The sequence below is a fragment of the Pseudomonas fildesensis genome (assembly GCF_001050345.1).
Taxonomy (GTDB): domain Bacteria; phylum Pseudomonadota; class Gammaproteobacteria; order Pseudomonadales; family Pseudomonadaceae; genus Aquipseudomonas; species Aquipseudomonas fildesensis.
Genome location: NZ_LFMW01000010.1, coordinates 1 through 112,599 on the forward strand (window position 1 = coordinate 1; position 112,599 = coordinate 112,599).

Consider the following 112,599-nt stretch of genomic DNA (forward strand, 5'->3'; position numbering starts at 1 on the left):
AGTTTCTCTTGCACCGGCCCAAAGATGCGGCTGAAGCCGCGCGAATGGTGGATCAATCGGTGCAGATATATAACAGCGAGCGGCCACATCTATCGCTGAAATACAAAACGCCCGATGCGGTGCATCGGGCGTTTTGAGGCTGAAATGGGTGTAAACCTATTTCAGGACTAGACACAGTTAGAAATGCGCTGACGGGTCTGGCGCAATCGGGAGCAAGCCCCCTCCCACATTTGGACCGTATTTCAAATGATGGTTAGTGACGCTCTAGAGCATTCACGAGGTCGTGGAAGGCTTCGCGATTGGACTCGTTGAGCCCCATCAGGATTTTGTGCGCTTCCAGCACCTTGATCCGCACGACTTCCTCGGACTGGTCCTGGGACGGCAGGTCGGTGAGGCATTCCGGGCGCGGGATCGGGCGGTCAACGATGTTGAACACTTGATCGAAGCCCATGGACTGCAGCAGCCGGGTGATGTCTTCGTGGGTGGTGACGACGGTGGGCAACAGGCCGACCTTCTGCCGAGACAGAATGGACAATTTGGCCAACAGCCCAAGGGTGGTGCTATCGATGCTGCGGGTTTCTGTCAGATCGATCACGATCGCCGAGAAATTCAACGCTGTGAAAATCCGCTCAATCGTCGCATCCAGGGCCGAACACAAGGTCAGGCGCACTTCACCGACAAACTTCAGGACGAAGGTCCCGTCTTGCTCGGCGAATTGGATTCTTCCGGTACTCATCAAAGATTCCTGCTCAACACCAATAGGGCGATATCATCCGGCATCTCCCCTAGCGTGGCCAATCCAAAAACCTGCCGCAGACCATCCAGGCTGCCGCCCGCTGCCTTGACCCGTTGGGGCAAGGCGGCTTCTTTCTCTTTGAGTGTAGGCTCTGGAAGAAGGTCCAGGATACCGTCGGACATCAGCGTGAGGCTGAAAGTCGGCGGCAGTTCCAGGATGTGGTCTTCGTAGGTGGCTTCATTGAACAAGCCTACGGGCAGACCACGTCCTTCCAGGTAGCGCACACTGTCAGGAGTGTACAAAACCGGCATCGGCAGGTGACCGCCAATGCTGTAGGTCAAAAGACCGGTTTCTTCGTCTATCACGCCGCCGACCATCGTTACGTGCTTGCCCAGCTTGCAGCTGATCAAGCCCCGGTTAATGTGGCCCAGCACCTCGGAGGGGGTGAACTCCGGCAGGGTGCCATTGCGCCTGGATTCAAACAATAGCCGTGTGGTCATGAACTTCAACAACACGGTGACAAACGCTGAGGAAGCGCCATGGCCGGAAACGTCGGCCAGGTAGAACGCGACACGCCGCTCGTCTACGCGGAAATAGTCGACAAAGTCACCCGACAGGTACAGCGACGGGATGATCTGGTGCGCAAACTTGAACTCGTCGATGCTCCAGGGGCTGACCGGCAGCATGTTCATCTGCACCTGGCGACCGGCGTTCTGGTCTTCCTGGAGCAGGTTCAGGCTGGCTTCGAGTTCGCGGTTGGCGGTTTCGAGCTTTTCGCGGTAGCGCTGGTTTTCCAGCAGCAGGCGTGCGCGGTCCAGTGCACGACGCACCGAGTGCTCGAGCACTGCCAGGTCTTCCAGGGGCTTGATCAGGTAGTCAGCGGCGCCCAGGCGCAAGGCCTCGACGGCATCGTTCATCACGCCAGCACCAGACAAGACAATCACGGGGGTCTGCGGCGCGCGCTCGGTCACCTGGCGAATCAGCTCCAAGCCGCCCATCTGGGGCATGCGCAGGTCGCAGATCACGAGGTCGGGCGTGTCGCGCTCGAACACCTGGAGACCCTGTTGGCCATTGCTGGCCTGCAGGACACTGAAACCACTGTCTTCCAAATAGGCCGCGAGGCTCGCGCGCACTACTTCGTCGTCATCGATTATCAGCAGCGTGGCACTGGTTTTCTGCATGTGGGCAAACGGCGCCAGAATTAGGTTGGCGTAGGCGACTCGGCAAGGGCCGTGTTCACACTACTGGATTCGCTTTCTAGCCTCTCTGTCCTACAAAGCATAGGCTTTTTGCCCACGCACAACTGTAAAGCAGAGGTGCCCTTCTAAGGCGCAGACGGTACTCCCATCCGCCAGGTGTTTCAAGCTCATGCCGATGGTCGCCGGGCGTCTTTACATCGCAAATCGCCCGGAGTTATAAGAACCCTTAAAACCACAACACAATGTAAGGATGGAAGCTGTGAGCGAACACGAGCGCGATTACGCTGAAAAACGCGATTTCATCCGCATGCGAGTGGAGGCCGAGGTGTCTTTGATCTCCGCCGGGCAAGAAATTGCAGGGGTTTGCCTGGACCTTTCCAGCTCCGGCATGCAGGTACAAGCGCCCCGCCAGTTCAAGGAGGGTGACCTGCTGACCGTGCGCATCGATTCGGAGCATGCAGCTCTCAGGGGCCTGGAGGCGGACACTGAAGTGGTATGGACCAAAACCGTGGGCGACGAGCAGCAGCTGGGCCTCAAGATCCTGAAAATGCGCTGAAACCGGCGCACAAAAAAGGCGACCACTCGGGTCGCCTTTTTTCATTTCAAAACGTCACAGCTTAAAAGTCGTCGACGACCTTGCCGTCTTTTACCTTGAACTCGCGGTTCTGCAGGTAGGCGTTGCGGATAAACGTGTACTTGTCACCGGTGATCAGCTTCTCGCTGTCGAGCAGGCTGGCACGGGTGTCGACGATGTTCAGGCCCATGGTGCTGTTACGCCAGCCGATATCGTTCATGTAGCGGTACGGTTGGGCGTAGCTGTCCACGTACTTGGACGGCGCATCACGCAAGGTGCTTGGGCCCAGCAGTGGGAGCATCACGTAAGGACCGCTGCCGACGCCCCAGTAGCCGAGGGTCTGGCCGAAGTCTTCATCGCTGCGTTGCAGCCCCATTTTGGTGCCTACGTCGATAAAGCCGAGCACGCCGAAGGTGGTGTTCATCAGCAAACGGGCTGTGTCGACGCCAGCCGCGTGCGGCTTGAGCTGCAGCACGTTGTTGGCCAGGTTGCCGACATCGCCGATGTTGCGGAAGAAGTTGTGAACGCCGTCCTGCATGAATTGCGGGGTGACGAACTCATAGCCTTGGGCCAATGGCTTGAGGGCGTAGGTATCAACGGTGTCGTTGAAGGTGAAGATCGGGCGGTTGACGCTTTCCCATGGATCGTCTTCCGACGCAGCCTGTACGGCGAACGGTGCCAGCAAGACTGTGGCACACACCGACAGCTGAGCGAAGTAGTGGCTCCAGCGCATAGCTTTTGCTCCTTGAATGGTCTGTCATGGGCGCTATGCCCTGAATAAGGCTGTCAGTATATGACGGAAGTGTCGATTTAGGCAGCTGCCAGGATCTGACTTACAGCAAATGGACAAAATTCCTACAATTGCCAGCCGGTGTCATCCGATTGTCATCCTGCCTCGATAGCGTCACAGCTATTTCAGGGATGCCCAGATGCCTCATGCCGAGATTGCCGTCGCCACTGCCCCCGCCCTGACTGCCGTGTTGTTTGGCCTGAGTGGCTGCCTGGTGGATTTTGGTTCCCAGGCGCGTACCGATTCGCCCTCCCCGGCGTCCCAGGCCACACCGGGCGCGTTGAAGATTTTGCGCAGCCTCAAGGAGCAAGGCGTGCCCTGCGCCTGGCTGGACGAGCTGCCACCCTCAGTGACTACCCCGCTGGCCGCCGTGCTGCCCGACTGGCTCAAGGCCGCGTCTCCCTCCTCCATCCGCTGGCCCGCGCCGCATGCGTGCTGGCAAGCCTTGATGGAATTGAACATCGAACGTTTGGAAGGCTGCGTACTGGTCAGCGGCGAGCCGCGTTTGCTGCAATCGGGCCTGAATGCCGGGTTGTGGACCATCGGCCTGGCGTCCTGCGGTTCGCTCTGCGGCCTGGCGCCCGAGCCGTGGGAGGCGCTGACCGAGCAGCAGCGCGAGCACAAGCGCGGCAAGGCCACGGTGGCGCTGTATGGGCTGGGCGTACATTCGGTGATCGACCACCTCGGCGAGCTCGGCACCTGCCTGGCAGACATCAGCCTGCGCCAGCTCAAAGGCGAGAAGCCCTGATAGAGATCATGCACAGCCGGCGCCAGTGGATTAATCTACAGGTCATCCCGTAGACCTTTCGCGGCGTGCCGCGGTCTATGCCAGTGCCTATCGATAAAAGGAAGAACGTCATGCCTGATCGCAAAAAATTGGAAGAACAGGTCGAGATCCTGCGCGGGCAGCTGGACCAGAATCCGCCGCTGTCGGACGAAAAACGTGAAGCCCTCGAGGCCTTGATTGCCAAGTTCGAAGTGCAACTTGAACTGGAGCCCGCAACCCAGTCACCGAGCATCGCTGACGATGTGAACCGGGCGGTGGAAGGCTTCGAACTGGATCACCCAGGCATTGCGGGGACGCTGCGCAGTATCGTGATCACCCTCGGCAACATCGGCATTTAACCCGACCCTAAGCCAAGCACAGAACCAAAATGTGGGAGGGGCGGTGCGACGATTCGACTTGCTCCCTCCCACATGTGTTTTGTATAAAAGCTACTGGCGAGCCAGGCGCAGGTTCTGGAACTGCATGTCCTCAGTGCTGCGATACGGGTTGATATCCAATCCACCCCGCCGCACATACCGCGCATACACCGTCAATTTTTCAGGCTTCAGCAAACGCTGCAGGTCGAGAAAGATGCGCTCCACGCACTGCTCATGGAAATCCGAGTGCTGGCGAAAGCTCACCAAATACTCCAGCAGGCTGGCGTGATCCAGCTTTGAGCCCCGGTATTGCACCGCCACGCTGCCCCAGTCGGGCTGGCTGGTGACCGGGCAGTTGGATTTGAGCAGGTGGCTGTGCACGCTCTCTTCCACAATGCGTGAGTCATCACAACGCAGCAGTTCCGGGCGCGGGTGCTCGTAGTTGCTGACGCTGATGTCCAGGTCGTCGATGCACACGCCCGGCAGGGCCAGCACGCCTTCGGCTTCAACCTCGGCCAGGCTACGGATACGCACGCTCACCGGCTTGCCGGCGGCAGCGCTCAAGTCTGTACGCAGGGTGGCTTCCAGGCTTTGAGTATCGGTGAACGCGGTCTGGTTCAACGAGTTGAGGTACAACTTGAAGGACTTGGATTCGATGATGTTCGGCGAATCGGCCGGGATGCTGAATTCACCGATGGCCACCACCGGCTTGCCCGACGGCAGCAGCCAGGACAATTCGAAGCAGTTCCAGAAATCCACGCCTTTGTAGGGCAGGGTCTCGGCGCTCAGGCCCAGCTCGGCCCATTTGGCGGCGCGCGGAATCGGGAATAGCAACGATGGCGTGTAGGTGGAGATGTATTCACTGGACTTGCCCAGCGGCGAATGTTCGGCTGCGGGATGCATGGCGGAAACCTGGCTAAATAAACCCCGCCAGTCTACCAGCCTTTGCCCCCGCCTTTGCGCACCCGCCGCTTACTGGCTGACGTTGAGCTTGCCGACCATGCCCGCCTGGTAATGCCCAGGGAGGTTGCAGGCAAATTCCAGCCCGGTGGATTGGGTAAAGGTCCAGGTCAGTTCGGCAGTCTTGCCGGGCTCGACCAACACGCTGTTGGGATCGTCGTGTTTCATGCCGCCCATATCACCGTGGCCCATGGCGCTGTGGTCCATCTTGCCCATACCGGTCGCGGTGAGCATGCCACTGGCCTGCATCTGTAACATTTCCTTCTGGTGTTCGGCGTGCATCGCCGCGTCGCCCAGGTTGAATTCGTGGAGCAACTGGCCTTTGTTGACCAGCACAAAGCGCACGGTCTCACCGGCTTTTACGTCCAGGGACTTGGGTGAATAGGAAATATCCTGCAGCGTCACTTCCACGGTGCGTGTGGCCTTGCTCGCAGGTGCAGCCTGTCCAAACGCGTAGGTGTGGGCCGTGTCGGCCGCCGCGTTAAAGCTCAATGCCAACAGGCAGCCCGCCAACAACAGGGGGGTACGCAATGTCATCTCTCTCTCCAAAAATGTAGACCCGCTTGAGGAGCACTCTAAGAGGACGCCGCTGCCAGCCAGCTGACTGCTACATTACAACTTTGTCAGGTTGTGCCCTTACCCGGGCGCCCACGGTATAAAGCCCGTCGTGACCCGTTGCCCAGAGCTGCCCATGAAACTGCTGATCGTCGAAGACCAACCAAAAACCGGCCATTACCTGCGCCAGGGCCTGGCCGAGGCTGGCTTTACCACCGAACTGGTGGCCGACGGTACCACCGGCCAGCACCTGGCGCTGACCGGCGATTACGACCTGTTGATCCTCGATGTGATGCTGCCCGGTCGCGATGGCTGGCAGATCCTCCAGGCGGTGCGCAGTGCCGGCCTGGAGATTCCGGTGCTGTTTCTCACCGCCCGCGATGCAGTGGAAGAGCGTGTGCATGGCCTGGAACTGGGCGCCGACGACTACCTGATCAAGCCCTTCGCCTTTTCCGAACTGTTGGCCCGGGTGCGCAGCCTGTTGCGCCGTGGCAGCAGCACGCCGCAGGAAACCGCCCTGCAACTGGCCGACCTGCGCCTGGACCTGATTCGCCGCCGCGTCGAACGGGACGGGCAGCGCATCGACCTCACCGCCAAGGAATTCTCGCTGCTGGAGTTGCTGCTGCGCCGCCAGGGCGAAGTGCTGCCCAAGTCGCTGATCGCCTCCCAGGTGTGGGACATGAATTTCGACAGCGACACCAACATCATCGAAGTGGCGATCCGCCGCCTGCGCCTGAAAGTCGACGACCCCTTCCCCACTAAGCTGATCCACACCGTGCGCGGCATGGGTTATGTGCTGGAGGAGCGGTGCAATTGATCAAGCGCCTGTCCCTGGCCAGCCGCCTGGCGCTGTTGTTTGCCGCCTGCACGGCCGTGGTGTCGCTGCTCGCCGGTGTACTGTTCAACCAGGCCAGCGAGGCGCACTTTATCGAGCTGGACCAGCAACAGCTCGACAACAAATTGATAACGCTGCGCAGCACCTTGCAGGGCGTCGACTCAGCGAAGTCGTTCGCCCAGCGCGAAGCGCAACTGCGCGCCGAGCTCAATCGCCAGCCCGACCTTGCACTGCGCATCACCGCCGCTGGCCAGCGCTGGTTTGACACTGCGCCGAGCGTCAGCCTGCCCGCAGCCCCCGGCCTGCATAGCCTGCAAAACGCCGGCACCGACTACCGTGTGTACAACGCGCCGTTAATGGCGGGCCTACCCGACTCGCCGCAACTGAGCCTGATGCTCGACATCACCCACCACCAGCATTTCCTGCAACGCATGCAGCGTTTGATCTGGCTCACCGTTGGCCTCTCGGCCCTGGCCACCGCGCTGCTGGGTGCCTGGGCCGCGCGCAGCGGGCTGCGACCGTTGCGGCGCATGGGCGAAGTGGCCGCCGGTGTGTCGGCTCACTCCCTGACCCAGCGCCTGCCCCAGCAGCACATGCCGGTGGAACTGGCGGAACTGGCCCAGGCCTTCAACGCCATGCTGGGGCGGCTGGACGACGCGTTCCAGCGCCTCTCGGCGTTCTCGGCCGATATCGCCCACGAATTGCGCACGCCCCTGTCGAACCTGCTGACCCAGACCCAGGTCATCCTCACCCAGCCGCGCCCGCTGGAGGATTACCGCGAGGCGCTGCACAGCAACCTGGAAGAGCTGCAATGGATGGCGCAGTTGGTGAATGACATGTTGTACCTGGCCAAAGCCGACCACGGCTTGCTCATGCCCAAGCGCGAACCGTTGGTGCTGACGGATGAAGTGGAGGCGTTGCTGGAGTTCTATGCACTGCTGGCGGAGGACGCGCGGGTTTCGCTGATACGCGAAGGCAGCGCGCAAACGTCCGGCGACCGATGCATGTTGCGCCGGGCATTGTCAAATCTGCTGGATAACGCGCTGAGGTTCACCCCGGCGGGCGGCGAAGTGCGGGTACGGCTGGCGCAAGGCGCACGGGGCGTGACGTTGACGGTGGAAAACACCGGGGACGGTATCCCGGCGGAGTTGTTACCACGGTTGTTTGATCGGTTTTATCGGGCAGACCCGGCGCGCCATGAAGGCAGCAGCGAGCATGCGGGGCTGGGGCTGGCGATTACCCAGTCGATTGTGCGGGCGCACGGGGGGAGGATTTATTGTGAGTCTGCGGCGGGTTGGACAAGGTTTGTGATCGAGTTGCCTAGCTGATCGTTGATCGTTCCCACGCTCCGCGTGGGAATGCCGCCCTGGACGCTCTGCGTCCGCTCTTGAAGTCGTGACGCAGAGCGTCACAGGATGCATGCCCACGCGGAGCGTGGGCACGATCAGGTATTGTGGCGAGGGAGCTTGCTCCCTCGCCACAGTTGAACGATGGGTTACGAATATCTTAGGGCATGCGCCGGCTCAATCTTCGCCGCCCGATACGCCGGGTAAATAGTCGCCAAAAAGCTCAACACAAACCCCGCCGAGCAAATCAGCAACACATCCCCACCTTGCAGCTCCGAAGGCAAATTGCTGACGAAGTACACGTCCGAACTGAAGATATGCTGCCCGGTCACCCGCTCCAGCCAGCCCACCAACTCACTCACGTTCAGCGCTGCAATCACGCCCAGCACGCCGCCGATCAGCGTACCGACAATGCCGATCACCGTGCCCTGCACCATGAAGATCGCCATGATCTGCCGGGGCGTGGCGCCGATGGTGCGCAGAATCGCGATGTCCGCGCCCTTGTCGTTTACCACCATGATCAGCGTGGCGATGATGTTGAACGCCGCCACGGCGACAATCATCAGCAACAGCAGGCCGATCATGGTCTTTTCCATCTTCATCGCACTGAACAGGCTGCCCTGGGTGTGAGTCCAGTCATCGGGTTTGTAGGCAGCGCCCAGGCTGGCGGCGATATCCGCCGAGACCTTGGGCGCCGCGTACAGGTCTTTCACCGCCAGGCGCACGCTTTGCACCTGGTTCGGCTGCCAATGCTGAATTTCTGCAGCGTCGGCCATGTGGATCAAGGCCATGGAGCCATCCAGCTCGGCGCCGACCTTGAAGATACCCACCACGTTCAACCGCTGCATACGCGGGGTGATGCCGCCGGGGGCGGTGCTGATTTCCGGGACGATCAGGGTCAGCTTGTCGCCCACGTTCAGGCGAAAGCGCCGCGCGGTGATTTCGCCGACCACCACACCGAACTCGCCGGGTTTCAGGTCTTCCAGTTTGCCCTGCACGATATGCTGGGCCACGATCGAGACCTTGCCTTCCTGGGCCGGGTCGACGCCGCTGATCTCAATCGGCTGCATCGCGCCCTTGTAGGAGAACATGCCGTCCATCTGCGTGAACGGTACGGCGGCGGTCACTTCCGGATTTTTCATCGCAGCGGCGGCCACCGGCTGCCAATCGTCAATCGGGTTCACGCCGACGATGGTGGCGTGGGGCACCATGCCGAGGATGCGCGAGCTCATTTCGCGCTGGAAGCCGTTCATCACCGACAGCACCACGATCATCGCCAGCACGCCCAGGGCGAGGCCGATCATCGAGGTCATCGAGATAAACGAAACAAAACGGTTGCGGCGCTTGGCGCGGGTATAGCGCGTGCCGATGAAAATCGATAACGGTCTGAACATTCGCTTGCACCGCCTGAAAAAATGAAAAAGCCCGACGCATGGCGCCGGGCTTGAAACGGGTCAGATGGCGACCAGATGACCTTCCTGCAGGTGCAACACGCGGTCCATCTGCCGGGCCATGCTCATGTCATGGGTCACCACCAGGAACGCCGTGCGCATCTGGGTGCTCAGTTCCAGCATCAAATCCTTGATGCCCTGGGCGGTGTGGGAGTCGAGGTTGCCGGTGGGCTCGTCGAGCATCACCAGGCCCGGGTTGTTCACCAGGGCGCGGGCAATTGCCACACGCTGGCGCTCACCGCCAGACAATTCAGCCGGCTTGTGCTCCAGGCGGTGACCCAGGCCAACACGTTCCAGCAAGGCTTTGGCACGCTGGCGCGCTTGCGGGATCGCGGTCTTGCCGATCAACAGCGGCATGCACACGTTTTCCAGCGCGGTGAATTCCGGCAGCAGGTGGTGAAACTGATACACAAAGCCCAACGAACGGTTGCGCAGTTGGCCACGGGCCTTTTCATTCAAAGCCGACAACTCTTCACCGGCCAGCCACACGCTGCCCTGGGACGGCGTATCGAGGCCGCCCAACAGGTTGAGCAAGGTACTTTTGCCGGAGCCGGAACTGCCGACGATCGCCACGCGCTCGCCGGGGTGCAGTTCAAGTTGCAGGTTGGACAGCACCACAACCGATTCAGGGCCTTCCTCGTAGGATTTGCCCAGGTTGCGGCAGCTCAGGATTGCTTTTTCACTCATGCCCGATTCACTCATAACGTAAGGCCTGTGCTGGCTGGGTACGTGCCGCGCGCCAGGCTGGATACAGGGTGGCAAGGAAACTCAAGACCAACGCGGCGCCGCCCACCATCAGCACGTCCTGGGCCTGAACCTGGGACGGCAAGTAGTCGATGAAGTAGACGTCGGCGTTGAGAAACTTGTGGCCGATCAGGGTTTCGAGGCCGGCAATGGCGGCGCTGACCTTCAGCGCGGCCAAAATACCCACCGCCGTGCCGATCAAGGTGCCGACCACGCCGATCACGGTGCCCTGCACCATAAATATCGCCATGATCTGCCCCGGCGTGGCGCCAAGGGTGCGCAGGATCGCGATATCGCCCTTCTTGTCGTTCACCACCATCACCAGCGTGGAGATGATGTTGAACGCGGCCACGGCGACGATCAGCAGCAACAGCAGGCCGATCATGGCTTTTTCCATGCGGATGGCCTGGTACAGGTTGCCGTGGGTACGGGTCCAGTCGCGGGCGTAGTACTGGCTTTCACCCAGGTGCTGGGCGATTTCCCAGGCGCCGCGCGGTGCGTCGAACAGATCGTTGAATTTGAGGCGCAGGCCCTGCACCTGATCTGGCTGCCAGCGATGCAGGCGGGCCAGGTCGGTGAGATTGGTCAGGCCGAGGTAGCCGTCGATCTCGCCGGCGCCGACGTGGAACGTACCGACCACGGTAAAGCGTTTCATGCGCGGGAACATGCCGGCCGGGGTCACGGTGACTTCCGGGGCGACGAAGGTCAGCTTGTCGCCGATGCCCACGCCGAGCTTGGCCGCGGCCTTGTCACCGATCACGATGCCGAAGCTGCCGGGCGCCAGGTCGTCGAGTTTGCCCTGCAGCATGAACTTGTCGATGATCGAGACGTTGCGCTCCTGGGCCGGGTCGATGGCATTGAGCAGGATTTTCTGCACCTTGCCATCATTGGTCAGCAGCCCCTGCATCTGGGTAAACGGCGCGACGGCCAGTACCTTGGGGTTCTGCTTGACCTTGGCGGCCAGGCTTTGCCAGTCGCTGATCGGCTCACCAGACTCGATGGTCGCGTGGGGCACCATGCCCAGCACGCGGGTGCGCATCTCATGATCGAAGCCGTTCATCACCGACAGCACCACGATCATCACGACCACGCCCAAGGCGAGACCGATCATCGAGGTCAAGGAAATGAACGACACAAAATGATTGCGACGCTTTGCACGGGTATAACGCGTGCCGATAAATACGAAGAGAGGTCTGAACATGTCGGGGCTTGTTCGGAGGAAAAGAAGACGTCCCGGTGGCGGGGTCTGGTAAGCAGCTTTACACTCAGACCATTACCGTTACCTGGGGTTCGCCATGTCGACATTAGATGAAGAAGAGCGCCGCGAATACTACCGTATAGACGACATGATCGCACTTCAAATCAAAAGCCTGTCTGCCCCCGAAGCGGCGAGCAAGGAAGTGTTGCTGGATGATTCCCCACTCTTCAATTTGCTCAGTGAACTGCACCTGAGTGAATTCGAAGCCCAGCACCTGCTGCGCCAGCTCAGCGAGAAAGACCGCTCCCTGGCCGCCTTCCTCAGAGTGCAGAACAAACGCCTGGATCTGCTCAGCCAGATCATGGCCCGCGGCCTGCTGGATGAAGTCGGCGCTCCGCAACCGGTGATCATTTCCGAAGGCGGCATCGACTTCCAGCACCCTACCCGCCTGGCGCCCGACACCCACCTGGCGGTGAAGCTGGTGTTGATGCCCCAGGCACTCGGCCTGCTGCTGCGCGCGCGCGTCACCCACTGCGACCCCAAGGGCGACCGTTTTGACGTGGGCACAGAGTTCGAGTCCATGACCGATGCCCAACGCCAGCTGCTGGCACGCTATATCCTGCAAAAACAGGCCCAGGAACGGCGCCTGGCACGGGAACAAAGCGACGCCCAAGACACCTGAATTCGTATTTACCCCGCCGGACAACCTGGCGTAAAGGAGCAACTGTGACCCTGATTTACGGCCACCGCGGTGCCAAAGGCGAAGCACCGGAAAACACCCTGACCAGCTTCCAGGAATGCCTCAAGCACGGTGTACGCCGCTGCGAACTGGATTTGCACCTGTCCATGGACGGCGAGCTGATGGTCATCCACGACCCGACCCTCAAGCGCACCGCCGACCGGCGCGGCAAAGTCGTCGAGTATTCGGCGGCGGACCTGATGAAAATAGACGCACGCAAAGGTGGTCCCGGCTGGGTCAACCCCTGCCCGATCCCGCGTTTGGAAGAACTCTTCGAAAAGTGCGACTTCGATCACTGGCAACTGGAAGTCAAAAGCGCCTCGCGCACCCGCGCCGCGACCACCGTGCTGGCAATCCGGGAGATGGCCGTACGCTTTGGCATCATGGACAAGGTCACCGTGACCTCAAGCTCGCGGGAAGTGCTGAAAGCAGCGGTTGAACTCACCCCGGACCTGTCGCGCGGCCTGGTGGCCGAATACGCGTGGCTCGACCCGCTGAAGGTCGCGCAGAACTACGGCTGTGAGTATTTGGCGTTGAACTGGACGTTGTGCACCCCTGAGCGGCTGGAAAAAGCCCAGCGCCAGGGCTTGCACGTGTCCGTGTGGACAGTCAACGAACCTGCGCTGATGCGCAGGCTCGCCGACTTCGGCGTAGATAGCCTGATTACAGACTTTCCCGGTTTGGCCACTGCCACCCTCGAGAATTACTGAAATCGGTCTCCCCGGCCGGCTCAGGCCACCGGCCGGAGCCGCTCAAAAAAGCCGGTTGAGGCCGTCGTAGGCCGCTACCCGATAGGCTTCTGCCATGGTCGGGTAGTTGAACGTGGTGTTGACGAAATACTTGAGGGTATTTTGCTCACCCGGCTGGTTCATGATGGCCTGGCCGATGTGCACGATCTCCGACGCCTGGTAGCCGAAGCAATGCACGCCGAGGACTTGCAGGGTCTCGCGGTGGAACAGAATCTTCAGCATGCCTTGCGGCTCACCGGCGATCTGCGCACGCGCCATGCTCTTGAAGAACGCCTTGCCGACTTCATAAGGCACCTTGGCCTTGGTCAGTTCGTGTTCGTTCTTGCCGATCGAGCTGATCTCGGGAATCGTGTAGATCCCGGTCGGCACGTCGTTCACATAACGCCAGCTGCCGTTGTCGACAATGCTGCCAGCGGCCGAACGGCCCTGGTCATGCGCCGCACTGGCCAGGCTTGGCCAGCCGATCACGTCACCGGCACCGTAGATGTTGGTCACGCAGGTGCGGTAGTTCTCGTCCACCTCGATCTGGCCACGGCTGTTGACCTTGACCCCGACGTTCTCCATGCCCAGCTTGTCGGTGTTGCCGGTACGGCCGTTGCACCAGAGCAAGGCGTCGGCCTTGATCTTCTTGCCAGACTTCAAATGCAGGATCACACCGTTATCCAGGCCTTCGACCCGCTCGTACTCTTCGTTGTGGCGCACGGTGATGTTGTTGTTGCTGAAGTGGTAGCTCAACGCCTGGGAAATTTCCGAGTCGAGGAAGCTCAGCAACTGGTCACGGTTGTCGACCAGTTCCACCAGCACACCCAGGCCGCTGAAGATCGAGGCGTATTCACAGCCGATCACGCCGGCGCCGTAGATGATCAGTTTGCGAGGGGTGTGGCCAAGGCTGAGGATGGTGTCGCTATCGTAGATACGCGGGTGGTGGAAATCGATATCGGCCGGGCGATACGGGCGCGAACCGGTGGCGATAATGATGTGCTTGGCCACCAGCTTCTCGACCACGCCGTTGGCGCAGACCACTTCGACGGTTTGCTCGTCGGCAAAGCTGCCGGTACCGAAGAACAGGTCGACGCGGTTACGGGCGTAATAGCCGGTACGCGAGGCGACTTGCTTGGAGATGACTTTTTCTGCGCTTTTCAGCACGTCCGGGAACGAGAACCAGCGCGGCTCACCAATGGCCCGGAACATCGGGTTGGTGTTGAACTGCATGATCTGGCGCACCGAGTGACGCAAAGCCTTGGACGGGATGGTACCCAGGTGGGTGCAGTTACCGCCGACCTGGCGACGGCTATCGACCATCGCCACCTTGCGCCCTGCCTTCGCGGCGTTCATCGCCGCACCTTCTCCAGCCGGGCCGGAACCCAGTACCACCACGTCGTAGTTGTAGACAGCCATGCGTACTCCTCAGAACAGGCCAGGCGTACGGTTGGACGCCTGGCTAAATCATGCCGCGGCCAGCGGTCATGAAGGACAATTTGGCTCAAGTGTGTGAACCGGGGCACAGTCTATATAAGGCTCAACGCCGCGCACATTAACCCTTGGTCGCGTCGTAGGCCAGTTTTGCCTTTACTACACCACGCTGATTACGGTTTCACCGACGTCAGCACCTCGAACGCCTCGTTACTGCGTGTGACGAACCCAGCCCCGTCGCGCATCACAAAAAACGCCGCGATCCGATGCTGCTCGGCGTAGTCCCAGCCTTGCTGCGGCCCGAGCACCAGCAGCAGCGTCGACAAGCCATCGGCCATCAGCGCCGAAGGGTGCAATACGGTCACCGACGCCAGTTGATGGGTAATCGGCGCGCCGGTCCGCGCATCCAGCGTGTGGGAATAACGCCGACCATCCTGCTGGAAATAATTGCGATAGTCACCTGATGTGGAAACACCAAAGCCATCCACGTCGATGATTTTTTCGGCCACCTGCTGATCGTCGCGGGGTTCTTCCAGGGCGATGCGCCAAGGTGAGCCGTCAAGTTTGCGGCCGGCGGCCTTGAGTTCGCCGGTGGCTTCGACGAGGTAGCGGTGGATGCCCAGCTCAGTCAGCCGCTCGGCGATCCGATCCACCGCGTAGCCTGCGGCGATGCTGTTGAAGTCGACTTCGACGGCGGCGTCCTTGCACAGTTGATCGCCTTCTATACGCAGATGCTGATGGCCGACACGTTGGCGGACCTGTGCCAGGGTCGCAGCCTCCGGCACCTTGACCTCACGCGCCTGGGGACCGAAGCCCCACAGGTTGAGCAGCGGCTCGACGGTCAGGTCAAACGCACCGTCGCTGGCCTGGGACAGTTGTTCGCCAGTACGCACCAGGTGCAGGACAGGCGCCGGCACGGGTTGGCAGCTGTTGGCGGGCAGGTTATTGAAACGCTCGATGTCGGAGTCGTCGCGGTAGGTCGACATTTGTCGGTCAACCTCGCTCAGGATGCTTTCGACCTGACGCTGAAGCTCTTTTGGCTGCGGTGCACTTGTCGTCCTGACGTACTGGATCGAATACGTACTGCCCATGGTCGGGCCGCCAAAACGCTCCTGGGAGTCGCCGCCACACCCACTCAGCCACACACATCCCGAAACAACCGCCAGTAGCCGCAGGTTATCCATAAACCCAATCGCCTTTAAAATTTGCATTAACCTGTAGGCACTCACCGTTTCAGGACGAGCCATTATGCGGTATGCCGTTTTCTGTTTATTGCTGATGTTGTCGATCCCGGCGTTCGCCAATGAGGCGGATCGTCTCACCCAGGCCAATTTCCCGGCGCAGTCCCAGCAGTTGGTGTTGAAAAACCAGGCGGTGCTGACCTATCTCTGGGCGGATGTGTACGCAGCGGCGTTGTATGCCCCGGCGGGTTTGGGTGCCAAACAGGCCTGGGAGCAACAAAAGGCACTACGCCTTGTGCTGTATTACTTTCGCGATATCGACCGCAACGATGTGATCAAGGCCGCGAACGCCACCCTTGAGCGCCAGCAAGCCAGTGCCGGCTTGAAGCCTGAGCTGGAGCAGTTGCACGCCAGCTTTCGTAATATCCGCAGCGGTGATCGGTACGCTCTGGATTTTCGTCCGGGCCGTGGATTGAATCTGGAGATCAATGGCCAGGTGGTGTTCAGTAGTCGCAATGATGAGCTGGCGAGGGCTTACCTGGGTATCTGGCTGGCGCCCAAGGGTTTATCCGACAGTTTGCGTGACAAACTCCTCAACGACTGACATCACACTCCTACAGAAGCCAGACACAAAAAAGCCCCGAACCAGTCGGGGCTTTTTCATTCAGCGCAAAGGCTTAACGCGGGAACGCAGGCGGGTTAACCCCGGCCATGTCTTCCATCACGCGAACCACCTGGCAGCTGTAACCGAACTCGTTGTCGTACCAAACGTACAGTACAACGCGGTTGTCCTGGCTGATGGTCGCCTCGGCATCCACGACACCGGCGTGGCGCGAGCCAACGAAGTCGGTGGAGACCACTTCCTGGGAATTGACGAAGTCGATTTGCTTATGCAGATCGGAGTGCAGCGCCATGTAGCGCAGGTACTCGTTCATCTCTTCACGGGTGGCGGCTTTCTCAAGGTTCAGGTTGAGAATGGCCATCGACACGTTCGGCGTCGGTACACGGATCGCGTTACCGGTCAGCTTGCCGGCCAGCTCAGGCAGGGCCTTGGCAGCAGCGGTGGCAGCGCCGGTCTCGGTGATCACCATGTTCAACGCGGCGCTACGGCCACGGCGATCGCCCTTGTGGAAGTTGTCGATCAGGTTCTGGTCGTTGGTGTACGAGTGAACCGTTTCAACGTGACCGTTGATGATGCCGAACTTGTCGTTTACAGCCTTCAGCACCGGCACGATGGCGTTGGTGGTGCAGGACGCGGCGGACACGATCTTGTCATCAGCAGTGATTTCACCGTGGTTGATGCCGTGAACAATGTTCTTCAGCTTGCCTTTGCCAGGCGCGGTCAACACAACGCGGTCGATACCCGGGCAGGTCAAGTGCTGGCCCAGGCCTTCGGCATCACGCCATACGCCGGTGTTGTCCACCAGCAGGGCGTCCTTGATGCCGTACTGGGTGTAATCCACCTCGGTCGGGTTCTTCGCGTAGATCACCTGGATCAGGTTACCGTTGGCGGTGATGGTGTTGTTTTCTTCGTCGACGACGATGGTGCCGTTAAACGGACCGTGTACCGAGTCGCGACGCAGCAGGCTGGCGCGTTTGACCAGGTCGTTCTCGGCGCCTTTACGCACCACGATGGCACGCAGGCGCAGGCCGTCGCCGCCGCCGGTTTTCTCGATCAGGATGCGTGCCAGCAGGCGGCCGATACGACCGAAGCCGTAAAGCACCACGTCAGTGCCTTTGCGGGCTGCGGCGCTTTGCTGGCCAACCACATCGGCCATTTCTTCACGGACGAACTGCTCGGCAGTGCGGCCAGCGCCTCCCTTGCGGAATTTATAGGCCAGCTTGCCCAGGTCTACCGAAGCCGCGCCGAGCTTGAGCTCGCTCATGGCCTTGAGCAGGGGGAATGTTTCGTGGACGGAGAGTTCGCTGTCGTCGGCAGAACGATGGCGAGCAAAGCGATGCGCCTTGAGAATCGCGATGACTGACTGGTTGATCAGGCTGCGGCCATAGATCGAGCTCACCACATTGTTATTGCGGTACAGCTGACCGATAAGCGGGATCATCGCTTCTGCGAGTGCTTCACGGTCGATCCATTCACCAAGACACTGGTCGGGCTTCTGAGTCACGGGAACCTTCCACATGTAGGGGCTGAAAAAAGGGGCTACATTATGCCGCCCGACCGCCCTAGGAGCAATGCGCGTCCCACAACAAAAACCCCTTGCCAAAAAATGCCACCCCTCTGCAGCCCAGTAAATACGCGGGTTCCAGAAAGCCACTAGTGGAGCGACCAAGGCGACTTGTCCGTAACTCTCCGAAAACCTCGGGCTTTTCGGCACTACATAATGAGTCAAAAGCCCCCTTTGTTTGTCTTAGCCACTACATTTCCTACAAACCGTAATAGGCTCAGTCAGCAACTGACAGGCGGCACCTCGGGCCGTTACAATTACCGACTTTGTCGCAACGCTTGGAGCTCAACCTTCCGTGCCCGTTCTGCGTCTACCGATTCTCCCTGCTGCGGCAGGTAAACAGCACTGGGGCAACCTGCCCGGTGCAGCCCTGAGCCTGGCCATTGCCGAGGCTGCCAGCGCAGCCAAGCGCTTTACCCTGCTGCTCACCGCCGACAGCCAAAGCGCCGAGCGGCTGGAGCAGGAGCTGAGCTTCTTCGCCCCCGATTTGCCGGTGCTGCACTTTCCCGACTGGGAAACCCTGCCCTACGACCTGTTTTCGCCGCACCAGGACATCATTTCCCAGCGCATCGCCAGCCTGTACCGTCTGCCGGAACTGGCTCACGGTGTGCTGGTGGTGCCGATTACCACGGCCTTGCATCGTTTGGCGCCGACCAAATTCCTGCTGGGCAGCAGCCTGGTGCTGGATATCGGCCAGAAGCTCGACGTGGAGCAGATGCGCACGCGCCTGGAAGCCAGCGGCTACCGCTGCGTCGACACCGTGTACGAACACGGCGAATTCGCCGTGCGCGGTGCGCTGATCGACCTGTTCCCGATGGGCAGCAAGTTGCCGTACCGCATCGACCTGTTCGATGACGAGATCGAAACGCTGCGTACCTTCGACCCGGAGAACCAGCGCTCCATCGACAAGGTGGACTCGGTCAAGCTGCTGCCGGCGCGGGAATTCCCGCTGCAAAAAGACGCGGTGACTCGCTTCAAGGCGCGCTTTCGCGAGCGCTTCGACGTGGACTTCCGCCGCTGCCCTATCTTCCAGGACTTGAGCAGCGGGATTACACCGGCCGGTATCGAGTACTACCTGCCGCTGTTCTTCGACGAAACCTCCACCCTCTTTGACTACCTGCCTCAGGACACACAAGTGTTCTCGCTGCCGGGCATCGAGCAGGCGGCGGAGAACTTCTGGAACGACGTGCGCAACCGTTATGAAGAACGCCGCGTCGATCCCTCCCGTCCTTTATTACCGCCCGCCGAACTGTTCCTGCCGGTGGAAGACTGCTTCGCGCGCCTGAAAAACTGGCCCCGCGTGGTCGCCAGCCAACAGGACGTGGACGCAGGCAGCGGCCGCGAGCGCTTCCCTGCGGCTACCCTGCCGGATTTGGCGATCCAGGCCAAAGCCACGCAACCGCTGGAAGCACTGTCGACTTTCCTCGGTGACTTCCCCGGCCGCGTGCTGTTTACCGCCGAATCCGCCGGCCGCCGCGAAGTGCTGCTGGAACTGCTGGAACGCCTGAAGCTGCGCCCGAAAACCGTCGACAGCTGGCCGGACTTCGTCGCGAGTAAAGAACGCCTGGCGATCACCATCGCGCCACTGGACGAAGGCCTGTTGCTGGACGACCCTGCCCTGGCGCTGATTGCCGAGAGCCCGTTGTTCGGTCAGCGCGTGATGCAGCGTCGCCGCCGTGATAAACGTGCCGACGCCAACAACGACGCGGTGATCAAGAACCTCACCGAGCTGCGCGAAGGCGCGCCGGTGGTGCATATCGACCACGGTGTCGGCCGCTACCTGGGCCTGCAGACCCTGGAGATTGACAACCAGGCCGCAGAATTCCTCACCATGGAATACGCCGAGGGCGCCAAGCTCTACGTGCCAGTGGCGAGCCTGCACCTGATCGCGCGCTACACCGGCAGCGACGACGCCTTGGCGCCGTTGCACCGCCTGGGCTCCGAGACCTGGCAGAAAGCCAAGCGCAAGGCCGCCGAGCAGGTGCGCGACGTCGCCGCCGAATTGCTCGACATCTATGCCCGCCGTGCCGCGCGCGAAGGTTACGCCTTCGCCGACCCGAAAGCCGACTACGCGACCTTCAGCGCCGGCTTCGCCTTCGAAGAAACCCCGGACCAGCAAACCACCATCGAAGCGGTGCGCGCCGACATGCTCGCGCCCAAGCCGATGGACCGCCTGGTGTGCGGCGACGTAGGTTTCGGCAAGACCGAAGTGGCGATGCGCGCCGCGTTTATTGCGGTGCACGGTGGCAAGCAAGTGGCGATCCTGGTGCCGACCACCCTGCTCGCCCAACAGCACTACAACAGCTTCCGCGACCGCTTTGCCGACTGGCCGGTGAGCGTGGAAGTGATGAGCCGCTTCAAGTCCGCCAAGGAAGTGAATGCCGCCGTCGCCGACCTCGCCGAAGGCAAGATCGACATCGTGATCGGCACCCACAAGCTGTTGTCGGACGATGTGAAGATCAAGAACCTGGGCCTGGTGATCATCGACGAAGAACACCGCTTCGGCGTGCGTCAGAAAGAACAGCTGAAGAACCTGCGCAGTGAAGTCGACATCCTCACCCTCACCGCCACGCCGATTCCGCGCACGCTGAACATGGCGGTGTCGGGCATGCGCGACCTGTCGATCATCGCCACGCCGCCGGCACGCCGCCTGTCGGTGCGCACCTTCGTGATGGAGCAGAACAAAAGCACGGTCAAGGAAGCGCTGCTGCGCGAACTGCTGCGCGGCGGGCAGGTGTACTACCTGCACAACGATGTGAAAACCATCGAGAAATGCGCCGCCGACCTCGCCGAACTGGTGCCGGAAGCACGCATCGCCATCGGCCACGGGCAGATGCGCGAACGCGATCTCGAACAAGTGATGAGCGACTTCTACCACAAGCGCTTCAACGTGCTGATCGCCTCGACCATCATCGAGACCGGCATTGACGTGCCAAGCGCCAACACCATCATCATCGAGCGCGCCGACAAGTTCGGCCTGGCGCAACTGCACCAGTTGCGCGGCCGCGTCGGGCGCAGTCACCACCAGGCGTATGCCTACCTGCTGACGCCGCCGCGCCAACAGATCACCTCCGATGCGGAAAAGCGCCTGGAAGCGATCGCCAACACCCAGGACCTCGGCGCCGGTTTTGTGCTGGCCACCAACGACCTGGAAATCCGCGGCGCCGGCGAATTGCTCGGCGACGGTCAGAGCGGGCAGATCCAGGCCGTGGGTTTCACCCTGTATATGGAGATGCTCGAGCGCGCGGTGAAAGCCATCCGCAAGGGCGAGCAACCGAACCTTGACCAACCGTTGGGCGGCGGTCCGGAAATCAACCTGCGCTTGCCGGCCCTGATTCCCGAAGACTACCTGCCGGACGTGCATGCGCGGCTGATCCTGTACAAGCGCATCGCCTCGGCCACCGACGAAGAAGGCCTCAAGGACCTGCAGGTGGAGATGATCGACCGCTTCGGCCTGTTGCCCGAACCGACCAAAAACCTGGTGCGCCTGACCCTGCTCAAATTGCAGGCCGAGCAACTGGGCATCAAGAAGGTCGACGCCGGGCCGCAGGGTGGGCGTATCGAATTCGAAGCGCAAACCCCGGTCGACCCGCTGGTGCTGATCAAGCTGATCCAGGGCCAGCCCAACCGCTATAAGTTCGAAGGGGCTACGCTGTTCAAGTTCATGGTACCGATGGAACGTGCCGAAGAACGCTTTAATACCTTGGAAGCGCTGTTTGAGCGCCTCATCCCGAAATCCGCTTGAAGGACGCCCTCATGCGCCTGTTCCGCATTCTGAGCCTGTTGTTGGTGGTAGTGGCACCTTCGGCATATGCCGACAGCCCTTACCAGGTGGAAATGATCCTGGTGCGCCAGAACGCCGAGCCGGTGATCAACAGCCGTGCAGCGCCGGAAGACTGGGATGCCGGGGCGCAGCGCCTGGGCGACAAAATGAGCCCGCCACGGCTGAGCAATATCGTCGACAAACTCAGCGCCGATTCAAGCTACACCGTGCTCGCGCACAAGGCCTGGGAGCAGAGCCTCGGTGAGCAACCGGTGAAAATCGCGATCACCGAGGGGCAAGAGCAGTTCGGCCAGTTTCCCATCGAAGGGGTGCTGAGCCTGCAACTCGGTCGATTCACGGATATCAACGCCGACTTCTGGATCAACCAGTTCGACAGCAATGGCAGCGTGATCGCCAGCGAACACCTTGCGCAAAAAGACGTGCGCACCAAGAACAACCAGCTCAACTACCTGGACGGCGGCCACCTGGCGCTGCTGATCAAGATCACCTCGCTGACCGCCAAACCACCCAGCGCGCCCCCGCCCGACATTCAGGACTGATCCAGCGCCATGCCCCTGACGTCGTCGTTGACCAAACCCCTGGCCCCTTCGTGGGCCAATCGCTTTAAGGAGCAAAGCCTGGAGCGCGGGCGGCGTTACGCCCTGGAGAACCGGGTGCGCATCGTCGAGTCCGGCGACAGCACCATCATCGCCAGCTGCGAAGGCTCGGGCGGCAACGTGTACCGCCAGACCATCTCACTGCGCGAATCGGCCAAGGGCATGCTGATCCTGGTGGACAGCCGCTGTACCTGCCCGGTGCACACCAATTGCAAACACATTGCGGCAGTGCTGCTCAAGGTCCAGGAAACGCTGGCCTTCCCGGCGGCGGCCCAGGATGCCGAGCTGCTGGAGAAACTCCAGGCCGTGCTGGATAACCGCGTGGTGCTGCCACAAGTGGTGATGGAGGATGTGCTGCCCGTGCCGCGCTTGTGGCTGGCCAGTGTCGAATTCAGCGCCTTCGAGCCGCGCAACGGCAAGATGCAGCGCTATATCCAGCACCGTGCGGCGTTGTCGTTCAACTATTTGGGTAACTACGTCAGCGGGCAAAAGAACGCCGACATCATCGTGCGCCAGGAAACCCAGAGCCTGCGCATCAAGCGCCATCCCGAGCGGGAGCAGTCATATCGCGAACAGTTGCGTCTCTTGGGTTTCAAGATCGCCACGCGCCAGAGCAAGGCATTGCCGGAGAGTGCCGGCGAGCTGTTCGAGATGGTCAATGACAGCGCCTGGCTGAACTTCACCCTCAACGCTTCGCCGACGCTGCGGGCCGAGGGCTGGGAGCTGCAGATCGATGAGGATTTCGGTTTCGACCTGAGCGCGGTGGACGACTGGTACGCCACCGTCGATGAAGGGCCGGAACGCGACTGGTTCGACCTGGAACTGGGGATCATCGTCAATGGCGAGCGGCTGAGCCTGCTGCCGATCCTGCTGAACCTGATGCGCTCCCACACCGAAATCCTCAACCCGGAAAAGCTCGCGCGGCGCCGCGATGACGAGCTGATCCTGGTGAATATCCCCGGCCTGCCCAACGGCGGCCACGGCCCCTTGCAAGTGGCGTTGCCCTACGGCCGGCTGAAACCGGTATTGGCCACCCTCGGTGAGTTCTACCTGCAGGAAGCCGGCACCACTACTCTGCGCCTGGCCAAAGCCGATGCAATCCGCCTCAACCCGCTGGAAGACCTGCCCCTGCAATGGGAAGGCGGCGAGAAGATCCGCAACTTCGCCCAACGCCTGCGCGACATCAAGGACTTCACCTGTGTAGCGCCCGAAGGATTGAACGCGACCTTGCGTCCGTATCAACTCGAAGGCTTGAGCTGGATGCAGTCGCTGCGCCAACTGGACGTCGGCGGGATTCTTGCGGATGACATGGGCCTGGGCAAAACCCCGCAGACACTGGCGCATATTCTCACCGAGAAAATCGCCGGGCGCCTGGATCGGCCGTGCATGGTAGTCATGCCCACCAGCCTGATCCCCAACTGGCTCGACGAAGCGGCCCACTTCACCCCGCAACTCAAGGTGCTGGCGCTGTACGGCGCGGGGCGCAAGAAACACTTCGCGCCCTTAAAGGACCAGAGCCTGCAGGATTACGACCTGCTGCTGACCACGTACGCGCTGCTGCCCAAAGACATCGAACACCTGGCCGCCCTGCCCTTGCATGTACTGATTCTCGATGAAGCCCAGTACATCAAGAACCCATCCAGCAAAGCCGCCCAGGCGGCGCGCGAACTGAATGCGCGGCAGCGCCTGTGCCTGAGCGGCACACCGCTGGAAAACCACCTGGGCGAGTTGTGGTCGTTGTTCCACTTCCTGCTGCCGGGCTGGCTGGGTGACATGAAGAGCTTCAACCGCGATTACCGCGTGCCCATCGAGAAGCGCGCCAGTGACGTGCGATTGCAGCACCTCAACGGTCGGATCAAACCCTTCCTGCTACGCCGTACCAAGGAACAGGTGGCGACAGAATTGCCGCCCAAGACCGAGATCATCCATTGGGTTGACCTCAACGAAGCCCAGCGCGACGTGTACGAAACCATGCGCCTGGCCATGGATAAAAAGGTCCGCGACGAGATCACCCGCAAGGGCGTGGCGCGCAGCCAGATCATCATTCTTGAAGCGCTGCTTAAGCTGCGCCAGGTGTGCTGCGACTTGCGCCTGGTCAACGACGCCAGCCTGCCCGCCCGTGGCAGTAGCTCGGGCAAGCTCGACAGCCTGATGGAAATGCTCGAAGAACTGTTTGCCGAAGGTCGCCGGATTCTGCTGTTTTCCCAGTTCACCTCGATGCTGAGCCTGATTGAGGTCGAACTGAAAAAACGCGGCGTCTCCTACGCGCTGCTGACCGGCCAGACCCGCGATCGGCGCACGCCGGTGAAGGACTTCCAGAGCGGCAAGCTGCAGATCTTTCTGATCAGTTTGAAGGCCGGTGGTGTAGGCCTGAACCTGACCGAAGCCGACACCGTGATCCACTATGACCCTTGGTGGAACCCGGCCACGGAAAACCAGGCGACTGACCGCGCGTATCGTATCGGCCAGGAGAAGCCGGTGTTCGTGTACAAGATGATCGCCCGGGGCACGGTAGAGGAGAAAATCCAGCACCTGCAGAAGGAAAAGTCCGACCTGGCGGCGGGCGTGCTGGATGGGCGTACGACGGGGGATTGGCAGTTGGGCAACGACGATATCGAGGCGTTGTTTGCGCCGTTGCCCAATAAGCAAGAGAAGCGCTGACTTTAAGATCGCTATCGCTGGCTTGCCGGCGATGGCCGCAACGCAGTCCTCAATCGATCAACTGCACATCCCGAAGCGCCCCAAGCGCCGCCAGCCAACGGGGATCCTGTTTATAGTCAGTCGAAGCAATCGCCTGCCCACGCATCCGTGCAATGCGGGCAGAAGGCGTGACCTTCATCCGCTGGGCCGCCGTCAGCGCCAGTTCGGCGGCAGCGCGGTCGTTGCACACCAAGCCCATGTCGCAACCGGCCGTCAGTGCCGCTTCGATACGGCTCGCGGCGTCACCGACCACATGAGCACCGGCCATGGACAGGTCATCGCTGAAAATCACCCCGTCAAACTGCAACTCTCCGCGCAGGATGTCCTGCAACCAACGACGCGAGAAACCGGCGGGCTGGGCGTCGACCTGCGGGTAGATGACATGCGCAGGCATTACGGCCGCCAACTGCTTGCTCAGGCGTGCGAACGGCACCAAATCATTTGCACGAATCTGTTCCAGGCTGCGTTCGTCATTGGGAATGGCGACGTGGGAATCAGCCTCAGCCCAACCGTGGCCCGGGAAGTGTTTACCGGTGGCGGCCATACCGGCGCTGTTCATGCCGCGAATGAATGCACCGGCGAGCACGGCGGCGCGCTCGGGGTCGCCCTCAAAGGAACGGGTGCCGACCACGGCGCTGCGCTGGTAGTCCAAATCCAGCACCGGGGCGAAGCTCAGGTCGAGGCCGACCGCCAGCACTTCGGTAGCCATGATCCAGCCACATTGCTCGGCCAGGTATTCAGCGTTGGGGTTATCCGCCAGCGCGCGCATGGCCGGCAGACGCACGAAGCCCTGGCGCAGGCGCTGAACGCGCCCGCCTTCCTGGTCGACGGCCAGCAGCAAGTCCGGGCGCACGGCACGAATTGCCGCGCTCAACTCACGCACCTGACGCGGATGCTCGATATTGCGTGCAAAAATGATCAGGCCGCCCACTTCAGGCTGGCGCAACAGGTGGCGATCCTCGGCCGTCAGCCAGGTGCCGGCAACGTCGACCATCAAAGAACCTTGCAGGGCAGCAGTCATAAACCTTCCTTAAATAACGCACACAACCCGTTGCCCTCACGGCGCTCCATACACAATGGAGGCTCGGTGAGCACAGCGGGTTGCGAGTAAATAGCTGAATTCGGCATGGGCGGCTAGCTTAGCGGATGCAAGCGGCCGCGCACACCCGGGGCGGTCAAACCTTGGCGGCGGCCAGCACGGATTTGCTGCGCGGGCGCAGTTGGGCAGCAGCCATGGCCTGGTCAGTCACGCCGGTTTCGGCACGCATGCCGGCGGCGAGGAACGGCACCATCAGGCGCATCACTTGCTCGATGGACGTGTTGACGCCGAAATCGGTCTCGGCAATCGCACGCAACGCCTTGATCCCCGACATGCTGAAGGCGGCAGCGCCGAGCATGAAGTGCACGCGCCAGAACAGTTCGATAGGTGGAATACGCGGCGCGGCCTCATTGACCAGCAACATGTAGCGGCGGAACACCTTGCCGTACATGTCCTCCAGATAACGCCGCAGGTGGCCCTGGCTCTGGCTGAACGCCAGGCCCAACAGGCGCATGAAGATCGACAGGTCGTTGCCGCTGCGTGGTTGAACCACCAGGGCTTGCTCAACCAGGATTTCCAGAAGGTCTTCCAGGCTCGGCTTGTTGTCGGCCTTGGCCTGGCGCCGTTCGAGCTCACGGTCGAGACTGGCGCAGAACGGCCCCAGGAAGCGTGAGAACACCGCCTGGATCAGGGCCTTCTTCGAGCCGAAATGGTAGTTCACAGCGGCGAGGTTGACCCCGGCCTTGCTGGTGATCAGCCGCAATGAAGTTTCAGCAAATCCTTTTTCCGCGAACAATTGCTCGGCAGCATCGAGAATGCGTTCAACGGTTTCCGACTGGGCCATGACTACTCCGCCTGACAAACACTTGTTTGAAACATACGTTTCAGGTTGTGTCTTGTCAAGTCTGCGGGTTCGCTTTCCGGCCGGGCAGTCATCTATTTCATCGCTATTTAATCACATCCTTACAGGTCTGTAGGCAGCGCTGTCTCTGCCTTGTAGGAAGGGTGACGAATGACCGTCCAGCGGAGTGGCAAAAAAGGATGATTGCCAAGCGCAATTCACTGTATATAATCCCAGTCACTGTATAAAAAGACAGAGCGATCAACATGCTAAAACTGACGCCACGCCAAGCTGAGATTCTGGCTTTTATCAAGCGCTGCCTCGATGACAACGGCTACCCGCCGACACGAGCGGAGATTGCGCTTGAGCTAGGGTTCAAATCCCCTAACGCCGCCGAGGAACACCTCAAGGCTCTCGCTCGCAAAGGCGCGATCGAGATGACCCCAGGTGCTTCGCGGGGTATTCGCATCCCTGGCTTCGAAGCCAAGGCCGACGAATCGACACTGCCGATCATCGGTCGCGTCGCCGCCGGTGCGCCGATCCTGGCGCAGCAGCACGTCGAGGAATCCTGCAACATCAACCCGACCTTCTTCCATCCACGTGCCGACTACCTGTTGCGGGTACATGGCATGAGCATGAAGGACGTGGGCATTTTCGACGGCGACCTGTTGGCCGTCCACACCACTCGCGAAGCCCGCAATGGCCAGATCGTCGTTGCCCGTATCGGCGATGAAGTCACCGTCAAACGTTTCAAGCGCGAAGGCAGCAAGGTCTGGCTCCTGGCCGAGAACCCTGAGTTCGCCCCGATTGAAGTGAACCTGAAAGATCAGGACCTGGTGATCGAAGGCCTGAGCGTAGGCGTCATTCGCCGCTAAAGGAGGCACCATGCAGCTCGTGCACACCCCCCAACACACACAACTGTCGCTGTTCGAGGCCTTTATGGCCCAACCCCTTGCGCCCATCCTCAAGGAAACAGTCGAGGCCCCTTGGGGCTCCGAACCTGAGGCGTTCAGTGAACTGTCGTTGCGCGGTGCAGCCGGGAGCTGCCTGAGCCTGCTGGCGCCAATCCTTCGCGAATTGAGCGAGGAGCAGGACGCGCGCTGGCTGACGCTGATCGCCCCGCCCGCCAGCCTGACCCAGGCCTGGCTGCGGGACGCCGGCCTGAACCGCGAGCGCATCCTGTTGCTGCAACCACGCGGTATGCAAAGTGCCCAGCAGTTGACGTGCGAAGCGCTGCGTCTGGGCCGTAGCCATACGGTCGTGAGCTGGCTGAACCCGCTGAATGCCACCGCCAAGCAGCAGTTGATCAGCGCCGCGCGCACGGGCGATGCACAGAGTTTGAATATTCGATTGGGGTAGGGCTATGTGTTGCAGACTAGCCCTGGGGAGGGGCTTGTTGTGATGGCTTGCTTGGTGAAACGGCTTCTTGTGGCAAGCGGGCTTCTGTGGCGAGCGGGCTTGCCCCGCGTTGGGCTGCGAAGCGGCCCTAAATAGATTAATGCGGTGTATCAGGCATTCCACAGCGCTTGGTTTTGGGGCCGCTTCGCAGCCCAACGCGGGGCAAGCCCGCTCGCCACAGAGGCCCGCTTGCCAAAACGAGCCCGCTCATCACCAGAACTCAGTGAAGGACCCGCGGCCCATCGTCCTTCTCCGGCTCGCCTTCAGCCAGTCGACCTGCCATCTGCACACCCACGCTCAACATGGCTTTTGCCACTTCCACATGCTGGCCTTGCAGGAACACCTTGGCGTCCTCGGAAAAGTCCAAGATAACCAGAGAACCCTCGTCCTCAGCCCGGCGCAGCTCGATTCGGCCGTCAGGCAATTCAACAATTTCCAGAAAGGACGTTGGCATAAAAGTCTGTTCTCCACGAAAGGCCGGGATTATATCAGTCATCTCCCCGGCCTCGCTGAGGATCTGAAGCGGTTTCTTTACGACTTGATGAATGGTCTTTATCGGAATGCTGCGGAGCCTGTGCGGGACTTTCTGTCGAACTCGGTTCAAATGTGGGAGCGGGCTTGCTCACGATAGCGGTATATCAATGCCAGATGTTTGGCTGATACAACGCTATCGCGAGCAAGCCCGCTCCCACATTTTGATTTGCGTACATCAGCCACGCTGCCTCAGCACTCGTTCAGGCCTTCGCGAAAACGTAGGGCCATTTTTTTCAGCTCCTGGCGCCAGCCTTCCAGCTCTTCCCGACTCAACGGCTTCGGCTCATCCTCTTGCACCGCAACCGCCACGATCAACGGCTGGGTCACATCACCCTTGGGCACGTGGGGGACACGAGGCGGCTGGAACATGTCCGCATGCGCCTTCAGCAGACGCGCCACCCAGCTGTCGGGGCTCTGGGCCATTTCCACCAACTCGGCAAGCTCCGGGATGGCCATGGACTCCAGCACTTCGCGGTTCATGATCATTTCCGCACGGGGCGAACCCGCCTGGGGCAAGCGATAGAACCCGGCAATTTCATGGCACAGGCCCAGCAAGGCGCCGTAGAGGTGGAACAACGCCGCTTCACGCCCCGCCTGGACCAGCGCAATGGCATTCATCTCCTTCCCTTCCTCGGCACGGCCAAGGGCTTCCAGGGACAAACCCGCGAAGTAAATTTTCTGGTTGGTACGGGTATAGAGTTCGTTGGCCATACGGCAATCTCCACAACGAATACGCTGAATGCTGGCTCAACAGTGTCACGGATCAGCCGAGCGCACTGCAAGCGCAAAAAAAGGCCGCCTATGCAGGCGGCCTTTGTATTTCGCAGATTAGCGGATCAAGCGCCCTGGCGCTTGTCCTCGACCTTCCACTTGCCACCGTCGTAGAACGCCTTCCAACCGGTAGGCTTACCCTCGACTTCGGTCTGCACGTACTGCTCCTTGGTCTTGCGGCTATAGCGGATCACGGCTGGGCGACCATCCGGGTCCTTCTTCGGCGCTTCACACAGGAAGTGGTACTTAGGGTCGATCTCGTCCTTGTGCGGCACGATCTCCAGCACCAGCGGTGCGCGGGTCTCGCGGTTTTTCGGGAACTGGCTGGCAGCCAGGAACAGCCCCGAAGCGCCGTCACGCAGGATGTAGGTGTCGTTGACCTTCTCGCACTTGAGTTCAGGCATCTTCACCGGGTCCATCTTCGGCGGCGCCGCATCACCACTTTTCAGCAGCTTGCGGGTGTTCTTGCACGTCGCGTTGGTACAACCGAAGAACTTGCCGAAACGGCCAGTCTTGAGTTGCATCTCGCTGCCGCACTTGTCGCATTCCAGGCTCGGGCCTTCATAACCCTTGATGCGGTAGCTGCCTTCTTCGATCTCGTAGCCGTCGCAATCCGGGTTGTTACCGCAGATGTGTAACTTGTGCTTCTCGTCCAGCAGGTAGGCGTCCATCGCCGTACTGCATATCGGGCAGCGGTGCTTGCCACGCAGTACCAGCGACTCGGATTCACCCTCGTCATCGGCAGCGATTTCATCGCCCGGCACCAGGTTGACGGTGGCCTTGCAGCGCTCTTTCGGCGGCAGGCTGTAGCCCGAGCAACCGAGGAACACGCCGGTGGACGCGGTACGAATCTGCATCGGCCGTCCGCACGTCAGGCACGGGATGTCAGTCATCACCGGCTGGTTGGCGCGCATGCCGCTCTCAGGGCTTTCGGCCACTTCGAGTTTCTTCTTGAAGTCGCCGTAGAACTCGTCGAGTACGTTTTTCCAGTCGCGCTCGCCCTGGGCCACGTCATCGAGGTTCTCTTCCATGCCGGCGGTAAAGCCGTAGTCCATCAGGTTGGAGAAGCTCTCGGACAGACGCTCGGTGACGATGTCGCCCATCTTTTCCGAATAGAAACGACGGTTGTGCAGGGCCACATAGCCACGGTCCTGGATGGTCGAAATGATCGCCGCATAGGTCGAAGGACGACCGATACCGCGTTTTTCCATCTCTTTCACCAGACTCGCTTCGGAGTAACGTGCCGGCGGCTTGGTGAAGTGCTGGGACGGGTCGAGCTTGATCAGCTTCAACACATCGCCCTGAGCCATGTCCGGCAGCACATCGTCGTCGCCTGGCTTGGCAATTTGCGGCATGACGCGGGTGTAGCCGTCGAACTTGAGGATACGGCCCTTGGCACGCAGCTCGAAGTCGGAGGCCGCCACGCTGACCGTGGTGGACAGGTATTGCGCCGGCAGCATCTGGCAGGCAAGGAACTGGCGCCAGATCAACTCGTAGAGGCGCTCAGCGTCGCGCTCCATGCCCGTAACTTTGCTTGGCTCGGTGTTGGCGTCGGAAGGACGAATCGCTTCGTGAGCCTCCTGGGCGCCTTCTTTGCTGCTGTAGACGTTCGGGTTCTCCGGCAGGTACTTCTTGCCGAATTCACTTTCAATATACGTACGCGCCATCGCCACCGCGTCTTGCGACAGGTTGGTGGAGTCGGTACGCATATAGGTGATGTAGCCGGCTTCGTAAAGACGCTGGGCCATCATCATGGTCTTCTTCACGCCGAAGCCCAGGCGGTTGCTCGCGGCCTGCTGCAGGGTGGAGGTGATGAACGGCGCCGACGGCTTGCTGCTGGTCGGTTTGTCTTCACGCTTGACGATGCTGTAGCTGGAAGACTTGAGCTTCTCCAGCGCGGCCATGGCCTGGGCTTCGTTCAGCGGCTTGAAGGCCTCGCCTTTCTCGCGGGCCACTTCAAAGCGCACGTTGTTGCCCTTGGCAGTGCCCAGGTCAGCGTGGACTTCCCAGTATTCTTCGGGGTTGAACGCACGGATCTCGCGCTCACGCTCCACCACCAGCTTGACCGCTACCGATTGCACACGGCCGGCAGACAGGCCACGGGCGATCTTGGACCACAGCAGTGGCGAGACCATGTAACCCACGACGCGGTCGAGGAAACGACGGGCCTGCTGGGCGTTGACACGGTCGATGTCCAGTTCGCCCGGCTTGGAGAAGGCTTCCTGGATGGCTTTTTTGGTAATTTCGTTGAACACGACGCGCTTGTAGCGGCTGTCGTCACCGCCGATGGCTTCCCGCAGGTGCCAGGCAATGGCTTCCCCTTCGCGGTCCAAGTCCGTCGCGAGATAGATGGTGTCAGCATCCTTGGCGAGCCGGCGTAGCTCTTCGATGACCTTTTCCTTGCCCGGAAGGATTTCGTACTTGGCCTTCCAGCCATGTTCCGGGTCCACACCCATGCGCGAGACCAGCTGCTTGCGCGCTTTCTCTTTAGGCGTGAGCACCGGACCTTCGCCCGCAGCCGCCTTGCCGCGCTTGGCGGCAGGCTCCTTGCTGGCGCTAGCCGAACCGCTGGTGGGCAGGTCTCGGATATGGCCGATACTCGACTTCACCACGTACTCGTTACCCAAGTACTTGTTGATGGTCTTGGCCTTAGCCGGGGATTCCACAATGACCAGCGATTTGCCCATGGATCGGAAAATTCCTGAATTCGAGAAGTGAAAGGCAGTTGGCGCCTGACGCGGCAACGCTATATATAGTGGCAACAAGGTGAGGTCAAGCGCAGCATTCTGCGCGGCCTGCCTTTATTGCGCGGAAAAAAGGCTGGGTTCGACCTGGATCAAAGCAAAGCGCGGGACCTGCTCGCCGTCAACTTCGACGGTTTCCAGGAACATGCTCAAGGGACGCACCCAAAAGCCGTAATCGCCATACAGTGCTTGGTAAAACACTACTTCTTCTTCGGTCTCGGAGTGCCGTGCCACGTTAAAAACGCGGTACTGCGGACCTTTATAATGCTGGTAGAGCCCTGGTTCGACTTTCATGCTCTGGCGCTCTTACAAAATTTGTTAAAAAAAAATTAAAAAATCCAAAAAACAAAAACCGGGGCACTGGGCCCCGGCTTCCGTCAACCCAACGCTTAGACGCGTTCGAAGACGGTGGAAATGCCTTGGCCGAGACCAATGCACATGGTTGCAACCCCAAGGTTGCCGCCATTTTGCTTCATCACGTTCAGCAAAGTTCCGGAAATACGTGCACCGGAGCAACCGAATGGGTGGCCCAGGGCAATCGCACCGCCGTGCAGGTTAACCTTCTCGTTCATCTTGTCGAGCACTTTCAAATCTTTCAGCACCGGCAGGGCCTGTGCAGCGAAAGCTTCGTTGAGCTCGAAGAAGTCGATATCGGAGATGGTCAGGCCTGCGCGTTTCAAGGCTTTTTGTGTGGCCGGTACTGGACCATAGCCCATGATTGCCGGGTCCACACCTGCTACTGCCATCGAACGAATCACCGCCAGAGGCTGGATACCCAGGTCCTGGGCACGCTGCGCCGACATCACGATCATGCACGAAGCACCGTCAGTGATTTGCGACGAAGTACCGGCCGTCACGGTGCCGCCCTTTGGATTGAACGCCGGCTTCAAGGCCGCCAGGCTTTCCAGGGTGGTGTCCGGACGAATGGTTTCGTCGTAGTCGAACAGTTTCAGGAAACCGTTCTCGTCGTAGCCGTTCATCGGGATGATTTCATCCTTGAACTTGCCTTCCACGGTCGCCTTGTGAGCGAGTTGGTGGGAACGCACAGCGAACGCATCCTGGGCTTCACGGGTGATGCCGTGCATCTTGCCGAGCATTTCTGCAGTGAGGCCCATCATGCCCGAGGCTTTTGCCGCGTACAGCGACATGTGCGGGTTAGGATCGACGCCGTGCATCATGCTGACGTGGCCCATGTGCTCCACGCCACCGACCACGAACACATCACCGTTACCGGTCATGATCGCCTGGGCGGCAGTGTGCAGCGCGCTCATCGACGAGCCACACAGGCGGCTGACGGTCTGGCCGGCTGCGGTGTGCGGGATCTGGGTCATCAGCGACGCCATGCGCGCGATGTTCCAGCCCTGCTCCAGGGTCTGGTTGACGCAGCCCCAGATCACGTCTTCGACTTCGTTCGGGTCGACCTTGACGTTGCGTTCCAGCAGTTTGCTGATCAGGTGCGCCGACATGTCTTCAGCGCGGGTGTTGCGGTGCATGCCGCCCTTGGAGCGGCCCATCGGAGTACGACCGAAGTCGACAATCACGACGTCTCTTGGATTCAAGCTCATAAATATTCTCGCTCTAGTCGTCTGGGCACTTAACCGAAGAAGCGCTGGCCGTTTTTGGCCATTTCACGCAGCTTCGCGGTCGGGTGGTACAGCGGGCCCAAATCAGCGTATTGATCAGCCAGGGCAACGAATTCGGCTACACCGATCGAGTCGATGTAACGCAGCGCACCACCACGGAATGGAGGGAAACCAATACCGTACACCAGGCCCATATCGGCTTCGGCGGCGGTTTCAACGATGCCGTCTTCCAGGCAACGTACGGTTTCCAGGCAGAGGGCGATCATCATCCAGTTGATGATGTCCTCGTCGGACACCTCACGCTGCTCGTAGATGACGGGCGCGAGTACTTCGTGAACCGACGGATCGGCCACTTTCTTCTGCTTGCCCTTCTTGTCGGTCTCGTAGGCGTAGAAGCCCTTGCCGTTCTTCTGGCCCAGGCGCTTGGCTTCGTAGAGCGCGTCGATCGCCGAACGGCGGTCGTCTTTCATGCGGTCCGGGAAGCCTTCAGCCATCACGTCGCGGCCGTGGTGGCCGGTGTCGATGCCGACCACGTCCATCAGGTACGCCGGGCCCATTGGCCAGCCAAATTTTTCCATGACCTTGTCGATGCGCACGAAGTCCACACCAGCGCTGACCAGCTTGGCGAAACCGCCGAAGTACGGGAACAGCACGCGGTTGACCAGGAAGCCCGGGCAGTCGTTGACCACGATCGGGTTCTTGCCCATTTTCTTGGCGTAGGCAACGGTGGTCGCTACAGCCAGCTCGCTGGACTTCTCGCCACGGATCACTTCCACCAGCGGCATCATGTGCACCGGGTTGAAGAAGTGCATACCGACGAAGTTTTCCGGACGCTTGAGGGCCTTGGCCAGCAACGAGATGGAAATCGTCGAGGTGTTGGACGCCAGGATGGTGTCGTCTTTGACGTGAGCTTCGACTTCAGCCAGCACGGCCTGCTTGACCTTCGGGTTCTCGACAACGGCTTCGACCACCAGGTCGACGTGGCCGAAATCGCCGTAGGACAGCGTAGGACGAATGCCGTTAAGCACTTCGGCCATTTTCGCAGCGGTCATGCGACCTTTATCAACGCGGCCTACCAGCAACTTGGCGGCTTCCGCCAGGCCCTGCTCGATACCGTGCTCGTTGATGTCTTTCATCAGGATCGGCGTGCCTTTGGACGCCGACTGATAGGCGATACCGCCGCCCATGATACCGGCGCCGAGTACGGCAGCCTGTTTCACGTCGCGGGCGATTTCGTCGTAGGCCTTGGCCTTTTTCTTCAGCTCCTGATCGTTCAGGAACAGGCCGATCAAGCTCTGCGCGGCAGAAGTCTTGGCCAGTTTGACGAAGCCTGCAGCTTCGATTTCCAGGGCCTTGTCGCGACCGAAGTTCGCGGCTTTCTGGATGGTCTTGATCGCTTCAACCGGCGCCGGGTAGTTCGGGCCGGCCTGGCCGGCCACGAAACCTTTGGCGGTTTCGAACGACATCATTTGCTCGATGGCGTTGAGCTTGAGCTTTTCCAGCTTCGGCTGACGCTTGGCCTTGTAGTCAAATTCGCCACTGATGGCGCCCTTGATCAGGTTCAGTGCGGCTTCGGCCAGTTTGTCCGGGGCAACCACGGCATCGACAGCACCGACTTTCAGCGCGTCTTCAGCACGGTTTTCCTTGCCGGCGGCAATCCACTCGATGGCGTTGTCGGCACCGATCAGGCGCGGCAGGCGCACGGTGCCGCCAAACCCTGGGTAGATGCCCAGCTTGACTTCAGGCAGGCCGATTTTTGCAGTGGCCGACATGACACGGAAGTCAGCGGCCAGGCACATTTCCAGACCACCGCCCAGCGCGATGCCATTGATCGCGGCAACGGTCGGCACGTTGAGGTCTTCGAAATCGCTGAAAATCTTGTTGGCTTCGAGGTTGCCAGCCACCAGCTCGGCATCGGGCAGCTTGAAGTTGTCGACGAATTCGGTGATGTCAGCGCCGACGATAAACACGTCCTTGCCGCTGGAAACGATCACGCCCTTGACCGAGGCATCTGCTTTGATGGTGTCTACGGCCTGACGCAATTCGTTCAGGGTTAGACGGTTGAACTTGTTGACGGACTCACCCTTGAGGTCGAATTTCAGTTCGACGATGCCACTTTCAAGAGCCTTAACCGTGATGGCTTTACCTTCGTAAATCATCAACTGATCTCCACGATATGGAAGCTGAACAGTACACATTGGACGCTGGCCTCTGGTTGGACATTGATGATTTCGTCAATGCTCATACCAATGCGCCAGGCACACCCGCCAATGCGATAGTCGGGGTTATGTATGAAACGTCTGTCAGACAAACGCTCAATTCATACGCCCGTTTGATTTGGGTACGCCACCTTCATCCAATTCCGGGCAATTGTCAATCGCTCGAAAGGCTAGGAAAAACGCGACTTTCCAGTCATTTCAGAACCTCAACCCCAGGCCCACGCCTCGTCAATATTCAAATATTCACGAAATCAATAAAGCAAAAGGCTAGGGAAAAGGCTGTACAGATCCGGATATGCCGCTAGGCTAGCGACAACCGTAACGCGCCTGGATGAACATCCGACGCGCAAGACACAGATTTACCGGCCTGCCTGGCCAACTCCAGCCCGATGATGATGTCGGGCTTTTTATTGTCTGTGTTGTAGGAGCGAGAACGCTCAGGCCAGCGCCTTGAGCAATTTATCGATAGCCTGCAAATCACTCGCCTCGCCCTTCTCGCCCCAATATAGCGCGATCATCTGCTTGTCGGCCTCGACCTTGTAGACGTTGGCCGGGAGCGTCGCAAAATGCGGCAACAACTTCTCGTCGACACACACTTCCTGCCACTGATTGACCCACACACCCGGCTCCAACTGCCAGTAACTCCAGATCGCAGGCGCACTGCCGCGCCTTGGCCGGCAGTACTGCGCGCACGGGCTCGGCGGCTCCTGTTTGAGCCAGTGCGGCCACTCCTGCGGCGCCAGTTGCATGGCCAGGCCGATGCGGCGCGCCTCCATGCGCAGGGCCATGCGCCCGCTCTGATGACGCGACGGGCGCAGCCATGCCAGAGGGCTCAGAACCACTGCGAGGATTGACACCACTATCCAGACCGTCATATGTGTACTCCCGAATTTCTAGATGAGCGGATTTGATCTGACGCAACCTGATCCGCTTGAAAGCAGCCATACTGAACTTATTGCAGTCCCCTGGAGGAACGCCCCATGTCTTACGAACATATTCTGGTCGCCGTAGATCTGACCGAAGAGTGCGATCCAGTGATCAAGCGCGCCCGCGCCTTCGCCGTCGCCAGCGGCGCAAAACTCTCGCTGGTGCATATCGTCGAGCCCATGGCCATGGCCTTTGGTGGCGACGTCCCCATGGACCTTTCCCAGTTGCAGCAACAGCAGTTCGACCAGGCCAAGGAGCGCCTTGAGCGATTGATCCTCAAATACCCGGAAGTAACCAAGGAAAACTCCCACCTCACTTACGGCCAGCCTCGCCAGGAAATCCACCACCTTGCCAAGGAACAGCACTGCGACCTGATCGTGGTCGGCAGCCATGGCCGCCACGGCCTGGCGTTGCTGCTGGGTTCCACCGCCAATGACGTCTTGCATGGCGCGCCGTGCGATGTATTAGCCGTGAAGCTGGTAAAAAATTCGTAAGGCCGATGAAGGTCCCTTGCGGGAGGGGGCTTGCTCCCGATAGCGGTCTGTCAGGTACTGCATTCAGTAACTGATACACCGCTATCGGGAGCAAGCCCCCTCCCACATTTGAACTGCATTTCATATAAAAAACCCGGTGTTCATAAAAAATGAACACCGGGTTTTTTAATGCGCGCGGATCAATCAGGCATCCAGCTCCGCCCAACGCTCAACCAGCACTTCCAGCTCGTGGTTCAACGCCTCCAGAGAAGCAATGACCTTGGCAGTGTCCGCTGCCGGACGCAGGTAGAAGCCCGCGTCAGCCATTTCAGCTTCTACCGCAGCGATCTGCTTTTCCTTGGCGTCGATATCGCCTGGCAAGGCTTCCAGCTCACGCTGCAGCTTGTAGCTGAGCTTCTTCTTCGCAGCCGGCGCTGCGTCCTGGGCAGGTGCAGCAGCGGCAACAGGGGCGACCACGGCGGAGGTCAGGTCGGCCTTGCCGGACTTGCTCTCTGTCACGCCCAGCAGGCGTGGCGAACCGCCCTGGCGCAGCCAGTCCTGGTAACCACCGACGTATTCACGCACCTTGCCTTCACCTTCGAAGACCAGGGTGCTGGTGACCACGTTGTCGAGGAATGCCCGGTCGTGGCTGACCATCAGCACGGTGCCGTTGAAGGTCAGCAGGACCTCTTCCAGCAGCTCAAGGGTTTCGACGTCGAGGTCGTTGGTCGGTTCGTCGAGCACCAGCAGGTTCGCTGGTTTGCTGAACAGCTTGGCCAACAGCAGGCGCGCACGCTCACCACCGGACAAGGCTTTCACCGGTGTACGTGCACGCTGCGGGCTGAACAGGAAGTCGCCCAGGTAGCTCAGTACGTGGCGGCTCTGGCCGTCGATATCAATAAAGTCGCGGCCTTCGGCGACGTTGTCGATCACGGTTTTTTCCAGGTCCAACTGGTGACGCAACTGGTCGAAGTAGGCCACGTCGATGCGCGTACCCTCTTCCACGGTGCCGCTGGTCGGTTGCAGACCATTGAGCATCAGCTTGAGCAAGGTGGTCTTGCCGGTACCGTTGGCGCCGAGCAGGCCGATACGGTCGCCGCGCTGCAGGACCATGGAGAAGTCCTTGATCAGGAACGGGCCGTCCGGGTGATGGAAACTGACGTTCTCCAGCACCATCACCTGCTTGCCCGATTTGTCGGCGGTGTCGAGCTGGATGTTGGCCTTGCCGGTGCGCTCACGACGCTCGCTACGCTCATTACGCAGGGCCTTGAGGGCACGTACGCGGCCTTCGTTGCGGGTGCGGCGCGCCTTGATGCCCTGGCGGATCCAGACTTCTTCCTGGGCCAGTTTCTTGTCGAACAGCGCGTTGGCGGTGTCTTCGGCTGCCAGGCTCGCCTCTTTGTGCACCAGGAAGCTGGCGTAGTCGCCGTTCCAGTCGATCAGGCCGCCGCGGTCCAGTTCGAGGATGCGCGTGGCCAGGTTCTGCAGGAAGGAACGGTCGTGCGTGATGAACAGCACGGCGCCCTGGAAATCCTTGAGGGCTTCTTCGAGCCAGGCGATAGCGCCGATGTCCAGGTGGTTGGTTGGTTCGTCGAGCAGCAGCAGGTCCGGTTCGGACACCAGCGCCTGGGCCAGCAAGACGCGACGACGCCAGCCGCCGGACAACTCGGCGAGGGTCTTGTCGGCCGGCAGTTGCAGGCGGCTCAAAGTGCTGTCGACCAATTGCTGCAAGCGCCAGCCGTCACGGGCTTCGAGGTCTTGCTGGACGTGCATCAGCTTGTCCAGGTCTTCTTCGGTGACGCAGTTCTGCGCCAAGTGATGGTATTGCGCAAGCAACTCACCGACGCCGTCCAGGCCTTCGGCAACCACGTCGAACACTGTCCGTCCGTCGGCCACCGGCAATTCTTGAGGCAATTCGCCAATCTTGAGGCCTGGCGAGCGCCAGACAGAGCCTTCATCGGGCTTCTGGTCGCCTTTTACCAGCTTCATCATGCTGGACTTGCCGGTGCCGTTGCGGCCGATGATGCACACCCGCTCACCACGGGCGATCTGCCAGGACACCTTGTCCAACAACGGCATAGCGCCGAAAGCAAGGGACACATCGCTGAATTTGAGCAGGGTCATACGCTTCTCCAAAAACTGGGCGCGCATTCTACCTGACTTGAGGGTGGGATGCGGCCGGCATTTTCGCTGTCGACACGTTCTATAGGACATTTCTGGCGAACTTGAACCAACCGGCCGGCAAAGCTTTCACCGGCCGCTGGCAAAAGGCTAAGCTAGGGGCAATCAGTGTCGGCGATGCCGGTGCTAGTCGTGATTTCTCTGCACGGACGTCTCATGCGCAGTCGCCTTTTCAACTTTTTATCTTGTCTGCTTCTTTCCGCCACCGCCGTTCAATCCGCCCAGGCCGTGGACCTCACCACCCAACGTCAATATTACGATGAAGCCAAACGCGCCCTGGCCAAGGGCGATACCGGCCCCTACATGCAATACAGCCAGGCGTTGGCCGACTACCCGCTCACGCCGTACCTGGCGTACGACGAGCTGACCGCCCGCCTGAAGACCGCCAGCAATCAGGAAATCGAACAATTTCTCGCGAAAAACGGCGACCTGCCCCAGGCCAACTGGATGAAACTGCGCTGGTTGCGCTGGCTGGCCGACCGTGGCGACTGGCAGACGTTTGAAAAGTACTACGACCCCAAGCTGAATTTCGTTGAACTGGACTGCCTGCATGGCCAGTTCCAGCTCACGCATAACCTGAAAGCCGAAGGCTACAAAACCACCGAAAAACTCTGGATGACCGGCAAGTCGCAACCGGCCGCCTGTGATGCCACCTTCGGCCAGTGGGCCGCCGATGGCCAACTCACCGAACAGAAAATCTGGGACCGCGCCAAGCTCGCCGCCGAGGCGCGCAATTACACGCTGGCCAACAGCCTGGTGAAAACCCTGCCGACCCTCGGCGCCCAGGGCCGCCTGATGATCGATGTGGCGCAAAAGCCCGACATGCTCAGCGACCCGTCGCGCTTCCAGCCGGCCACCGAGGCCATGTCTGACGCGGTAGGGCTGGGGCTTCGTCGCCTGGCACGCCAGGATCCCGACAAAGCCATGGCCCTGCTCGACGGCTACGCGAGCAGCATGCACTTCTCCCGTGACGAAAAAGTGGCAATCGCCCGCGAGATTGGCCTGACACTGGCCAAGCGCTTCGACCCGCGCGCCCTTGACGTGATGACCAAGTACGACCCGGAACTGCGTGACAACACCGTCTCCGAATGGCGCCTGCGCCTGCTGTTGCGCCTGGCGCGCTGGGAAGACGCCTACCAGTTGACCCGCAAACTCCCACAAGACCTGGCCACCACCAACCGCTGGCGCTACTGGCAGGCCCGCAGCCTGGAACTGGCCGAACCGAAAAATCCGCAAGCCCTGGTGCTGTACAAGAACCTGTCACGGGAACGGGACTTCTACGGTTTCCTCGCCGCCGACCGCTCCCAGGCGCCGTACCAGTTGAACAACAAGCCGCTGGTGATGAGCCAGGCGCTGGTCAACAAAGTGCGCAACACCCCCGGCGTGCGTCGCGCCCTGGAGTTCTATGCACGAGGCCAGATCGTCGATGGCCGCCGCGAGTGGTACCACGTCAGCCGTCACTTCAACCGTGACGAAATGGTCGCCCAGGCCAAACTGGCCTACGACATGAAGTGGTACTTCCCGGCGATCCGCACCATCAGCCAGGCGCAGTATTGGGATGACTTGGACATCCGCTTCCCGATGGCTCACCGCGACACCCTGGTGCGCGAAGCCAAGGTACGTGGCCTGCATTCGAGCTGGGTGTTCGCCATTACCCGCCAGGAAAGTGCCTTCATGGACGACGCGCGCTCCGGCGTTGGCGCCAGCGGCCTGATGCAACTGATGCCCGGCACCGCCAAAGACACCGCGCGCAAGTTCAGCATTCCCCTGGCCTCACCGGCCCAGGTGCTGGACCCGGACAAAAACATCCAGCTCGGCGCCGCTTACTTGAGCCAGGTGCACAGCCAGTTCAACGGCAACCGCGTGCTCGCTTCCGCCGCCTACAACGCCGGCCCCGGCCGCGTGCGCCAATGGCTGCGCGGTGCGGATCACCTGAGTTTCGATGTATGGGTGGAAAGCATTCCATTCGACGAAACGCGCCAGTACGTGCAAAACGTGCTGTCTTATTCGGTGATCTACGGGCAAAAGCTCAATTCGCCACAGCCGTTGGTGGATTGGCATGAGCGGTATTTTGATGATCAGCAATAGAAGCAGCTGCAAGCGACAAGTTTGAAGCTGTAAGAAAAAATGCCCGCGTCGAGAGACGCGGGCATTTTTTATGGGGCCGCCGGGCGCTCGCTTTGCACGGCCTCGGCCAAAGCCAGGCTCAACGCCCGCAACATGAACTCAACGAACGGTGTTGCCTCGGCCTGTTGGTCGGCGGCAGAGAGCGCGGCATAGTAGGCATCCTGCTGTTCCCGTATCACTGCTTCCACTGGCAGGTACGCCAGCACAGGACGCCACTGGCTAAGGATCAACGTTTGCCAGAGTCGCCCCATCCGTCCATTTCCGTCAGCAAATGGATGGATAAATTCGAATTCGTAATGAAATACACAGCTGGCAATCAGTGGGTGCCAATCAGACACCAACAGCCATTGCAGCAAGTCATCCATCAGATGTGTCACACGGCTCGCAGGCGGCGCCATATGGACCAATTGCTCACCACGATAGATGCCAACACCGGCCTGACGAAACCGCCCGGCATCGTCAATTAACCCATACATCAGCAGCTCGTGAGCCTGCAGCAGGTCAGCACGCTTACTCGGCGTCCACTGCGGCATCGCCTCATAAGCCGCAAATGCATTTCGCACTTCCTGAATTTCCTTGGGCAGGCCCAGCACTCGCTTGCCCTCCAACACAGCAGTCACCTGCTCGACGCTGAGCGTGTTGTTCTCGATCGCCAGCGAGGCCTGGATCGTGCGAATGCGATTACCGCGCCTTAGCTGAGGCGTCTGACGACTATCGTCACAGACTGAGAGTTGACCGATCTGCTCACTGATATCGGCTACCAGGGCCAGCATCTTTGTAGTCAGCGTCAGCGGAGGTTGATAACGGCTCATGTCCTCATCCAGATCAATAACGAAAGATCACATGATGCCTTAAGGAGCAGGCACACCGCAGCTTCATTCCACTTCAACCCCATCACTGAACTGCAACGCCGCCAACCTTGCATACAGCGGATTGCTCGCAATCAACTGTTGATGCGTGCCCACCGCCACCAGCTTGCCCTGGTCCATCACTGCGATCCGGTCCGCATGTTTGACCGTCGCCAGCCGATGCGCGATCACCAGCGTGGTGCGCCCGTGCATCAGTTGCGGCAGGGCTTGCTGGATCAGGTGTTCGCTCTGGGCATCGAGGGCGCTGGTGGCTTCGTCGAGCAGCAAGATCGGTGCGTCCACCAACAGCGCGCGGGCGATGGCCAGGCGTTGGCGCTGGCCGCCGGAGAGGCCCATGCCACCGTCGCCGAGGTGGGTCTGATAGCCGTCGGGCATTTGCAGGATGAAGTCGTGGGCGTGGGCGATGCGGGCGGCGGCTTCGACCTGCTCACGGGTGGCGCTCGGGTTGCCGTAGCGAATGTTCTCCTCGACGCTGCCGAAGAACAGCGCCGGGCTCTGGGACACCAGGGCGAAGTGGCGGCGCAGGTCCAGCGGGTCGAGGTCGGTCAGGGCGTGACCTTCGAGCAGGATGCGACCTTGCTGGGGGTCGTAGAAGCGCAGCAGCAGGTCGAAGATTGTCGATTTGCCGGCGCCGGACGGACCGACCAGGGCCAGGGTTTCGCCGGGATTGATGGTCAGGCTCAAGCCGTCGATGGCGTAGCTGTCTGGCCGCGACGGGTAGGAAAAACGCAGATCTTGCAGCTCCAGACGGCCACTGACCCGCACAGGCAACGGTACTGCGCCCGTGGCGGGCGCCTGAATCTCGTTGTTCGACTGCAACAACTCACCGATTCGCTCTGCGGCACCGGCAGCGCGCTGCAGTTCGCCGAGCACTTCACTCAGGGTACCGACGGCGCTGCCGACGATCAGGCTATAGAACACAAACGCCGCCAGCTCGCCGCCGGAAATGCGCCCGTTGATCACATCCATACCGCCGACCCACAGCATCACGCCCACGGCGCCGAGCACCAGCATGATCACCAGCGTGATCAACCATGCGCGCTGGGCGATGCGTTTGCGCGCAGTGTTGAAAGCCTCCTCAACGGTCACGGCGAAGCGCTGTTCGTCCTGCACTTGATGGTTATAGGCCTGCACGGTCTTGATCTGCCCTAGCGTCTCGGACACATAACTGCCGACATCGGCGATGCGGTCCTGGCTCAAGCGCGACAGGCTGCGCACGCGGCGGCCGAAGATCAGGATCGGCGCCAGCACCAGCGGCAACGCGACCACCACAATGCTGGTGAGCTTGGGGTTGGTAATGAACAGCAGCACAATGCCGCCGATCACCATCAAGGCATTGCGCAGGAACAGCGACAACGAAGAGCCGATCACCGATTGCAGCAAGGTGGTGTCGGTGGTCAGCCGTGACTGGATTTCCGAGCTGCGATTATTTTCGTAGAAACCCGGATGCAGGTAGATCAGGTGGTTGAAGACCTGCCGGCGAATGTCGGCCACCACCCGTTCGCCGATCCACGACACCAGGTAAAACCGTGCAAACGTGCCCACGGCAAGGCCCAGCACCAGCACCATGAACAGGCCGATGGACTGGTTGAGCAGGTGCGGCGACTGGGTCATGAACCCCTGGTCCACCAACAGGCGAATGCCCTGCCCCATCGACAAGGTAATGCCAGCGGTGACGATCAGCGCCAACAGAGCGCCCAGCGCCTGCCAGCGGTAGGGCGCAACAAAGCGGCTGGCCAGGCGAATCGCGCGGCGTTGACGGACTGAGAACATGGGAGGCATCACCGATGAGGAACCTGTACACAACATTGGGGGAACTTGGGCAAATAACAATGAGTCAGGTTAATTATGCCCACCGATGCGAGGCCCTAGAGGCTATTGGTCTAACGCCCGGCTGGAAATCCGCAGCGGTTTCTGGTGGACTGGATGTTCGAACCGGTGATCTTGTAAGGAGTTGTAATAGCTCGGTCACGCGGGGGGTTTAGGGTAGGTACACAACCTGATGAGGAGACAGGCCATGACCTTGCAAAATAGCAGTGAAGCCAAGATCGAAGTAATCCGCCAACCGCAACAGTTGCCTTGCTCGTACATCGACGCCAAAGGCCACGAAGTGCAGATTACCGAAGAGATGATCCAGCAAGCCTGCAGCGAACTGGAACAGCGACTGGTCAAGCCTGCGCAGCAAGGCTGAAGCGCCCACGCTCTTTCAGACCCGGCCCACGTGGCTAATGCCGATCAGTCAGGGCAAACACTGTACCTGTGGCGAGGGAGCTTGCTCCCGCTGGGCCGCGCAGCGGCCCCAAAGATTGGGACTGCTGCGCAGTCCAGCGGGACGGTGCGGCGATCCGACAAGTTTTTATCAAACTTAAAATAACTTACTGATTTTAAAGGGTTAAAATTTCACCCTAAAGTCTTGAGTCTTGCATAAACACTTTCAGGCGACCGCATTCTTGTGGCGAGCGGGCTTGTCCCGCGTTGGGCTGCGCAGCAGCCCCAAAACCAGGCACAGAGGAGTGCCCGATACACCGCATTCGTCTTCATCAGGGGCGCTTCGCACCCCAACGCGGGACAAGCCCGCTCGCCACAGAGGTCCCAGTTTGCTGCGCGACAGCGCTACGTCGAAGAGGTAGTGGGACCTCCCTCGCCACAGTAACAACCGCGCGCCTACAGGGCTTTGGCACCTAAGGCCATGACGATGCTCGACAGTACTGTCGACTCGCCGTTGATCCGCACCTTCAACCCATCAATCTCGCGACGCTCGGGATAATGCTTGCGCAGCAGGTCGAACGCCTTGCGCTGTTCTTCCACGGTGCCTACCAGGCTGCGACGGAAGTCCGCATCGTCACGGCGCGGGTCGTACACGCTGCGGCACAAGGTCGCCAGCGCCCAGGCCGGATCGGTCGACGCATTCAAGTGCACCTCGGCCAGCCACGGTGGCGGCAGCAGGTCACTCAGCTGCATACTCGGTTCCTGGCCCAGATGCGCACAAAACGCCTGATAGATCTGCGCCGTGCCGCGCTGTTTGCCGTCCAGGCTGTAACCGGCGATATGCGGGGTGGCCAGTACACAGAGGTCGGCCAGGTCGACGTCCACTTCGGGCTCGCCTTCCCATACATCCAGCACCGCTTGCAGGTCTTCGCGTTCCAGCAGCACGTCGCGCAGCGCGGCGTTGTCCACCACCGGGCCACGGCTGGCATTGATCAGCCAGGCGCCGGGTTTGAGACGGTTGAGGCGCTCGCGATCAAACAGGTGCCAGGTGGAGCCATTGCCGGACTTGGTCAACGGCGTATGCAGGCTGATCACATCGCATTGCTCGATGATCTGCTCCAGGCTGACGTAATCACCGTCTTCGGCGATTTGCCGTGGCGGGTCGCACACCAGCACGTTCCAGCCCAGGCCCTTGAGCACCTTGACCAACCGCCCGCCCACTTCACCGGCACCGACGACGCCATAGGTGCGCTGGTTGAGGTCCGCACCTTCGATCTCGGCCAGGGTCTGCAGGCTGCCCAGCACATAATCCACCACGCCTCGCGCGTTGCAGCCGGGGGCGCTGGACCACTGGATACCGGCCTGTTTGAAGTAGTCGAGGTCCAGGTGATCGGTGCCAATGGTGCAGGTGCCGACAAACCGTACGTTCGTGCCAGCCAGCAGGGCGCGGTTGACGTTGGTTACCGAGCGCACCAGCAATACGTCGGCCTGCTCGACCGTGGCGCGGTCGATGGAACGGCCGGGTACCCGGCGAATTTCGCCAAATCCCTGGAAAAATGCATCGAGCAGCGGAATATTTTCGTCGGCAACAATCAACATGGCAGGCTCCTTTCGCGGACCCGCAGTGTACAGGCATCACGGCCGCCGCTTACAAATCGCTAACACAGGTTTTTTCCTGACCGTTTCGTCAGGGCGTAGACTGCGCGGTCCTTGCGCATCTTTGATTGGACACTCGTACGTGAACACTGCCACCGCCACCCTCACCCGCCCCGCCCGAATCAGCCGGGAAGTGCGCGGCCTGCTGACGCTCGCCCTGCCGATCATGATCGGCCAACTGGCCACCACCGCGATGGGCTTTGTCGACGCGGTGATGGCCGGACGCGTCAGCCCCCAGGACCTGGCGGCGGTGGGCCTGGGCAATTCGATCTGGATCCCGGTGTACCTGCTGATGACTGGCACGTTGCTGGCTACCACGCCGAAAGTCGCCCAGCGTTACGGTGCGGGAAAATACAGCGAGATCGGACCTCTGGTGCGTCAGTCGCTGTGGCTGGCGATAGTGGTCGGGGTAACAGCGTCGCTGTTGCTGCTCAGCGCCGAACCTATTCTGCACGCGATGGAAGTCGAGCCCGACTTGATCGAGCCTTCCATGGGCTACCTGCAGGGCATCGCTGCAGGTATGCCAGCAATTGCACTGTATTACGTGCTGCGCTGTTTCAGTGACGGCCTTGGCCGCACCCGGCCGAGCATGGTCATGGGCCTGTGCGGGCTGGCGCTGAACATTCCGCTGAACTACATCCTCATCTATGGCCATTTTGGCGTTCCGGCCATGGGCGGCGTGGGCTGCGGTTGGGCCACGGCCATTGCGATGTGGGTGATGATGCTCGGCATGGCGGGCTGGACACGCTGGGCACCGGTGTACCGCAGCAGTGAATTGTTCACCCGGTTTGACTGGCCGCAATGGGCGGTAATCAAGCGTGTGCTGGGCATTGGCTTGCCGATTGGCATCGCGATCTTTGTCGAATCGAGCATCTTCGCGGTGATCGCCCTGTTGATCGGCAGCCTCGGTGCCACCGTGGTGTCCGGTCACCTGATTGCGCTGAATGTCAGCTCCCTGGTGTTCATGATCCCCTACTCCCTGAGCATGGCCGTCACCGTACGCGTGGGCCAGGCCCTGGGCCCTGGCGAGCCGCGAGAAGCGCGCTTCGCCGCCGGGGTCGGCATGGGCACGGCGCTGGCTTATGCCTGCGTGTCCTGCAGCCTGATGCTGGTGTTTCGCGAGCAGATTGCGGCGATCTACACGCCGGACCCGATCGTGATTCACCTGGCGTCGACGCTGATCGTGTTTGCAGCGCTGTTCCAGTTCTCCGACTCGATTCAGGTCACTGCCGCCGGGGCGCTGCGCGGTTACCAGGACACCCGGGTGACCATGGTGCTGACGCTGTTTGCCTACTGGGGCGTGGGGTTGCCAGTGGGGTATGCCCTGGGGCTGACCGACTGGCTGGGCGAGCCGAGCGGCCCCAGCGGTTTATGGCAGGGGCTGATCGTGGGCCTGAGTTGTGCGGCGGGGATGTTGCTGGTGCGCCTGGCGCGCAGTGCACGCCGGCGGATTCGCGCCGAAAAAGCCCGGGGTTAAGCAGACTTTTTGCGAATCCAGTACAGGTACGTACCGGCCTGCTCCTGCTGACCCACCAGTTCGTGATCAAGGAACACACAGAACTTGGGGATATCGCGGCGGGTCGACGGGTCGGTCGCGATCACCTTGAGCAAGCCGCCAGGCGGCAGGTCGCGGATGTGCTGGTGCAGCATCATCACCGGCTCCGGACAATTAAGGCCGGTGGCGTCGAGGGTGCCATCGACGGGGGTGTCGAACATATCGCTCATGGTCTACTCCTGGAACAGGCGCTCAGTTTAGCGGGCCTTGGTTTTCTTCACATCCACCAGCCGACGCAGGTGGCAGGTCACTTCTTCACGGTCGTGGTACAGCTGCTTGCAGCCGATTTCCACCCGAATGCCACGCGCCTTGAAGCCCTCTTCGATGCGCTCCAGCAAGCGCTTTACCTCGGCGTAACGCTGCTTCATCGGCAGCTTCAGGTTCACCACTGCCTCGCGGCAATAGCCCTCACCAATCCAGGTTTCGAGCAGCGCCGCGTTGCGCGCCGGCTTTTCGACGATGTCACACACCATCCAGTCCACCGGTTGCTTGGGCACGAAGGTGAAGCCGTCAGCCATCAGGTGTTGCACCAGGCCGGTGTCCATCAGGCTTTCGGCCATCGGGCCGTTGTCGATGGCAGTCACCAACATGCCACGGTTAACCAGTTGCCAGGTCCAGCCGCCGGGGGCTGCACCGAGGTCGACACCGGTCATGTCGCCGTGCAGGCGCTCGTCCCACTGGTCGCGAGGGATAAAGTGGTGCCAGGCCTCTTCCAGCTTCAGAGTCGAACGGCTAGGCGCGTCACGCGGGAATTTCAAACGCGGGATGCCCATCGGCCACATCGCCGAGTTGTTCGACTCAGCCAGGCCCATGAACACTTCGCGACCGCTCTTGAAGGTCAGCAGCAAGCGCGGCTTGCTCGGGTCATCCACCAGCTTGCCGGCGTTCAGCAGGGCTTTGCGCAGGTGCACTTCGAATTTCTTGCAGAAGTTCGACAGTTCCTTGCCATCGTTGGTGTCGACCATCTCCAGCCACAGGCTGCCGCACACCGGAAATTCGCGCAGGTGGGCGAGGATGACGCTGATGCGGTCGGTTTCCGGCAGGTCGATAAACACCCCGCGCGCCCACTGCCTTGGGAAGATTAGCTCGGCAAAGCGCTGGCCGCGCATCAGGCGCTGGGCGCCGTCTTCTTCGGTGCAGACAAATTCGGCGCAGGCGCTGCCGGTCTTGGCCTTGGCGTAGCCGGAAACGTTCAGGCGCGCGGCGTGTTCCGAAATCTCGGAACAGACTTCGCCTTCAAAACCCGGGCGGCAGTGCATAAAAAGGGTGTTCATCGACTCTCCTGGTGAATCAACCGACCTTGCGCTATCGCAATGCCTGTCATGAAAACGCGCGCATGATAGCCGAGTTCGGAACCTTGGTTCTGTCCATAGAGTCCAGTAATTAGCCAGCTACTGAAAACAGGGCTAGTTTGAAAGCTCTGCTCGTCCCGTCAGGTCCGTAGCCGTGCGGACCATAAGGAGTCATGTAATGTCATCCCTTGATAGCCTGAGAACCCTTAAAACCCTGCAAATCGACGACAAGACTTACCACTATTTCAGCCTGCCCGAAGCCGCCAAGAGCCTGGGTGATCTGGATAAGCTGCCGATGTCCCTCAAGGTGCTGCTGGAAAACCTGCTGCGCTGGGAGGACAACAAGACTGTCACCGGCGCCGACCTCAAGGCCATCGCCGCCTGGCTCAAAGAGCGCCAGTCCGACCGTGAGATCCAGTACCGTCCGGCACGGGTATTGATGCAAGACTTTACCGGCGTGCCCGCCGTGGTCGACCTCGCCGCCATGCGCGCCGCCGTGGCCAAGGCCGGTGGCGACCCGCAGCGCATCAACCCGCTGTCGCCGGTGGACCTGGTGATTGACCACTCGGTGATGGTCGACAAGTTCGGTAACGCCGACGCCTTCGAGCAGAACGTCGACATCGAAATGCAGCGCAACGGCGAACGCTACGCCTTCCTGCGCTGGGGCCAGAGCGCCTTCGACAATTTCAGCGTGGTACCGCCGGGCACCGGCATTTGCCACCAGGTCAACCTCGAATACCTCGGCCGCACCGTGTGGACCAAGGACGAAGACGGCCGCACCTACGCGTTCCCCGACACCCTGGTCGGCACCGACTCCCACACCACCATGATCAACGGCCTCGGCGTACTCGGCTGGGGCGTGGGCGGTATCGAAGCGGAAGCGGCGATGCTCGGCCAACCGGTGTCGATGCTGATTCCGGAAGTGATCGGCTTCAAGCTCACCGGTAAATTGAAGGAAGGCATCACCGCCACCGACCTGGTGCTGACCGTCACCCAAATGCTGCGCAAAAAAGGCGTGGTGGGTAAATTCGTCGAGTTCTACGGCGACGGCCTTGCCGATCTGCCCCTGGCGGACCGTGCCACCATCGCCAACATGGCCCCGGAATACGGCGCCACCTGCGGCTTTTTCCCGGTGGACGACGTGACATTGGACTACTTGCGCTTGTCGGGTCGCCCTGCAGAAACGGTGAAGTTAGTCGAGGCCTACACCAAGGCCCAGGGCCTGTGGCGCATCGCCGGCCAGGAGCCGGTGTTCACCGACAGCCTGGCCCTGGACATGGGCAGCGTCGAAGCCAGCCTGGCCGGGCCGAAACGCCCGCAGGACCGCGTGTCCCTGCCGAATGTAGGCCAAGCGTTCAGCGATTTCCTCGACCTGCAATTCAAACCGACCAGCAAGGAAGAAGGCCGCCTGGAAAGTGAAGGCGGCGGCGGTGTCGCCGTGGGCAACGCCGACCTGGTGGGCGAAACCGACTATGAATACGACGGCCGCACCTATCGCCTGAAAAACGGCGCGGTGGTGATCGCCGCGATCACGTCTTGCACCAACACCTCCAACCCGAGCGTGATGATGGCCGCCGGCCTGGTGGCGAAAAAGGCCGTGGAAAAAGGCCTCATGAGCAAACCCTGGGTGAAAACCTCCCTGGCGCCCGGCTCCAAAGTGGTCACCGACTACTACAAGGCCGCCGGCCTCACCCAGTACCTGGATAAACTCGGCTTCGACCTGGTGGGCTACGGCTGCACCACCTGCATTGGCAACTCGGGGCCACTGCCCGAGCCCATCGAAAAAGCCATCCAGAAAGCCGACCTTGCCGTGGCCTCGGTACTGTCCGGCAACCGCAACTTCGAAGGCCGCGTGCACCCGCTGGTGAAAACCAACTGGCTGGCCTCGCCGCCGCTGGTGGTGGCGTATGCCCTGGCGGGCACCGTGCGCATCGACATCAGCAGCGAGCCGCTGGGTGAAGACCAGGACGGCAAGCCGGTGTACCTGCGGGATATCTGGCCGAGCAGCAAGGAAATCGCCGACGCCGTGGCCCAGGTCAGCACCAGTATGTTCCACAAGGAATATGCCGAAGTGTTCGCCGGTGACGAGCAGTGGCAAGCGATTGAAGTGCCGCAGGCCGCTACCTACGTGTGGCAGAAGGATTCCACCTACATCCAGCACCCACCGTTCTTCGATGACATTGCCGGCCCGCTGCCGGTGATCAAGGACGTCAAGGGCACCAACGTGCTGGCCCTGCTGGGCGACTCGGTGACCACCGACCACATCTCCCCCGCTGGCAATATCAAGACCGACAGCCCCGCCGGCCGTTACCTGCGTGAGCAGGGCGTGGAGCCGCGTGACTTCAACTCCTACGGTTCACGCCGGGGCAACCATGAAGTGATGATGCGCGGCACCTTCGCCAATATCCGTATTCGCAATGAAATGCTCGGCGGCGAGGAAGGCGGCAATACGCTGTACATCCCCACCGGCGAGAAAATGCCGATCTACGACGCGGCCATGAAATATCAGGCCTCGGGCACGCCGCTGGTGGTGATCGCCGGGCAAGAATACGGCACCGGGTCGAGCCGCGACTGGGCGGCTAAAGGCACGAATTTGCTGGGGGTCAAGGCGGTCATCGCCGAAAGCTTCGAGCGGATTCACCGCTCCAACCTGATAGGCATGGGCGTGTTGCCGTTGCAGTTCAAGCTGGATCAGAACCGCAAAGCGCTCAAGCTGACCGGCAAGGAGAAGATCGACATCCTCGGCCTGACAGGCGCGCAGATCGTGCCGCGGATGAACCTGACGCTGGTGATTACCCGGGAAGACGGCAGTAGCGAGAAGGTCGAGGTGCTATGCCGGATTGATACGCTGAATGAGGTGGAATACTTCAAGGCGGGTGGCATTTTGCACTACGTGCTGCGCCAACTGATCGCGTCATAAGGCGATCTCAAAAGCAATGGAGGTCCAATGTGGGAGGGGGCTTGCTCCCGATGGCGGTGAATCAGGCACAGTTATTCAACCTGACACACTGCCATCGGGAGCAAGCCCCCTCCCACATTTTTGACCGAGCTCAACCTTTCAGATCAGCCGAAGAGCCACTTCCACAACAGCACCAGCACCACGACCGCCAGCACCGGCCGCGCAATGCGGTAAGCCTTGGGATGCTTGCGCTTCCACTGCTTGACCACACCGCTGAACTTGTCGCTGAAGGTCTTGCTCCAGGCGTAGGCCTGGTTGATGCCGCCGACGCGTTCGTCGTCCAGGTTCTGCGGCGCCGTGGCGCGGCCCAGTTGCTTGCTGACCCAGCGGTTGATGCGAGTCATCAGGCGATTGCTCAGGGGGCGCTCGATGTCGCAGAACAGAATCACGCGGGTATGTTCGGTTTCGTTCTTCACCCAGTGCACGTAGGTTTCGTCGAACATCACGTCTTCACCGTCACGCCAGGCATAGACCTGGCCGTCGACGAAGATGCGGCAGTCGTCGGAGTTCGGCGTGGACAGCCCCAGGTGATAGCGCAGGGAACCGGCAAACGGGTCGCGGTGCGGGTTCAGGTGACTGCCGCCCGGCAACAGCGCGAACATCGCGCCCTTGACGTTGGGGATGCTACTGACCAGGGCCACGGTCTTGGGGCACAGGGCCTCGGCCGATGGCAGCGGTTTGTCGTACCACTTGAGGTAGAAACGCTTCCAGCCCTTCTTGAAGAACGAACCAAAACCGGCGTCGTTGTTCTTTTCGGCGGCGCGGATATACCCCTCGTCGAACAGGTGCATCGCCTCTTCGCGGATGACCTCCCAGTTATCCCGGAGCACGTCCAGTTCCGGAAACTTGCTGCGGTCCAGGTACGGCTTGGACGGCACGGCCGAGAACAGGTACATCAAGGCGTTATACGGGGCGAACAGCGCCGAGTGGTTGACGAACTGGCGCAACATCGGCAAACGGGCCTTGCCGCGCAGGTGCACATACAGTGTGCTGCCGATAAACAACAGCAACACCGACAGTTTGGCGGCCAAAGAAAAGGTCATGCAGCAACTCCTGGAAATAAGCCTCTGGTTCTCAACCTCCCGTCGACGGGAAACCAGACGTAGCAGCCGGCCATGATAAACACTTGGGCCCTCGGGAAAAACCCGCGCCGTCCAACAATCGGCGTTAAGAACGGCGCGGTTAGCCGCTAATTATGCATAAGGGCCTTGGAATCAGACCTGACTCACATCAACCCTGTGGCGAGCGAGCTTGTTGTGGGTGAGCCGGCTTGGTGTGGGTGAGCGAGGCTGTTGTGGCGAGCGGGCTTGCCCCGCGTTGGGCTGCGCAGCAGCCCCAAAACCTGCTGCCTGGGTATCCCAGGTGTAACGAGGCGTCTGGTTTGGGAGCGCTGCGCACTCCAACGCGGGGCAAGCCCGCTCGCCACAATAAGCCCACTCTTCACAGCAAGCCCGCTCGCCACAGGAAGCCCAGCAACACCAGGGTATCAATCAAGCCTGGTTTTCTTGCTCGGTAAACAAATCGCTGAACAGCATGCTCGACAGGTAGCGTTCACCGGAGTCCGGCAGGATCACCACGATGGTCTTGCCCTGCATTTCCGGCTTCTCGGCCAGGCGCACGGCCACGGCCATGGCGGCGCCGCAGGAGATACCGCACAGGATGCCCTCTTCCTGCATCAACCGCCGGGCCATGGCCTTGGACTCGTCGTCGGTCACCAGCTCGACGCGGTCGACCATCGACAAGTCGAGGTTCTTCGGCACAAAGCCGGCGCCGATGCCCTGGATCTTGTGCGGGCTGGGCTTGATCTCTTCACCGGCCAGCGCCTGGGTGATCACCGGCGACACCATCGGCTCAACGGCCACCGACAGAATCGGCTTGCCCGCCGTGTTCTTGATATAGCGCGACACGCCGGTAATCGTCCCGCCGGTGCCCACACCCGCTACCAGCACGTCCACGGCGCCATCGGTGTCGTTCCAGATTTCCGGGCCGGTGGTTTTTTCGTGGATCGCCGGGTTGGCCGGGTTTTCGAACTGCGCCGGCATAAAGTAGGTGGCCGGGTCGCTGGCAACGATTTCGCCAGCTTTGTCGATAGCGCCTTTCATGCCTTTGGCCGGCTCGGTCAGCACCAGTTCGGCACCGAGGGCCTTGAGCACTTTGCGCCGCTCGATGCTCATGGACGACGGCATGGTCAGCAGCAGCTTGTAGCCTCGGGCGGCGGCGACAAACGCCAGGCCGATGCCGGTGTTGCCGGAAGTCGGTTCGACAATGGTCATGCCCGGCTTCAGTTTGCCGGTGCTTTCCGCATCCCAGATCATGTTCGCGCCGATGCGGCATTTCACCGAATAGCCCGGGTTGCGCCCTTCGATCTTGGCCAGGATGGTCACGCCACGCGGTGCAATGCGGTTGATCTGAACCAGGGGCGTGTTACCGATGGAGTGCGCGTTGTCTGCAAAGATGCGGCTCATGACGGGTCCTTAAGGCTAATTCAAGAAGGTCACAAGGGTATGCCTCGTCTTCCGGGGCGTCCAGTCGGCGGAACGTTGACGCCATCACAGCAGTCAATCTCCTACAAGCAAGGAGGACTGCCCCATGAAACGTCGCTACAGCTGGCCGCTATGGACCCTCGCCGGGCTGGTAGTGCTACTGGTCGCCCTGGACCTCGCCCTGCCCTATCTGGTGCGCAACTACCTGAACGACAAACTCGCCGACATGGGCGACTACCGTGGCCAGGTCACCGATGTGGACCTGGCCCTGTGGCGCGGTGCCTACAGGATCAACGGCCTGCAAATCACCAAGGTCGACGGCAAGGTGCCGGTACCGTTCGTCAAGGCGCCGCTGATCGACCTGTCGGTGAGCTGGCATTCGCTGTGGTACGACCATTCGGTGGTCGCCGAGGTGCAGTTCATCAAGCCCGAGCTTAACTTCGTCGACGGTGGCGCGAATAAACAGGCGTCCCAGACCGGTAAAGGCACCGACTGGCGCGCACAGTTGAGCAAGTTGCTGCCGATTACCCTCAACGAAGTGCGCATCGAAGACGGCAAGATCGCCTTCCATAACTTCAGCTCCAAGCCGCCGGTGAACATCAACGCGACGTCGGTCAACGCCAGCTTCTATAACCTGACCAATGTGGTCGACGTCCAAGGCAAGCGTGACGCCAGTTTCGAAGGCAAGGCCCTGCTGCAAGGCCAGGCGCCACTGGAGGCCACCGCCACCTTTGACCCGTTGAGCAATTTCGAAGACTTCGAATTCCGCTTTCGCGCCAAGGACCTGCAACTCAAACGCATGAACGACTTCGCCTCGGCCTACGGCAAATTCGATTTCAAGGCCGGCACGGGTGACGTGGTGGTCGAAGCCCAGGCGGAGAAAGGCCAACTGACTGGCTACATCAAGCCATTGCTGCGCGATGTCGAAGTGTTCGACTGGCAGCAGGATGTGGAAAACAAGGACAAGAACATCTTCCGCTCGATCTGGGAGGCCGTGGTCGGCGCCAGCGAGACGGTGTTGAAAAACCAGAGCAAAAACCAGTTTGCCACCCGCGTAGAGCTCAGCGGCAACGTGCATCAGCAAAATATCAGCGCGTTTTCCGCGTTTTTAGCGATTTTGCACAACGGTTTCATCCAAGCGTTCAACGCGCGTTATGAACAGCCCAAGCCATCGGCGGATTGAAGGCAACGTGACCGGCCATTCAGAGACTGAATAACCCGTCTGCGTTCACAGTCGCCGGGGCCGCGCGGTATAGTCGGGCATTGATGAATTCGAGGAATGACCGATGAAGTTCGAAGGCACCCAGGCCTACGTTGCCACCGATGACCTGAAACTGGCCGTCAACGCCGCCATCACCCTGGAGCGTCCGCTGCTGGTCAAAGGTGAGCCCGGCACCGGCAAGACCATGCTCGCCGAGCAACTGGCCGAGTCCTTCGGCGCCCGGTTGATCACCTGGCACATCAAGTCCACCACCAAAGCCCACCAGGGTCTGTATGAGTACGATGCGGTCAGCCGCCTGCGCGACTCGCAGTTGGGCGTCGATAAAGTGCACGACGTGCGCAACTACCTGAAGAAGGGCAAGCTTTGGGAAGCCTTCGAGTCCGAAGAGCGGGTGATCCTGCTGATCGATGAAATCGACAAGGCCGACATCGAGTTCCCCAACGACCTGCTGCAAGAACTCGACAAGATGGAGTTCTACGTCTACGAAATCGACGAGACCATCAAGGCCAAGAAACGCCCGATCATCATCATTACCTCCAACAACGAAAAAGAGCTGCCGGACGCGTTCCTGCGCCGCTGCTTCTTCCACTACATCGCCTTCCCCGACCGCACCACCCTGCAAAAAATCGTCGACGTGCACTACCCCAATATCAAGAAAGACCTGGTCAGCGAAGCGCTGGACGTGTTCTTCGACGTGCGCAAAGTGCCAGGCCTGAAGAAGAAGCCTTCCACCTCCGAACTGGTTGACTGGCTCAAGCTGCTGATGGCCGACAACATCGGTGAAGCGGTGCTGCGCGAGCGCGACCCGACCAAGGCCATTCCGCCGCTGGCCGGCGCCCTGGTGAAAAACGAGCAAGACGTGCAACTGCTGGAACGTCTGGCATTCATGAGCCGTCGCGGTAATCGATAATGTTGCTCAACCTGTTTAATGAAATGCGTGCAGCCAAGGTGCCGGTGTCGGTGCGCGAGCTGCTCGACCTGATCAACGCGTTGAAACAGCGCGTGACCTTCGCCGACATGGACGAGTTTTACTACTTGGCCCGGGCGATCCTGGTGAAGGACGAACGGCATTTCGACAAGTTCGACCGGGCGTTCGGCGCCTATTTCAACGGCCTGGAAAAGCTCGACGACCACCTGCAGGCGCTGATCCCCGAAGACTGGCTGCGCAAGGAATTCGAGCGCTCGCTGAGCGATGAAGAACGCGCGCAGATCCAGTCCCTCGGTGGTCTCGACAAGCTGATCGAAGAATTCAAGAAGCGCCTGGAAGAACAAAAGGAACGCCACGCCGGCGGCAACAAGTGGATCGGCACCGGCGGCACCAGCCCGTTCGGCTCCGGCGGCTACAACCCGGAAGGCATTCGCGTGGGTGACGCCGGCAAGCGCCAGGGCAAGGCGGTCAAAGTCTGGGACCAGCGCGAGTACAAGAACCTCGACGATCAAGTTGAACTGGGCACACGCAACATCAAGATTGCCCTGCGCCGCCTGCGCAAGTTCGCGCGCCAGGGGGCGGCGGAAGAGCTGGATATCGACGGTACCATCGACCACACCGCCCGCGATGCCGGGTTGCTGAATATCCAGATGCGCCCGGAGCGGCGCAACACCATCAAGCTGTTGCTGCTGTTCGACATCGGCGGTTCGATGGACGCCCATGTGAAGATCTGCGAAGAGCTGTTCTCGGCGTGCAAGACCGAGTTCAAGCACCTGGAGTATTTCTACTTCCACAACTTTGTGTACGAAGCCGTGTGGAAGAACAACCAGCGCCGCACCTCGGAACGCACCTCCACCCAGGATTTGCTGCACAAATACGGCGCCGATTACAAAGTGATCTTTATCGGTGATGCGTCGATGGCACCGTATGAAATCACCCAGGCCGGCGGCAGCGTCGAACACTGGAATGAAGAGCCAGGGTATGTGTGGATGCAGCGCTTCATGGCCAAGTACAAGAAGCTGATCTGGATAAACCCGTACCCGAAAGACACCTGGGGGTATACGGCGTCGACGGGGATTGTGCGCGAGTTGGTGGAGGATCAGATGTATCCGCTGACGTTGCGCGGGCTGGAAGAAGGGATGAGGTTCTTGTCCAAGTAATGGCTGGCCTTTAGCCGATGGCATCGGCTACAGGCGCTTCACTCAGCAGTGCTCGCTGTCGACCCAGGCAAACTTGAGGAAGAGCGCGGCGAACTGTTTGACCAACTCCGCATCCTGGCGATCCACTTTTCCATCATTGTTGACGTCCTGATGAATCGAGACACTGGCGCTCTGGCCATTCCCGTCGCTGTAAACCGCCGCCGAACAGACAAGGGTTTCATCCCTGGGCACCCCATCCCCCTGGTGGAAGTGCAGTCGCACCGTATCGGGAATGCCGTTGCTATCAAAGTCCTGGGCAAACACCTTCAGGTACTTTTCAAAAGGTTCGTCCAGGCTGAACCATTCAAACGCGAGAAACAGCTGGGCAAACTCAAGGGCCATCTCCCGGTCTACGGTGTCGACGATACCGTCCTGATTGAGATCATCAGCAATGACCCAGTCGAACTTGCCGTCGTCGGTAATATCGAAGGCCGTCGCCCGATGGACAAGCGCGGGGGTCTGTATGTCGTCGTAGAACTCCAGATAAACCACATCGGGAACATCGTTATCGAGTACATCTTGGGCGTAGATCTTCAAATAGCGCATAGCAAAGCCTGATAGAGGATGACCCTATCAAGGCTTTCATGGCCGCACGAAGCAACGAAGACGACAAACGCTGGCGCCATTGTAGGAGTTATCTTTACTCAGAAAACCTGTGCAAATACTCGACATGCTGCCGATGTGCCGTCTCCTGAACTACCGGTTTCAATCGCACGCTTTCCCCCGGCAGATATTGCGCCAGCCTGGCTAATGCCAACGGCGTCAACGCACCCAACCGCGGATAACCGCCGATGGTCTGCCGATCATTGAGCAGCACAATCGGCTGCCCATCCGGCGGCACCTGGATCGCTCCCAACGGTATTCCTTGGATCGTTCCCACGCTCCGCGTGGGAATGCCGCCCTGGACGCTCTGCGTCCGCTCTGAAAGGCGTGACGCGGAGCGTCACAGGATGCATTCCCACGCAGAGCGTGGGAACGATCAGGGTCAGCGGAACCTTTGGAGATACTCGACATGCTGCCGATGCGCGGTCTCCTGCACCACCGGCTTCAATCGCACGCTTTCCCCCGGCAGATATTGCGCCAGCCTGGCTAATGCCAACGGCGTCAACGCACCCAACCGCGGATAACCGCCGATGGTCTGCCGATCATTGAGCAGCACAATCGGCTGCCCATCCGGCGGCACCTGGATCGCCCCCAATGGAATTCCCTCGGAAATCAGCGACGGCCCCAGGTACTCAAGCGGCGTGCCCAGCAGGCGCATGCCCATGCGGTCGGCGCGGCTGTCGAGGGCCCAGTCGGTGTTGAAAGCATCGAACAGGCTTTGGCCGCTGAACTGACCGATCTGTGCGCCGACAATCACGTCCAGTGGCGCTTTGGCGGGCAAGGCTGAATCACTCAGCGTCTTCATCGCACCGCCAGTGCCGGAATAAGTCAGGCGCCCGCCTTCGGCCAGGGCCTTGCCAAAACCGTCCACCCCGCCCAATTCTTCACGCACCACCGTGGCACAACTGCCCAACACATCCGGCGCATCAAACCCTTGCGGCGCAGCCAGATAGGCTCGCGCACCACTGAACGGCTGGGTAAAGCGCAAGCGCTGGCCCTTTTGCAGGATAAAACTGCGACCGGGGCTGATCGCGCGCTCATCGATATACGCACCCAAATCCGCGCCGGCCAACGCTAGCAGGCAATAGTCCTCGGCCTGCACGGTAAAGCCGCCCAGCGTAATTTCTACCACCGGCGCGTCCAGCGCGTTGCCCAGCAGCCAGTTGGCCCAGGACATCGACACCCAATCCAGCGCCCCGCCCTGGGTTACGCCCAGGTGGCGTACGCCAAAGCGCCCGGCGTCCTGCAACAGGCACAGCGGCGTGCTGGCCTCGATAATCAAGCAGCTCATGCCTGCGCCTCCAACGGCGTGTCATCGCCACCCAGCTTGATAAATTCGGCGTGGTCGACCGATTCAAAGCGCACCGTGTCGCCGGGCTGCATCAGGCTGTAGCCGTCGCGCTCACGGTCGAACAGCCTGGCCGGGGTGCGGCCGATCAGGTTCCAGCCACCGGGGGACACCACCGGGTAAGCGGCCGTTTGCCGCTCGGCGATGCCGACGCTGCCAGCAGCCACGCGCTTGCGCGGGGTATTCAGCCGAGGGGTGGCGAGGATTTCATCCACCAGCCCCATAAAGGCGAAGCCCGGCGCGAAGCCGAGGGCGAACACCTGGTATTCGTGGGCGCTGTGGCGGCGGATCACTTCGTCGACGGCGAGGCCGCTGCGCTGGCTGAGCAGGGTCAGTTCGGGACCGACGCTCAGGTCGTACCACACCGGCAATACGTGACACTGGCCGCTGCCCTGGGCCTGGGGTTGCAGGTCGGTGAGGGCCTGGTTGATCAGCTCCCGCGCCTGGGCCGGGGTCAATACGGTGAGGTCGTAGTGCACCATCAGGGTAGTGTAGGACGGCACCAGATCCACCAGCGCTGCGCCGAATCCGTCGCGCAGGCGTTGGGTGGCAGCGAGCATCCACGGCATGTTGGCTTCGGCAATCACGTCAAACAGACGCACCATCAGCGCGTCGATGGCCACCACTTCAATGCGTGGCTTCATATAGGCTTCAACGCCTCGCGAATGCGCTGCACGGCGGCGACCGAACTGGCGTTATCGCCGTGCACGCACAGGGTATTGGCCTGCAACACCAAGGCGCTGCCATCACTGGCGGTCAGGGGCTCGCCACGGGAAATGGTCAAGGCTTGTTGCACGATGGTGTCGGAATCGTGGTGCACCGCACCCGGCAATTGACGCGAGACCAAGTGGCCTTTGTTGTCGTAGGCGCGGTCGGCGAAGGCTTCAAACCACAGGATCACCCCGTACTCATCGCCCAGGGCCTGGGCCGCGCTGTTGTCGCGGGTGGCCAGCAGCATCAGCGGCAAGTCGCCATACGCGGCGACGGCCTGGATCACCGCACGCAGTTGCGCCGGGTTGGCCATCATGTCGTTGTACATCGCACCGTGCGGTTTGACGTAGCTGACCCGCCCGCCTTGAGCGCGGCAGATGCCGTCGAGGGCGCCGATCTGGTAGTGCAACAGGTCCTGGATTTCCTGCGGTGTATACGCCATGGAACGGCGGCCAAAGCCTTGCAGGTCCTGATACGCCGGGTGCGCCCCCACTTGCACGCCGTGCTTGAGCGCCAGGCTGACGGTCTTGCGCATGATGCTCGGGTCGCCGGCATGGAAGCCGCACGCCACGTTGGCGCAATCAATGAACGGCATGACCTCGGCGTCCAGCCCCATGGTCCAGTTGCCAAAGCTTTCGCCGATGTCGCAATTCAGTAGCAGACGGCTCACGGTGGATGCTCCTATAGGCTTTGTATTTTTTGTAGTGTGGGATTTTTTACGCAGAACTCGCAACTTGTCCTGACACCCCAACGGCGCTTATCGTGGAATGCCTCGATTTTTGGCGTTTGCCCGGTGCGGCGTCCAACTAATAAAAACCGATCCATGCATAAGAAAAGTTGATCCCATGAATTTGAAGTTCCTCGAAACCTTCGTCTGGGTGGCCAAGCTCAAGAGCTTTCGCCTGACCGCCGAGAAACTGTTCACCACCCAGGCCTCGATCTCCAGCCGCATCGCCGTGCTGGAAAGCGAGCTGGGGGTGAAGCTGTTTCTGCGCGACTCGCGCGGCGTCAGCCTGACCCCGGAAGGCTTGAAGGTGCTCGATTATGCCGAGCAGATGATGGTGACCATGCAGGGGTTGAAGCAGTCCCTGGAAACCACCAGCAGCAAGGTCGGGCGTATTCGTATCGGCGCGATGGACACGGTGATCCACACCTGGCTGAGCCCGCTGGTCGCCGAATTGATGGACCACTTCCCCCTGGTGGAAATCGAGTTGGTCGCCGATACGGCGCTTAACCTCAGCGATCAGCTGCAAAAAGGCTTCCTCGACCTGATCCTGCAAACCGACCTGCTGCGCCTGGAAACCGTGCGCAGCCAGGAGCTGGCCAGCCACCCCATGGCGTGGATCGTCGCCAGCCACTCGATCTACAACCGCGACTACGCCTCCCTCGCCGAACTGGCCCAGGAGCGCATCATCACCTACTCGAAAAACTCCCACCCGCACCAGGACGTCATCAGCCTGATGCAGGCCAACGGCGTGGCTGCACCGCGTATGAACTGCGTGAATTCGGTGTCGGCGATTACCCGGCTACTGCGTGACGGTTTTGGGATTGGCGCGCTGCCGCCGGTACTGGTCAGTGGTGAACTGGCGCGCGGGGAGTTGGTGATGTTGCCGATGGCGCAGCGCCTGCCGAACTTGCAGGTGGTGGTGTCGTGGCGGGTCGGCGTGGAGTTGGTGGAGGAGATTGTCGGGCTGTGCCAGAAGGTGGTGGCCAGGTATGCCGAAGAAGTCGGCGAAGAGCGGATGGTGCTGAACTGAAGAAGCCGGATTAAGACTGTGGGAGGGAGCTTGCTCCCGATGGCGGTGTGTCAGTCGATCTATTAATTGACTGATCCACCACCATCGGGAGCAAGCCCCCTCCCACATTGGACCGAGTTAGCCTTAAAGCCCCTTCAGGTCGCGCTCTTCAATCGGCCGGCTCTGACGCAGGCGTTTGCCGCCCAACACCACCCAGTCGATCAAGCGGAACAGGCATTCCAGGCCGAACGACAACAGCATCGCCCCACCGAGTCCCCAGCCCATGGCTTCAGGCGTCAGCAAAATCTGGTAGCTGTAGCCATTCCAGGTTTCCAGGCGGATATCCGGGTCGGCAGCCACCGCCACTTGCAGGGCGCGGATGTACCAGGGGCCTTGCATCGCCTGGAATTGCTTGTCCAGCGCGAGCTGGCGGTTGAGCATCGTGCCCAGGCTGTTGGCATCGCTGCGAAACACCGGGTCATCACTGGCGCGGTAATGGGCCACCAGGGCCTGCAAATCGCCCTTGAAGAACTGCTGTGCGGTCGACTCAAAGCCGCGCAGGCCGGTCTGGGCCTCGATCAGGTGGGCTTCGACGCGCTTGGCATAGTCGTTGATAAACCCCGGCACTTGCACGCCAACCAACAGGCCAATCGCAAACAACACCAACCGTAAATAACTCAGCAACATAGTCGACTTCCTTATTCGGTGATGCCCTGGCTGACGCATTCACCGCGCCGCCACAGGCTCCATTGGCCCGGTTCGTAGCGGGTCCAGTTTTCGTTGTCGGTCAGCGGTTCGGTGGCGATCACCGTGACCACATCATTTGGCGTGGTTTCGGCATGAAAATCGACGATCACGTCGACATCTTTCAAGCGCGCAGGGCCAAACGGGGCGCGCCGGGTGATCTGCGCCAGTTTGGTCGAGCAGTAGCAGAACAGCCAGTCGCCGTCGCTGAGCAGGCAATTGAACACGCCTTTGCTGCGGTATTCGGCGCAGGCGGCGATCAGGTCCGGCAGCATCTGTTCGATGTCCACCGGCTCGGGGAAGGCTTCCCGCACGCGGTTGAGCAAGTCGCAGAACGCGGCTTCGCTGTCGGTATCGCCCACCGGACGGTAGAAGGTGGCGCGGGGGTTGAAGTCCGCCAGTTGGCCGTTGTGGGCAAAACACCAGTTACGGCCCCACAGTTCACGCACGAACGGGTGGGTATTGGCCAGGCTCACCTTGCCCACGTTGGCCTGGCGGATATGGCCAATCACCACTTCACTCTTGATGGGATAACGCTGTACCAGCAGCGCGACTTCCGATTCGCTGCTCGCGGCCGGGTCCTGGAACAGACGCAGGCCACGGCCTTCGTAGAAGGCGATGCCCCAACCGTCGCGGTGGGGGCCGGTACGCCCGCCCCGCTGCATCAGCCCGGTAAAGCTGAACACGATATCGGTGGGGACGTTGGCACTCATGCCCAATAATTCACACATGCCAGGGCTCTCGCTGCAGGGCGGACAACGTTAAAGGCGCGGTTCGACCCGCATACCGCTGACCGGCGCAGGACGGCGGAAAGGCTCGTCATCTTCGTCTTGCGGTTCGGCGGCCAAGGCCGCATCGACAGCCGCCTTGCGCTCACGGCGGGCCTTGGCGGCGCGCTCGATGGGCCAGCGGATCAGCACAAACACGAGGTACACGGCAAACGCGATCATCGTGTACATGAACAAATCGGAGATGGCGCGCCAGGCGTTGTTGCCGACCTTGAGCACCAGGTCCAGGGCGGTAATCGCCACGGCGGGTGCGAACTGGGTCTTGACCGGGTCGACGATGGTCGGGCTCAACAGCAGCACTGCCATCAGCAATTGCAACGGCTCACGCAACCAGCGCCAGATCCAGCGGGTCATGCGCCACCACACCAACAGGCAGCCCAAAGCGGCGAAGGCGTAAAGGCCCCAAGCGGTCAGATAGTCGTTCTCGGTCATGGTGTCCATGGCAAGGTAGGCAAACAGGCGGCTATGATAACGGCTTTTGCGTGTCGCGGCTGCAATGCCTGCCACCATCCGCCAGACAGAGAGTGACCCATGCCTTCATCGACCCACATCACTGCCGCCCCGATTGCCCGCAAGGCCCCAGGCCAGGACCCATACGCCTGGCTGCAAGAGCGTGACAGCAGCGACGTCATGGATTACCTCAAGGCCGAAAACGCCTGGCAGGAAGCCCAATTGGCCGATCAGCAGGCGCTGCGCGAGACGCTGTTTGAAGAGATCAAGGGCCGCATCCTTGAGACCGACCTGTCGTTGCCCTCCCCATGGGGCCCGTACTTGTATTACACGCGCACCACCGCCGGCGACGAGTACGCCCGCCATTACCGCTGCCGCCGCCCGGCAGATGACAGCAATCAGGTGGATGACGCCAGCGAAGAGCTGTTGCTCGACCCCAACGTGCTGGCCAATGGCGGCTTCTTCTCCCTCGGGGCGTTCAGCATCAGCCCCGACCACCAACGCCTGGCCTACAGCCTGGACACCAGCGGCGAAGAGATCTTCACCTTGTTTGTGAAGGAATTGGCCACCGGCAAAGTCAGCGAACTGGCGTTTGAAGACTGCGACGGCAGCATGACCTGGGCCAACGACAGTGTGACGCTGTTCTTCGGCGAGCTGGACGACACCCACCGCCCGCACAAGCTGTATCGCTATCGCCTGGACGGCACGGCGGCGCAGGAAGTGTTCCATGAACCCGACGGGCGCTTCTTCCTGCATTGCTACCGCTCCAGCTCCGAACGCCAGTTGCTGCTGGCCCTGGGCAGCAAGACCACCAGCGAGATCTGGGCGCTGGACGCCAACCAGCCGCACCTGGATTTCACCTGCCTCGCGCCACGGGTCGAAGACCATGAATACGATGTTGATCACGGCCAGCTCGACGGCGAATGGACCTGGTTCATCCGCAGCAACCGCGATGGCATCAACTATGCCCTGTATACCGCCCTCGATACCGGCAACGTGCCGGCCGAAGCCGACTGGCAGAACCTGATTCCCCACAGCGTTGATGTGATGCTCGACGGCGTCAGCCTGAATGCCGGCGCCATGACCTTGAGCCTGCGCATCGGCGGCCTGCCGGTGATCGAAGTGCATCCGCAAGGCGTGTCGGCCTATCGCGTGGAGTTGCCTGACGCTGCCTACAGCCTCTACGTACAGAACAGCCTGGAATTCCCGAGCGACAAGATCCGCCTGCGCTACGAGGCCCTGAACCGCCCGGCCCAGGTCCGTCAGCTGGAACTGGCCAGCGGCGCGCAACAGGTGCTCAAGGAGACGCCGGTGCTGGGCGCGTTCAACGCCGACGACTATGTCAGCCAACGCCTGTGGGCCACCTCCGCAGACGGCACTCAGGTGCCGATCAGCCTGGTGGTCAAGCGCGACCAACTCGGCGAGCCGACGCCGCTGTACCTCTACGGCTACGGCGCCTACGGCCAGAGCCTCGACCCATGGTTCTCCCATGCACGCCTGAGCCTGCTCGACCGTGGCGTGGCGTTTGCCATTGCGCACGTGCGCGGCGGCGGTGAACTGGGTGAAGCCTGGTACCGCAATGGCAAGCAGGAACACAAACAGAACACCTTCAGCGACTTTATCGCCTGTGCGCAACACCTGATCGCCCAGGGCCTGACCACCTCCAAGCAACTGGCAATCAGCGGCGGCAGCGCCGGCGGGCTGCTGATCGGCGCGGTGCTCAACCAGCGTCCCGAGCTGTTCCAGGCGGCAATTGCCGAAGTGCCGTTTGTCGACGTGCTCAACACCATGCTCGACCCGGACCTGCCGCTGACCATCACCGAGTACGACGAGTGGGGCAACCCGGAAGAACCCGAGGTGTACGCACGCATCAAGGCTTACGCACCGTACGAAAACGTCAGCGCCCAGGCCTACCCGGCCACGCTGGTGATCGCCGGTTACAACGACAGCCGCGTGCAGTACTGGGAAGCGGCCAAGTGGGTAGCCAAGCTGCGCGATACCAAGACGGACGACAACCTGTTGCTGCTCAAGACCGAACTGGGTGCCGGCCACGGCGGGATGAGCGGTCGTTACCAGGGATTACGTGACGTAGCGCTCGAATATGCATTTGTGTTTAAGGCGTTGCAGCTGGTTTAAGGAACTTCGTAGGGCGGTTGTGTCTGAGTACAGAACCGCCCTACAAGATTGACGGACCAAGATTGCAGCCATGCCAGAACCGACCTTACTCAGCAATGAAATTCGCGACATGCTCATGGATTGCGGCTTGTTCGATCCCCTGCTGCCGGAAGATTTTCACATCGCCGCCGGTTACTTCAACATCAGCAGCATTGCCCGCGATGAGGTGATCTTCCTCGAAGGCGATGCCGGCACGTTCATGTGCATCATCCACAGCGGCCAGGTGGCGGTGCAGAAAACCAATCACGACGGCCAGCGCCTGAGCATCGCCACCCTGCGCAGTGGCCGGGCCTTTGGTGAAATGGCGGTGCTCGACGGCGAGCGGCGCTCCGCCAGTTGCGTGGCCGCCAGTGATTGCGTGCTATTGAATTTGGGTAAGGATTCCCTGGAAAAAATGCTCAACGAGGCGCCCAGGGTGGCCGCCAAGATCATCCGCGCGATTGCCATCGCCCTGTCCAAACGCCTGCGCATGGCGGATGGACAGCTACTGTCTCAACAGTTTTAAGGGCTGGTTTTAACCGCCGGGCGTCTTCGGCTTGCTGTCGTTCTGCTGCAGGCCAGGCACCGTCTGGTCCTTCGGCGGCGTCGGCAGCACGATGGGTACCAAGGGTGGCGAGCCGTTCGTCTTGGGTACGGCCGGCGGGGTGACTTGCGGGTAGAGCGTCGGCGTCGGGGTGCCCGGTGCGCCGGGGGTTGGCGCTGGCGCGATCGGTACGGTTTGCAACTCCTGAGCCTGCGCCGCACCCAATGTGAGCGCGCTCAACACAATGACCGTTAGAATGCTGCACTTCATCGATGGCTCCATGGCCTGACCGGAATGTCGTAAGGCTACTCCCAACCGCGCAAGAATGCCCTTCCCAATGAGATTTCCATGAAACGTTTCGTTCTGCTGGACACCACCCCGATCCCCGACAACGGCGGTGCCTTGTGCCTGTTCGAATACGGCGAGGATTTTGTCATCAAGATCCAGGGCGGTGACGGCGGCCAGTTGATGAACACGCGCATGCACGGCTCCGAAGACGCGCTGGCGGAAATCCCCTGCCGCAAGGTCGCCGGCCGCCCAGGTTCGCGGGTGTTGATCGGCGGGCTGGGCATGGGCTTTACCCTGGCGTCGGCCCTCAAGCATCTGGGCAAGACCGCCGAAGTGGTGGTGGCGGAATTGGTACCCGGCGTTGTGGAATGGAACCGTGGGCCGCTGGGAGAAAAGGCCGGGCGCCCGTTGCTCGACCCACGCACAGTGATCCGCATGGAAGACGTGGCCAAAGTGCTGCAAGCCGAGCCCCTGGGCTTTGACGCAATCATGCTCGACGTCGACAACGGCCCCGAAGGCCTCACGCAAAAGGCCAACAGTTGGCTGTATTCCGCCGGCGGCCTGGCCGCTTGCTCCAAGGCCCTGCGGCCCAAGGGCGTACTGGCGGTGTGGTCGGCCAGCGCCGACAAACTGTTCAGCGACAAACTGCGCAAGGCCGGCTTCAAGGCAGAGGAAGTGCAGGTCTTCGCCCACGGCAACAAGGGCACGCGGCACACCATCTGGATTGCCCAAAAACTGTAGGCGCCGGTTTGATCACCGCACTCCTTACGGGCCTCATCGCCGGCAAGCCGGCGTCTACAGGGGGTGGGGTGATTTTCGGTAATCGATCACGTAGGGCACTTTGTTGTCGAAGGTCTTCTTCAACGCCTTCTGGTCGATTGCGGTAAAGCCGCCCAACTGATGCGCGGTGAAGCCACTGTCGCCCACGGGCGCATCGGGGCTCAGGCTGACCATGCGTTGGGCCACCGCCTCGATGGCGTCCTTATAGCCCTTCTTCTTGTGCAGATTGAACGCGCCCAGGTCCAGCTGGGTGCGCAACCAACTGCCCCAGTAAAACTCCAGGAACTCCGGCACCACGCCCGCCGAATCCGGCTTGCCATAAGCCGCCTTGCGCGTGAAATACACCAGGCTGCGCAAGGTGTCGTCCTGCAAGCTGTTGAAGCCCAGGTGCGCCGGTAATTGCGCGGGCCTGATGCGGCGCCCCTGATTGTCCTTGAGCCAGACCTTGTGCCCCTGCTCCATGCGCTGCCAGAACGTTGCCAGGTCGGGGCTGTTGCTGAAATCGTCGGTCACCCGCACCCACATTTTCAGTTGCGGGCCGGCGCCGGGTTGCTCCCACAGCGTGGTGAAGCTGTGATGGCCGTCGGTCAGGTAGAGCTGGCCGCCGGGGCCAACGATCACGGTTTTCATTTCTTCAGGATGGGTGCCAACCGGGCTTTGGCAGGTGAAGCTTGCGGGGTTATGCAGGTCGGCGTGCTTGTCGACCTTACCGGCGTCACCCTGGCCGTTGGTCTCGCAGTATTCATCGAACACCTTGGCCGGCGATTCGGCGAACAACCCGAGGCTGTAGTGGATCTCATCGAACCCCACTACCGCCTGGGTCGGGTGCAATTGCTCCAGGGTGACCTCGATCACCTGCCCAGGTTTGGGCGCCGTGAACGCCTGGGCGTGGGCGGTGAACGCGCACAGCAGTATCGCCGACAGCCATGAATGCAGACGCATGAGCAAAGACCCTTATGAATTCAGTGGGGCGATACTACAAACATTTACGCCCGCCAGGCTGTACCGCAGCTGAAAAAGCCAGGCGCTAATTGCGCCACGAGCGGCTAGAATCAACGCTATCCGTGACCACCAAAAAGACAGGAGCCATGATGAGCTCGACCAACCCGCCCTCCCACACCGCCAAGCTGGACCGCATCCTCGCCGATGCCCAGCGCGACCGGGAAATGGGCTACCGCGACAAAGCCTTGAAGATGTACCCGCACGTGTGCGGCCGCTGCGCCCGTGAGTTCGCCGGCAAACGCCTGAGCGAACTGACCGTGCACCACCGCAACCATAACCATGACGACAACCCCCAGGACGGCTCCAACTGGGAGTTGCTGTGCTTGTACTGCCACGACAACGAGCACTCGCGCTACACCGATCAGCAGTACTTCAGTGAAGGCTCCACCAGCAGCCCGACGATTGCCAAGGCGACGCACAACCCGTTTGCGGCGTTGGCGGGGTTGATGAAAAAAGACGACTGAAAGCTCCTAGCTGCAAGCTGCAAGAAAAAGCCGCCCTGCTTTTAACTTGCAGCTTGCAGCTTGCCGCTATAATGCTGCCCTTTTAAGGCACCCTTCCCCGTGGGCAATAAACGCTACAGCTGCATCGGTCTGTATAACCCCAAATCCCCCGAAAACGTCGGTTCGGTCATGCGCGCCGCCGGCTGCTACGGCGTTGCCTCGGTGTTCTACACCGGCGTGCGTTACGAGCGCGCGCGGGATTTCGTCACCGACACCAAGAAAGTCCACCACGACATTCCGCTGATCGGCATCGACGACCTGAAAAAGATCCTGCCGCTGGGCTGCATCCCGGTCGCCGTGGAACTGGTGGAAGGCGCCCGCCCGCTGCCCGAATACACCCATCCCGACCGCGCGCTGTATATCTTCGGCCCGGAAGACGGCTCGCTGGATAAAGAGATTCGCGACTGGTGTGAAGACGTGATCTACATCCCGACCACCGGCTGCATGAACCTCGCCGCCACCGTCAACGTGGTGCTCTACGACCGCCTCGCCAAGGGCAATAACACCCGCTCGGGCCCCAAGTACTAATTTTTCGGGAACATCCAGCGCCTGCAAACAGTCAGCTACCTATCACTAGCCCTTGTTGGAGACAGACCATGAGCGACAGCAAAACCCTGCGACCTATCATCGAGCACACGCCATTCCAGACCCAACCCACGCAAAACGTGCACGGTTGGGAACGCATCGGCTCGGTGGCGGGCGGCGTGATGATGGTCGGCAAAGGCCTGCGCCGTGGCGGGATTTTTGGGCTGATCCAGGTGGCGATTGGCGGTGTGGCACTGGCCCGTGGTTTTACCGGGCACAGTTCGCTCAAGGACAAGCTGGAACAGGGCCGCCAGGAAATGAACACAGTGCGCACGAAGATCGAGCGTGCCGGTGAAGAGCTGAAGAATCTGAAGACCAAGGCGGAAGTGGTGGCGGAAAAGGCCACCAACACTACAGGCTGATATAAGTCTTCGGTATGTTGGAGATCCAAATGTGGGAGGGGGCTTGCTCCCGATGGCGCCATCGGGAGCAAGCCCCCTCCCACATTTTTGCTTTGCATATGGCTGGGGTTCAGCGCAACAGCTTGCTATCCAGCACCACCGACGACTCGCCAATGATGCTCTCGGCCAGCTGCACAAACTCCTGGGTGGTGATGCTGTTCGCGCGCATCACCGCCTGCGCCAAATCATCCAACGAGCGCTTGTTGTGGGTCTTCACGCGGATCTCGCGGTCCAGCTCCTGCATCACCACCACGGCGCGTGCAACGGTCGCGCCGCTCACGTGATCGCCCCTTAAGGTGGTCACGTCCTTGCCTTCCCTGATCAGCCGCGCCTGTATCGCCGCATACCGCTCGTCGGTGATGCCGCCGGCACGCCGTACCAGTTCAATGGCGTAGTACTCCCCAAAACCTTCGCTGACCCAGTCACTGGTGTCGTGGTCGTTGAAGCGACCGATGGCTTGCACCACTTCGCGGATCAGCGGGCTGCTGCCGTTTTCGCTGACCAGCGGCGTGCGGCTGTTGAGGTATATCGAATCCCGCGCCGCAAAGGCACCGCGACGCAGGGGATCACTGGCGCCGACCACCAGCAGTTTGGCCGGATGGCGCGGGAAGGCGGCCTCCACCTGCGGCCACACGAAGGTCAGCAACGTCAGTACATCCATGCGGCGCATCGCCTGGCCCTTGGGCGAGGCCACGGTGACTTCAGTTTCGCCAAGACGGATACGGCGGCTGCCGAGGTTGCCGGCGAGCATCCAGCCGGTCGGCCGGTCGAACAACCGGGAAACATTGTCGATGCGGAATTTATTCTTGCCGATGCGCGGCCAGGCGGTTTCGACGCTTTTCCAGCCTGCCGGCAGTTCGAACACCAGGCGCGAGACCAACTCGACGCCGTCCTGCTGGTCAAGACGCGCGGTCGGCACCAGGTCTTCCCCGCGAAACAGCGCCCAACTCGGGGTGATCCGCGCTTCATAAATGCCCGGCTTGCGCGCTTGGGTGAGGCGTACGCGGTAGGTCAGGCTGGCCTTGTCGGCGCTGGGTTGCCACAGGCCACGGTGGCCGGTGACCTTCCATTGGCCGTCAGCCTTGAAGTCGCTGTAGTCACCGTCTTTACCCAGGTCGAAGTTAAGGCTGCGCACCGCCGAGCCTTGGGACAGGCTGACGCGAACCTCGGCCTGATCGCTCTGGGGCAGCAGTTTGACGTGATAGTCCACATCGACTTTCTTCGCGCACCACGCGGGCATGCTCAGTGCCAGCAGCACCAGGCTTGCCGCCAGCTTGGCTCCTCCCCTCATACACACCCCTTGTTCAGCCTGCACGGAAGATCAGGTAATCCTCCCAGTCGTCTTCGGGCACGCTGCCTTCGGCGAGCATGCGTCCAGACTGGGAAATGCGTTCGCGGTGCACGGCGTCGCGGTCGCCGCACACCAGGTGGTGCCACAGCGGCAAGTCTTTGCGCTCGCTGACCAGGCGGTAGCCGCAGGTAGGCGGCAGCCATTTGAACTGGTCGGCCTGGCCCGGGGTGAGCTGGATGCAGTCAGGCACCGAGGCACGGCGGTTGGGGTAGTCAGTGCACTGGCAGGTTTTCAGGTCGAGCAGCTTGCAGGCGATGCGCGTGTAATAAACGCTGTTGTCGTCCTCATCCTCAAGCTTTTGCAGGCAGCACAGGCCACAGCCGTCGCACAACGACTCCCACTCCTCCTGATCGAGGTGTTCGAGGGTTTTGCGTATCCAGAAAGGTTCGACTTTGGCGGCCATGGTTCTACATCAATATCGGTAGGTGAAAAGGCCGCCAGTCTAGTGCCCAAGGCCCCTTCGGCCAAGCGCTTACGACTGGCGGTGTTACAAGACTTGTCAGTCTAGCGGGCGCGCAGTAGCTTTGAGCGCCGAATTGACGATCAGGAACTGCTCATGACACGTGTTGCCGACTATCCGATCCACACCCAGTTCACCGACCGCTGGTCGCCGCGTGCCTTCACTGGCGAGAGCATCCCCAAGGAAACCCTGCTGAGCTTCTTCGAAGCCGCACGCTGGGCGCCGTCGGCCTACAACTCGCAGCCATGGCGTTTTCTCTACGCGCGCCGTGACACGCCGGACTGGGAACGCTTCCTGGGTTTGCTGAATGAATTCAACCGTGGCTGGGCGCAACATGCGTCGGCCCTGGTGATCATTGCCTCGAAAACCGACTTCACCGCCCCCGGCGCCACCGAAGAAACCCCGGCCCTGTGGCACACCTTCGACACAGGTTCGGCCTGGGGTCACCTGGCGCTGCAAGCCAGCCTCAGCGGCTGGCACACCCACGGCATGGCCGGCTTCGACCAGGTGCTGACGCGCCAGGAGCTGAAGATTCCTGACGGGTATGCGCTGCATGCTGCGGTCGCGATCGGCAAGCTGGGCGACAAATCGACGTTGCCTGAATACCTGCAAGGTCGCGAAGCGCCAAGCCCGCGCCTGCCGTTGAGCGAGTTGGTGTCGGAAGGCGATTTCAGCCTCTGACAGACACCCTGCAGGAGCCGGCTTGCCGGCTCCTGCAGGGTTGTGGGGTGTCAGTAACCGCGCTCGAAATCCACTTCACCGCGCAAGGCTTCCCCTGCCTGAAACGCGCGCACGTTTTCCACAAACAACTGCACCATCATCGAAGGCGAGGTCGGTGCCGAGCTGTGCCCGGTCAACAGCAAGCCCCAGGCGGTCCAGAACGGATGGCGTTGCGGCAGCGGTTCCTGGCGGCAGACGTCGATCACGGCGCCGGCCAGATGGCCTTCTTTCAAGGCTTCCACCAGGTCGGCATCGACCACAGCAACGCCGCGCCCGACGTTGATGAACAACCCGCTCGGCTTGAACTGCTTGAACAGCGCCGCGTCATACAGGTCGTGGGTCTCCGGCGTGTTGGGCAGCAGGTTGATGACGTAATCCGCCTCCCCCGCCAGCCGGCCCAATTGATCGAGCCCGGCCACTTCGACAAACGGCGCCTGTTCCCGTGCCGTGCTGGCGATGCCGTACAGCTTGACGCCAAACGGCACCAGAAACTCTGCCACGCGCTGGCCGATATCGCCGGTGCCGACGATCAACGCGGTGCGCCCCGCCAGGCTCTGGCCCATGCGGCTGTCCCACTTGCGCTCGACCTGGCTGACCAACCGCGCCAACACTTCGCGCTCGTGACCCAGCATGTAGGTGAGCACAAACTCGGCCATGACCTGGCCAAAGATGCCGACCGCACGGGTCAGGCGATAGTCGCGAGGCAAGCCTTCGGCCAGCAGCGGCGTGATGCCGGCCCAGGTCGATTGCAGCCACTGCGGCTGATGGCCCTGGCGCAGCAGCGTCGCCATCAGGTCCGGTTGGCCCAGCCACACCGGGCAATCGGCGGCCAGGCGCGACAGTTCGGCCGAGTCGCCGGTAGTCAGCACCTCAAGGTCCGGTGCCGCGTCGCGGAGCAATTGGGCGTAAAGGGGGTGATCCTGTTCAGCAATCAGAACACGCATGGTTCAAACCTTTCAAAAACAGTGCAGACGGCCGCCCGCATCCTTACGGCCACCGTCCGTTAATACGATTCCAGTGAAGCATGTGCCCTGGACAGGGCACTGACCGATCACATCGGGTCGTTGCGGCGCAGCAGCTCTTCAGGCAAGTGCTCGATGTACTCGTCTTCGGCCGGCGGCATCTGCAGGTGGTAGCCCTGCTTGTCGAGGTTTTCCAGTACCACGGCAATGTCCTCGCGGGACAGCTTACGCTCAGGGGTGAGCACCATTTCAAACGCGAGATGGGCTTTGCCGAAGGCGTCCATCAACGGTTCCGGTACGCGCTCCAGGGCGTCGCTTTTCAGCACGTAGAGGTACATCCCATCTTTTTTCAAACTGCGATAGATGGAGCAAATTCGTTTCAAGGCTGTTCTCCGGCAGTGGCCAGGCTGTCGAGCAGCGCTTGGCCCATCAACTCGCGGCGCCAGCCACGCAGCGAGTCTGGCAATTTATAAGGCCCATCGGGGTAGCCACTTTTGACCAGGGCTTCGAGGGTTTTCTTGCGCAGCATCAGTTCCGGCGCCATGTCGAGGCGCTCGGCGACCGTTTGGCCAAAGGCCCGCAGTTGCTTGATCAGCGTGGCGGCGTCCACCGGCAGCGGTTCAGCCACGGCGGGGGGCCATTGGTCCATGGACACGCTGGCGGCACGCTTGATCAGGTCCAGCAGAAACTGGCCATCCTGACGCACGGTGCGCGGGTGCATGTCTTCGATTTTGCCCAGGGCGGCGAGGTTATCCGGCTGGGATTTGGCCAGGGGCCACAACGAGTGTTCGCGAATGATGCGGTTGCGCGGCAGGTCGCGGGCGCGGGCCTGCTGCTCGCGCCAGGCGCACAGTTCACGCAGCACGGCGAGCTGGGCGCGGGAGAGTTTCCAGGCCAGTTTGGCGTCGCGGTACACCTCGTACGGGTCGACTTCGCGACGCAGGTTGGCCACCAGTTCGGCGCCGTCTTCCAGGACCCAGGCGTATTTGTCGGGAGGCAACTGCGGGCGCAGGCGGATGTAGACGTCGGCCAGGTGCACCGCGTCTTCGGCGGCGTAGCTCACCTGGGTCTCGGACAATGGCCGCTGTAGCCAGTCCGAACGGGTCTCGCCCTTGGGCAACTCAATATCGAGCACGGCTTGCACCAGGCGCGAGTAGCCCATGGAAAACCCGAGGTTCAGGTAAGCCGCGGCCAATTGGGTGTCGAACAACGGCACCGGCAGGCTGCCGGTAAGACGCAGCAACACTTCCAGGTCTTCGCTGCAGGCGTGCACCACCTTGATGACGCCTGGGTTTTCCAGCAGGGCGGCCAGGGGTTGCCAGTTGTCGATGGTCAGGGGGTCGATCAGGTAAGCGCGCACGCCATCACCGATCTGGATCAGCCCGGCAATGGGATAAAAGGTGTCGACCCGCATGAATTCGGTGTCGAGGGCGACGAATGGCAACTGCTGCCATTCGGCGCAATGCTGGCCGAGGCTATCGTTGTCGCAGATCCAGTGAATATCGATGGCCACACGGCTCTCCCTTGAAGAATGGCGCGCAGTATATATCGCGAAAGGGGCTTGCGAGCATTCGCAGTGCACACGCCGTCATGAAAACCCTGACAGGCGATAAAGAATAGTCCGACAGACGGGACTTATCCTCTCTTACGCAACACGTAGACCCGCCACAGGCTGGAGCCTGGCACGAACTCCTGATGGTTCAGGACCTGGAAGCCGGCCTGGCGAAACTCGTCTTCCACGGGGGTACGCGAGGCCACCGACACAATCACCGTGTCCCGGCTGACCCGATAAAACTCACGCAACAGTGCGAGGCGCCCTTCACTGCTGGGCACATGACGAAACAATTCCAGACAGAAAATACAATCCACCGCATTCGCCGACAAACCGATGGAAAACGCCGAGCCCTGAAACGTCTTGATCCGTTTGAGCAGCGACGCTGGGTGATGGGTGCGAGCGTGGTCGAGCATGTCCTGGGAATTGTCCGAGGCGAGGATGACCCGGTTGACGTGCTCGGCCAAGACTGGCCAGAACCGCCCGGAGCCGCAGGCCAGGTCGAGGATCAACCCAGGCTCGCCGGCGACTTTCAGCGCATGGCGCACCAGCCGCTCGTCCCGCCACGACGCCAAACGACTTCGCAGCCCGGGCGGGCGCGTGTCGCCGCACACCCTGGCGTGCTCACGATCACAGCGCTCGGCGTATTCAATCTCGATGGAAGAAAGTGGTTGTGACGACATCGCGGGCTCATGTGAGTGGAACGGTAGTGAACGACCTTGATTCGCAGCTTAACCACTGCAAGGTGAAAAAAAGGTTGAAACCTTCACTGCCGTAAAACCCCTCACGCCTGATGCAGATACCAACGCCAATCCTGCTCCCCCACCTCGCCCATGAACTGGCGATACTCAGCCTGTTTCACGGCCAGATACACGCTGAGGAACTCACCGCCAAACGCTTCCCGTGCCCAGCTCGAACCCTCAAGCGCGCGCAGGGTGGTCAGCCAATCGGTGGGCAGCAATTCCTTGGCCTGGGCGTAGCCGTTGCCTTCCACTGGGGCGCCGGGGTCGCGTTGTTCGCGGATGCCACGGTGGATGCCGGCGAGGATGGCGGCAGCTGCCAGGTAAGGGTTGGCATCGGCGCCGCAGATGCGGTGCTCGATATGCCGGGAATTCGCCGGGCCGCCGGGCACGCGCAGGCTGACGGTGCGGTTGTCTACGCCCCAAGTGGCAGCCAGCGGCGCGTAGCTGTTGGTCTGGAAGCGACGGTAGGAGTTGGCGTTGGGGCAGAACATCAGCAATGAGTCGAGCAAGGTGCTGAGCATGCCGCCCACGGCCTGGCGCAGCAGCGGCGTGCCGTCGGCGGCTTCGCTGGCGAACAGGTTATTGCCCTCGGCATCCGCCAGGCTGACGTGCATGTGCATGCCGGTGCCCGCCAGGTCATCGAACGGCTTGGCCATGAAACAGGCGGTCATCCCGTGTTTGTGGGCCACGCCCTTGACCAGGCGTTTGTAGCGTACCGCTTCGTCCATCGCCTGCAGGGCGTCGGTGCGATGTTCGAGGGTAATCTCCACTTGGCCCGGGGCGTATTCGGAAATCGCCGTGCGCGCCGGGATGCCTTGCAGTTTGCAGGCGCTATAGAGGTCGGCCAGAAACGGTTCGATCTGCTCCAGCTCGCGCAGGCCGTAAACCTGGGTCGAGCGCGGGCGACCGCCGTCCACGTCCCGCGCGGGTTGCGGGCGGCCGTTACTGTCAGGCTTCTGGTCGAGCAGGTAGAACTCCAGCTCCGCCGCCATCACCGGGTAATACCCGTTGGCCTTGAGCGCGTCGATTACTCTCGCCAGCAAATGCCGGGGGTCGGCCACGGTGGCGGGCAGGCCTTCGGTGGGGTGCATGCTGACTTGCACCGCTGCGGTCGGGATCAGGCGCCACGGCATGCGCTGCAAACTGCCGCTGATCGGGTAGGCCCGGCAGTCGATATCGCCGACTTCCCAGACCAGCCCGGAGTTTTCCACGTCATCGCCGTTGATGGTCAGGCCCAGGATGGTGCTGGGCAATGGACGGCCACTTTCATACACCGCCAGCAGTTCGTCGCGATGCAGCAACTTGCCGCGAGGCACACCGTTGTTGTCGAGGATAAACAGCTCGAACATCTCGATGTCCGGGTGCTGCTCAAGGAAGGACTGGGCTTCGTGCAGGCTGGCAAAAACACTCATGGGGTTTCTCGTACGTTTGCGTCGGGCAGGCGCACAGGCGCCGCCGGGCAGATGCGCGCAATTGCGCGTCATCCATGGGGCAGATCAACGTAGGAGAGAGGTATCTGGTGGGCGCGCGTGTCGGCAGTGAAACAGGGCCCAAAAAGCCAGTTCGGAGGGTAGCGCCTCGACAACTGTCGGACAGCTCGGCGCAGAGGCGCCTGGCAATGTCTCGGGGTGAGTGTCGGGGGAACCGTCCATGTGTGAATCACAGTGATGTTGATGCACGGCAGCGTCACACGCCTGGATAGGTGGTTAAATTCACCGTTAACGGAGTTCGGTTGCAGCCTGACTAAACATTCGCCGTCCCTTGCCAGCCGGCCCACCGCTGCAAATAATGGCTGCCCGATCATGCCCCAAGGATTCGACCGCATGAAAGCTCCTCTAGCCCTGTGTGTACTGGCCAGCCTGGCGACCACCGCCCTTGCCGACCCTGCCTCCTCGCGCCTCGACGAAGTACTCCAGCGCGGCACGCTCACCGTCTGCACCACCGGCGACTACAAGCCCTACACCGCCCTGCGCGCCGATGGCTGCTATGAGGGCATCGATATCGCCATGGCCGAGTCGCTGGCCAAGAGCCTCAACGCGAAGATCACCTGGGTGCCCACCACCTGGAAAACCCTGATGCCGGACTTCCTCGCCCAACGCTGCGACATCGCCGTGGGTGGCATTTCCGTGTCGCTGGAACGCCAGAAAAAAGCCTTTTTCAGCCAGTCTCTCGGGGTCGACGGCAAGATCCCGCTGGTGCGCTGCGCCGATGTGCAGCGCTACCAGACCGTCGAGCAGATCAACCAGCCGCAGGTGCGGGTGATCGAACCGGCGGGCGGCACCAACGAAGTGTTCGCCCGCGCGCACCTGGGCCAGGCGCAAATCCGCCTGCATGACAACGTGACCATCTTCGACGAACTGCTCACAGGCAAGGCCGATGTGATGATCACCGATGCCAGCGAAGCGCGTTACCAGCAGAAGCAGAAGCCTGGGTTGTGTGCGGTCAACCCGGAACGGCAGATGCAGTACAGCGAAAAAGCCCTCTTGCTGCCCCGCGATGATGTGGCATGGAAGAGCTATGTCGACCAGTGGTTGCACCTGAGCGTGGCCACTGGCGTGTACGCTGGCATTGTCGATCAATGGCTGGCGGCGCCTTGAGCCGGAGCGGTCTACGCTCTGGTCACACCAATAAGAACGAGGGACGGGTCATGAAGGGACTGTTTCGAATCACCTGGCTGCTGCTGCTGTTGTGTTTCAGCCAGGTGCACGCCGCGACGCCTCAGGATGAGGACGCCCAGGCAGCCAAGGCACTGCTGGAAAAAGCCTTGGCCTACTACCAGAGCAATGGCGACAAGGCGTTGGCCGCGTTCAGCCGTCAGGGCGAGTTTGTCGACCAGGACCGCTATGTGTTCGTCGTCGACACCAAGGGCGTGCTGCTGGCCAGCGGCGGCCCCTCCTCCGCCTTGATCGGCCGCGATGTCTCCGAAGTGCTGGGGCCGGATTTGCGCCAGTCATTCAAGGACGCGCTCACGGTGCCGGAAGGTCAGGGCATCCAGCAGGCCGACTACCGCTGGCAGAACTGGAATGACGGCAAGGTCGAACACAAGCATGTGTTTTACCAGCGGGTGGGCGAACGCATTTTGGCGGTGGGTTACTACCTGCCACGGGCCACCCCGGAACAGGCGCGGGCGCTGCGCAATAAGGCAGTCAAAGCACTGATCAAGGATGAAGCGGGCACGCTCAAGGCGATCAACGCCTTGCAGGGCGGCTTCCTGCATGATGACCTCTACGTGTTTGTAGTGGACCTGAACACCCAGCGCTATGTGGCCCACGGCACCAACCTGCGGCTGATCAATACCGACTTCAGCAAGATCAAGGACCCGGACGGCAAGCCGGTGGGCGAACCGATTCTCAAGATGATGGCCGAGCAGGACCAGGGTGAGTACAAGTACCGCTGGAAAAACCCGGTGACCGGCAAGGTCGAGAACAAGCATGCGTATGTGCGCAAGGCCGGGCATTTCATGGTGGCTGTCGGTTACTACAGCCCTTGATCTGGATTGGAATGCAATCGAATGTGGGAGGGGGCTTGCTCCCGATGGCGGTGGTTCAGTTGGAACATCTTGGACTGACACACCGATATCGGGAGCAAGCCCCCTCCCACATTTGGATCTCTATTGTGTCAGTTACTTAGCTTTGTCCTCACGGCCGCGCAACACGCGGTTCGGCATCGCAATCGCTGCCGCCAGGCCCAGCAGCGACACCCCAGCACTCATCATCAGCAAATGCCGAAACGTCACCGCCAACTCCCCGCGCAGGGCGTCCTGCGCCGGGCCGGGGGCGGCGTTCAGCCCGTCGAGCAGTACGTTGCCCGAATTGCCCTCGGACATCATCGAACCGCTGGCCAGATGCTCAAAGCTGGAATCCTGCAACAGCGCCAGCAACAACGCCGACATGCACGCCACCCCCACTGCCCCGCCCAGCGAACGGAACAGGTTGGTGGTGCTGGTGGCGACGCCGATGTCGTGTTGTTCCACCGAGTTTTGCGTGCCCACCAGCGAGGTGGGGAATTGCATGCCGGCGGCGATCCCGCACAGCAACATAAAGAGCGCCGTCAGCCCGACCGCCTGGGGCGCGCTGTAGGCCATGCCGAGAATCGCGAAGGGGCTCAACAACGCGCCGCTGAGGATCATCGGTTTGTACCGTCCGGTCACCGAGGTCATGCGCCCGGCAAAGTAGGCGCCCATCGGCAAGCCGATCGCCAGCGGCAGCAGGTGCAAGGCCGCGCTGTCGGCGCCGGAGCCGGTCACCGTCTGGTAACGCAGGGGCATCAGCACGGTCAGGGAGATCGCCTGGAAGCTGGTGAAAAAGATCGTGCACCAACACAGCACCGCGCTGCGGTTGGCGAACAGGTGCATCGGCAGCAACGGCTCGCGCGCGCGGCGTTCGTGCCAGACAAACACCGTCAGCGCCACCAGCGCACAAGCCAGCAGCCCCAGCACCTCATCGTCGCGCCAATGATGGCCCTGGCCGATTTCGGTGATGCCCAGCAGCAAGGCGGTCAAGCCAATGATCATCAGCACGGTGCCGAGGTAGTCGATGATCGGTTTGCGTTGCGGCGTCGGCAGCCCCACCAGGGTGCGATGGGCCACGTACCAGGCGCCGGCGCCCAGCGGCAGGTTGATCAAGAACACCCAGCGCCAGGAAAGGTACTCGGTCATATAGCCGCCCAACACCGGCCCGGCCACGCTGGCCACCGCGTACATGCTGCTGAAATAACCCTGATAACGCCCGCGCTCACGGGGCGGGATGATATCGCCGATGATCGCCTGGCTCACCGAGATCATCCCACCGGCGCCGATGCCCTGGAGGATGCGCGCCAGCACCAGTTGCTCCATGCTTTGCGCCATGGCGCAGAACAGCGACGCGACGGTGAAGAGGCCCATGCCGATCAGCATCATCGGCCGGCGCCCGTACAGGTCGCCGAGCTTGCCGTAGATCGGCACCGCCACCGTCATCGCCACCATGTAACCGGAGATCACCCAGGCCAGCAGGTTGACGTCATGGAATTGTGCGGAGATGGCCGGCATGGACACGGCGACGATGGTCTGGTCAAGGGCGCCGAGGAAGATCGCCATCATCAATGACGCGAGAATGCTGCGCACGGCGGGCACAGAGGGAGCGGGCTGATTAAGCTGAGTCACGGCAGAACCTTCGAGCAGGGCCCGCGGGAAAAGGTCGCCCGCAGGAATGCTCGATACGATAGCAGCCTATTCGATAGCTTCGTAAGGAAGCCCGACGTAATTTTCTGCGATGGTTTTGCGTCCGGCTTCTGAGTGGATGAAGTAAGACAGTTCGCTCTCGGCAATGCGTTGGCTGAACCCGTCCGCCTCGGGAAACTGGTGCAGCATCGAGGTCATCCACCACGAAAACCGTTCGGCCTTCCACACCCGCCGCAGGCAAATCGCGGAATACTTCTCCAACAATTCCACACGCCCCTCGCGGTAGACCTTGAGCAAAATCCGGAACAGCGTGCTCACATCACTTGCCGCCAGGTTCAAGCCCTTGGCGCCGGTAGGCGGCACGATATGCGCGGCGTCCCCGAGCAGGAACAAACGCCCGTACTGCATCGGCTCCACCACAAAACTGCGCAGCGGCGCGATGCTCTTCTCGATCGACGGGCCGGTGACCAACCCTTCGGCCAAGGCGCTGGGCAGGCGGGTTTTCAGTTCGGCCCAGAAACGTTCGTCCGACCATTCATCAAGCGGCTCTTGCGCCGGTACTTGCAAGTAGTAACGGCTGCGGGTGGGCGACCGCATGCTGCACAGGGCGAAGCCGCGCGCATGTTTGGCATACACCAGTTCATCGTGCACCGGCGGTGTGTCGGCGAGGATGCCCAGCCAGCCAAAGGGGTAGACCCGTTCGAAGACTTTCAGCGATTCGGCCGGGATCGACTGCCGCGCCACCCCGTGGAACCCATCGCACCCGGCGATGTAGTCGCATTCCAGGCGAAACGCTTCGCCCTGATGCTCGAAGGTCAGCCAGGGGCGATCAGTTTTGAGGTCATGGGGCTGCACATTGGACGCTTCATACAGGGTGATGGCCCCGGCCTCTGCGCGCGCGGCCATCAGGTCGCGGGTGACTTCGGTCTGGCCGTAGATCATCACCGACTGGCCGCCGGTGAGCGCCTTGAGGTCGATATGCGTGAGTTGGCCGTTGAGCGCCAGTTCGAAGCCGTCATGCACCAGGCCTTCGGCGTCCATGCGCTGGCTCACACCCGCCTCGCGCATCAGATCGACCATGCCTTGCTCCAGCACCCCGGCACGGATGCGGCTTTGTACGTAATCGGCGGTCTGGCGCTCTAGAATCAGGGTCTGGATACCGGCATTGTGCAACAACTGGCCGAGCAGCAGTCCCGAGGGACCGGCACCGATGATGGCGACTTGAGTTTTCAGCGTTTTCATTATTTTTATAGCCCGCAAGCTTCACCCGAACGGATAGAGTGAAAGAGTTGTCAGTGGTTCTGTTGCTGACATTTTTCACTTGAGTGCCCGTTATAAGAAGGTGAAAACTGCGACAAAGCCTGCACTTTTTGCCAATCGGGGCGATTACCGCACCATTATCCTGAGTATCGGATGAATCTATGACCAAAACTGCCCATTCCGCAATTCCGGTCTTCAAGCTTTACGGGGAAAGCCAGCAATGGCCGACCCCCGATTTGTTGCACTGCGAAACCATTTCCCGGCGGAGTCGGGAATACCAGTGGGAAATCCAGCCCCACCGGCACGCGGATCTGTGCCAGTTGCTGTACGTACACAAAGGCCAGGCACAACTGGAAATCGAAGGCCAGCGCACCACGCTCAGCGAAGCGACCTTGCAGGTGCTGCCGCCGCTGTGTGTGCACGGGTTTCGTTTTCCGGAAGACGTTGAAGGTTACGTGGTAACGCTGGCGGCGCCGCTGGTCAGCCATTTGCAAGCGCAATTGGGCGCGACGGTGGACGGTCTACAGACCCTGGGCAGTTATCCGGCGGGCAAGGACAGCGATTACCTCAACAGCCTGTTCGCCCGCCTGCAGGACGAATACGCCGATGAACAACCGGCCCGCGACATGCTGATGCACGCGCTGGTCAGCGTGCTGCTGGTGTGGATCAGCCGCCAGGCTATACAGCGCCGCCACCCGCGCGCACCTCGCGGCCGCGAGTATTTCCGGCGCTTTACGCAATTGGTCGAACAGCATTATCGCGAACACCCGAAGATTGAAGATTTGGCCCACAAGTTGGGCATCTCGGTCTCACACCTGAATGGGACGTGTCGGGAATTGGGCGGGCAGCCTGCACTGCAGATCATGCATGACCGCCAATTGCTGGAAGCCAAGCGACTGCTGACCTACACCAGCATGACGATCAATGAAATGTCGGAGGTGTTGGGCTTTTCCGACCCGACGAATTTCTCGCGGCTGTTCCGCCGACGGGTCGGGTTTTCGCCCAAGGCGTTTCGCGAGCAATTGAAAGCCGGTTGACGGGACGCGGAGCGTCCATGGCTGCATTCCCACGCAGAGCGTGGGAACGATCAAGTAACGGTCAGTACGATCAATCAGCGCAAGGCACTGAAACTGCCGGTACGGGGAACGCATTGATCCTGATGACAGCTGATCGCGAAGGTCGGCTGCATACGGGTTTGCTCCACGCGGTACGCGGCAGTCCCGTACAGCGCGCTGACGAATGCGCTGAGGGCGAAAATCATCAGGTACTTTCTGGTTTTTATACTCATGGCCAAGACCTCTGAACGGATCTACCGGGTGCTGTTGTAAGCATAGGTCAGTCAGGGCGAGTTGCCATTATCCGGCGACATTCAACACGTTTATATCGGGTCAGAGACCGACATCCCACGCAGGCGCTTCCGGAAACCTCAGCACCAGGAAATCCAGCAGGCTGCGCAGTGCCGATGGCATGTGCTTGCGCGACGCATACACCGCATAGATGTACATCTGGCGGGGTTCGGCATCGGGCAGCAGGCGCACCAGTTCACCCCGGCGGATGTGCTCGCCGGCCTGGTAGCTTGGCAGCATCGCCACCCCGGCCCCGGCCAGCGTCACGCGCAATAAAGTGCTGGCCTCGTTGGCGGTGATATTGCCGTGCACCGGCACCGAGACGTGCTCACCGTGTTCTTCGAAATGCCATAGGCTTTTGCCGAAATACGAGTGGGTCAGGCAGTTGTGCCGGGCCAGGTCTTCGACTTTCTGCGGTGCCGGATGCTCCATCAGGTACAACGGCGTAGCGCACACCACCGAGCGACAAACGGTAAGCCGCCGGGCGATCAGGTTGGGGTCCAGGTCATTACTGGTGCGGATCGCCAGGTCGATGCGTTCATCCACCAGGTTGACGGTGCGGTCGAGCATTTGCAGGTCGACTGTCACCAAGGGGTAACGCTTGACGTACTCGGCGATGGCCTCGGCCAATTGCGCCTGGCCGAACGAGGTGCTGACACTCAAGCGCAGCAGGCCGCGCGGCGCGTCATCCGGTTCGCTGACGGCGGCTTGCATGTCGCCGCACAGCTCGAGCATTTGTCGACAGCGCGGCAGGGTCTCGCTGCCGGCGGCGGTGAGGCTGAGCTTGCGCGTGGTGCGGTGCAGCAGACGCGCGCCCACCCAATCTTCGAGCTCGGCCAGGTAGCGCGAAACCACCGGGCGTGAAAGGTCCAGGTGATCGGCGGCGGCGGATTGGCTGCCCAGGTCCACCACCGTGACAAACACGCGCATTGCTTGCAGACGGTCCATGATTTGCCCGATTTTAGAAACAAACTATGTCCCAGCATCGCATTTTTTGTTGTGTTTGGTGCAACTAAGCTCTGTGCATCCCTTACCGATTGCCGGAGTAGCCCGATGTTTTCCACCTTCAAACGCCTGACCCTGGCGACCGCCGCCCTCGCCTTCGCTGCCCATGCGGCCGCCGCCGACCTGACCCTCGACGTGTACAACCCCGGCGAGGCCGCGATCTTCCCGGTCAGCTCGGTGTTGGTCAGCGGCGCGAAAGACGCGATCCTGGTCGACGCGCAGTTCGGCAAAGGCCAGGCCGAGCAGTTGGTGCAGAAAATCCGCGCCAGCGGCAAGCACCTGACCACCATCTACATCAGCCACGGCGACCCGGACTACTACTTCGGCCTCGACACCCTCACCGCCGCCTTCCCTGACGCCAAGGTGCTGGCGCCGCAGCCGGTGGTCGACCACATCAACGCCACCGTCGCTGGCAAGCTTGAGTTCTGGGGCCCGAAAATGGGCGCCGACAAGCCCGGCAAAACCATCGTGCCGCAGGTGCTCGAAGGCCACAGCCTGACGCTTGAAGGGAAGACGCTTGAAGTGATCGGCCTGGACGGCCCGCAAGCGGACCGCAGCTTTGTGTGGATCCCGTCGATCAAGGCCGTGGTCGGTGGCGTGGTAGTCGCGGAAAACATCCACCTGTGGATGGCCGACACCCAGAGCGCGCAATCCCATAAAGACTGGCTGGCCACCCTGCAACGTATCGAAAACCTCAAGCCGCGCACGGTGGTTCCGGGGCATTACCTGGGTAGCCCATCGCTGAAATCCGTTGCGTTCACCGCCGATTACATCAAGGCCTTCGACCTCGAAACCGCCAAGGCCAAGGATTCCGCCGCCCTGATCGCGGCCATGAAAAAACGTTACCCGACCCTCGCCGACGAAAGCTCGCTGGAACTCAGCGCCAAAGTCGCCAAGGGCGAAATGAAGTGGTGATTGGTTTTAAACCCTAACCGTACTGGAGAACGTCATGAGCAAGATCGCAATCATTGGGGCCACCGGCCGCGCCGGTAGCCAACTGCTGGAAGAAGCACTGCGGCGGGGGCATAGCGTGGTCGCCATTGCGCGCAATACCGACAAGCTTGCCGTGCGCCCAGGCGTCACCGTCAAGCAGGTCGATGCCCTGGACGCCGAAGCCCTGCAACAGGCCATCAGCGGCAGCGATGGGGTGATCAGCGCCGCGCACTTCGCCACTCTGCCTGCCAGCGCCGTGATCGGGCCGGTGAAAAAGGCCGGTGTGAAACGCCTGCTGGTAGTGGGCGGTGCGGGCTCGTTGCTGCTGCCGGGTGGCGGTCGGGTGATCGACAGCGAAGGCTTCCCGGCGGAATACAAAGCCGAGGCCAGCGCCGGTGCTGCTTTCCTGGACACGTTGCGCCAGGAGAAGGAACTGGATTGGACGTTCCTGTCGCCGTCGGCCGAGTTCGTTGAAACCGAGCGCACAGGGAAATTCCGCCTGGGCCAGGATGATTTGCTGGTGAGCAGTGAAGGCAGAAGCTGGATCAGTTTTGCCGACTACGCCATCGCGCTGATCGATGAAGTGGAAACACCGAAACACTCGCGCCAGCGCTTCACCGTCGGCTACTGAGCCAATGACCGTTGATGATCGTGATGATCGTTCCCACGCTCTGCGTGGGAATGCCGCCCTGGACGCTCCGCGTCCGCTCTTAACGGCGTGACGCGGAGCGTCACAGGATTCATTCCCACGCTCCGCGTGGGAACGATCATGCGTGTGCCTCGCTCACCAACCACTTCATCAGCGCTTCAAGCCCGGCCGATGGCGCCGTCCCCGGCGGATACACCAGGTAATACCCCATCCCCGTCGGCACCCGCAGTTCAAACGGCGTCGCCAACCGACCCGCCTTCACATCCTCGCCAATCAACGCACTGTCGCCGATCGCCACCCCGGAGCCCTGTGAGGCTACCGTCATCGCCAAATCCAGCGTTTCAAAATGATGCCCCTGGGCCAAATTGCCCAATCGCGTATTCGCCGCCTTCAACCACAACGCCCAATCCCGCTCGTCGCGCGTGGGATGCAGCAACACCTGCCCGTGCAAATCCGCCGGCGTACGCAAAACGGCCAGCAACGCGGGCGCGCAGACCGGTGTGAGTTGCTCATCAAACAAATGCCGCGCCTCGGCCGACTGTTCGGCAATGGGCGCATAGATCACCGCCGCGTCGAATTGCTCACGGCGAAAATCCACGGTGTACGCCACGGTGGTGGTGAGTTCCACCGGCACATCCGGGCGTTCGCACTGCCACTGCATCAGGCGCGGCAGCAGCCAGCGCATCACGCAGGTGGAAGCCTTGAGTTGCAGGGTCTCGCGGCGACTGCCGATCTGCTCCACCGCTTCAACGATCAGGCCAAACACCTGTTGCGCGCGCAGCGACCATTCGCGGCCTTCTTCGGTCAGGCTCAAGCCGCGCGCCTGGCGCTGGAACAACGCGTAACCCAAGTGGCTTTCCAGGCCGGCGATCTGCCGGCTCACCGCGCCCTGGGTGATGTGCAATTGCTCGGCGGCGCGGGTGAAGTTGCAGCACTGGGCCGTGACCCAAAAGGTGTGCAGCGCGGGCAGCGGTGGAAGACGTTTCATTGGGGCGCAGCCATGACGTGAGGACATGGCTAGTATGACTTTTTATCGATTGTTGCCGCTACGGGCCAACCGGTCCAATACCGCCTTACCTCAATAACAAGAGCGACACGTATGGCGACCTGCGGCGAAGTATTGGTCAACCTCCTGGAAAGCTACGGCGTGGACCAGGTGTTTGGCATCCCCGGCGTGCACACCGTGGAGCTGTATCGCGGCCTGGCCCGTTCCAGCATCCGCCATGTCACCCCGCGCCACGAACAGGGCGCCGGCTTTATGGCCGATGGTTATGCGCGCACCAGTGGCAAGCCCGGCGTGTGTTTCATTATCACCGGCCCCGGCATGACCAACATCACCACCGCCATGGGCCAGGCCTATGCCGACTCGATCCCGATGCTGGTGATTTCCAGCGTGCAGTCGCGCAGCCAGCTCGGCGGCGGGCGCGGCAAGCTGCATGAGTTGCCGAACCAAGGCGCGCTGGTCGCGGGTGTGGCGGCGTTCTCCCATACGTTGATGTCGGCGGCGGAATTGCCCGGTGTGCTGGCCCGTGCATTTGCGCTGTTCCAGGCGGGTCGGCCGCGCCCGGTGCATATCGAAATCCCGCTGGACGTGCTGGTGGAAAACGCCGACGCGTTGCTCGGCAGTGAGCCGGTCAGCGTCGCCCGTGCCGGTGCGGCCCCCTCGGCCGTCAAGCAGATGAGCCAGTTACTCGCCGCCGCCAAACGCCCGCTGATCCTGGCCGGTGGTGGCGCGATTGATGCGGCGCCGGAATTGACCCGCCTCGCCGAAACCCTCGGCGCGCCGGTGGCCCTGACCATCAACGCCAAGGGCATGCTGCCCGGCGCGCACCCGCTGCTGATCGGCTCGACCCAGACGCTGGTCGCCACCCGCGCCCTCGTCGCCGAGGCCGACGTGGTACTGGCCATCGGCACTGAGCTGGCAGAAACCGACTACGACGTGACCTTCGCCGGCGGCTTCGAAATTCCCGGCGCGCTGCTGCGCATCGACATCGACGCGGACCAGACCGTGCGCAACTATCCACCTCAAGTGGCCTTGGTGGCCGACGCGCAGATCGCCACCGAAGCATTGCTCGCCGAACTGGACCGCCAGCCACTGCCGCTGCGTCAAACACGCTGGGGCGCTCAACGCGTCGCCCGCCTGTGGGCCGAACTGACGCCGACCTGGGACGCCGCTACCCGCACGCAAACCCTGTTCCTCAACACGGTGCTTGAAGAACTGCCGGGCGCCGTGCTGGTGGGCGACTCCACCCAACCGGTGTACAGCGGCAACCTGACCCTGAACCTCGATCACCCGCGCCGCTGGTTCAACTCGTCCACCGGCTACGGCACCTTGGGTTATGCGCTGCCCGCCGCCATCGGCGCGTGGCTGGGGCGTGGCGACGGGCAACCGGTGGTGTGCCTGATCGGCGACGGCGGGCTGCAATTCACCCTGCCGGAACTGGCCAGCGCGGTGGAAGCGCGCACGCCGATCATCGTGTTGCTGTGGAATAACCAGGGCTACGAAGAGATCAAGAAATACATGGTCAACCGCGCCATCGAACCGGTAGGCGTCGACATCTACACGCCGGACTTTATCGGCGTGGCCAAGGCACTCGGCTGCGCTGCCGAACGTATCCGGGGCATTGAAGATTTACGCGTTGCCCTGCGCGCCGCCGCCGATCGCCAGGGGCCGACGCTGATTGAAATCGACCAGAGCGTTTGGATGCAGGAGGTCACGGTATGAGCGCGGTGTTGAACGGTGTGTATATCGATGGCTCGTGGCGCGCGGGGCATGACGTGCTGGAGGTGATCAACCCGGCAACCGAGGCCACCCTGGACCACGTCAGTGTGGGTGGCGCAAGCGCCGTGACGCAGGCGGTGGATGCGGCCAGCGCGGCGTTCGTCGACTGGTCGAAAAGCACCGGCCAGCACGTCATTCGCGCCAATTGATCACCTTCGTCATCGCGATTTTCGCGGCGAGCGGGCTTGCCCCGCGTTGGGCTGCGAGGCAGCCCTGATCAAGCAGAATGCGGTGTATCAGTCACTCATCAGTGCTTGGTTTTGGGGCTGCTGCGCAGCCCAGCGCGGGGCTTGCCCGCTCGCCACAATCGGCCGCTCTCCATCGGTGGGTGTTCTGCAATTTTTAGATAGCGCCTGCGACTTTCTCATTTGCCCCCCCTCCCCCATGCATGGCTTGATTCGCCCTTGTTCATTCAAGGCACGCCCATGGAAACCGTTCACGCAAAACCCACCACCGCCCTCTGGCTGATGATCAGCGTCGTACTGGTTGCACTTAACCTGCGCCCGTCGATGGCCGCCGTCGGCCCTTTGCTGTCGTCGATTCGCGCTGATGTGCCGTTGAGTTTCAGCAGCGCCGCCTTGCTGACCATGTTGCCGGTCATGGCCATGGGCCTGGCGATGTTCTTTGGCATGGGCCTGTCCAAGCGCTTTGGCGAGCACCGCAGCATTGTGCTGTCGCTGGTGGTCATCGGCCTGGCGACGCTGTCGCGATTGTTTCTGGATTCGGCGCTGGAGTTAATCGTCAGCGCCATCGCTGCCGGTGTGGGTATCGCGATGATCCAGGCGTTGATGCCGACGCTGATCAAGTCGCGGTTCAGCGACAATGTTTCGCTGTTCATGGGCCTGTACGTCACCGCGATCATGGGCGGCGCAGCGCTGGCCGCTTCGTTCGCGCCGTTCGTGCAGGTGCAGACCGGCAGCTGGCGCATTGGCCTGGCGATCTGGGCCGCGCTGGCCTTGTTGGCGCTGGTGTTCTGGTACGCGCAGCGCGCCGTGATGCCGCCACTCCCCCAAGCGGGTTCCGGCCCGCAGGAATCGTTTTTCGGTAATCGCCGCGCCTGGCTGCTGGCGATCTTTTTCGGCCTCGGCACAGCGTCCTACACCTGTGTGCTGGCGTGGCTGGCGCCGTACTACGTCGAGCAGGGCTGGAGCGAACAGAACGCCGGGTTGCTGCTGGGTTTCCTCACCGCGATGGAAGTGGTGTCCGGCCTGGTCACTCCCGCCATCGCCAACCGCCGCCAGGATAAACGCGGCGTGGTGGCGGTGTTGCTGGTGCTGATCATCCTCGGCTTCTGCGGCTTGATCCTCTCGCCCCAACACCTGAGTTTGCTGTGGCCTTGCCTGCTCGGCCTGGGCATCGGCGGGCTGTTCCCAATGAGCCTGATCCTGTCCCTCGACCACCTCGACAACCCACGCCGCGCCGGCGGCCTCACGGCCTTTGTGCAAGGCATCGGTTACCTGATCGCGGGCTTGTCGCCGCTGATCGCCGGGATGCTCCGCGACCAGTTGGGCAGCTTCGAATGGGCCTGGTGGTCGCTGACCGCCGTGGTCGTGGTGATGCTGCTGATCGTCACGCGCTTCAACCCGAAGCATTACGCACGGCATATTCGCTGAGGTCGTGTTGCGAACATTTTTTGTCCCACACCAAACATAGAAATACCCTACAGAGCTTTCTATTGGCACGCCCGTTCCGTTAAGCTTTTGCGCTGTCTTGTACTGAGTTCGGTACGAAGGGTTTACGGACGAAACCGATGTTAAACAGTAACTTGCTCAGAAAGCTCGATATGCAGGACTTGATGGTGTTTATCGCCGTCTACGACCAGAGCAGCGTTACCGAGGTGTCAGAAACGCTGTTCGTCAGCCAGTCCACCGTGAGCTACAGCTTGAAGAAGCTGCGCACCAGCTTCGAGGATGAGCTGTTTATCAACACGCGGGCGGGCATGCGTCCTACGTACAAAGCCAGCACCATGTACGGCCATGTGCAGAAGATCCTGGAAAGCATCAACCTGTGCCACGCTGGCGGCCAGGCCTTCGATCCGACCCAGAAGGCCGTGACGTTCAACGTCTGCGCCCCTGAATATTTCGAACAGCTGATCCTGCCGCGCCTGTTGAAAAACTTCGATCGGGCCGATCTGCCGGTGATCGTCAATGTGCAGAAGCTGGAAACCGACATCCCCGCCGATGACCTGCGCGAAGGCCGCCTCGACCTGGTGATCTGCTTCGGCCCGCACTTTCACCGTGCCCACAAGGATTTCAAGACCCAGATGCTGCTGGAGGACGACCTGGTGTGCGTCTTCGACAAACGCTCGGCGCCCCGTGAGCCGGCGTTCAGCCTGCAATCCTTCGTTGAGCGGCGCCATGTGTTCCCCACGCCGTGGACCTCCGACACCAACATGATCGACGGCTGGCTGGCGCGTCAGGCGCACAAGCGCCAGGTGATTGCGCGGGCCAACAGCTATGGCGCTGCGTTGAAGATGATTACCGGCACCGACTTCATCGTCACCCTGCCGCGCCGCGTGCATAAGCTGCTGGCGCCGGCGGCGGTGTTCGGCCACTGCGAAGCGCCGAACGGCTTGCCGGGGTTCACCCTGGATATGCAGTGGAATGAAACCAGCGAGCAGGACAGCGCCAATACCTGGTTCAGGGAACAAGTCGTCAAAGTCTGTGCGGACCAGGGATTACTCTGACACGCTCCTACAACGGGCGGTGGGTCAGCCAATCGCGACTTTGCTGTAGGAATCGCGATCCATGTCTACCAACAGGACACTGAGTTGAACGTGCAGATCCGCCGGCCACTCGCCCAAATCCTGCAACGCCGCCAGCAGGCTTTCCGACAACTGCTTCTTGACCTGCGGTGACCGCCCGCTGAGCAGCGAGAGCTTCAACGCGATAAACCCGCGCGGGCTAAGGGATGTACCAACCTGGAAGCTCTCGACCTTGACCGCCCGGCTTTTGATATCGAACTCGGAACCGAACTGCCCGGATGCCATCAGCACGTTATTGAGCCGCAACAGGGTTTTCTCGACGGCCAGGTTTGGCAGGTTGGCGGTGTATTCCAGGTGCAGGTGCGGCATGGGAGTCTCCGAATCTTTGGTAGGACGATTCGTAGATATACCACGGAAAATCCGTCATGCCTTGCCCGCCAACCCTCGATCACTCATGAACGCCTCCAGCCGCGAACGCACCCAGCGCTCGGCCGGGTCAGTGTCCACATGGCTGAGCCAGACCATGGACAAGTCCAGGGTCGGCGTCTCGAACGGAAAGGGCTCGCAGAACAATTGGCCCGACACCGCCATGGCTTCGGCGGTGTAGTCCGGCAGGCTGGCGATCAGGTCAGTGCCGGCCAGCAGCGCCGGCAACGCGCTGTACTGCGGCACCGACAACACCACATGGCGCTTGCGGCCGATTTCCGCCAGCCACTCATCGGCAAACCCCGACACGTTGGCGGTGTGAGACACCAGCACATGGGGCCGTGCGCAATATTCATCGAGGGTGAGCGGCGTGTCCGAGGCATCGGCGCGCAACAGTCGCGGGCGGATGTGGCGCAGTAACTTGCGCTTGGCATTCGCCGGCAAGCCACGGGTCTGGGTGATGCCAACGGTGATATCACCGGACGCGAGCAAGTCAGGAATGCGCCAATAATCCACATGCTGCACCACGAACACTACCTGCGGCGCTTCCTGGCGCAGGGCGCGCAGCAACGGCGGCAACAGGCCGAACTCGACATCATCGGACAGGCCGATACGAAAGGTCATGGTGCTGATGGACGGGTCGAAGTCGTGGGTCAGGCTCAGGGCCGACGACAGCGAATCCAGGGCCGGCGACAAATGCTGGATGATTTCCTCGGCGCGCGCGGTGGGTTCCATGCGGTGGCCGACACGAATGAACAGCGGGTCATTGAACAAGGTGCGCAAACGGTTGAGGGCCGAGCTGATGGTCGGCTGGCCGAGAAACAGCTTCTCCGCCACCCGCGTTACGTTGCGCTCAAGCATCAGCGCTTCGAAGACCACCATCAGGTTGATGTCGGCCTTGCGTAGTTCATTGCGATTCATCGGCGCCTGCCCTTTCCCCAAGACAAGCCGCAGTTTAGAAAGGCCGGGGGGCTGCGTCTATGCGCACACTGTTCATCCTCGGTCTTTGGGACTATAAATCAGCTCTTCAAGGTCGCAGGAACACCGACGTGCTGCTCATTATTGCCCTGGCCCTTATTGTGGCCGGGTTCTGTCTCTGGGTTATCCGGTTTGTCGCCCACCCCACCGCTCGCACATTGTTGCGGGTGTTTGTCGGCTTGTGCCTGGCGGCGGTGGTGGCGTACGGGGTGCTGGCGTCGGGGTTTCCTATTTCGTTGCTGGTTTCATAACGCCCTGGGGGGCGGGCGCCTGCTCCTGGCCTTGACGTAAACGCAGCGCGGCCAGCGCGGCGACCACCAAGACCACCGCAATCACTTTCAAGCCGTTCATCGCATTGCCGGTGCTCATCTCGATCGCGCCCATCACCGAAGGGCCGACAAACCCGCCCAACAGCCCGCAGGCGTTGACGAACCCGAGCCCACCCGCCAGCGCTACGCCTTTGAGGCGCGAGGCCGGGTACAGAAAGATGATCGACTGCACCACAAAGAACATCACCGCCGACAGGCAAAAGCCGAGCAGGCTGAACACCGGCCCGGAGATGGACGCAATGCCAAGGCCCAGCGCCATGGTCAGCAGGCCGGTGACCAGCAGCCGACGCGCACGGGTGGGCGTGGTCGCAAAGCGTGGTAGCAACACGGCACCCAATGCCGCTGCAATCCATGGCAGCGAGGTCAGCAGGCCCACGCTCATGGTGCTCAATTCACCGTATTTGCTGATGATGCTCGGCAGGAAAAAGATCACGGTGTAGACGGTGATCTGGTGACAGAAGTACACAAAAATCGCCAGCAGGATCTGCGGCGTCAGCCAGTTTTTCAGCGAGTGCCCACCCTGCCCTGCACCCTCTTCCGTCTCCTGGGCAATGCGCTGTTCGATACCGCGTGCTTCTTCGGCTGACAGCCACGGCGCCTTGCTCGGGCGGTCCGGCAACTTGCGCCACACCACCCAGGCAAACGCCACCGCCGGCAAGCCTTCGAGCATGAACATCCACTGCCAGCCGTGCCAGCCGAGCATCCCGTCCATGCGCATCAACGCCGCGCCCACCGGGCCGCCAATGATATTGGCAAAGCACACGCCGAGCAGGAAATAGCCGGTGGCGCGCGCCCGTTGTTCACGGTTAAACCAGTAGGTCAGGTAGAGCATGACACCAGGAAACAGGCCGGCTTCGGCGATGCCGAGCAACAGGCGCAACACGTAGAACGAGGTCTCGCCTTGCACAAAGGCCATGGCCGCCGAGATCAGGCCCCAGGTCACCATGATGCGGGCGATCCAGAACCGCGCGCCGACCTTGTGCATGATCAGGTTGCTGGGGATTTCCGACAGCGCATAGGTCAGGAAAAACAACCCGGCGCCCAGCCCGTACGCGGCAGCGGAAATGCCCAGGTCGACGTCCAACTGATGCTTGGCCAAGGCGATGTTGGTGCGGTCCAGAAAACTCAGGATGTAGGCGATGATCAACAAGGGCATCAACTTGGCGAACATCAGTTTGTTCAGGGCCTGCGGTTCGCGGGCCGGGGTGGCGGTAGTCATCGGGCAGTTCCTCTTGGCGCCCCGCCAGCGCGGCTGGGGGACGCATCAGTGTTGTTCTAGGGTTCGAGTTGCACAGCCATGGCCTGCGGGCGATGGGAAAACAGTTGCAGCAGGGCGCCGCCCAGGGCACAGCCGGCCATGACGAAGAAGCACACGGTATAGCCATGCAACGTGGTCCAGCCGCCGCCCATGGCGATCAGGCTGCCCATCAGCACCGGCGCCAGGCCGCCGCCGATAAACATCGCGGTGGTGATGATGCCGTTGGCGGTGGACGTCGCCGACGGCTCGGCCGAGTCGCAGGCTACCGCGTAGTAGATCGGCCACACCGCGTTGGCGACCAGGCCGAACAGCAGTTGCACGACAATGATCAGCGTCAGGGTGCTGGCGAAGTAGAACGCGCCAACACTCGCAGCCATCCACAGCCCGCAGATGATCAGGGTGGTGCGCCGGCCGATGATGTCCGACAGAGACGGCCACACCAGTTGCCCGAGAATCCCGGTGAGGGTGAACACCACGCTCATCCCCGCCGACTCCGCCAGCGACAGCCCGACGATGTTGTAGAGGTAGGCCGGCAGCACGATGTTGACGCCCATGTACACCACTTGGGTGAGCATCGTATTGCCCGCCGTGAGGGCAATATTGCGGTTGCGCAAGGTGGCGACAAATGTACGCCAGGCCTCGCCCTTGATCTGGCTGGCCGGGGCGTTATCGGGCGGGGTCATGCCCTTTGCTGCGATGTCAACGTACAGCGCGGTGATGCGCTCGGCGGTGGAATATCGCGCCCAGAAAATCATCAACGGCAGCGCCACCACAAAGGCAAAGAAGAACACGTAACGCCAGTTGTCCTCGCCAAACGTGCTGATCACAAAGCTGGCGACCAGGCCGCTGAGCATCGCGCCAATCGGGTAGCCGGTGTGGTGCGCGCCCAGGGCAAAACCACGACGCTCCACGGGCCACCATTCGGCGGTGTTACTCACGCCGACCGGCTCGCCCCAGCCTGCACCGAGGTTGACGCCGACGCGCAGGGCGATAAAGGTCGCGAGGTTGCCGCTCAACGCTTTGAAGCCGGACAGAAACGAGATCGCCGTATAGCCCAGCACCAGCGGCACCTGGAACCGCGCGCGTTTCCAGCCACCGCCGTAGCGGTCGCTCCACATGGAACCGGGAATATCCAGCAGGGCCAGGGCGAGCATGATGACCGTAGCCACCGTGCCCCATTGGTCAGCGGACAAATCGAAATGCTTGGAGATAGTCGGCCCGAGGCGCAACACGATCTCGCGGTCGTAGGCGTTGAGGATCCAGATCATCCAACAGACCAGCAGCGATACCCAGGAGTGCCGGTGAATGCTGCGCAGTGACGCTTTTTTTAAAGTTGCCATGGGCCTCTCCAGGCGCGCGAGGGCGCGCACTGACACAAGGTTGCGGAAGGAAGGTGCCTTGTTAAACAAACGCGCTAGCTGGCGAACCGTCGCTCGGCTATTCCTTGCACGCCCAACCCGCTGATGGCGAACAGCGCGCCGCGCTGCTGGCCGTCTGCCGGAAAACGCGGCAGTGGCGGCCTGGCCATGGAGGTCACAAACAGGGTGTCGAGGTTCGGCCCGCCGAAGGTCAGGCTGGTGACCTTTTTTACCGGCATCTGGATGATGCGGTCGACGTGGCCGTCTGGGGTGTAGCGCACCAGTTTCCCGGCGTAGACCAGCGCCTGCCACAGGCAGCCTTCGGCATCCACGGTGCAGCCGTCGGCCGCGCCACCGCCCGAGGTGTCGACCTTGGCAAAGGTGCGGCGGTTGCTGACGTTGCCGGTGGCGAGGTCATAGTCATACGCCCAGATATCGCCGGACCAGGTGTCGCAAAAGTAGAAGGTTTCCCCGGACGGACTCCAGCACGGGCCGTTGGACACAATGATGCCTTCGTCCAGGGTGTGCAGGCTCAGGTCGGCGTCGAGGCGATAGAGTTTGGCGCTGGCGCTGTCTTCCAGGGTGTCCATCGACCCGAAGATGAAGCGGCCCTGGCGGTCGACCTTGCCGTCGTTGAGGCGGTTGTTGGGAAGGTTCGGTTCCGGGTCTTCAATCAGGGCGAGTTCGCCACTGCTCAGGTCCAGTGTGTGCACGCCGTTTTGCAGGGCGACGATGGCTTCATCACCGCTGTGGCGCAGGGCCATGGAGCCGATCTTCTGGCCCATGTCCCAGGCGCGCAGTTCGCGGCCATCGTCGGTGCAGCGCAGGATGCGGCCGTCAGCGCTGTCAATCCAGTACAGCCGTTGTTGCTCGACGTCCCACACCGGGCCTTCACCCAGGGTGGTCTTGACGTCGACTAGCACTTCGATACGCATGGTGTGATCCCCTTATTGTTGTTGTGCGGGATGACGGTCGCGCCATGACAGGCAATGCCCTGTAGGAGCGAGCTTGCTCGCTCCTACAATAGATCTCACCCAGGACGCGACCTCGGCGGTGGTTTAGAAGTTGACCTGGTCACGCCCCTTGAGCCCGAGGATTTCGCGGGCTTCATCCGGCGTGGCGACACGATGGCCGAGGGCTTCGATCACCGTACGAATGCGCCGCACCTGGTCGGCATTCGATGCCGCCAGCTTGCCAGGCCCGTCCCACAGCGAATCCTCCAGGCCGACCCGCGCGTTGCTGCCCATGGACAGGCCCATGGTCGCCAGCGGAATTTGCCCACGGCCGGCGCCGAGGATCGACCACACGTAATCGTCGCCAAACAAACGGTCGGCGGTGCGACGCATGTGCGCCAGGTCTTCCGGGTGCCCGCCGATGCCACCGCGCAGGCCGAACACCGACTGGATAAACAACGGCGGCTTGAGCAGGCCGCGCTCCAGGAAGTGGGCGGCGGTGTAGAGGTGGCCGATGTCGTAGCACTCGATTTCAAAACGGGTGCGGTTTTCGGCACAGGAATTGAGGATGTGGGCAATGTCGCGGAAGGTATTGCGAAAAATCCGGTCGTCACTCTCTTCCAGGTATGGGCGCTCCCAGTCGTGCTTGAACTCGGTAAAGCGGTTAAGCATTTCGTAAAGACCGAAGTTCATCGAGCCCATGTTCAGCGAGGCTAATTCCGGCTTGAACTGCATCACCGGTTGCAGGCGTTCTTCCACGCCCATGGTCGGCGCGCCGCCGGTGGTGATGTTGATGACCACGTCGCTGGCGGCCTTGATCTGCGGGAGGAATTCGGCGAACAGTGCCGGGGCCTGGCTGGGGCGGCCATCGATGGGGTCACGGGCATGCAGGTGAACAATCGCCGCGCCGGCTTCGGCGGCGCCGATGGCAGCGTCGGCAATTTCCTGCGCGGTAATGGGCAAATGCGGTGACATGGACGGCGTATGAATCGCACCGGTAACGGCGCAGGTGATGATGACAGGACGTTTTTTGGACATGACGATTCTCCGACTTTTATTCTTATGAAAAAAATCCTGGGTGTTGCCGTGGGGTCTTCCTTGGCGAAACGCGTGCCGCGTCCTACAGGTACTCGACGTTACCGTCGATGCTGATCGCTTGGCCGGTCACGTTGCGTGCGGCGGGCGAACAGAGAAACAAGGCCATGGCCGCGACGTCTTCGGCGGTGACCATGCGTTTGAGAGAAATCTTGTTGAGGTATTCCTGGCGCATTTCGGCTTCGGGCACGCCGACTTGTTCAGCGCGGGCGCGGATCACGCCGTCCATGCGCGGGCCTTCGACGATGCCGGGCAGCAAGGCATTCACGCGGATGTCGCTCTCGCCGAGCTCCGAGGCCAGGGACTTCATCAGGCCGACGATGGCCCACTTGGTCGCCGCATAGGGCGTGCGCCACGCGTAGCCCAACCGCCCTGCCACCGAGGCGATATGCAGCAAATGGCCGTGGGACGATTCTTTAAGCATCGGCACCGCGTGGTGGGCGAAGCGATATTGCGCCGTGAGGTTGATGTTGATCGTGGCTTGCCACTCGGCGTCGCTGATCGCATCGATGCCGCCAGTTGGCCCGGCGATGCCTGCGTTGTTGACCAGCACATCGAGGCCCCCGAAATGCTCGCGCTGCACCTTGAACACCGCCTCGATCTGCGCGGCATCGCTGACGTCGGCCCGAGTGGCGACGGTGCCCGGGTATTTGTCGCGAAACGCGGCCAGGGCCGGCTCGCTCACATCACACACATGCACCTGGGCGCCGGCTTCCAGATACGCCGCCGCCAACACTTCACCAATGCCGGCCGCCCCGCCGGAAATCAACACACGTAACCCAGGATAGGGCTGCAGCCGCTGTAGGACACTCATGCACGTTTACCTCCTGAAGCAGACGACCGCGTACGGTCGTTCTTGACGAGCAGGCGCGCCAGGGAATCGGCGGCCTGCATGATGTCATCGGTCACCGCCGCGCGTGCGCCGGCGCCATCGCGGGCGGCCAGGGCTTCGACGATACGCGTGTGCGCCTCCATCGAGCGTTGCAGGTGAGCTTTATCGGGGGCGACCAAGGCGAAGCACGGGCCCATGTGCAGCCAGAAGTTTTCTACGGCGGCCATGGTCAATTCGGCCTGGGCGACGGCGTAGATACGCCGGTGGAAGGCGAAGTTGGTCCACAGGTAGCGCGACACGTCGACTTCATCGGCGGCGTGCTGCATCTGCTGGCACAGGTCGGCAATTTCGTCGAGATCGGCTTTTTGCAGGAGCAACACGGCCTTTTCCGCCAGCAACCCTTCGAGGGCAACCCGCGCGTCACGAATTTCACGCAGGCGTTCGACCGTCATCATTCGCACACGCAAACGGGAAGTTTCAGTGACTTCAAAAGCGTTTTCGGCGCTGAGGCGTTGCAGGGCTTCACGCACTGGCATGGGGCTGGAGCCGAGGGCTTCGGCGAGGCCACGGATGGTGAGTTTCTGGCCAGGCTGGAAACGGCCACTCATCAGCGCTTCGCGGATCTGGCGGTAGACCTGGTCTTGCAGGGTATCGCGGGACACCTGACGCAGGGTGGGCAGGAGGAGCGGACCATCTGACATGATTCAAAACCTGTGTTGTCGTTCTTATGGCCTCAATATGTGATCACAAATCAAATATGTCAAATAGTTTCCCGATTCGATTTCGCGCGGGCAATTAGGCGAGCGAATTGGAAGCACGGGCATGCCTCACGGCGACCGTTGGTGATGTGAGGGGGCTTGCATGCGTTGCCAGGGAGGCGCGCAGGTAGGGTTGTGTACACAGAACCTGCAGGAGCCGGCTTGCCGACGATAGCGTTTTCAAGATCGCCATTGCCGGCAAGCCGGCTCCTACGATTGGAGTTTCGCTCAAGGTTTGAGCGGGCGCTCCTGATCCCGTTCCGAAAGCTCCGTGCCGTCGTCCGGATGTTTCCAGGTTTGCGGTTTTTCTTCCTCGTGCCGCTGTCCTGGCTGCGCACGCTCCGGTTCATCCCGCTGCTTGTGTTCGTTAGCCATTGCCATCTCCCATCCGTAAGAATTGGTCACCTGCTCAGCATAGAACAGTGCAGGCATTTTGGTCGGGCTTGAAGATTGATAACCAAAACACATCAATACATCCAAATTTTTCACTTATCATTTCTAAATGTGTCAGCCACTATCCTCGGTCTTAAGCGAAACAAGCACTTTAAAAAGAACGCTGGAGACACAAAACCATGAATAGCCCTACTCGGCCTGCCTCTGCCCGCTCGAAAGTTGGTGCGGTTTTCCGCGTTACTTCCGGCAACTTCCTCGAACAGTTCGACTTCTTCCTGTTCGGTTTCTACGCCACCTACATCGCTGCCGCGTTCTTCCCCGCCGCTAATGAGTTTGCGTCATTAATGATGACCTTCGCCGTGTTCGGCGCAGGCTTCCTGATGCGGCCATTGGGTGCGGTGATCCTGGGTGCTTATATTGATGACGTCGGTCGCCGCAAAGGGTTGATCGTGACACTGTCGATCATGGCCAGCGGCACGTTGCTGATCGTGCTGGTGCCCGGTTATCACACCATTGGCTTGTGGGCACCGTTGCTGGTGCTGCTGGGCCGCCTGTTGCAAGGCTTCTCGGCCGGTGCGGAACTGGGCGGTGTGTCGGTGTACCTGGCTGAAATGGCCACACCGGGCCGCAAAGGCTTCTACACCAGCTGGCAATCGGGCAGCCAACAGATCTCCATCGTGGTCGCCGCTGCGCTGGGCTATGGCCTGAACGTGTGGATGGAACCGGCCGTTGTCGCCGATTGGGGCTGGCGCATTCCGTTTGCCGTCGGTTGCGTGATCATTCCGTTTATCTTTGTGCTGCGTCGCAACCTGCAGGAAACCGAAGAGTTCGCCAACCGCAAGCATCGCCCGACCATGCGCGAAGTCATGGCGACCCTGATGAAAAACTGGACCATGGTCATTGGCGGCATGTTGATGGTGGCCATGACCACCACCGCTTTTTACTTGATCACCGTGTACGCGCCGACCTTCGGCAAGACCGTGCTGCAATTGAGTACCTCCGACGCTCTGCTGGTGACCTTGCTGGTGGCCGTGTCGAACTTTGTATGGCTGCCGATTGGCGGCACCCTAAGCGACCGCTTTGGGCGTAAACCGGTACTGGTCGCCATGACCGCGCTGACAGTTCTCACTGCCTATCCAGCGTTGTCCTACGTGGTGAACGCGCCGAGCTTCGCCCATATGCTGGAAACCCTGCTGTGGTTCTCCTTCCTCTATGGCATGTACAACGGCGCGATGATCCCGGCCCTGACTGAAATCATGCCGGTGGAAGTGCGCGTGGCAGGCTTCTCCCTGGCCTATAGCCTGGCGACCGCTGTGTTCGGTGGGTTCACCCCGGCGATCTCCACCTGGTTCATCCACATTACTGAAGACAAGGCCTCGCCGGCCTACTGGATGATGTTTGCCGCGCTGTGCGCCCTGTGCTCAACCCTGGCGTTGTACCGCCGGGCCAACAGCCGTGGGCAGGTCATGCAGGAAGCGGTGTGATGAAGGCCGCTCTCAAAACGCTGACCGCGCTGATCCTCGGCGCCCTGGCGCTGACGACTCAGGCCGAAGAGCTCAAGGTGATGACCTCCGGCGGCTTCACTGCTGCCTATAAACTGCTCGGACCGCAATATACCAAGCGCAGCGGCGACACCCTCGACACGATCCTCGGCCCGTCGATGGGCAAGGCGCCGGAAGCGATTCCCAACCGCCTGGCCCGTGGCGAACACGCGGACGTAGTGATCATGGTCGGCTACGCACTGGATGACCTGATCAAACAGGGCAAGGTCGACAAGGCTTCTCGCGTGGAACTGGCCGATTCGCGGATCGGCCTGGTGGTGAAGGAAGGCTCGGCCAAACCCGCAATCGGTACCGACGCCGAGTTGAAGGCCGTGCTGCTCAAGGCCAAGTCCGTGGCGTATTCGGACAGCGCCAGCGGTGTGTATGTCGAGAAGGAGTTGTTCAAGAAACTCGGCATGCCGGCCAAGGGCACCATGATCGAACGCATCCCGGTGGCCGAGCAGGTCGCCAAGGGTGATTACGAAGTGGGCCTGCAGCAGGTGGCGGAATTATTGCCGGTACCGGGCGTGACGTATGTCGGCAAGATCCCGGAAGACGTGCAGTCGGTGACGCGTTTTGCGGCGGGCATCCCCGTTAACGCCGAACACCCGGCCGAAGCCAAGGCGCTGCTGCAATTCCTCGCCTCGCCCAAGGCGCAACCGGTGGTGCAATCCACCGGGCTGGACTCGGTGTCACGCTGACCGAAACGGCATCTCCCGCACCAATCGCTCCAACTCCAGCGCCGCCGGCGGCAACGTCCGCCCGCGGCGCTTGATCAACCCTACGTTGCGCATCACCTGCGGCTCCACCAGCGGCACACTCACCAGAATCGGGTGTTCAGAAGCCGGCATGGCAATCGACGGCACCATCGCCACCCCCAACCCCGCCTCCACCAACCCGATCATCGTGGTCACGTGGTGCGTCTCGCAAATGCTCGGTTTTTTCACCCGAACCCCGCGCAGGGCCTGGTCCAGGAGGAAGCGGTTGCCCGAGGTCTTGTCCACCTCGATGTAATCATGCTCGTAGGCCTCGGTCCAGGTCACGCTGTCGCGCCCGGCCAACGGGTGATCACGCCGACAGGCCAGCACATAACGCTCTTGCAACAGCAGCTCGAACTCCACCTCATCGGCCAGGCTGCCGCTGAAACTCACGCCGAAATCCGCCTCGCCACTTTCCACCGCATTGCACACCTCCCCCGCACTGGCATCCAGCACGCGCAGGCGAATCTTCGGATACAGCTTGTGGAATTCGGAGATCACATGGGGCATGAAGTAGTACGCGGTGGACGGCACGCAGGCGATGGTGACGTTGCCCATGCGCGTCGACGCGACGTTGCTGATACCCATCAGGGCGACGTCGAGGTCATCGAGCATGCGCTCGACCTGCGGCAAGAAGGCGCGGCCGACCATGGTCAGGCTGACTCGCCGCGTGGTGCGTTCAAACAGCTTCACATCCAGCGCGGATTCAAGCTTCTCGATGCGTCGGCTGAGGGCCGGCTGCGAGATGCGAATGGCCTCGGCGGCGCCACGGAAACTGCCCTTGTCTACCACGGCACGGAAGGCCTGGAGGTCGTTGAGGTCGAAGTTGATGATCACGGGGGCCGCCAGTGTGGTCGATTTAGGGGGCATTATCGTACGAGCGGTAATCGGAAGCTATGCAAGAGCGTCGCCAGAAAATGGCAGTTGAGGACTGGCGGGTTTCCGAGAGCACCGTCAGATTCTTCTGGTTTTTTCTGGGGTAAAGACACGGTTGCCCTAGTTACCTAGAATCCGGCGTTCGACTCTATGACTAAGGACCCAGCCATGGCCGAACCTATTGTAAAAAGTACACCTCTGACCTGGTACGTGGAAAACCTCGCAGCATTCACCAGTATTGCCACCCTGGTCGCCATTGTGTGGCTGCTGTGTTTCATCTACCGACGCTCCGGGTCGCTGTTGTTTCTGCGCGATTGGATATGGCGTTTTTTTGGTGGCAAGCCTCATTTCGAAACCAAACGTTTTGAGCGGATGCGCAAAGACCTGCGAGAACTGGAGTACTACCGCTACGAATTCAACATCCCTGCAAACACCTTGCATGAAGCGGATCTGGCCGAAGAGTGGGTGTACGACAACGGGTTCACTCCACGCGAATTTGGCCGCGTGAAGCGCTACGTAGACTGGAGCGACTTCACCACCTTGCGCTTCATTACCCGAAGGTTTGCGCAATGGCGCATCAACTGCTTTTTCTTTCTCGCCATTGTGCTTCTGGCGGGCGTGACGATTGCCGTTCCGCTGATTGAATCCAAGTATCTGATGGTGTCCCTGAAAAACTCTCCGGACGCCCCCTCGTTTTATCTATCAGAAGATAACGTGAAGTTCGGCATCTGGTCTGACAGCGTCCTCAAGGTAGAACACTGTCGCTCATCCGAGTCGCTTAAACCTTTCCTTCTCCCGGGACTACCGGAAGAGAAACTCGACATTATTTGCTCGTTTTTCCTCGACAAGAACTACAGCAAATACGTAAGCGAAGGCCTGAGCGAACAACGCGGGCTATTGTTTTCGCTGGTACTCGTGTCGATGGCAGGGATGATTTATCTGGTGATCCTGATTGCGCGAATGGAAGTCGGCCGCAGGCTCTATAAACAATGGCTGACCAACCAGGGACGGCCGCTGTAGTCGCCCGAGATAAAACACCAGAAACGAAAAAGCCCCGTAGCTTGTTCAGCGACAGGGCTTTTTTTATGTAATGGCGGAGAGGTAGTCCGCCCACTGGACTCCTAAATTTTCCGAACAGGTCCGCCACACCTAGATAATATTGGGCCACATTAGACGCAAGTAACTGGCGTTTTTTTCGAACTTTGAACCGGCCTTGAGTTTGGTAATTGTGGTCATACTTAAACACCTTGTTCGGTAGGGTTGTGGAATGGCTCGGCTCAGTACCGGCGAGGTTTCGCGGACCCCGCGGATGAAATCGTCGAGGCTTTTTTTGCCCGAGCCTCTTGACCTTGAGCGTGTCAATTTGAGGGCAAACAGCCATAAATGCTGACACTGTGTATTGCCCATCACACCCGGGCCTGACAGACCGAAGGCTTTTGAGTCCTTACGTGCCAAGTGACGTGCGCCCACGCCAGGAATCGCCCCGTACGGTAGGCCGACAGCACGTTGGCCGGCATATACGCCAGGGGTGCCCCAGTATCCGGATCGTTCAGGGTAAACATGAGAATCGAGCGTGGTAGTCCTTTGTCTCGATTGGCTATGTTCGAGCCATACCACTTCACGCCCGCGGTGCAGAAACTTCCGCCCAGTAGGCGGGCATTGCCATTAACCGACGATCCGCCGCGGGTTTGGGCATGCTCGGGAACGGTGAACTCTCGGGAAAGGTCACCATCGCGCCGTGCGAGTCGTTGTTAGGGCCGGCCATTCGGTAATCGCCTGATGCAGGAGACCGAACATTTCCTCCATGGTATCGACACAAGCACGCATATCGGTCACGCCGGCGCGGATCATGTCCTGCTCAGAAAGATAAATAAAATCGATCTTCGTATTGTTCGTCATGGTTATCTCGACGTAACAGAGGGTCGCCGGCAGCTTCGATTGCCAAGATGCCGCGTCAAGGCTTGATTTTTTTCAGCTCGCCAAGCAGCGCCAGCAGCTGCTGCATGTTGTCCTCACCGAACTGTCGCTGTATCTCCTGGTAGCCGCGCTCCATGCCGTCACTCATAGAGAGAAAGCAGTGATGCCCCTGCACCGTAAGACTGAGGAAAATACGCCGCTGATCTTCGGTAGATTTGCGCCGCGTCACTAAACCATCGCGCTCAAGACGCTTTAACACACCACTCATGCTGGGCTTGAGGATGCACGCCTGATTGGCCAATTGGTGGCTTTCCAGCTCACCCTGCTGACGCAATATACGGATCACCCGCCATTGTTGCTCAGTCAGATCATGCTCGTTGAGCCCTGGACGGAAAAAGGCCATTGCGGCCTCGCGTGCCTGGAGCAATGTGAGGGTCAGAGAAGGTCTGGGATTGGCCATTTCATGTGCGCGCAGTGGAAGAACCGCCAGATTAAGGTCGACAGCCCGCAGGTGCAACCGGTGCACGATAAGTCTTGCGGGGAACCGTAGATCCAACCGCGTGAGATGTTGCAGGAAGGCTTTGCTTTTTTGTCATATCGATAATATGTTAACGACACAAAGAAGCCCGCATAGCTCCTGCTAACGATCCCAATAAAAATAACAAGGAATCACCCTCATGCGCGTCAGCACCCGCAGTGCTTTGGCCTCATTGAGCCTGTGCACAACAGCCTTTCCGCTCCACGCCCTTGCCGACTTGATCCAAGACAGCAAAGCCACGCTTGAAACACGCAACTACTATTTCAACCGCGACTATCGTCAGGCGAATGCTCCACAGAGCCAAGCCACCGAATGGGCTCAAGGCCTGGTACTGCGTTTCGAGTCTGGCTTTACCGACGGGACGCTGGGGTTCGGCCTGGATGCGTTGGGCCAAGTGGGCCTGAAGCTCGATTCAAGCCCGGACCACCATGGCACCGGCCTGCTGCCCTACGGCGATAGCGGCAGGGCTCCCGACAGCTATAGCGAGCTGGGGGTGACCGGAAAAGTGCGTTACTCGCAGACAGTCATGAAAATCGGCACCTTGCAACCGCAACTGCCGGTGGCAGCGTTCAATGACACCCGCCTGCTGCCGTCAACCTACAGCGGCGAACTCATTACCTCCAAAGAGTTCGACGGTTTGACCTTGAATCTGGGCCGTCTGGAACAACAAAACCTGCGCGACTCCAGCAGCAACGACTCGATGAGTTACGCAGGCGTTGACACACGCTATCTGGACCTCGCCGGCGGCGCCTACGCGGTGACTCCCAACCTCACCGCGAGCTACTACCATGCGCGCATGAAGGAAATCTACAGCCAGGATTTCGTCGGTTTCACCCACGAATTGCCGCTGGGCGCCGGGATCAGCCTGCGCTCGGACCTGCGTTACTTCGTCACCCATGAAGACGGCGAACACCGCCTGCGCTCCGCTGCGCGCGTGGATGGCGGGCGGATCAACAATCGTTTTTTCAATGGCATGGAAAGCTTGAGCATCGGCGGTCATCGATTCGGTGTGGGCTATCAGAACCTGTCGGGCCAGGGAGACTTTGCCTACCCAGGCCTCGATCCCTATTCAGTCAATCTGGTGACCATCAACGTCTTCACCAAAGCCGAAACCGACGCCTGGCAGCTACGTTATGACTACAACTTTGCCGCTATGGGTCTGCCGGGGCTGACCTTCATGACCCGGTACGTGAGCGGGTCACACATCGAGACCAACCGAGTCAGCGGCGGAACTGAGCGGGAGCGGGATACCGACTTGAGCTACGTGGTACAGAGCGGAACGTTCAAAAACCTGAACGTGCGCCTGCGTAATGCAACGTTGCGCTCCGGTAGCGGCCTGACAACTGACATCAACGAAACCCGGCTGATCGTGGGCTACAACCTGCCACTGTTCTAAGGCCGCGCCACCTGATGGAAAGTGCAATCGATACATCGTAAAGCGCATGTTCGCGCCAAGCAAAATCCATCAGCATGGGTCTCTCTTTCTTCAGCCGCGCCCTGCGCGGTTTTTTTCGCCGCTGATCGGATGAAGACGGAACAGACCTATGCTAGCGCTAGCGCAAACCAGACTGACGCTGCCGATACTCCCCCGGAGTCATCTGTGCGTAGCGCTGGAAAAAACGACTGAAGTAAGCAGGGTCTTTAAAGCCCAGCTGAAAGCAGATTTCGTTTGCCGAGCCCCGTGTAAACAGCAGCAAGCGCTTGGCCTCCTGCATCACCCGCTCAAGCACCAACCGCTTGGAGGGCAAGTCCGCGATACGTCGGCACACATCATTCAGCCTTGCCTCTGTGACCCCCATGGCCTGCGCATAACGCCCCAGTGCCCAATGCTCGAGGTAGTGGGCTTCGATCAGCTCATTGAAGCGATGGAAAATCTGCATATCCTCATGCCGAGCGGGCGTTGCCTCCAAAGAGTTCGCGCACAGGCGCAACAGGCTGAGCATGATCAGGCGCGTAAGGCTCAACAGCGCCGCGCTTTGGCCCGCCGTCGTGGCGCTCATCTCGACGCGCAACTCGTCGAACAAAAACGCCAGTCGCCGCGCCTCGCCTTGATACTCCGGTGCAAGACGATCAAGTGCGACGCACGCCGCCGCCAATTGCGGGCACGGTGCCAGACCTGGATCACTCTCAATCAATTGCCAAACCAGTTGTTGACGCACAGTCAGCACATGCCCGTCGCTATCGGCTTCTGTGACAAACGAGTGCGGGATCGTCGGCGGCGTCAAGAAGAACATCGGGCCCGACTCCAGGTACTGCTGATCGTCCAAGTACACGCGAACCGCACCGCTTTTCACATAGTGCACCTGGAAAAACCGATCGTGCCGATGGACAGGCATATTGCGACCAAAAAAGCCGGCGAGGTTGCCAAGCTTGTCGTAATGCACCTCGCTGTCGCTGTAGCGCTGGTCATAGACCTGCCCGATGTTGATGTTCGGGATCGGGATCGGGATCGGGATCGGGATCGGGATCGGGTGACGATCGTTCATCTGTACTCACTCATTATTTTTGTCGGTGTGGCCTGCAACGCCGTCCATGTTGCGCCTGCAAAGAGACTTTCGCCACAGGGACAGGCCTTGACGATTGTTAACATATTAATTATAACGTTAACACATTAACAATTAAGGCGGAGCCACCCGTGCCCCGCCACTGCCAGGAGAAAAGCATGAGCCGTGCATTGCTTGACACTGCGACCGGCACCCTGTTCGGTGTTGCGCTGAACTACCAGGGTTTGGTCGATCAGCACCTCGCTCAATTTCACGAAGCGCCGTACAAGCAGCCGCCTGTCAAACCGGTGTTGTTTATCAAGACCCCCAACACGCGTAATGGTCATGATCAGGCAGTAACGTACCCTGCGGGCGTCAAACACCTGCAGCCTGGTCCGGCACTGGGTGTGGTGATCGGGAAAAATGCAAGCCGCGTCAGTGAAGCACAGGCGCTGGATTACGTTGCCGGTTACACAATCATCAATGAGTTCAGCCTGCCGGAAGACAGTTACTACCGTCCCGCGGTCAAGGCCAAATGCCGTGACGGTTTCTGCGCGATCGGTCCTGAATTGATTCCCCGCGACCAAGTAAAAAACCCGCACGCCCTGAGCCTGAAATTGTTGGTCAATGGCGAACTGCGCCAGGAAAACTCGACCGCAAACTTCGTGCGCAGCATCCCGCAGTTGATCGCTGAAATCAGTGAATTCATGACCCTGTACGCCGGTGACGTGTTAATCACGGGCACACCGGAAGGCCGAGTCGATGTACTGCCGGGTGATCATGTCGAAGTCCAGATCAGCGGGCTGGGTCGCCTGATCAATCACATCGTCGCCGAGCAGGAGGCATCTGTATGAGACACGCACGTATCCGCTTTGAAGGCGACATTCATTTCGCGACGGTCGAGGGTGAGGACAATGTACTCCACCTCGCAGACGGTCGACGCATACAAGCCAGCGACGCCGAATGGCTGCCGCCCGCCACCGGCAGCATGTTCGCCCTAGGTTTGAACTATGCCGACCATGCTGCGGAACTGGCCTTCGCCCCGCCCACAGAACCGCTCGCCTTTGTTAAATCCGTGGGCACCTACACCGGCCATGACCAGATCACGTGGCGCCCGGACAACGTTGCGTATATGCACTACGAGTGCGAATTGGTTGCCGTGATCGGTAAACCTGCGCGCAACGTCAAGCGCGAAGATGCGCTGGATTACCTGGCCGGCTACACCGTGTGCAATGACTACGCGATACGCGATTACCTGGAAAACTACTACCGCCCGAACCTGCGCGTGAAAAACCGCGACGCAACCACTCCCGTTGGCCCCTGGATCGTTGATGTCGCTGACGTACCCGACGCCTCAAACTTGAAACTTCGCACCTGGATCAACGGTGAACTGCGCCAGGAAGGCAGCACCAAGGACATGATCTTCGACATCCCTTACTTGATCGAGTACCTGTCCAGCTTCATGACGCTGCAACCGGGCGACATGATCGCCACCGGCACCCCGGAAGGGCTTGCCGACGTTGTCCCTGGCGATGAAGTTATCGTGGAAGTAGAAGGCGTGGGCCGCCTGGTCAACCGAATTGTCAGCGAAGCGGAATTCTTCAACCACCAAATTCTCAAGAATAAGAAGCTCGCTGAGCAAGAGGCGTAAACACCATGATCAAGCATTGGATTAACGGCCGCGAAGTTGAAAGCAAAGATGTTTTCATCAACTACAACCCGGCGACTGGCGAAGCTATTGGTGAGGTTGCCAGCGGCGGTGCCGAAGAAGTCGCGCAAGCCGTCGCAGCCGCCAAGGAAGCATTCCCAAAGTGGGCAAATACCCCGGCAGCGCAACGCGCCAAGCTGATGCGCAAACTGGGCGAGTTGATTGAGCAGAACGTTCCGCACCTGGCAGAGCTGGAAACGCTGGACACAGGGTTGCCGATCCATCAGACCAAGAATGTGTTGATCCCACGCGCCTCCCACAACTTCGATTTCTTCGCTGAAGTGTGCACACGGATGGACGGTCATACCTACCCGGTCGATGACCAGATGCTCAACTACACCCTCTACCAGCCGGTCGGAGTGTGCGGTCTGGTGTCGCCGTGGAACGTGCCGTTCATGACCGCGACCTGGAAGACGGCCCCTTGCCTGGCGCTGGGCAATACTGCCGTACTGAAAATGTCCGAGCTGTCACCGCTGACCGCCAACGAACTGGGGCGCCTAGCAGTCGAGGCCGGTATTCCCAATGGCGTACTCAACATTATTCAGGGCTACGGCGCCACTGCCGGCGACGCACTGGTCCGTCATCCGGACGTGCGCGCCATCTCCTTCACCGGCGGTACCGCCACCGGCAAGAAGATCATGCAAACCGCCGGCCTGAAGAAGTATTCGATGGAGTTGGGTGGCAAATCCCCCGTGGTGATCTTCGAAGACGCCGATCTGGAACGCGCACTGGACGCGGCGTTGTTCACCATCTTCTCGTTGAACGGTGAACGCTGCACCGCCGGCAGCCGGGTTTTCATTCAGGAAAGCGTGTATCCCGCGTTCGTGGCCGAATTCGCAGCACGGGCCAAACGCCTGATCGTCGGTGACCCGCAAGATCCGAAAACCCAAGTGGGCTCGATGATCACCCAGGCCCACTACGACAAGGTCACCGGGTACATCAAAATCGGTCTGGAAGAAGGCGCCACGCTGCTTGCAGGTGGCCTTGAACGCCCGGCGAACCTGCCTGCGCATCTGGCCAAGGGTCAGTTCATTCAGCCCACCGTTTTCGCTGATGTGAACAACAAAATGCGCATCGCCCAGGAAGAAATTTTTGGTCCGGTGGTTTGCCTGATTCCCTTCAAGGACGAAGCCGAAGCCCTGCAACTAGCGAACGACACCGAATACGGTTTGGCCTCCTACATCTGGACGCAGGACATCGGCAAAGCCCATCGCCTGGCACGCGGGATCGAGGCCGGCATGGTCTTCATCAACAGCCAGAACGTGCGTGATCTGCGTCAACCTTTCGGTGGCGTGAAAGGCTCCGGCACAGGCCGTGAAGGCGGTCAATACAGCTTCGAAGTTTTTGCAGAGATCAAGAACGTCTGCATCTCGATGGGCAACCACCACATCCCGCGCTGGGGCGTGTAACCGAACCTCCTTGCGCGCTTGGCTTCGCACACATGCAGAGAAGTCCAGCACGCAACAACCCAACAACAAGAAAGGAGCCTCATCATGGGCAAGCTGGCATTAGCCGCCAAGATCACGCACGTTCCTTCCATGTACCTCTCTGAGCTGCCCGGCCCACGCCACGGTTTTCGCCAGGCGGCCATCGACGGCCACTATGAAATCGCCCGCCGCTGCCGCGAGCTGGGGGTCGATACGATCGTGGTATTCGACACACACTGGTTGGTCAACGCCAATTATCACGTCCTGTGCGGCCCGCATTTCAAGGGCGTGTACACCAGCAATGAACTGCCGCACTTTATTAGCAACATGGAATATGAGTTCCCCGGCAACACGGAGCTGGGCCTCTTGCTCGCTGAAGTGTGCAACCGTTTCCAGGTCGAGACTATGGCGCACCACGCCACCACCCTAGGCCCGGAATACGGCACGCTGGTGCCGATGCGTTACATGAACAAGGACCAGGACTTCAAGGTGATCTCGGTTTCTGCACTGTGCACCTCGCACTTCCTGGGCGACAGCGCACGTCTGGGTTGGGCTATGCGCAAGGCGGTTGAAGATCACTACGACGGCACTGTGGCCTTCCTGGCCAGCGGTTCGCTGTCAC

The 112,599-nt window shown here is 60.9% G+C and carries 107 protein-coding genes and 4 pseudogenes (1 of these 111 only partly in view); 48 read left to right on the forward strand and 63 right to left on the reverse strand.

The window, feature by feature from the left end:
• Positions 1-137: integrase core domain-containing protein (locus ACR52_RS29495; RefSeq protein ID WP_152687630.1), on the forward strand; the 137-nt coding region annotated here is incomplete at its 5' end.
• Positions 138-253: 116 nt separating this feature from the next.
• Here the strand turns inward: ACR52_RS29495 and rssC are convergent.
• Together rssC and rssB are read right to left on the reverse strand one after the other, a co-directional pair.
• Positions 254-736, reverse strand: a complete 483-nt coding sequence (gene rssC, locus ACR52_RS15415) for an anti-sigma factor antagonist RssC (protein WP_048725657.1) — start codon at positions 734-736, stop codon at positions 254-256.
• Entirely contained in the window at positions 736-1,917 is a 1,182-nt protein-coding gene (gene rssB, locus ACR52_RS15420; RefSeq protein WP_048725659.1) for a two-component system response regulator RssB, read from the reverse strand. The genes rssC and rssB overlap by 1 nt, the downstream gene beginning before the upstream one ends.
• A gap of 277 nt (positions 1,918-2,194) precedes the next feature.
• Here rssB and ACR52_RS15425 point away from each other — a divergent pair, with 277 nt between their 5' ends.
• Complete coding sequence (locus ACR52_RS15425; RefSeq protein ID WP_048725663.1) at positions 2,195-2,491, forward strand: PilZ domain-containing protein; 297 nt, start codon at positions 2,195-2,197, stop codon at positions 2,489-2,491.
• A gap of 61 nt (positions 2,492-2,552) precedes the next feature.
• Here ACR52_RS15425 and ACR52_RS15430 read toward each other — a convergent pair whose 3' ends face one another.
• Positions 2,553-3,242 carry an MlaA family lipoprotein gene (locus tag ACR52_RS15430; RefSeq protein WP_048725666.1) on the reverse strand — a complete coding sequence of 230 codons (690 nt, stop codon included), beginning with the start codon at positions 3,240-3,242 and terminating at the stop codon, positions 2,553-2,555.
• A gap of 196 nt (positions 3,243-3,438) precedes the next feature.
• Between ACR52_RS15430 and ACR52_RS15435 the strand changes: the two genes are divergently transcribed.
• Together ACR52_RS15435 and ACR52_RS15440 are read left to right on the forward strand one after the other, a co-directional pair.
• Complete coding sequence (locus tag ACR52_RS15435; RefSeq protein WP_048725670.1) at positions 3,439-4,047, forward strand: hypothetical protein; 609 nt, start codon at positions 3,439-3,441, stop codon at positions 4,045-4,047.
• Positions 4,048-4,157: 110 nt separating this feature from the next.
• Positions 4,158-4,424, forward strand: coding sequence for a DUF4404 family protein (locus ACR52_RS15440; protein WP_048725672.1), 267 nt, complete (start codon positions 4,158-4,160; stop codon positions 4,422-4,424).
• 90 nt (positions 4,425-4,514) lie between these two features.
• Here ACR52_RS15440 and queF read toward each other — a convergent pair whose 3' ends face one another.
• Positions 4,515-5,345 carry an NADPH-dependent 7-cyano-7-deazaguanine reductase QueF gene (queF, locus tag ACR52_RS15445; RefSeq protein ID WP_048725675.1) on the reverse strand — a complete coding sequence of 277 codons (831 nt, stop codon included), beginning with the start codon at positions 5,343-5,345 and terminating at the stop codon, positions 4,515-4,517.
• 69 nt (positions 5,346-5,414) lie between these two features.
• Positions 5,415-5,939 (reverse strand): copper-resistant cuproprotein CopI, encoded by a 525-nt coding sequence (copI, locus tag ACR52_RS15450; RefSeq protein ID WP_048725678.1) that lies wholly within the window; start codon positions 5,937-5,939, stop codon positions 5,415-5,417.
• Between the two features lie 154 nt (positions 5,940-6,093).
• Between copI and ACR52_RS15455 the strand changes: the two genes are divergently transcribed.
• The gene (locus ACR52_RS15455) at positions 6,094-6,774 is read left to right on the forward strand and encodes a heavy metal response regulator transcription factor (RefSeq protein ID WP_048725681.1); all 681 of its coding nucleotides are present in this window, start codon (positions 6,094-6,096) and stop codon (positions 6,772-6,774) included.
• Positions 6,771-8,120 (forward strand): heavy metal sensor histidine kinase, encoded by a 1,350-nt coding sequence (locus tag ACR52_RS15460; protein WP_048726031.1) that lies wholly within the window; start codon positions 6,771-6,773, stop codon positions 8,118-8,120. The genes ACR52_RS15455 and ACR52_RS15460 overlap by 4 nt, the downstream gene beginning before the upstream one ends.
• A 167-nt stretch (positions 8,121-8,287) precedes the next feature.
• Here ACR52_RS15460 and ACR52_RS15465 read toward each other — a convergent pair whose 3' ends face one another.
• Genes ACR52_RS15465 through ACR52_RS15475 form a run of 3 tightly spaced genes read right to left on the reverse strand, consistent with a single transcriptional unit; the run spans position 8,288 to position 11,534 of the window.
• Positions 8,288-9,532: a lipoprotein-releasing ABC transporter permease subunit gene (locus ACR52_RS15465; protein ID WP_048725683.1), complete on the reverse strand. Its 1,245-nt coding sequence runs from the start codon at positions 9,530-9,532 to the stop codon at positions 8,288-8,290.
• Between the two features lie 60 nt (positions 9,533-9,592).
• Positions 9,593-10,276, reverse strand: a complete 684-nt coding sequence (lolD, locus tag ACR52_RS15470; RefSeq protein ID WP_165448107.1) for a lipoprotein-releasing ABC transporter ATP-binding protein LolD — start codon at positions 10,274-10,276, stop codon at positions 9,593-9,595.
• A gap of 7 nt (positions 10,277-10,283) precedes the next feature.
• Positions 10,284-11,534, reverse strand: coding sequence for a lipoprotein-releasing ABC transporter permease subunit (locus ACR52_RS15475; RefSeq protein WP_048725687.1), 1,251 nt, complete (start codon positions 11,532-11,534; stop codon positions 10,284-10,286).
• A gap of 94 nt (positions 11,535-11,628) precedes the next feature.
• On the opposite strand from ACR52_RS15475, the gene ACR52_RS15480 reads away from it, so the two are divergent.
• Together ACR52_RS15480 and ACR52_RS15485 are read left to right on the forward strand one after the other, a co-directional pair.
• Positions 11,629-12,213, forward strand: a complete 585-nt coding sequence (locus ACR52_RS15480) for a PilZ domain-containing protein (RefSeq protein WP_048725690.1) — start codon at positions 11,629-11,631, stop codon at positions 12,211-12,213.
• 44 nt (positions 12,214-12,257) lie between these two features.
• Positions 12,258-12,980, forward strand: coding sequence for a glycerophosphodiester phosphodiesterase (locus ACR52_RS15485; RefSeq protein WP_048725691.1), 723 nt, complete (start codon positions 12,258-12,260; stop codon positions 12,978-12,980).
• 42 nt (positions 12,981-13,022) lie between these two features.
• On the opposite strand, the gene sthA is transcribed toward ACR52_RS15485, so the two are convergent.
• Together sthA and ACR52_RS15495 are read right to left on the reverse strand one after the other, a co-directional pair.
• Positions 13,023-14,417 carry a Si-specific NAD(P)(+) transhydrogenase gene (gene sthA / locus ACR52_RS15490; RefSeq protein ID WP_048725694.1) on the reverse strand — a complete coding sequence of 465 codons (1,395 nt, stop codon included), beginning with the start codon at positions 14,415-14,417 and terminating at the stop codon, positions 13,023-13,025.
• 188 nt (positions 14,418-14,605) lie between these two features.
• On the reverse strand, positions 14,606-15,616 hold the full coding sequence (locus tag ACR52_RS15495; protein ID WP_048725698.1) for an FAD:protein FMN transferase: 1,011 nt from the start codon (positions 15,614-15,616) through the stop codon (positions 14,606-14,608).
• Between the two features lie 64 nt (positions 15,617-15,680).
• Between ACR52_RS15495 and ACR52_RS15500 the strand changes: the two genes are divergently transcribed.
• On the forward strand, positions 15,681-16,217 hold the full coding sequence (locus ACR52_RS15500) for a chalcone isomerase family protein (RefSeq protein WP_048725700.1): 537 nt from the start codon (positions 15,681-15,683) through the stop codon (positions 16,215-16,217).
• A gap of 73 nt (positions 16,218-16,290) precedes the next feature.
• On the opposite strand, the gene ACR52_RS15505 is transcribed toward ACR52_RS15500, so the two are convergent.
• Positions 16,291-17,754 carry a glyceraldehyde-3-phosphate dehydrogenase gene (locus ACR52_RS15505; protein ID WP_048725702.1) on the reverse strand — a complete coding sequence of 488 codons (1,464 nt, stop codon included), beginning with the start codon at positions 17,752-17,754 and terminating at the stop codon, positions 16,291-16,293.
• A gap of 340 nt (positions 17,755-18,094) precedes the next feature.
• On the opposite strand from ACR52_RS15505, the gene mfd reads away from it, so the two are divergent.
• Genes mfd through ACR52_RS15520 form a run of 3 tightly spaced genes read left to right on the forward strand, consistent with a single transcriptional unit; the run spans position 18,095 to position 24,840 of the window.
• The gene (mfd, locus tag ACR52_RS15510) at positions 18,095-21,544 is read left to right on the forward strand and encodes a transcription-repair coupling factor (RefSeq protein ID WP_048725705.1); all 3,450 of its coding nucleotides are present in this window, start codon (positions 18,095-18,097) and stop codon (positions 21,542-21,544) included.
• Positions 21,545-21,555: 11 nt separating this feature from the next.
• Entirely contained in the window at positions 21,556-22,122 is a 567-nt protein-coding gene (locus ACR52_RS15515) for a CsiV family protein (RefSeq protein WP_048725707.1), read from the forward strand.
• 9 nt (positions 22,123-22,131) lie between these two features.
• Entirely contained in the window at positions 22,132-24,840 is a 2,709-nt protein-coding gene (locus ACR52_RS15520; RefSeq protein ID WP_048725710.1) for a DEAD/DEAH box helicase, read from the forward strand.
• 49 nt (positions 24,841-24,889) lie between these two features.
• Here ACR52_RS15520 and nagZ read toward each other — a convergent pair whose 3' ends face one another.
• On the reverse strand, positions 24,890-25,900 hold the full coding sequence (gene nagZ / locus ACR52_RS15525) for a beta-N-acetylhexosaminidase (protein WP_048725713.1): 1,011 nt from the start codon (positions 25,898-25,900) through the stop codon (positions 24,890-24,892).
• Between the two features lie 154 nt (positions 25,901-26,054).
• Positions 26,055-26,762 (reverse strand): TetR/AcrR family transcriptional regulator, encoded by a 708-nt coding sequence (locus tag ACR52_RS15530; RefSeq protein ID WP_048725717.1) that lies wholly within the window; start codon positions 26,760-26,762, stop codon positions 26,055-26,057.
• A gap of 263 nt (positions 26,763-27,025) precedes the next feature.
• Between ACR52_RS15530 and lexA the strand changes: the two genes are divergently transcribed.
• A complete protein-coding gene (gene lexA, locus ACR52_RS15535) occupies positions 27,026-27,634 on the forward strand; it encodes a transcriptional repressor LexA (RefSeq protein ID WP_003172575.1) in 609 nt (202 codons plus the stop codon).
• 10 nt (positions 27,635-27,644) lie between these two features.
• Positions 27,645-28,118: an SOS-induced cell division inhibitor SulA gene (gene sulA / locus ACR52_RS15540; RefSeq protein ID WP_048725723.1), complete on the forward strand. Its 474-nt coding sequence runs from the start codon at positions 27,645-27,647 to the stop codon at positions 28,116-28,118.
• Positions 28,119-28,377: 259 nt separating this feature from the next.
• Here the strand turns inward: sulA and ACR52_RS15545 are convergent, their stop codons facing one another.
• The 7 genes from ACR52_RS15545 to ACR52_RS15575 all read right to left on the reverse strand — a co-directional run bounded on the left by ACR52_RS15545 (position 28,378) and on the right by ACR52_RS15575 (position 36,883).
• Positions 28,378-28,611 (reverse strand): hypothetical protein, encoded by a 234-nt coding sequence (locus ACR52_RS15545; RefSeq protein WP_005786160.1) that lies wholly within the window; start codon positions 28,609-28,611, stop codon positions 28,378-28,380.
• Between the two features lie 269 nt (positions 28,612-28,880).
• Positions 28,881-29,402, reverse strand: coding sequence for a DUF6586 family protein (locus ACR52_RS15550; protein WP_048725725.1), 522 nt, complete (start codon positions 29,400-29,402; stop codon positions 28,881-28,883).
• Positions 29,403-29,527: 125 nt separating this feature from the next.
• Positions 29,528-32,149 (reverse strand): type I DNA topoisomerase, encoded by a 2,622-nt coding sequence (gene topA / locus ACR52_RS15555; RefSeq protein WP_048725727.1) that lies wholly within the window; start codon positions 32,147-32,149, stop codon positions 29,528-29,530.
• Between the two features lie 114 nt (positions 32,150-32,263).
• A complete protein-coding gene (locus ACR52_RS15560) occupies positions 32,264-32,500 on the reverse strand; it encodes a DUF1653 domain-containing protein (protein WP_010176359.1) in 237 nt (78 codons plus the stop codon).
• A 95-nt stretch (positions 32,501-32,595) separates the two neighbouring features.
• Positions 32,596-33,771, reverse strand: coding sequence for an acetyl-CoA C-acyltransferase FadA (gene fadA, locus ACR52_RS15565; protein ID WP_048725730.1), 1,176 nt, complete (start codon positions 33,769-33,771; stop codon positions 32,596-32,598).
• Between the two features lie 29 nt (positions 33,772-33,800).
• On the reverse strand, positions 33,801-35,948 hold the full coding sequence (gene fadB / locus ACR52_RS15570) for a fatty acid oxidation complex subunit alpha FadB (protein ID WP_048725734.1): 2,148 nt from the start codon (positions 35,946-35,948) through the stop codon (positions 33,801-33,803).
• A 497-nt stretch (positions 35,949-36,445) separates the two neighbouring features.
• Entirely contained in the window at positions 36,446-36,883 is a 438-nt protein-coding gene (locus ACR52_RS15575; RefSeq protein WP_048725737.1) for a hypothetical protein, read from the reverse strand.
• A gap of 105 nt (positions 36,884-36,988) precedes the next feature.
• Between ACR52_RS15575 and ACR52_RS15580 the strand changes: the two genes are divergently transcribed.
• Positions 36,989-37,429 (forward strand): universal stress protein, encoded by a 441-nt coding sequence (locus ACR52_RS15580; protein WP_048725739.1) that lies wholly within the window; start codon positions 36,989-36,991, stop codon positions 37,427-37,429.
• Between the two features lie 183 nt (positions 37,430-37,612).
• Here ACR52_RS15580 and ACR52_RS15585 read toward each other — a convergent pair whose 3' ends face one another.
• Entirely contained in the window at positions 37,613-39,532 is a 1,920-nt protein-coding gene (locus tag ACR52_RS15585) for an ATP-binding cassette domain-containing protein (RefSeq protein WP_048725742.1), read from the reverse strand.
• A 213-nt stretch (positions 39,533-39,745) separates the two neighbouring features.
• On the opposite strand from ACR52_RS15585, the gene ACR52_RS15590 reads away from it, so the two are divergent.
• Positions 39,746-41,677 (forward strand): transglycosylase SLT domain-containing protein, encoded by a 1,932-nt coding sequence (locus ACR52_RS15590; protein WP_048725744.1) that lies wholly within the window; start codon positions 39,746-39,748, stop codon positions 41,675-41,677.
• An 86-nt stretch (positions 41,678-41,763) separates the two neighbouring features.
• Here the strand turns inward: ACR52_RS15590 and ACR52_RS15595 are convergent.
• Together ACR52_RS15595 and ACR52_RS15600 are read right to left on the reverse strand one after the other, a co-directional pair.
• Positions 41,764-42,528, reverse strand: a pseudogene (locus tag ACR52_RS15595) (Fic family protein); the annotation flags it as partial.
• A 63-nt stretch (positions 42,529-42,591) separates the two neighbouring features.
• On the reverse strand, positions 42,592-44,367 hold the full coding sequence (locus ACR52_RS15600; protein ID WP_161799302.1) for an ABC transporter transmembrane domain-containing protein: 1,776 nt from the start codon (positions 44,365-44,367) through the stop codon (positions 42,592-42,594).
• 235 nt (positions 44,368-44,602) lie between these two features.
• Here ACR52_RS15600 and ACR52_RS30915 point away from each other — a divergent pair, with 235 nt between their 5' ends.
• Positions 44,603-44,776 (forward strand): PA1571 family protein, encoded by a 174-nt coding sequence (locus ACR52_RS30915; RefSeq protein ID WP_048725752.1) that lies wholly within the window; start codon positions 44,603-44,605, stop codon positions 44,774-44,776.
• A 473-nt stretch (positions 44,777-45,249) separates the two neighbouring features.
• Here ACR52_RS30915 and pdxB read toward each other — a convergent pair whose 3' ends face one another.
• A complete protein-coding gene (gene pdxB / locus ACR52_RS15610; protein WP_048725758.1) occupies positions 45,250-46,392 on the reverse strand; it encodes a 4-phosphoerythronate dehydrogenase PdxB in 1,143 nt (380 codons plus the stop codon).
• A gap of 139 nt (positions 46,393-46,531) precedes the next feature.
• Here pdxB and ACR52_RS15615 point away from each other — a divergent pair, with 139 nt between their 5' ends.
• Positions 46,532-47,926, forward strand: a complete 1,395-nt coding sequence (locus ACR52_RS15615) for an MATE family efflux transporter (RefSeq protein ID WP_048725761.1) — start codon at positions 46,532-46,534, stop codon at positions 47,924-47,926.
• Here the strand turns inward: ACR52_RS15615 and tusA are convergent.
• The gene (gene tusA / locus ACR52_RS15620; RefSeq protein ID WP_048725764.1) at positions 47,923-48,174 is read right to left on the reverse strand and encodes a sulfurtransferase TusA; all 252 of its coding nucleotides are present in this window, start codon (positions 48,172-48,174) and stop codon (positions 47,923-47,925) included. The genes ACR52_RS15615 and tusA overlap by 4 nt on opposite strands.
• Before the next feature lie 27 nt (positions 48,175-48,201).
• A complete protein-coding gene (rlmM, locus tag ACR52_RS15625; protein ID WP_048725766.1) occupies positions 48,202-49,278 on the reverse strand; it encodes a 23S rRNA (cytidine(2498)-2'-O)-methyltransferase RlmM in 1,077 nt (358 codons plus the stop codon).
• 196 nt (positions 49,279-49,474) lie between these two features.
• On the opposite strand from rlmM, the gene acnA reads away from it, so the two are divergent.
• Positions 49,475-52,216, forward strand: coding sequence for an aconitate hydratase AcnA (acnA, locus tag ACR52_RS15630; RefSeq protein WP_048725769.1), 2,742 nt, complete (start codon positions 49,475-49,477; stop codon positions 52,214-52,216).
• 143 nt (positions 52,217-52,359) lie between these two features.
• Here acnA and ACR52_RS15635 read toward each other — a convergent pair whose 3' ends face one another.
• Positions 52,360-53,298 carry an aspartyl/asparaginyl beta-hydroxylase domain-containing protein gene (locus ACR52_RS15635; RefSeq protein ID WP_048725774.1) on the reverse strand — a complete coding sequence of 313 codons (939 nt, stop codon included), beginning with the start codon at positions 53,296-53,298 and terminating at the stop codon, positions 52,360-52,362.
• A 447-nt stretch (positions 53,299-53,745) separates the two neighbouring features.
• Positions 53,746-54,720 (reverse strand): cysteine synthase A, encoded by a 975-nt coding sequence (gene cysK, locus ACR52_RS15640; protein WP_048725776.1) that lies wholly within the window; start codon positions 54,718-54,720, stop codon positions 53,746-53,748.
• Positions 54,721-54,844: 124 nt separating this feature from the next.
• Between cysK and ACR52_RS15645 the strand changes: the two genes are divergently transcribed.
• The 3 genes from ACR52_RS15645 to ACR52_RS15655 all read left to right on the forward strand — a co-directional run bounded on the left by ACR52_RS15645 (position 54,845) and on the right by ACR52_RS15655 (position 58,048).
• A complete protein-coding gene (locus ACR52_RS15645) occupies positions 54,845-55,921 on the forward strand; it encodes a DUF748 domain-containing protein (protein WP_048725779.1) in 1,077 nt (358 codons plus the stop codon).
• Positions 55,922-56,024: 103 nt separating this feature from the next.
• On the forward strand, positions 56,025-56,870 hold the full coding sequence (locus ACR52_RS15650) for an AAA family ATPase (RefSeq protein WP_048725782.1): 846 nt from the start codon (positions 56,025-56,027) through the stop codon (positions 56,868-56,870).
• Positions 56,870-58,048, forward strand: coding sequence for a vWA domain-containing protein (locus ACR52_RS15655; protein WP_048725785.1), 1,179 nt, complete (start codon positions 56,870-56,872; stop codon positions 58,046-58,048). The genes ACR52_RS15650 and ACR52_RS15655 overlap by 1 nt, the downstream gene beginning before the upstream one ends.
• Before the next feature lie 42 nt (positions 58,049-58,090).
• On the opposite strand, the gene ACR52_RS15660 is transcribed toward ACR52_RS15655, so the two are convergent.
• The 5 genes and pseudogenes from ACR52_RS15660 to ACR52_RS15680 all read right to left on the reverse strand — a co-directional run bounded on the left by ACR52_RS15660 (position 58,091) and on the right by ACR52_RS15680 (position 61,419).
• A complete protein-coding gene (locus tag ACR52_RS15660) occupies positions 58,091-58,633 on the reverse strand; it encodes a hypothetical protein (protein ID WP_048725787.1) in 543 nt (180 codons plus the stop codon).
• 94 nt (positions 58,634-58,727) lie between these two features.
• Positions 58,728-58,955 (reverse strand): annotated as a pseudogene (locus ACR52_RS15665) (biotin-dependent carboxyltransferase family protein); the annotation flags it as partial.
• Positions 58,956-59,072: 117 nt separating this feature from the next.
• Positions 59,073-59,981 carry a 5-oxoprolinase subunit C family protein gene (locus ACR52_RS15670; RefSeq protein WP_048725793.1) on the reverse strand — a complete coding sequence of 303 codons (909 nt, stop codon included), beginning with the start codon at positions 59,979-59,981 and terminating at the stop codon, positions 59,073-59,075.
• Positions 59,978-60,682, reverse strand: coding sequence for a 5-oxoprolinase subunit PxpB (pxpB, locus tag ACR52_RS15675; protein WP_048725795.1), 705 nt, complete (start codon positions 60,680-60,682; stop codon positions 59,978-59,980). Before pxpB ends, ACR52_RS15670 begins: the two co-directional genes overlap by 4 nt.
• Positions 60,679-61,419: a 5-oxoprolinase subunit PxpA gene (locus tag ACR52_RS15680; protein WP_048725798.1), complete on the reverse strand. Its 741-nt coding sequence runs from the start codon at positions 61,417-61,419 to the stop codon at positions 60,679-60,681. Before ACR52_RS15680 ends, pxpB begins: the two co-directional genes overlap by 4 nt.
• Before the next feature lie 175 nt (positions 61,420-61,594).
• On the opposite strand from ACR52_RS15680, the gene ACR52_RS15685 reads away from it, so the two are divergent.
• The gene (locus tag ACR52_RS15685; protein WP_048725800.1) at positions 61,595-62,506 is read left to right on the forward strand and encodes a LysR family transcriptional regulator; all 912 of its coding nucleotides are present in this window, start codon (positions 61,595-61,597) and stop codon (positions 62,504-62,506) included.
• A gap of 123 nt (positions 62,507-62,629) precedes the next feature.
• Here ACR52_RS15685 and ACR52_RS15690 read toward each other — a convergent pair whose 3' ends face one another.
• From ACR52_RS15690 to ACR52_RS15700, 3 genes are read right to left on the reverse strand one after another with little or no spacing between them, the layout of a single operon-like run.
• A complete protein-coding gene (locus ACR52_RS15690) occupies positions 62,630-63,172 on the reverse strand; it encodes a DUF2937 family protein (protein ID WP_048725803.1) in 543 nt (180 codons plus the stop codon).
• An 11-nt stretch (positions 63,173-63,183) separates the two neighbouring features.
• Positions 63,184-63,960 (reverse strand): class II glutamine amidotransferase, encoded by a 777-nt coding sequence (locus ACR52_RS15695; protein WP_048725806.1) that lies wholly within the window; start codon positions 63,958-63,960, stop codon positions 63,184-63,186.
• Between the two features lie 30 nt (positions 63,961-63,990).
• The gene (locus tag ACR52_RS15700) at positions 63,991-64,527 is read right to left on the reverse strand and encodes a hypothetical protein (protein ID WP_048725809.1); all 537 of its coding nucleotides are present in this window, start codon (positions 64,525-64,527) and stop codon (positions 63,991-63,993) included.
• A gap of 21 nt (positions 64,528-64,548) precedes the next feature.
• On the opposite strand from ACR52_RS15700, the gene ACR52_RS15705 reads away from it, so the two are divergent.
• A complete protein-coding gene (locus ACR52_RS15705; protein WP_048725812.1) occupies positions 64,549-66,603 on the forward strand; it encodes a S9 family peptidase in 2,055 nt (684 codons plus the stop codon).
• A gap of 70 nt (positions 66,604-66,673) precedes the next feature.
• Positions 66,674-67,147, forward strand: coding sequence for a cyclic nucleotide-binding domain-containing protein (locus ACR52_RS15710; RefSeq protein WP_048725815.1), 474 nt, complete (start codon positions 66,674-66,676; stop codon positions 67,145-67,147).
• Positions 67,148-67,156: 9 nt separating this feature from the next.
• Here ACR52_RS15710 and ACR52_RS15715 read toward each other — a convergent pair whose 3' ends face one another.
• Positions 67,157-67,435, reverse strand: coding sequence for a hypothetical protein (locus ACR52_RS15715; protein ID WP_048725818.1), 279 nt, complete (start codon positions 67,433-67,435; stop codon positions 67,157-67,159).
• A gap of 78 nt (positions 67,436-67,513) precedes the next feature.
• On the opposite strand from ACR52_RS15715, the gene ACR52_RS15720 reads away from it, so the two are divergent.
• Positions 67,514-68,194 (forward strand): spermidine synthase, encoded by a 681-nt coding sequence (locus ACR52_RS15720; RefSeq protein WP_048725821.1) that lies wholly within the window; start codon positions 67,514-67,516, stop codon positions 68,192-68,194.
• Positions 68,195-68,248: 54 nt separating this feature from the next.
• On the opposite strand, the gene ACR52_RS15725 is transcribed toward ACR52_RS15720, so the two are convergent.
• Positions 68,249-69,175: a ParB/Srx family N-terminal domain-containing protein gene (locus ACR52_RS15725; RefSeq protein ID WP_048725824.1), complete on the reverse strand. Its 927-nt coding sequence runs from the start codon at positions 69,173-69,175 to the stop codon at positions 68,249-68,251.
• A 149-nt stretch (positions 69,176-69,324) separates the two neighbouring features.
• On the opposite strand from ACR52_RS15725, the gene ACR52_RS15730 reads away from it, so the two are divergent.
• From ACR52_RS15730 to ACR52_RS15740, 3 genes are all read left to right on the forward strand, one after another.
• Positions 69,325-69,699: a YajD family HNH nuclease gene (locus ACR52_RS15730; RefSeq protein ID WP_048725827.1), complete on the forward strand. Its 375-nt coding sequence runs from the start codon at positions 69,325-69,327 to the stop codon at positions 69,697-69,699.
• Positions 69,700-69,798: 99 nt separating this feature from the next.
• Positions 69,799-70,266 carry an RNA methyltransferase gene (locus ACR52_RS15735; RefSeq protein WP_048725830.1) on the forward strand — a complete coding sequence of 156 codons (468 nt, stop codon included), beginning with the start codon at positions 69,799-69,801 and terminating at the stop codon, positions 70,264-70,266.
• Positions 70,267-70,334: 68 nt separating this feature from the next.
• On the forward strand, positions 70,335-70,685 hold the full coding sequence (locus tag ACR52_RS15740) for a YgaP family membrane protein (protein ID WP_048725832.1): 351 nt from the start codon (positions 70,335-70,337) through the stop codon (positions 70,683-70,685).
• A gap of 109 nt (positions 70,686-70,794) precedes the next feature.
• Here the strand turns inward: ACR52_RS15740 and ACR52_RS15745 are convergent, their stop codons facing one another.
• Together ACR52_RS15745 and ACR52_RS15750 are read right to left on the reverse strand one after the other, a co-directional pair.
• A complete protein-coding gene (locus tag ACR52_RS15745; RefSeq protein WP_048725835.1) occupies positions 70,795-72,015 on the reverse strand; it encodes a hypothetical protein in 1,221 nt (406 codons plus the stop codon).
• Positions 72,016-72,028: 13 nt separating this feature from the next.
• Positions 72,029-72,478, reverse strand: coding sequence for a YcgN family cysteine cluster protein (locus tag ACR52_RS15750; RefSeq protein WP_048725838.1), 450 nt, complete (start codon positions 72,476-72,478; stop codon positions 72,029-72,031).
• Between the two features lie 153 nt (positions 72,479-72,631).
• On the opposite strand from ACR52_RS15750, the gene ACR52_RS15755 reads away from it, so the two are divergent.
• Positions 72,632-73,216, forward strand: a complete 585-nt coding sequence (locus tag ACR52_RS15755; RefSeq protein WP_048725841.1) for a nitroreductase family protein — start codon at positions 72,632-72,634, stop codon at positions 73,214-73,216.
• Positions 73,217-73,266: 50 nt separating this feature from the next.
• On the opposite strand, the gene ACR52_RS15760 is transcribed toward ACR52_RS15755, so the two are convergent.
• The 5 genes from ACR52_RS15760 to ACR52_RS15780 form a co-directional block, all read right to left on the reverse strand.
• A complete protein-coding gene (locus tag ACR52_RS15760) occupies positions 73,267-74,199 on the reverse strand; it encodes a D-2-hydroxyacid dehydrogenase (RefSeq protein ID WP_048725844.1) in 933 nt (310 codons plus the stop codon).
• 107 nt (positions 74,200-74,306) lie between these two features.
• Positions 74,307-74,600, reverse strand: a complete 294-nt coding sequence (locus tag ACR52_RS15765; protein ID WP_048725849.1) for a YcgL domain-containing protein — start codon at positions 74,598-74,600, stop codon at positions 74,307-74,309.
• Complete coding sequence (rnd, locus tag ACR52_RS15770) at positions 74,597-75,730, reverse strand: ribonuclease D (RefSeq protein WP_048725852.1); 1,134 nt, start codon at positions 75,728-75,730, stop codon at positions 74,597-74,599. The genes ACR52_RS15765 and rnd overlap by 4 nt, the downstream gene beginning before the upstream one ends.
• A 122-nt stretch (positions 75,731-75,852) precedes the next feature.
• Positions 75,853-76,452, reverse strand: a complete 600-nt coding sequence (locus ACR52_RS15775; RefSeq protein ID WP_048725856.1) for a class I SAM-dependent methyltransferase — start codon at positions 76,450-76,452, stop codon at positions 75,853-75,855.
• Between the two features lie 101 nt (positions 76,453-76,553).
• Positions 76,554-77,924: a glutamine synthetase family protein gene (locus ACR52_RS15780; RefSeq protein WP_048725860.1), complete on the reverse strand. Its 1,371-nt coding sequence runs from the start codon at positions 77,922-77,924 to the stop codon at positions 76,554-76,556.
• A gap of 411 nt (positions 77,925-78,335) precedes the next feature.
• On the opposite strand from ACR52_RS15780, the gene ACR52_RS15785 reads away from it, so the two are divergent.
• Together ACR52_RS15785 and ACR52_RS15790 are read left to right on the forward strand one after the other, a co-directional pair.
• Positions 78,336-79,109, forward strand: coding sequence for a transporter substrate-binding domain-containing protein (locus tag ACR52_RS15785; RefSeq protein WP_048725863.1), 774 nt, complete (start codon positions 78,336-78,338; stop codon positions 79,107-79,109).
• A 50-nt stretch (positions 79,110-79,159) separates the two neighbouring features.
• Positions 79,160-80,002: a cache domain-containing protein gene (locus ACR52_RS15790; protein WP_048725865.1), complete on the forward strand. Its 843-nt coding sequence runs from the start codon at positions 79,160-79,162 to the stop codon at positions 80,000-80,002.
• A gap of 132 nt (positions 80,003-80,134) precedes the next feature.
• On the opposite strand, the gene ACR52_RS15795 is transcribed toward ACR52_RS15790, so the two are convergent.
• Together ACR52_RS15795 and pobA are read right to left on the reverse strand one after the other, a co-directional pair.
• Positions 80,135-81,652, reverse strand: coding sequence for an MDR family MFS transporter (locus ACR52_RS15795; RefSeq protein WP_082143171.1), 1,518 nt, complete (start codon positions 81,650-81,652; stop codon positions 80,135-80,137).
• 66 nt (positions 81,653-81,718) lie between these two features.
• Positions 81,719-82,903 (reverse strand): 4-hydroxybenzoate 3-monooxygenase, encoded by a 1,185-nt coding sequence (pobA, locus tag ACR52_RS15800; RefSeq protein WP_173439264.1) that lies wholly within the window; start codon positions 82,901-82,903, stop codon positions 81,719-81,721.
• Between the two features lie 188 nt (positions 82,904-83,091).
• Here pobA and ACR52_RS15805 point away from each other — a divergent pair, with 188 nt between their 5' ends.
• Positions 83,092-83,967, forward strand: a complete 876-nt coding sequence (locus tag ACR52_RS15805; RefSeq protein ID WP_048725872.1) for a helix-turn-helix domain-containing protein — start codon at positions 83,092-83,094, stop codon at positions 83,965-83,967.
• 74 nt (positions 83,968-84,041) lie between these two features.
• On the opposite strand, the gene ACR52_RS30920 is transcribed toward ACR52_RS15805, so the two are convergent.
• A complete protein-coding gene (locus tag ACR52_RS30920; protein ID WP_173439262.1) occupies positions 84,042-84,218 on the reverse strand; it encodes a hypothetical protein in 177 nt (58 codons plus the stop codon).
• A gap of 100 nt (positions 84,219-84,318) precedes the next feature.
• On the reverse strand, positions 84,319-85,224 hold the full coding sequence (locus ACR52_RS15810; RefSeq protein WP_048725875.1) for a LysR family transcriptional regulator: 906 nt from the start codon (positions 85,222-85,224) through the stop codon (positions 84,319-84,321).
• Positions 85,225-85,329: 105 nt separating this feature from the next.
• Here ACR52_RS15810 and ACR52_RS15815 point away from each other — a divergent pair, with 105 nt between their 5' ends.
• Both ACR52_RS15815 and ACR52_RS15820 read left to right on the forward strand, forming a co-directional pair.
• Positions 85,330-86,196, forward strand: coding sequence for an MBL fold metallo-hydrolase (locus tag ACR52_RS15815; protein WP_048725879.1), 867 nt, complete (start codon positions 85,330-85,332; stop codon positions 86,194-86,196).
• A gap of 34 nt (positions 86,197-86,230) precedes the next feature.
• Positions 86,231-86,845: an NAD(P)-dependent oxidoreductase gene (locus ACR52_RS15820; RefSeq protein ID WP_048725883.1), complete on the forward strand. Its 615-nt coding sequence runs from the start codon at positions 86,231-86,233 to the stop codon at positions 86,843-86,845.
• Positions 86,846-86,981: 136 nt separating this feature from the next.
• Here the strand turns inward: ACR52_RS15820 and ACR52_RS15825 are convergent, their stop codons facing one another.
• Complete coding sequence (locus ACR52_RS15825) at positions 86,982-87,851, reverse strand: LysR substrate-binding domain-containing protein (protein ID WP_048725886.1); 870 nt, start codon at positions 87,849-87,851, stop codon at positions 86,982-86,984.
• A 111-nt stretch (positions 87,852-87,962) separates the two neighbouring features.
• On the opposite strand from ACR52_RS15825, the gene ACR52_RS15830 reads away from it, so the two are divergent.
• The 4 genes and pseudogenes from ACR52_RS15830 (at position 87,963) to ACR52_RS15845 (ending at position 92,331) form a co-directional block, all read left to right on the forward strand.
• Positions 87,963-89,588 (forward strand): 5-guanidino-2-oxopentanoate decarboxylase, encoded by a 1,626-nt coding sequence (locus ACR52_RS15830; protein ID WP_048725889.1) that lies wholly within the window; start codon positions 87,963-87,965, stop codon positions 89,586-89,588.
• Positions 89,585-89,773 (forward strand): annotated as a pseudogene (locus ACR52_RS15835) (aldehyde dehydrogenase family protein); the annotation flags it as partial. The gene ACR52_RS15830 and the pseudogene ACR52_RS15835, both read left to right, overlap by 4 nt.
• 297 nt (positions 89,774-90,070) lie before the next feature.
• Positions 90,071-91,258, forward strand: coding sequence for a cyanate transporter (locus ACR52_RS15840; RefSeq protein WP_048725893.1), 1,188 nt, complete (start codon positions 90,071-90,073; stop codon positions 91,256-91,258).
• Between the two features lie 137 nt (positions 91,259-91,395).
• Positions 91,396-92,331 (forward strand): LysR family transcriptional regulator, encoded by a 936-nt coding sequence (locus ACR52_RS15845; protein WP_048725895.1) that lies wholly within the window; start codon positions 91,396-91,398, stop codon positions 92,329-92,331.
• A gap of 24 nt (positions 92,332-92,355) precedes the next feature.
• Here the strand turns inward: ACR52_RS15845 and ACR52_RS15850 are convergent, their stop codons facing one another.
• On the reverse strand, positions 92,356-92,718 hold the full coding sequence (locus ACR52_RS15850) for a 5-carboxymethyl-2-hydroxymuconate Delta-isomerase (protein ID WP_048725900.1): 363 nt from the start codon (positions 92,716-92,718) through the stop codon (positions 92,356-92,358).
• 54 nt (positions 92,719-92,772) lie between these two features.
• Positions 92,773-93,696, reverse strand: coding sequence for a LysR substrate-binding domain-containing protein (locus ACR52_RS15855; protein ID WP_048725903.1), 924 nt, complete (start codon positions 93,694-93,696; stop codon positions 92,773-92,775).
• Between the two features lie 59 nt (positions 93,697-93,755).
• Here ACR52_RS15855 and ACR52_RS15860 point away from each other — a divergent pair, with 59 nt between their 5' ends.
• On the forward strand, positions 93,756-94,004 hold the full coding sequence (locus ACR52_RS15860; RefSeq protein WP_236692156.1) for a hypothetical protein: 249 nt from the start codon (positions 93,756-93,758) through the stop codon (positions 94,002-94,004).
• Here ACR52_RS15860 and ACR52_RS15865 read toward each other — a convergent pair.
• From ACR52_RS15865 to ACR52_RS30925, 7 genes are all read right to left on the reverse strand, one after another.
• Complete coding sequence (locus tag ACR52_RS15865; RefSeq protein ID WP_048725909.1) at positions 93,982-95,301, reverse strand: MFS transporter; 1,320 nt, start codon at positions 95,299-95,301, stop codon at positions 93,982-93,984. The two genes, ACR52_RS15860 and ACR52_RS15865, sit on opposite strands and share 23 nt — an antisense overlap.
• A 56-nt stretch (positions 95,302-95,357) precedes the next feature.
• On the reverse strand, positions 95,358-96,680 hold the full coding sequence (locus ACR52_RS15870; RefSeq protein WP_048725911.1) for an MFS transporter: 1,323 nt from the start codon (positions 96,678-96,680) through the stop codon (positions 95,358-95,360).
• Between the two features lie 74 nt (positions 96,681-96,754).
• Entirely contained in the window at positions 96,755-97,633 is an 879-nt protein-coding gene (locus tag ACR52_RS15875; protein WP_048725914.1) for an SMP-30/gluconolactonase/LRE family protein, read from the reverse strand.
• 123 nt (positions 97,634-97,756) lie between these two features.
• Positions 97,757-98,689, reverse strand: coding sequence for a BKACE family enzyme (locus ACR52_RS15880; RefSeq protein ID WP_048725916.1), 933 nt, complete (start codon positions 98,687-98,689; stop codon positions 97,757-97,759).
• A gap of 82 nt (positions 98,690-98,771) precedes the next feature.
• Complete coding sequence (locus tag ACR52_RS15885) at positions 98,772-99,560, reverse strand: SDR family oxidoreductase (protein WP_048725919.1); 789 nt, start codon at positions 99,558-99,560, stop codon at positions 98,772-98,774.
• The gene (locus tag ACR52_RS15890) at positions 99,557-100,279 is read right to left on the reverse strand and encodes a GntR family transcriptional regulator (RefSeq protein WP_048725923.1); all 723 of its coding nucleotides are present in this window, start codon (positions 100,277-100,279) and stop codon (positions 99,557-99,559) included. Before ACR52_RS15890 ends, ACR52_RS15885 begins: the two co-directional genes overlap by 4 nt.
• Positions 100,280-100,564: 285 nt before the next feature.
• The gene (locus ACR52_RS30925; protein WP_152687632.1) at positions 100,565-100,825 is read right to left on the reverse strand and encodes a hypothetical protein; all 261 of its coding nucleotides are present in this window, start codon (positions 100,823-100,825) and stop codon (positions 100,565-100,567) included.
• An 83-nt stretch (positions 100,826-100,908) separates the two neighbouring features.
• Here ACR52_RS30925 and tcuC point away from each other — a divergent pair, with 83 nt between their 5' ends.
• Together tcuC and ACR52_RS15905 are read left to right on the forward strand one after the other, a co-directional pair.
• Positions 100,909-102,213 carry an MFS transporter gene (tcuC, locus tag ACR52_RS15900; protein WP_048725929.1) on the forward strand — a complete coding sequence of 435 codons (1,305 nt, stop codon included), beginning with the start codon at positions 100,909-100,911 and terminating at the stop codon, positions 102,211-102,213.
• Entirely contained in the window at positions 102,213-102,971 is a 759-nt protein-coding gene (locus tag ACR52_RS15905; protein ID WP_048725932.1) for a substrate-binding domain-containing protein, read from the forward strand. The genes tcuC and ACR52_RS15905 overlap by 1 nt, the downstream gene beginning before the upstream one ends.
• Here the strand turns inward: ACR52_RS15905 and ACR52_RS15910 are convergent.
• The gene (locus ACR52_RS15910) at positions 102,963-103,865 is read right to left on the reverse strand and encodes a LysR family transcriptional regulator (RefSeq protein ID WP_048725934.1); all 903 of its coding nucleotides are present in this window, start codon (positions 103,863-103,865) and stop codon (positions 102,963-102,965) included. The genes ACR52_RS15905 and ACR52_RS15910 overlap by 9 nt on opposite strands.
• A gap of 207 nt (positions 103,866-104,072) precedes the next feature.
• Between ACR52_RS15910 and ACR52_RS15915 the strand changes: the two genes are divergently transcribed.
• Positions 104,073-104,924, forward strand: coding sequence for a DUF6216 family protein (locus tag ACR52_RS15915; protein ID WP_048725936.1), 852 nt, complete (start codon positions 104,073-104,075; stop codon positions 104,922-104,924).
• Between the two features lie 264 nt (positions 104,925-105,188).
• Here ACR52_RS15915 and ACR52_RS15920 read toward each other — a convergent pair.
• Both ACR52_RS15920 and hpaR read right to left on the reverse strand, forming a co-directional pair.
• Positions 105,189-105,803, reverse strand: a pseudogene (locus tag ACR52_RS15920) (tyramine oxidase subunit B); the annotation flags it as partial.
• 55 nt (positions 105,804-105,858) lie between these two features.
• Positions 105,859-106,281, reverse strand: a complete 423-nt coding sequence (gene hpaR, locus ACR52_RS15925) for a homoprotocatechuate degradation operon regulator HpaR (protein ID WP_048725940.1) — start codon at positions 106,279-106,281, stop codon at positions 105,859-105,861.
• Positions 106,282-106,498: 217 nt separating this feature from the next.
• On the opposite strand from hpaR, the gene ACR52_RS15930 reads away from it, so the two are divergent.
• Entirely contained in the window at positions 106,499-107,755 is a 1,257-nt protein-coding gene (locus ACR52_RS15930; RefSeq protein ID WP_048725943.1) for an OprD family porin, read from the forward strand.
• 157 nt (positions 107,756-107,912) lie between these two features.
• Here ACR52_RS15930 and hpaA read toward each other — a convergent pair whose 3' ends face one another.
• Entirely contained in the window at positions 107,913-108,815 is a 903-nt protein-coding gene (hpaA, locus tag ACR52_RS15935; protein WP_161799303.1) for a 4-hydroxyphenylacetate catabolism regulatory protein HpaA, read from the reverse strand.
• Positions 108,816-109,021: 206 nt separating this feature from the next.
• Between hpaA and ACR52_RS15940 the strand changes: the two genes are divergently transcribed.
• From ACR52_RS15940 to hpaD, 4 genes are all read left to right on the forward strand, one after another.
• Positions 109,022-109,696: a fumarylacetoacetate hydrolase family protein gene (locus ACR52_RS15940; protein ID WP_048725952.1), complete on the forward strand. Its 675-nt coding sequence runs from the start codon at positions 109,022-109,024 to the stop codon at positions 109,694-109,696.
• The gene (locus tag ACR52_RS15945; protein WP_048725955.1) at positions 109,693-110,493 is read left to right on the forward strand and encodes a fumarylacetoacetate hydrolase family protein; all 801 of its coding nucleotides are present in this window, start codon (positions 109,693-109,695) and stop codon (positions 110,491-110,493) included. Before ACR52_RS15940 ends, ACR52_RS15945 begins: the two co-directional genes overlap by 4 nt.
• A gap of 5 nt (positions 110,494-110,498) precedes the next feature.
• Positions 110,499-111,959: a 5-carboxymethyl-2-hydroxymuconate semialdehyde dehydrogenase gene (gene hpaE, locus ACR52_RS15950; RefSeq protein WP_048725957.1), complete on the forward strand. Its 1,461-nt coding sequence runs from the start codon at positions 110,499-110,501 to the stop codon at positions 111,957-111,959.
• A gap of 84 nt (positions 111,960-112,043) precedes the next feature.
• Positions 112,044-112,599, forward strand: partial view of a 3,4-dihydroxyphenylacetate 2,3-dioxygenase gene (gene hpaD / locus ACR52_RS15955; protein ID WP_048725960.1) — the 5' portion only. It continues 368 nt past the right edge of the window; 556 of the gene's 924 nt are visible here — the first part of the coding sequence; it begins with the start codon at positions 112,044-112,046; its stop codon lies beyond the right edge, outside the window.

Excerpts from the sequence above, each read along its gene's own strand:
- rssC (WP_048725657.1), bottom strand. The coding sequence starts at position 736 with ATGAGTACCGGAAGAATCCAATTCGCCGAGCAAGACGGGACCTTCGTC.
- rssB (WP_048725659.1), bottom strand. The coding sequence starts at position 1,917 with ATGCAGAAAACCAGTGCCACGCTGCTGATAATCGATGACGACGAAGTA.
- ACR52_RS15430 (WP_048725666.1), bottom strand. The coding sequence starts at position 3,242 with ATGCGCTGGAGCCACTACTTCGCTCAGCTGTCGGTGTGTGCCACAGTC.
- ACR52_RS15435 (WP_048725670.1), top strand. The coding sequence starts at position 3,439 with ATGCCTCATGCCGAGATTGCCGTCGCCACTGCCCCCGCCCTGACTGCC.
- ACR52_RS15440 (WP_048725672.1), top strand. The coding sequence starts at position 4,158 with ATGCCTGATCGCAAAAAATTGGAAGAACAGGTCGAGATCCTGCGCGGG.
- queF (WP_048725675.1), bottom strand. The coding sequence starts at position 5,345 with ATGCATCCCGCAGCCGAACATTCGCCGCTGGGCAAGTCCAGTGAATAC.
- copI (WP_048725678.1), bottom strand. The coding sequence starts at position 5,939 with ATGACATTGCGTACCCCCCTGTTGTTGGCGGGCTGCCTGTTGGCATTG.
- ACR52_RS15455 (WP_048725681.1), top strand. The coding sequence starts at position 6,094 with ATGAAACTGCTGATCGTCGAAGACCAACCAAAAACCGGCCATTACCTG.
- ACR52_RS15465 (WP_048725683.1), bottom strand. The coding sequence starts at position 9,532 with ATGTTCAGACCGTTATCGATTTTCATCGGCACGCGCTATACCCGCGCC.
- lolD (WP_165448107.1), bottom strand. The coding sequence starts at position 10,276 with ATGAGTGAAAAAGCAATCCTGAGCTGCCGCAACCTGGGCAAATCCTAC.
- ACR52_RS15475 (WP_048725687.1), bottom strand. The coding sequence starts at position 11,534 with ATGTTCAGACCTCTCTTCGTATTTATCGGCACGCGTTATACCCGTGCA.
- ACR52_RS15480 (WP_048725690.1), top strand. The coding sequence starts at position 11,629 with ATGTCGACATTAGATGAAGAAGAGCGCCGCGAATACTACCGTATAGAC.
- sthA (WP_048725694.1), bottom strand. The coding sequence starts at position 14,417 with ATGGCTGTCTACAACTACGACGTGGTGGTACTGGGTTCCGGCCCGGCT.
- ACR52_RS15495 (WP_048725698.1), bottom strand. The coding sequence starts at position 15,616 with ATGGATAACCTGCGGCTACTGGCGGTTGTTTCGGGATGTGTGTGGCTG.
- ACR52_RS15500 (WP_048725700.1), top strand. The coding sequence starts at position 15,681 with ATGCGGTATGCCGTTTTCTGTTTATTGCTGATGTTGTCGATCCCGGCG.
- ACR52_RS15505 (WP_048725702.1), bottom strand. The coding sequence starts at position 17,754 with ATGTGGAAGGTTCCCGTGACTCAGAAGCCCGACCAGTGTCTTGGTGAA.
- ACR52_RS15515 (WP_048725707.1), top strand. The coding sequence starts at position 21,556 with ATGCGCCTGTTCCGCATTCTGAGCCTGTTGTTGGTGGTAGTGGCACCT.
- ACR52_RS15520 (WP_048725710.1), top strand. The coding sequence starts at position 22,132 with ATGCCCCTGACGTCGTCGTTGACCAAACCCCTGGCCCCTTCGTGGGCC.
- nagZ (WP_048725713.1), bottom strand. The coding sequence starts at position 25,900 with ATGACTGCTGCCCTGCAAGGTTCTTTGATGGTCGACGTTGCCGGCACC.
- ACR52_RS15530 (WP_048725717.1), bottom strand. The coding sequence starts at position 26,762 with ATGGCCCAGTCGGAAACCGTTGAACGCATTCTCGATGCTGCCGAGCAA.
- lexA (WP_003172575.1), top strand. The coding sequence starts at position 27,026 with ATGCTAAAACTGACGCCACGCCAAGCTGAGATTCTGGCTTTTATCAAG.
- sulA (WP_048725723.1), top strand. The coding sequence starts at position 27,645 with ATGCAGCTCGTGCACACCCCCCAACACACACAACTGTCGCTGTTCGAG.
- ACR52_RS15545 (WP_005786160.1), bottom strand. The coding sequence starts at position 28,611 with ATGCCAACGTCCTTTCTGGAAATTGTTGAATTGCCTGACGGCCGAATC.
- ACR52_RS15550 (WP_048725725.1), bottom strand. The coding sequence starts at position 29,402 with ATGGCCAACGAACTCTATACCCGTACCAACCAGAAAATTTACTTCGCG.
- topA (WP_048725727.1), bottom strand. The coding sequence starts at position 32,149 with ATGGGCAAATCGCTGGTCATTGTGGAATCCCCGGCTAAGGCCAAGACC.
- ACR52_RS15560 (WP_010176359.1), bottom strand. The coding sequence starts at position 32,500 with ATGAAAGTCGAACCAGGGCTCTACCAGCATTATAAAGGTCCGCAGTAC.
- fadA (WP_048725730.1), bottom strand. The coding sequence starts at position 33,771 with ATGAGCTTGAATCCAAGAGACGTCGTGATTGTCGACTTCGGTCGTACT.
- fadB (WP_048725734.1), bottom strand. The coding sequence starts at position 35,948 with ATGATTTACGAAGGTAAAGCCATCACGGTTAAGGCTCTTGAAAGTGGC.
- ACR52_RS15575 (WP_048725737.1), bottom strand. The coding sequence starts at position 36,883 with ATGACGGTCTGGATAGTGGTGTCAATCCTCGCAGTGGTTCTGAGCCCT.
- ACR52_RS15580 (WP_048725739.1), top strand. The coding sequence starts at position 36,989 with ATGTCTTACGAACATATTCTGGTCGCCGTAGATCTGACCGAAGAGTGC.
- ACR52_RS15585 (WP_048725742.1), bottom strand. The coding sequence starts at position 39,532 with ATGACCCTGCTCAAATTCAGCGATGTGTCCCTTGCTTTCGGCGCTATG.
- ACR52_RS15590 (WP_048725744.1), top strand. The coding sequence starts at position 39,746 with ATGCGCAGTCGCCTTTTCAACTTTTTATCTTGTCTGCTTCTTTCCGCC.
- ACR52_RS15600 (WP_161799302.1), bottom strand. The coding sequence starts at position 44,367 with ATGCCTCCCATGTTCTCAGTCCGTCAACGCCGCGCGATTCGCCTGGCC.
- ACR52_RS30915 (WP_048725752.1), top strand. The coding sequence starts at position 44,603 with ATGACCTTGCAAAATAGCAGTGAAGCCAAGATCGAAGTAATCCGCCAA.
- pdxB (WP_048725758.1), bottom strand. The coding sequence starts at position 46,392 with ATGTTGATTGTTGCCGACGAAAATATTCCGCTGCTCGATGCATTTTTC.
- tusA (WP_048725764.1), bottom strand. The coding sequence starts at position 48,174 with ATGAGCGATATGTTCGACACCCCCGTCGATGGCACCCTCGACGCCACC.
- rlmM (WP_048725766.1), bottom strand. The coding sequence starts at position 49,278 with ATGAACACCCTTTTTATGCACTGCCGCCCGGGTTTTGAAGGCGAAGTC.
- acnA (WP_048725769.1), top strand. The coding sequence starts at position 49,475 with ATGTCATCCCTTGATAGCCTGAGAACCCTTAAAACCCTGCAAATCGAC.
- ACR52_RS15635 (WP_048725774.1), bottom strand. The coding sequence starts at position 53,298 with ATGACCTTTTCTTTGGCCGCCAAACTGTCGGTGTTGCTGTTGTTTATC.
- cysK (WP_048725776.1), bottom strand. The coding sequence starts at position 54,720 with ATGAGCCGCATCTTTGCAGACAACGCGCACTCCATCGGTAACACGCCC.
- ACR52_RS15645 (WP_048725779.1), top strand. The coding sequence starts at position 54,845 with ATGAAACGTCGCTACAGCTGGCCGCTATGGACCCTCGCCGGGCTGGTA.
- ACR52_RS15650 (WP_048725782.1), top strand. The coding sequence starts at position 56,025 with ATGAAGTTCGAAGGCACCCAGGCCTACGTTGCCACCGATGACCTGAAA.
- ACR52_RS15655 (WP_048725785.1), top strand. The coding sequence starts at position 56,870 with ATGTTGCTCAACCTGTTTAATGAAATGCGTGCAGCCAAGGTGCCGGTG.
- ACR52_RS15660 (WP_048725787.1), bottom strand. The coding sequence starts at position 58,633 with ATGCGCTATTTGAAGATCTACGCCCAAGATGTACTCGATAACGATGTT.
- ACR52_RS15670 (WP_048725793.1), bottom strand. The coding sequence starts at position 59,981 with ATGAGCTGCTTGATTATCGAGGCCAGCACGCCGCTGTGCCTGTTGCAG.
- pxpB (WP_048725795.1), bottom strand. The coding sequence starts at position 60,682 with ATGAAGCCACGCATTGAAGTGGTGGCCATCGACGCGCTGATGGTGCGT.
- ACR52_RS15685 (WP_048725800.1), top strand. The coding sequence starts at position 61,595 with ATGAATTTGAAGTTCCTCGAAACCTTCGTCTGGGTGGCCAAGCTCAAG.
- ACR52_RS15690 (WP_048725803.1), bottom strand. The coding sequence starts at position 63,172 with ATGTTGCTGAGTTATTTACGGTTGGTGTTGTTTGCGATTGGCCTGTTG.
- ACR52_RS15695 (WP_048725806.1), bottom strand. The coding sequence starts at position 63,960 with ATGTGTGAATTATTGGGCATGAGTGCCAACGTCCCCACCGATATCGTG.
- ACR52_RS15700 (WP_048725809.1), bottom strand. The coding sequence starts at position 64,527 with ATGGTGGCAGGCATTGCAGCCGCGACACGCAAAAGCCGTTATCATAGC.
- ACR52_RS15705 (WP_048725812.1), top strand. The coding sequence starts at position 64,549 with ATGCCTTCATCGACCCACATCACTGCCGCCCCGATTGCCCGCAAGGCC.
- ACR52_RS15710 (WP_048725815.1), top strand. The coding sequence starts at position 66,674 with ATGCCAGAACCGACCTTACTCAGCAATGAAATTCGCGACATGCTCATG.
- ACR52_RS15715 (WP_048725818.1), bottom strand. The coding sequence starts at position 67,435 with ATGAAGTGCAGCATTCTAACGGTCATTGTGTTGAGCGCGCTCACATTG.
- ACR52_RS15720 (WP_048725821.1), top strand. The coding sequence starts at position 67,514 with ATGAAACGTTTCGTTCTGCTGGACACCACCCCGATCCCCGACAACGGC.
- ACR52_RS15725 (WP_048725824.1), bottom strand. The coding sequence starts at position 69,175 with ATGCGTCTGCATTCATGGCTGTCGGCGATACTGCTGTGCGCGTTCACC.
- ACR52_RS15730 (WP_048725827.1), top strand. The coding sequence starts at position 69,325 with ATGAGCTCGACCAACCCGCCCTCCCACACCGCCAAGCTGGACCGCATC.
- ACR52_RS15740 (WP_048725832.1), top strand. The coding sequence starts at position 70,335 with ATGAGCGACAGCAAAACCCTGCGACCTATCATCGAGCACACGCCATTC.
- ACR52_RS15745 (WP_048725835.1), bottom strand. The coding sequence starts at position 72,015 with ATGAGGGGAGGAGCCAAGCTGGCGGCAAGCCTGGTGCTGCTGGCACTG.
- ACR52_RS15750 (WP_048725838.1), bottom strand. The coding sequence starts at position 72,478 with ATGGCCGCCAAAGTCGAACCTTTCTGGATACGCAAAACCCTCGAACAC.
- ACR52_RS15755 (WP_048725841.1), top strand. The coding sequence starts at position 72,632 with ATGACACGTGTTGCCGACTATCCGATCCACACCCAGTTCACCGACCGC.
- ACR52_RS15760 (WP_048725844.1), bottom strand. The coding sequence starts at position 74,199 with ATGCGTGTTCTGATTGCTGAACAGGATCACCCCCTTTACGCCCAATTG.
- ACR52_RS15775 (WP_048725856.1), bottom strand. The coding sequence starts at position 76,452 with ATGTCGTCACAACCACTTTCTTCCATCGAGATTGAATACGCCGAGCGC.
- ACR52_RS15780 (WP_048725860.1), bottom strand. The coding sequence starts at position 77,924 with ATGAGTGTTTTTGCCAGCCTGCACGAAGCCCAGTCCTTCCTTGAGCAG.
- ACR52_RS15785 (WP_048725863.1), top strand. The coding sequence starts at position 78,336 with ATGAAAGCTCCTCTAGCCCTGTGTGTACTGGCCAGCCTGGCGACCACC.
- ACR52_RS15790 (WP_048725865.1), top strand. The coding sequence starts at position 79,160 with ATGAAGGGACTGTTTCGAATCACCTGGCTGCTGCTGCTGTTGTGTTTC.
- ACR52_RS15805 (WP_048725872.1), top strand. The coding sequence starts at position 83,092 with ATGACCAAAACTGCCCATTCCGCAATTCCGGTCTTCAAGCTTTACGGG.
- ACR52_RS30920 (WP_173439262.1), bottom strand. The coding sequence starts at position 84,218 with ATGAGTATAAAAACCAGAAAGTACCTGATGATTTTCGCCCTCAGCGCA.
- ACR52_RS15810 (WP_048725875.1), bottom strand. The coding sequence starts at position 85,224 with ATGGACCGTCTGCAAGCAATGCGCGTGTTTGTCACGGTGGTGGACCTG.
- ACR52_RS15815 (WP_048725879.1), top strand. The coding sequence starts at position 85,330 with ATGTTTTCCACCTTCAAACGCCTGACCCTGGCGACCGCCGCCCTCGCC.
- ACR52_RS15820 (WP_048725883.1), top strand. The coding sequence starts at position 86,231 with ATGAGCAAGATCGCAATCATTGGGGCCACCGGCCGCGCCGGTAGCCAA.
- ACR52_RS15825 (WP_048725886.1), bottom strand. The coding sequence starts at position 87,851 with ATGAAACGTCTTCCACCGCTGCCCGCGCTGCACACCTTTTGGGTCACG.
- ACR52_RS15830 (WP_048725889.1), top strand. The coding sequence starts at position 87,963 with ATGGCGACCTGCGGCGAAGTATTGGTCAACCTCCTGGAAAGCTACGGC.
- ACR52_RS15840 (WP_048725893.1), top strand. The coding sequence starts at position 90,071 with ATGGAAACCGTTCACGCAAAACCCACCACCGCCCTCTGGCTGATGATC.
- ACR52_RS15845 (WP_048725895.1), top strand. The coding sequence starts at position 91,396 with ATGTTAAACAGTAACTTGCTCAGAAAGCTCGATATGCAGGACTTGATG.
- ACR52_RS15850 (WP_048725900.1), bottom strand. The coding sequence starts at position 92,718 with ATGCCGCACCTGCACCTGGAATACACCGCCAACCTGCCAAACCTGGCC.
- ACR52_RS15855 (WP_048725903.1), bottom strand. The coding sequence starts at position 93,696 with ATGAATCGCAATGAACTACGCAAGGCCGACATCAACCTGATGGTGGTC.
- ACR52_RS15860 (WP_236692156.1), top strand. The coding sequence starts at position 93,756 with ATGCGCACACTGTTCATCCTCGGTCTTTGGGACTATAAATCAGCTCTT.
- ACR52_RS15865 (WP_048725909.1), bottom strand. The coding sequence starts at position 95,301 with ATGACTACCGCCACCCCGGCCCGCGAACCGCAGGCCCTGAACAAACTG.
- ACR52_RS15870 (WP_048725911.1), bottom strand. The coding sequence starts at position 96,680 with ATGGCAACTTTAAAAAAAGCGTCACTGCGCAGCATTCACCGGCACTCC.
- ACR52_RS15875 (WP_048725914.1), bottom strand. The coding sequence starts at position 97,633 with ATGCGTATCGAAGTGCTAGTCGACGTCAAGACCACCCTGGGTGAAGGC.
- ACR52_RS15880 (WP_048725916.1), bottom strand. The coding sequence starts at position 98,689 with ATGTCCAAAAAACGTCCTGTCATCATCACCTGCGCCGTTACCGGTGCG.
- ACR52_RS15885 (WP_048725919.1), bottom strand. The coding sequence starts at position 99,560 with ATGAGTGTCCTACAGCGGCTGCAGCCCTATCCTGGGTTACGTGTGTTG.
- ACR52_RS15890 (WP_048725923.1), bottom strand. The coding sequence starts at position 100,279 with ATGTCAGATGGTCCGCTCCTCCTGCCCACCCTGCGTCAGGTGTCCCGC.
- tcuC (WP_048725929.1), top strand. The coding sequence starts at position 100,909 with ATGAATAGCCCTACTCGGCCTGCCTCTGCCCGCTCGAAAGTTGGTGCG.
- ACR52_RS15905 (WP_048725932.1), top strand. The coding sequence starts at position 102,213 with ATGAAGGCCGCTCTCAAAACGCTGACCGCGCTGATCCTCGGCGCCCTG.
- ACR52_RS15915 (WP_048725936.1), top strand. The coding sequence starts at position 104,073 with ATGGCCGAACCTATTGTAAAAAGTACACCTCTGACCTGGTACGTGGAA.
- hpaR (WP_048725940.1), bottom strand. The coding sequence starts at position 106,281 with ATGGCCAATCCCAGACCTTCTCTGACCCTCACATTGCTCCAGGCACGC.
- ACR52_RS15930 (WP_048725943.1), top strand. The coding sequence starts at position 106,499 with ATGCGCGTCAGCACCCGCAGTGCTTTGGCCTCATTGAGCCTGTGCACA.
- ACR52_RS15940 (WP_048725952.1), top strand. The coding sequence starts at position 109,022 with ATGAGCCGTGCATTGCTTGACACTGCGACCGGCACCCTGTTCGGTGTT.
- ACR52_RS15945 (WP_048725955.1), top strand. The coding sequence starts at position 109,693 with ATGAGACACGCACGTATCCGCTTTGAAGGCGACATTCATTTCGCGACG.
- hpaE (WP_048725957.1), top strand. The coding sequence starts at position 110,499 with ATGATCAAGCATTGGATTAACGGCCGCGAAGTTGAAAGCAAAGATGTT.